Genomic DNA, 113,474 nt, shown 5'->3' on the forward strand with positions numbered 1-113,474 from the left:
GGGGAAACCCACTCAGCATAAGCTGGGTATCGCTGCGTGAATACATAGCGTAGCGAGGCGAACCGGGAGAACTGAAACATCTAAGTACCCCGAGGAAAAGAAATCAACCGAGATTCCCTCAGTAGCGGCGAGCGAACGGGGATTAGCCCTTAAGCATCTTGGAAGTTAGTGGAACGGTCCTGGAAAGGCCGGCGATACAGGGTGATAGCCCCGTACACGAAAACAACCTTGATGTGAAATCGAGTAGGGCGGGACACGTGACATCCTGTCTGAATATGGGGGGACCATCCTCCAAGGCTAAATACTCCTGACTGACCGATAGTGAACCAGTACCGTGAGGGAAAGGCGAAAAGAACCCCTGTGAGGGGAGTGAAATAGAACCTGAAACCGTGTACGTACAAGCAGTGGGAGCCCTTCGGGGTGACTGCGTACCTTTTGTATAATGGGTCAGCGACTTACATTTTGTAGCGAGGTTAACCGTATAGGGGAGCCGTAGGGAAACCGAGTCTTAACTGGGCGTCTAGTTGCAAGGTGTAGACCCGAAACCGGGTGATCTAGCCATGGGCAGGTTGAAGGTTGAGTAACATCAACTGGAGGACCGAACCCACTAACGTTGCAAAGTTAGGGGATGACCTGTGGCTGGGGGTGAAAGGCCAATCAAACTCGGAGATAGCTGGTTCTCCCCGAAAGCTATTTAGGTAGCGCCTCGGACGAATACTACTGGGGGTAGAGCACTGTTTGGGCTAGGGGGTCATCCCGACTTACCAACCCCATGCAAACTCCGAATACCAGTAAGTAATATCCGGGAGACACACGGCGGGTGCTAACGTCCGTCGTGAAGAGGGAAACAACCCAGACCGCCGGCTAAGGTCCCAAAGTTCTGGTTAAGTGGGAAACGATGTGGGAAGGCTCAGACAGCTAGGATGTTGGCTTAGAAGCAGCCATCATTTAAAGAAAGCGTAATAGCTCACTAGTCGAGTCGGCCTGCGCGGAAGATGTAACGGGGCTCAAACCAGGCACCGAAGCCGCGGATTCACGCTAAGCGTGAGTGGTAGGGGAGCGTTCTGTAAGTCTGCGAAGGTGTGTCGAGAGGCATGCTGGAGATATCAGAAGTGCGAATGCTGACGTAAGTAACGATAAAGGGGGTGAAAAGCCTCCTCGCCGGAAGACCAAGGGTTCCTGTCCAACGTTAATCGGGGCAGGGTGAGTCGACCCCTAAGGTGAGGCCGAAAGGCGTAATCGATGGGAAGCAGGTTAATATTCCTGCACGACTTGTAATTGCGATGGGGGGACGGAGAAGGCTAGGTGGGCCAGGCGACGGTTGTCCTGGTGAAAGTGCGTAGGTGGTGTTTCTAGGCAAATCCGGAGACACAACACTGAGACACGAGACGAACACACTACGGTGTGGAAGCCATTGATGCCCTGCTTCCAGGAAAAGCCTCTAAGCTTCAGATTACAAGTCATCGTACCCCAAACCGACACAGGTGGTCGGGTAGAGAATACCAAGGCGCTTGAGAGAACTCGGGTGAAGGAACTAGGCAAAATAGTACCGTAACTTCGGGAGAAGGTACGCTCTTGTTGGTGAAGTCCCTTGCGGATGGAGCTGACGGGAGTCGCAGTGACCAGATGGCTGGGACTGTTTATCAAAAACACAGCACTCTGCAAACACGAAAGTGGACGTATAGGGTGTGACACCTGCCCGGTGCCGGAAGGTTAATTGATGGGGTTAGCGCAAGCGAAGCTCTTGATCGAAGCCCCGGTAAACGGCGGCCGTAACTATAACGGTCCTAAGGTAGCGAAATTCCTTGTCGGGTAAGTTCCGACCTGCACGAATGGTGTAACCATGGCCATGCTGTCTCCACCCGAGACTCAGTGAAATCGAATTCGCCGTGAAGATGCGGTGTACCCGCGGCTAGACGGAAAGACCCCGTGAACCTTTACTACAGCTTGGCACTGAACATTGAACCTACATGTGTAGGATAGGTGGGAGGCTTTGAAGGCGTGACGCCAGTTGCGCTGGAGCCGTCCTTGAAATACCACCCTTGTATGTTTGATGTTCTAACGCAGGGCCCTGAATCGGGCTCGCGGACAGTGCCTGGTGGGTAGTTTGACTGGGGCGGTCTCCTCCCAAAGAGTAACGGAGGAGCACGAAGGTTGGCTAATCCTGGTCGGACATCAGGAGGTTAGTGCAATGGCATAAGCCAGCTTAACTGCGAGACGGACAGGTCGAGCAGGTACGAAAGTAGGTCATAGTGATCCGGTGGTTCTGAATGGAAGGGCCATCGCTCAACGGATAAAAGGTACTCCGGGGATAACAGGCTGATACCGCCCAAGAGTTCATATCGACGGCGGTGTTTGGCACCTCGATGTCGGCTCATCACATCCTGGGGCTGAAGTCGGTCCCAAGGGTATGGCTGTTCGCCATTTAAAGTGGTACGCGAGCTGGGTTCAGAACGTCGTGAGACAGTTCGGTCCCTATCTGCCGTGGGCGTTGGATGATTGAAGGGAGTTGCTCCTAGTACGAGAGGACCGGAGTGAACGAACCTCTGGTGTTCGGGTTGTCACGCCAGTGGCACTGCCCGGTAGCTAAGTTCGGAATCGATAACCGCTGAAAGCATCTAAGCGGGAAGCGAGCCCTGAGATGAGTCATCCCTGACCCCTTGAGGGTCCTAAAGGGCCGTTGGAGACCACAACGTTGATAGGTGGGGTGTGTAAGCGCGGCGACGTGTTGAGCTAACCCATACTAATTACCCGTGAGGCTTAACCATACAACACCCAAGAAGTGTTCGAAGACTTGTAGCAGATACCGAGAACGAAGAATTAAATCAGCTTTTTCAGATTGAAGAATTTGCCTGGCGGCAATAGCGCAGTGGAACCACCTGACCCCATGCCGAACTCAGAAGTGAAACGCTGTAGCGCCGATGGTAGTGTGGCATTCGCCATGCGAGAGTAGGACACTGCCAGGCACCCAATTTTAGATTACGCGGTGAGCGTGGTCTTTACCGGTTAGTGTGCTGATATGGCTCAGTCGGTAGAGCGCATCCTTGGTAAGGATGAGGTCCCCAGTTCGATTCTGGGTATCAGCACCATTTTCAAGTAGTACAGCTTTTGCCTGACGGCATTAGCGCCGTGGAACCACCTGATCCCATGCCGAACTCAGAAGTGAAACGCGGTAGCGTCGATGGTAGTGTGGCATTCGCCATGCGAGAGTAGAACACTGTCAGGCACCCATTTAGAAGAGGCCTCCCATTCGGGAGGCCTTTTTGCATTGGAAATTTGCCGTTATGATGGGTTTCTTTTAGTAAAAATGCTGGGATGTCAGCACGTTGCCCGTTAATCTTGGTCTGGTGTTGTCGCGCGTCATTGCCAGAGGAGTATGCATGGCCACGTTGAAGGAAATTGCACAGGAGGCGGGGGTATCCCAGGCTACCGTGTCGCGGGTGCTCAATGAAGATCCGACGCTGAGCGTCAAGGAAGAGACCAAGCAGAAGATCTTCGAGATCGCCGAGCGGCTGGAGTACAAGACCAGCGGTGCCCGCAAGGGGGTTCACAAGAGCAAGCTGCACTTCCTGGCGGTCTATGCCTACCCGCAGAGCACCGAGGTCAACGATCCCTACTATCTGGCCATCCGCTACGGCATCGAGACCCAGTGCGCCCGCCTCAACATCGAACTGACCCACTTCTACAACGGTGCCGAGGGGCGCGATCTCTCCGCCGTCGACGGTATCCTGGTCATCGGCCATCTGCCCGCAGAGCGTCTCGCCGCGCTTCACTCCCTCTCTGCCCAGCTGGTGTTCGTGGATTGCCGCTCTCAAGGTGACTTTGACTCGATTGACGTGGATTTGGCGCTGATCAGCCAGCAGGTCGTGGATTTTTTCATGGCCCAGGGACACCAGCGCATCGGCTATATCGGCGGTCAGGATGATGGCCCGGATCTGCGCGAACTGGCCTTCCTCGACTACGGTCAACGCCTTGGTGTGGTGCAGGAGAGCGACCTCTATCGTGGGGATTTCTCCAGCGCCTCCGGTTACAAGTTGGCCAAAGAGATGCTGGCCGGGGATTGGCCCAAGGCACTGTTTGTGGCCTCCGACTCCATCGCCATCGGCGTGCTGCGTGCCATCCACGAGAAGGGGCTGGCGATTCCGCAGCAGATCGAGCTTATCAGCGTCAACGATATCCCGACCGCCAAGTTCACTTTTCCGCCCCTCTCCACGGTGCGGATCCACTCCGAGTTGATGGGCTCCCAGGGGGTCAATCTGCTGGTTGAACGGCTGCGTGACGAGCGGGACATTCCGCTGCGGGTGCTGGTACCGAGCAAATTGACTCTGCGCGGTACTACACGATAGTTTTAGTAAAATATCTCTGTTTTTAGTCGCGCCACCTTGCGGTGGTGCGACATCTCTCCCAAGTAAACCGCTTTCCCATATCTTCTAATAAACTCATATCATATTGTTTTATAGTTAATTTAATTACATCATGGCCTGCTGTTATCAACATCCATGCCACTCATCTATACCTTGCCCTCCTTTGTCTCCCGCTTCTGATCTCGCTCACAAAACCATCCACTCACTGTGATCAGGTTAAAACTTTACCGATCTAAAACTGATATTTAGTAAATGTTTATCTATGGTTTACCCAGTTAACGTTGCCTTGTTCCGGGAGGACATGTGAATAACTGGGAAAACGTCCAATTCGTTGGTGAAAACAGGCTGGCCCCGCGCGCCTACTTCTTCTCTTATGCCGACCACGGGCTGGCGGCCACCATGCAGCGCGAGCTGAGCCGCCGTTTTCTGAGCCTGAGCGGCCAGTGGCCGTTTCACTACTTCGACCATCCCTTGCAGGTGCCGGAGGCCTTCTATCACAGCCCCATGAACGAGTGGGGCCAGATCACCGTGCCCAACATGTGGCAGATGGAAGGGCATGGTCAGCAGCAGTACACCGACGAGGGTTTTCCCTTCCCCATCGACGTGCCCTTCGTGCCGACCAACAACCCCACCGGCGCCTATCAGCGCAGCTTCACGCTGAGCCCGGCCTGGGACGGCGAGCAGGTGATCATCAAGTTTGACGGGGTGGAGACCTACTTCGAGGTCTATGTGAACGGCCACTACGTCGGCTGCAGCAAGGGGAGCCGCCTCGCCGCCGAGTTCGATATCAGTGCCTACGCCAAGGTTGGCGAAAACCTGCTGTCGGTGCGGGTGATGCAGTGGGCGGACTCCACCTATATCGAAGATCAGGACATGTGGTGGATGGCGGGGATCTTCCGCGACGTCTATCTGGTGGGCAAGCCGACCGCCCATGTACAGGACTTCTTCATCCGCACCGCGCTGGCTGATGACAATCAAAGCGCGACCCTGAGCTGCGACATCCAGCTGGAGAATCTGGGAGCGCTCGTCCGTGATCACCGTCTGGTCTGGTCACTGCTGGATCAGGGCAGCGAGATCGCCAGCGGCTCCCTCGACCATCTCGCCATCGACGGTAAGTGTGATTGCCGCTTCACGCTGGATCTGGCCAACCCCCATCTGTGGAGCGCCGAAGATCCCTACCTCTATCAGTTGATGCTCTCCTTCTACAACGCTCAGGGGGATCTGCTGGAGGTGATCCCGCAGCGGGTCGGGGTGCGTGAAATCAAGGTCAAGGATGGCCTCTTCCATGTCAACGGCCACTACCTCAAGCTGCATGGGGTGAACCGCCACGACAACGACCACCTCAAGAGCCGCGCGGTCGGCATGGATCGGGTGGAGCGCGATATCGTGTTGATGAAGCAGCACAACCTCAACTCGGTGCGTACCGCCCACTACCCGAACGACCCGCGCTTCTATGAGCTGTGCGACCAGTACGGTCTGTTCGTGATGGCGGAGACCGACGTGGAGACCCACGGCTTTGCCAACGTCGGCGATCTCAGCCGCATCACCGATGACCCCTTCTGGGAGCCGGTGTTCGTGGATCGCATCGAGCGCCACGTGCACGCCCAGAAGAACCACCCCTCCATCATCATCTGGTCGCTCGGCAACGAGTCCGGCTACGGCTGCAATATCAGAGCCATGTACCAGCGCTGCAAGGCGATCGACCCGACCCGGCTGGTGCACTACGAAGAGGATCGCGATGCCGAGGTGGTGGATGTGGTGAGCACCATGTACTCGCGAGTCTCCCAGATGAACTGCTTCGGCGAGTTCCCTATGACCAAGCCGCGCATCCTCTGTGAATACGCCCACGCCATGGGCAACGGCCCGGGTGGCCTCAGCGAATACCAGCAGGTGTTTGACCGCCATCCCCACATTCAGGGCCACTACATCTGGGAGTGGTGCGATCACGGCATTCTGGATCAGGACGAGCAGGGGCGCCCGGTCTACAAGTACGGCGGCGACTACGGCGACTACCCCAACAACTACAACTTCTGCATGGATGGCCTCATCTACCCGGATCAGACCCCGGGGCCGGGCCTGCGCGAATACAAGCAGGTGCTCTGCCCGGTCAAGGTGCGCGCGCTGGATCTGGCGAGCGGCAAGCTTGAGCTGGAAAACCGCTACTGGTTCTCCAATCTGGACGACATCCGCCTGCTGGTCGAGGTGAAGGCGGAAGGCGAACTGCTGGCGAGCCAGCAACTGCGGGTGGAAGGTATTGCCCCCGGCGCCACCACAGAGTTGCAACTCGAACTGCCCGCTCTCGATGGGCGGGAAACCTTCGTCCAGCTGCGGGTTATCAAGGCCACTGCCACTCGCTACAGTGCGGCAGAGCATGAGCTGGGCCAGTACCAGTTCCAGCTGAAAGAGTCGACTCGCCAGCTGCAACCCTTTGCCAATCCCAACGCCACCCCATTGCAGATCGCCGATGAACGCCTCGCGCTGACTTTGAGCGGTAGCGGCTTTGCCCTGCGCTTCTCGCGCCTCGACGGCAAGCTGGTGAGCTGGCAGCAGGATGGCATCGAGCTCATCGAGCGGGCGCCGCGCCTCACCTTCTTCAAGCCGATGATCGACAACCACAAGCAGGAGTACGAGAGCCTGTGGCACCCGAACCACCTGCAGATCATGCAGGAGCACTTCCGCACTCTGAGCTGGCGTCAGCTGGGCGAGGCGGTCGAGGTGACGGTCGAGAGTCTGATCGCACCGCCGGTATTCGACTTCGGCATGCGCTGCCGCTACGTCTACACCCTGAGCCCGAACGGCCAGCTGCACGTGGCGCTCTGTGGCCAACCCTATGGCGGTTATGACGACATCATCCCCAAGATCGGCTTCGAGCTGGGTATTCGTCAGGATCTCGACCGGGTGCACTACCTTGGCATGGGGCCGGGCGAGAACTATCAGGACAGCCGCCAGAGCAACTGGATCGACCGCTTCCAGAGCACAGTGGGCGAGATGTGGGAGCACTACCCCTTCCCGCAGGACAACGGCAACCGCCAGCAGGTGCGCTGGGCGACCCTGACCAACCGTCACGGCGCCGGTCTCTACGTGCGGCCCGATGCCCCCATCAACCTGAGCATCTGGCCCTACAGCTGGGAGCATATCCACGCGGCGCAGCACATCAACGAGCTGGAGCCCTGCGGTTATCTCACCCTCAATCTGGATCACAAGGTGCTGGGGCTCGGCTCCAACTCCTGGGGATCCGAGGTGCTGGACTCCTGGCGGGTGCGCTTCGAGCCGTTCAGCTTCGGCCTGACCCTGCTGCCTATCGCCCGTGGCAACCTCAATCCGGCTGCGCTGGCCGGGCTCGATCTCACCATCAACGGCGGGAGGAACCTCGCATGATCACCCTGGACAACCTGACCCTGTTCAAAAACATCTACCGGGAGGGCAAGAAGTGGGGCCGCTGCGTGGAGGCCATCAACAACCTGGCCAACCTCAAGCCCGGCATCTGCCACTCCATCGGTGACTCCCTCACCTACCGCTTGCAGGAGGGGGCCAGCCCGGCCACCTCGTTGTTCGAGGGGCAGCGCCGCTACTTCGACGTCCACTACTACCTGGAAGGGGCAGAGACGGTGGAGTGGGCCCCCAAGTCGGATCTGCGGGTCGAGCAGGCTTATGACGACACCACTGATCGCGAGTGGCTGGCCGGCGAGGTGCGTGAGCGCCAGCAGGTGGGCAACGGTCAGGTGGTGATCTTCGAGAACGACGAGGCTTACCGGTTTGTCGGTGATGCACTGGTGCGCAAGCTGATCATCAAGGTCACCGTCGAAGGCGGCTACTTCAAAAACAAATAACAAGCCGCTGGTTCTGCACTGACAAAGCCGAAAGGGCGGGGCTCACCCTACAAATCATGCCCCGCACTTTCGCTAGATAACTACAGGTCTGGAGATGCACCATGTCTGATTCCAAACGCAATACGATCGGCAAGTTTGGTCTGCTGTCGCTCACCTTCGCGGCGGTATTCAGCTTCAACAACGTCATCAACAACAACATCGAAATCGGTCTGGCCTCGGCCCCGATGTTCTTTCTGGCCACCATTTTTTACTTCATTCCGTTCTGCCTCATCATTGCGGAGTTCGTGTCACTGAACAAAAACTCCGAAGCGGGGGTGTATGCCTGGGTGAAGAGCTCCCTCGGCGGTCGTTGGGCCTTTATCTCCGCCTACACCTACTGGTTCGTGAACCTCTTCTTCTTCACCTCGTTGTTGCCGCGGGTCATCGCCTACGCCTCCTATGCCTTCCTCGGCTACGAATACATTCTCACCCCGGTGGCGACCACGGCATTGAGCATGGTGCTGTTTGCCTTTGCCACCTACGTCTCCACCAACGGCGCCAAGATGCTGGGCCCCATCACCTCGGTGACCTCGTCCCTGATGCTGCTGTTGACCCTCTCCTACATCCTGCTGGCAGGTGCGGCACTGGTGGGCGGCGTGCAGCCAGCCGACCCCATCACGGTCGAGGCCATGGTCCCCGATTTCAGCTGGACCTTCCTCGGCATCACCACCTGGATCTTTATGGCGGCCGGTGGCGCCGAGTCGGTGGCGGTCTACGTCAATGACGTGAAGGGCGGCTCCAAATCCTTCGTGAAAGTGATCATCGTCGCCGGAATCTTTATCGGCGTGCTCTACTCCATCGCATCGCTTTTGATCAACGTCTTCGTCCACAGCGACACCCTGAAATACACCGGCGGCTCGGTGCAGGTGTTTGAAGGGCTGGCGGCCCATTTCGGCCTGCCGGAGATCCTGATGAACCGCTTCGTAGGGCTGGTCTCCTTTACCGCCATGTTCGGTTCCCTGCTGATGTGGACGGCGACCCCGGTGAAAATCTTCTTCTCCGAGATCCCGGCCGGCATCTTTGGCAAGAAGACGGTCGAGCTGAACGAGAACGGCGTGCCCGCCCGGGCAGCCTGGATCCAGTACCTCATCGTGCTGCCGCTGATGGTGATCCCGACCCTGGGCTCCAACACAGCGCAGGATCTGATGAACACCGTCATCAACATGACCGCTGCCGCTTCCATGCTGCCGCCGCTGTTCATCATGCTGGCCTACCTCAATCTGCGCCTGAAGCTCGACCACCTGCCGCGGGAGTTCAGGATGGGTTCGCGCACCACCGGCATCGCCGTGGTGTCGGTGCTGATCGCCATCTTCTCGGTGGGCTTCCTCGCCTCCACCTTCCCGACCGGCGCCGACATCATGACCATCATCTTCTACAACGTCGGCGGGATCGTGATTTTCCTCGGCTTCGCCTGGTGGAAATACAACAGATACGAGGCCTCCCTCAGCGCCGAGGCGCGTGCCAAAGAGGCCCAGCCGACAGCGCAGGTTGCCATGCAGACGCCATAGGCACTGCAGTGAATCCGAATAAAACCGGGTGGCCGTTGGCCACCCGCAAACCGTTGAACCAGAAAAGGAAAAGAGCATGAGCGAGACGATCGAGTTTGCCGAATTCAAACGGGTCGAGATGAAGGTGGGCAAGGTGCTGGAGGTGGTGCGCCACCCCGGGGCCGACAAACTCTACATCGTCCAGATCGACGTGGGGGGCGAGCGGCTGCTGCAGACCGTCACCAGTCTGGTGCCCCACTACCGCGAAGAGGAGCTGATGGGCAGCGAAGTGGTGGTGTTGACCAACCTCAAGCCCACCAGGATGCGCGGCGAACGCTCCGAATGCATGTTGCTCTGCGCCGAGACCCCGGACGAGAGCCAGAGCGTGCTGTTGCAGCCGCGGGTGCCGATGGCGCCGGGCACCCCGATCGTCTGACTGGTATTGCGAGCCGGTGCGGGAGACTGCACCGGTTCACCAACGAGGCCGTCCAAGCGGCCCGATCATAACAAGAGAGTAAAGGGCGGGGCCGACAGACCCTTGCCAAACACATCACAGAGTCACAGCGTTACCCGCAGGGAGCGCGAGTCCACTGGAGGACACCATGTCTGAATCCGTACGCGGCACCATAGGCAAGTTTGCCCTGTTGTCGATGACCTTTGCCGCCGTGTTCAACGTGCGCAACATCGTCAACAACAACATAGAGCTGGGGCTCAGCTCCGCCCCCATCTTCCTGCTGGCGACCCTCGTCTACTTCATCCCGTTCGTCTTCATCATCGCCGAGTTCGTCTCGGCCAACAAAAACTCCGAGTCGGGGATGTACGACTGGCTGAAAAAGCCGCTCGGCACCCGGATGGCCTATCTGGGCTCGTTTCTCTACTGGTTTGTGAACCTGTTCTGGTTCGTCTCATTGCTGCCCAACGTCATCGCCTACGCCTCCTACGCCATGCTGGGCTATGAGTACAGCTTCTCGCCCATGGTCACCTCGATCATCTCCATCGTGCTGTTTGCGGCGGCGACCCACATCTCCACCAAGGGGGCGAGCTGGCTCGGCAAGATTGCCGAGATCGTGGCCTACGGGGTGTTTGCCCTGTTCGCCATCTATGTGCTGGGCGCCCTGATGGCCCTGAGTGGCGACCATGTGCCGGCCCAGCCCATCACCCTGGAGGCGATGATTCCCACCGTCAACTGGGCGACGCTGGGCATCATGTGCTGGATCTTCCAGGCGGCGGGCGGTGCCGAGACAGCGGCGGCCTACCTCAACGATGTGAAGGGTGGCCAGAAGTCCTTCATCAAGGTGATCATCAGTGCGGGTATCGTCATCGGTGCCATGTATGCGGTCGGTTCCCTGCTGGTGAACGTGTTCGTGCCGCGCGAGAGTCTCACCTATGCCGGCGGCATGGTGGAGATCTTCACCGGCATGGCCCAGTACTTCGGGCTCTCCGAGGCGCTGGTGGGCCGTTTCGTCGGCGTGGTGCTGTTCATCGCCATGTTCGGCTCCATGATGATGTGGACCTCGGCCCCAGTGAAGATCCACTTCTCCGAGATCCCGCAGGGGGTTTACGGCGAGAAGACCACCCAGCTCAACGAGCACGGCGTGCCGGTGCGCGCCGCCTGGTGGCAGTTTGCCTTCGTGTTCGTGATGCTGGTGGTCAACGGCTTCGGCTCGGAATCCGTGCAGCAGATGATGAACACCGCCATCAATCTCACTGCAGGGACTGCCATGCTGCCGCCGATCTTCATCATGGTGGCCTACTTCGTGTTCCGCTGGAAACATGACGACACCCCGCGCGAGTTCCGCATGGGGTCGCGCAAGTTCGGCATGGCGGTGGTGTCTGTGCTGATCGCTATCTTCGTGGTGAGCATGAGCGCCTCCGCCTTCCCGGCCGGGGTGGATCTGGTGCGCGCCTTCTTCATCAACGTCTTCATGACTGCTGTCTTCTCGGCGCTGGCCTACTGGTGGATCTCCCGCTTCGAGAAGCGGCAGGCCCACAAGCAGGCCACCGGCACAGCCGGCGGCAAGCTGGTCAAGCAGAGTTGAGGCACAAGGCTGGCCGGATCCGGTGGCCAGCCGGGTTTGCTTAATTTCCGGCAGATAAAGGGGGGGCGCTCAACTTTGCGCCTCCCGCTTATCGGGGTAAGCTGGGGATCCGTTTCAACAGGAGCTGTGCCACAGCTCCTGTTGTGTTTCCTGTCGTCCCCGATCACCGGCCCCGCGCGGGGACGGGATCTGCTTTCACCGGAGACTGCTCGTGCGTCTGGATCCCTTTACCTCTGTACTGATTGTGGTGGTCGCGCTGGCCTCCTTCTTCCCCTGCGAGGGGCAGGTAGCCGTCTGGTTCGGTCTGCTGACCAAGCTGGCGGTAGCGCTCTTGTTCTTCATGCATGGTGCCAAGCTGTCGCGCCAGAACCTGCTGGCGGGCCTCGGCCACTGGCGGCTGCACCTGGTGGTGATGGCCAGCACCTTCGTGCTGTTCCCGCTGTTGGGGCTGCTGCTCACGCCGCTGGTGCCCCACTGGCTGAGCCCGGCCATCTACCTCGGTTTCCTCTATCTCTGTGCCCTGCCCGCCACCGTGCAGTCGGCCATCGCCTTTACCTCCATGGCCGGCGGCAATGTGTCGGCGGCGGTGTGCAGCGCCTCGGCCTCCAGCATCCTCGGCATCTTCCTCTCGCCGGTGCTGGTGGGGCTGATGATCAATGTACAGGGGGAGGGGGTCGACACCTGGCACTCGATCCAGGCCATCATGGTGCAGCTGATGCTGCCGTTCGTGGTGGGCCACCTGTCACGCCCGCTCATCGGCCGCTGGGTCGACAGCCACCGGCCGCTCATCGGCAAGCTGGACCAGAGCTCCATTCTGCTGGTGGTCTATGTGGCCTTCAGCGAGGCGGTGGTGCAGGGGATCTGGCACCAGGTAGGCTGGTACGATCTGGCCAGTATCGTGCTGCTGAGCTGTGTGCTGCTGGCGCTGGTGCTGGGCTGGAACGTCTGGATCAGCCGCCGCCTCGGTTTTGGCAAGGCGGACGAGATCACCATCGTCTTCTGCGGCTCCAAGAAGAGCCTGGCCAACGGGGTGCCCATGGCCAACGTCATGTTCCCGGCCGCCAGCGTCGGGGTCATGGTGCTGCCGTTGATGATCTTCCACCAGATCCAGCTGATGGTGTGCGCCGTGCTGGCCCGTCGCTACCGCGAGCAGGAGGCGGTGCCTCAGGTGCAGCAGGGGTAAGCCATCGGGATAAAAAAGAGGGAGGCCAGTGGGCCTCCCTCTTTCGTTTGCCACCTCGTCAGCGTTTGCGCCAGACGGTGAGCTGGGCCACCGTGTGTTGATACTTGCGGGCGGTCTCGCGGATGACGAAGGGGACGTCCCTTGGGGGCATGTGCTCCTCGAACTCTTCCGCCAGCAGCCGCTGCAGCGCCTGATAGGTGCCGAGGGCCTCGCCGTTCTCTCGCACACCGCCGAGCCAGTTGGCTTTGGGGGTGTAGTCGGTCAGCCAGGTGTAGGGGCTGGTGAGCACCAGCAGGCCGCCGCTGCGAAGGCGCGGAGCAATGTCCCGCAGGAAGCGGGCGGGCTCCCGCAGCCGGTCAATGAGGTTGGAGGCGAGCACCAGATCGTAGTCGCCGTACTTGGGCTTGAGGTTGCAGGCATCCCCCTGGCTGAAGTGAACGCGATCGGCCTGCTGGCGGCCGAGTTCATGGCGGGAGAGGCGCGCCTCGCAATACTCCACCAGTTCCCCTTCCACCGGCACCGCGTAGCGGAAGCTGTCCTGGCTGGCGAGCGCCAGCGCCACGTCGATGAAGCGGGCCGAGTAGTCGACCCCGTCCACGTGGGCGAAGTGGCGGGCCAGTTCGAAGCTGGCGCGGCCGGTGGCGCAGCCGATGTCCAGTGCCCGCTCATGGCGGCTGCACAGCTCGCTGGCAAGACCGGCCAGAGCCTCGGCGTAGTTGGCGACCCCGAAGTGGCTCGGGCCGTACTGGAAGTCGAGATACTGAGCGACCAGCGTGTCGGTTTCATAAGGATTCACGATGACGGGCTCCTGATGGCGTGAGACCAGGTAGCGGAAGCCCGCGTGCTGGAAGAAGTGGCGACGGAAGGCGTAGCGGGAGGACTTGAGCGCCTCGTTGCCGGTACTGATCCAGCTCCCGCCCTTGATCAGGGTGTGCTTGCCGTCGAAGGTGGGGGTGGAGAAGTCGTCGTAGAGGGGATGCACCTTGAACCCCTCGAAGCCGTCGATGGCGGTGCTGGTCCACTGCCAGACGTTGCCCACCAGATCGAAGAAGCTGCCCTGCGGGCAGGCATCCACCGGACAAGACGACGCGAAGCGGGCCAGGTTGATGTTGCCGGGCGCCTCGATCCAGTCCGGCTGATCACCAGCCAGCTGTTCGCGCAGCAGCATCCACTCCGCCTCGCTCGGCAGCTGGATGGGCAGGCCGGTCTGGGCTGCCTGCCAGCGACAGAAGGCGGCGGCCTCCAGCTGGTTCACCTCCGCCGGCCAGTCCCAGGGCATAGGGACCTGCTCGGTCATCAGCCGCAGTTGCAGTTGCTCGGGTTCGTTGGGGTCGCCGACCCAGAAGGTGGGCATGCGGGCCTTGGCATACTGGCGCCAGCCCCAGCCCTCGTCGTCCCACCATGCCCGGGTCTCATAGCCCCCCGTCTGCACGAAGGCCAGGTACTCGGCATTGCTCACCAGCATGCGGCTGGCCTGGAAGGGGGCCAGTTCGATGTGGCGCTCGCCATATTCGTTGTCCCAGCCGTAGGTGGCATCCTGTTTGCCGAGCCGTACCCGGCCGCCGGCCACCGGCAGCAGGGTGTTGGCGGGCACCTCGTCACGGCGATGGCGCGCCTCGGGGCAGACCGGCCACTGGGGCTGGCTGCGTACCCAGGCGAGCGGCAGCTGGCGGATCAGCACGCTGGAGGTCTCGAGGTGGATGCGTTCGTGCTCTATCCCCATCAGGATGACCCAGGCCGGGCTCTGCCAATGGATAGGCAGTTCGATCGGCATCCGCTCGATGAAATCACACACCAGGGCGCGCACCCGGCCACGATAGTCGCGCAGCTCGCTGACGGAGGGCCAGTCGTAGTGGGTCTCGTCCAGATCGTCCCAGCTCATCTCATCCACCCCGATGGCGACCATGGCCTCAATGCGGGCGTCGAGTCGCCCCTCGATGAGGCGGGCCGCCAGCAGCTTGTTGATGAAGAAGGCGGCGGTGTGGCCGTAGTAGAAGATGAGCGGGTGGCGCAGGGGGATCGCCTTGTCAAACCAGGCGCGCTGGTCGGCCAGGCAGTCGAACAGCGAGTCGTAGAGATCGAAGGTCTGGCAGAAGTAGGCGAGCAGCTCGCGGCGTTTTTGTTCGGGATCGCTGCCAGTCAGCAGCGGGGTTCGGGTCGGTTCCGGCAGGCCGGTGGCGGTGGAATAGAGAAGAGTGGCTTGGGTCACGCTCTGACTCCTTGTTGGCAGTGAAGACTGACAAGACAGTGGTAATGGCATTACCGCATGGAGAGCTTTGTACGCACAAAGTATCACTATTGGCTCAACAGACCGGCAGGGCAACCAAAAACTTCCACGGCTTGTCAGCATAGCGACCCCGCGAACGGCTCACCAGCCAACCCTCCGCCTGCCCGTTCGGGGATGGTCAGATTCGCCAGTTTATGGTCTGAATGACTCTCTGTTTGCTGTGCTCATGTGGAGTGAAAATGGATATCTTCTTGTAAATCATGTGGTTGATTAACTGGCACAGGCTTTGCGATGGATGCTGACCAAGGGGCCGCGACGGCCCAATACACAATGAGGAGAGTGGCGATGAAATGGATGATGGGCGTGGTGCTGGCGGTCGGGCTCAGCGGGTGCAGCTGGCTGGATGATACCCGGGTGAGCGGGGCAGGGGCCGTGATCGAGCAGCAGCACGGGATGGGCCGGCAGGTGACCCGGGTGCTGGCCGGGGTGCCTGCCAGTGTCCATCTGGTGGCCGGCGAGCCACGCGGGGTACACATCCGTGGGCAGGAGAACCTGCTGCCTTACCTGGTGCTGAGCGAGCGGGGCGACAAGCTGGAGATCGAGGTGAAGGATGGCTACCGGCTCGACCCGACCGAACCGCTGGAGATCACCATCACCCTGCCCGCACTCCATGAGCTGGCGCTGGCAGGGGTTGCCAACGGCGAGCTGCGCGGCTTCAAGGGGGAGGCGCTGGTGTTGTCGGTGGCCGGGGTCGGCGACATCGTTGCCGACGGGCTCGAACTGGATCGGCTGGAAGGCAACATCGCGGGAGCGGGCAGTCTGGATCTGGGGAACAGCACGGCCAGGGCCGTCGAACTCAACATCGCCGGCTCGGGGGATGTGCTGGGGGCCGGGCTCAAGGGGCGCGAGGTGGAGGTCAATATCGCCGGCAGCGGCGACGTGGAGGTCCGGGCGCAGGATCGGCTCAAGGTGGGCATCGCCGGCTCGGGTTCGGTCAGCTACTGGGGCGATCCCGTGCTGCAGAGCGAGATTGCCGGCTCCGGCGAGGTGAGCCGGCAGGGCAGCTGAATGGTCTTGTCCACCGACAAGAAGAAAACAGGCCCGTGACGGGCCTGTTTTGATCAGAGGTGGCGGGCGTGAAAGCGCAGGTGCGCCTCGATAAAGCTCGCCACGAAGTAGTAGCTGTGATCGTAACCGGGGTGGCGGTTGAGCTCCAGCGGCCACTCCTTGCCGGCCGCCGCATCGGCCAAGGCGTCGATGTGCAACTGTTCGGCCAGGAAGGGATCGTCCAGCCCCACGTCTACCAGGGTCGGCAGTGGTTTGACCGACTCATTGCGCAGCAGCTGGCAGGCGTCCCACTCCTGCCACAGCAAGGGGTTGTTGCCGAGGTAGGCGCCGAGTGCTTTCTGGCCCCAGGGGCAGCGGCTCGGGTGGCTGATGGGGCTGAAGGCCGACACCGAGCGGTAGCGACCCGGCTCGCGCAGGGCGGCGATGAGCGCCCCGTGGCCACCCATGGAGTGGCCGCTGATGGCCCGTTTCGTCGAGACCGGGAAGTGGGTCTCGATGAGCTCGGGCAGCTCGCGGGTGACGTAGTCGTACATCTGGTAGTGATCGCGCCAGGGGTGCTGGGTGGCGTTGACGTAGAAGCCGGCGCCCATGCCGAGATCGTAACCGGGATCGTCCGCCACCTCTTCACCGCGCGGGCTGGTGTCCGGCGCCACCAGGGCGATGCCGAGCTCGGCGGCGATGCGCTGGGCGCCCGCCTTCTGCATGAAGTTTTCATCGGTGCAGGTGAGGCCGGAGAGCCAGTAGAGCACAGGTACCTTCTGGCCGGTGAGGGCCTGGGGCGGCAGATAGATGGCGAAGCGCATCTCGCAACCCAGCACCTCGGAGGCGTGGCTGTAGCGCTTGTGCCAGCCATCGAAGCTCTTGTTGCTGCTGATTATGTCCAGATTCATCGGGGGAACTCCTGCACCCCGCCCACGGTGGCGGGCGGGGTGATCATGCTCAGTAGTGGATGACGGTGCGGATGCTCTTGCCTTCGTGCATCAGATCGAACGCCTCGTTGATCTGCTCAAGCCCCATGGTGTGGGTGATGAAGTCATCCAGCTTGAACTCGCCCTGCATGTAGCGCTGCACGTAGCTCGGCAGTTCGCTGCGACCGCGCACGCCGCCGAAGGCGCTGCCGCGCCAGACCCGGCCGGTGACCAGCTGGAACGGGCGGGTGCTGATCTCCTGGCCGGCGCCGGCCACGCCGATAATGACCGACTCGCCCCAGCCCTTGTGGCAGCACTCGAGCGCCGCGCGCATCACCTTGACGTTGCCGATGCACTCGAACGAGAAGTCGACGCCGCCGTCGGTGAGCTCGACGATCACCTCCTGGATGGGCTTGTCATAGTCGTTCGGGTTGATGCAGTCGGTGGCGCCCAGCTTGCGGGCCAGCTCGAACTTGCTCTCGTTGATGTCGATGGCGATGATGCGGCCGGCCTTGGCCAGACGAGCGCCGATCACCGCGGAGAGGCCGATGCCGCCCAGCCCGAAGATGGCGACGCTCTCACCCTCTTTCACCTTGGCGGTGTTCATCACGGCGCCGATGCCGGTGGTGACGCCGCAGCCGAGCAGGCAGACCTCTTCCAGCGGGGCGGCCGGGTCCACCTTGGCGATGGAGATCTCGGGCAGTACCGTGTATTCGCTGAAGGTGGAGGTGCCCATGTAGTGATAGATGGGCTGGCCATCCTTTGAGAAGCGGGTAGTGCCGTCCGGCATCAGCCCCTTGCCCTGGGTGGCACGGATCTTCTGGCACAGGTTGGTCTTGCCGGATTTGCAGAATTTGCACTCGCCACACTCGGGGGTGTAGAGCGGGATCACGTGATCGCCCACCTTGACGCTGGTGACGCCCTCGCCGACGGATTCAACGATGCCGCCCCCCTCGTGGCCGAGGATGCAGGGGAAAACCCCTTCCGGATCTTCACCGGAGAGGGTGAAGGCATCGGTGTGGCAGACGCCGGTGGCGACGATGCGCACCCGCACTTCGCCCGCTTGGGGCGGCATGACCTCGACTTCTTCGATGGAGAGGGGCTGGCCCGGGCCCCAGGCGATGGCGGCCTTACACTTGATGCTTTGAACCTGTGCCATGACGGATGTCCTTATTGTTGAGCAGGGTGAGGAGAATGGGTTCGGACATCCAGTGTAGTTTCCCGCTTATTTGGTGATAATAAGGCGAAATCTGAAATCACTTTTACAGACAGGTAATAATGTTCGGCTGGGAAGGGATCTGTGAATTTGTCAGCGTGGCGGAGCAGGGGGGCTTTACCCCGGCGGCGCGCAAGCTGGGGGTGTCGGTGGCGCAAGTCAGCCGGCAGGTGGCACAGCTGGAGGATCGGCTACAGGCCAAGCTGCTGCTGCGCACCACCCGTCAGGTGCGACTCACCGAACTCGGGGAGATCTATTTTCGCCACTGCCGCCAGTTGCTGGACAACCTCTACGAGGCGGAGCTGGCGGTGGGACGCCATCAGGCGGTGCCCCAGGGCTCCTTGCGCATCACGGCCCCGGTCTCCTACGGCGAGAGCCGCATCGCCCCCCTGGTGAACGACTTCATGGTGCGCTTCCCCCAGCTGGAGGTGACCCTCAACCTCACCAACCAGTTGCTGGATCTGGTGCACGAGGGGTTCGATCTGGCGATCCGCCTCGGCCACCTCAAGGATTCGACCCTGGTGGCCCGCAAGCTGGCGCAGCGGGTACCCTATGTGTGTGCCTCCCCCGCCTACACCGCCCGCCACGGCATGCCCAACAGTCTCTCTGAGCTGGCCCGTCACACCTGCCTGGTGGGCAACGGGGACGAATGGCACTTCACCCTGAACGGTAAACCCCACAGCGTGCGGGTACGCGGTCTGCTTCAGTGCAACAGCGGCCACGCCCTGCTGGATGCGGCCATCAAGGGGATCGGCATCATCCAGTTGCCGGACTACTACGTGAGCGACCACCTCGCCCGGGGGGAGCTCATCGAGCTGCTGCCGGAGCTGCGGGCCCCCGAGGAGGGGATCTGGGCCCTCTATCCCCACAACCGTCACCTCTCCCCCAAGGTGCGGCTGCTGGTGGACTATCTGGCCGAGCGCCTCAGCGATCCCCACCAACCCGCCCTGGTACGGCCCATCGGCTGAGCCGTCGCCCGAAAAAGAAAAGGCCCGCATGTGCGGGCCTTTTGCATGGCATGAAGGGCGGGGCTATTCCCGCTCCTTGACGTAGGGGGTGCCGAGGGCCTTGGGGGCCACCGCCTTGCCGATGAAACCGGCCAGCAGGAAGACCGTCAGGATGTAGGGCAGCGCCTCGATGGCCTGCACCGGGATCGGGAAATCGCCGATGCTGACCCCTTGCAGCCGGATGGCGACCGCGTCGAGGAAGCCGAACAGCAGACAGGCCGCCATGGCGTTCCAGGGGCGCCACTTGCCGAACACCAGGGCCGCCAGCGCCATGAAGCCCTTGCCCGCGCTCATGTTGGGGATGAACTGGGCAGTCTGGGCCACCGCCAGATAGGTGCCCCCGATCCCCGCCAGCAGGCCGCCGATGATGAGGGCGGTGTAGCGCATCCGCACCACGGAGATGCCTGCGGTGTCGACCGCCGCCGGTGCCTCGCCCACCGCCCGCAGCCGCAGGCCGAAGCGGGTGCGGAACAGCACCCACCAGGCCAGGGGCACGGCGGCGAACGCCACGTACTCCAGCAGGGAGTGACCGCTCAAGAGCTCGCTGTAGAGCTGGCCGATGACGGGCACGTCATAGAGCTCCTTGGCATAGGGCAGGTCGATGGGGGCGAAGCGCGCCGCGCCGGAGAGCGCCGGGGTCTGGCCCCCCTGATCGAACCAGTAGCGCCCCAGGGTCACGGTGAGACCGGCCGCCAGGATGTTGATGGCCATGCCGCTCACCACCTGATCACCCCGGTGGGTGATGGTGGCGAAGCCGTGCAGCAGGGCGAACAGGATGGAGATCCCCACCCCGACCCCCAGCCCAATCCAGGCGGAACCGGTGACGGCCGCCGCCGCCGCACTGGCGAAGGCGGAGGCCAGCAGCTTGCCCTCCAGGGCGATGTTGACCACCCCGGAGCGCTCACAAAACATCCCGGCCATAGCGGCAAGAATGAGCGGCGGCGCGGTGCGGATGGTGGCATCCAGCATCAGGATCAGAATTTCAAACATGGTGACACCCCTTCACTGTCAGGCTCGGCGACATCAGGATCTTGATTTCACTCATGATCAGGCCCCCTTGGCTTGCGCGGCTGAACGGTTGGCAAACGCCAGATAGAGCTGCTCGATGCGCGGACGCATCATGTGCTCGAGGGCGCCACAGAACAGGATCACCAGACCCTGCAACACCACCACTATGTTGCGGTCCACCCCGAACTCGAAGCTGAGCTCGGCGCCGCCCTGGTAGAGGAAGCCGAACAGCAGGCTGGCGATGATGACGCCGACCGGGTGGTTGCGGCCCATCAGGGCCACCGCGATGCCGGTGAAGCCGAAGCCTTCCACGAAGTTGAGCTTGATCTGGTGCAGCTCACCCTGCAGCACGTTGAGGGCGAAGAAGCCCGCCAGCATGCCGGAGATCACCATGGCCAGGATCACCACCTTGGGGTAGGAGATGCCCGCATAGGCGGAGGCACTCTGGCTTGCGCCCACGGAGCGGATCTCGTAGCCCCAGCGGGTATGCCAGATGAAGACCCACACCAGGGCCGCACAGATCAGCGCCCAGAAGAAGCTGATATTGAGCGGGCTGTTCGGCACCGTCACGCCGACCGCCGCCAGCAGCTCGCTCATCTTCGGCAGCCAGCTCGCCACGGCGAACACCTTGCTCTCGGTGGCCATGGATCCTGGCGGCTTGAAGACGTCGACCAAGAGGTAGGCCATCAGGGAGGCGGCGATGAAGTTGAACATGATGGTGGTGATGACGATGTGGCTGCCCCGCTTGGCTTGCAGCCAGGCCGGGATGAAGGCCCAGGCCGCGCCGAACAGGCCGCCGGCGATGATGGCGAGCGGCAGCAGCAGGGCGAACGGCAGCACGTCCCCGAGCAGCAGACAGACCAGACCGACCCCGAGGCCGCCGATATAGGCCTGCCCCTCACCGCCGATGTTGAACAGGCCGGCGTGGAAGGCCACCGCCACCGCCAGACCGGTGAAGATGAAACCGGTGGCGTAATAGAGGGTGAAGCCTATCCCCTCGCCGGTACCGAAGGCGCCGTACCACATGATTTCGGCTGCCTCGATGGGGCTGATGTCGAGGTAATAGAACAGGATGGCCGACACCAGGAAGGCCAGCAGGATATTGACTGCGGGCAGCACGCCCACGGATATCCAGGCAGGAACACGTGCTTGGCTCATTGGCGAGCCTCCTTGGCAATCTCGTCGGGAACTGGTGTGTTGACCATCATCAGGCCGAATCCGTTACAAGTGGTTGTGACCTTCATGATGTGGCTCCTTGTGATTGGCTTGTCGCCACGTCGTCAGGAACTATGTTCGCCATCATCAGGCCGATGGTGCGTTCATCCGCCCTGGCGCCGTCCAGCTCGCCGACGATGCGGCCATCGGCGATGACCAGAATGCGGTCGGAGAGGCTCATGATCTCGTCCAGCTCCACCGACACCAGCAGCACCGCCTTGCCCTTGTCGCGCATGGCGATGATCTGCTGGTGGATGTACTCGATGGCGCCGATGTCGACGCCCCGGGTCGGCTGTCCGACCAGCAGCACATCCGGGTCCTGCTCCACTTCCCGGGCGATCACCAGCTTCTGCTGGTTGCCGCCGGAGAAGTTGGCGGTCTTGTGCTCCGGGCTCGGCGGGCGCACGTCCCACTTGTCCATCTTGGCCTGGCAATCCTGGCGGATCGCCTCCTTATCCTGCAGCCAGCCCTTGTTGTACTGGGCACGGCGGTGATAGCCGAGGATGAAGGCCTCTTTCGCCTCGAAGCGATTGATGAGCCCCATCTTGTGCCTGTCTTCCGGGATGTGGCCGAGACCGAAGTTGCGCACCTGCTCCGGGTCGGCCGGGTGGCTCTGGCTCACCTCGTGGCGCTGCGCCCCGGCGATGGTGAAGCCGCCCTTGCTGGGCTTGAGGATGCCGCCGAGCATGCTGAGCAGCTCGGACTGGCCGTTGCCGGAGACCCCGGCGATGCCGACCACTTCCCCCGCCCGCACTTCGAAGCTGACGGATTTGACCCGTTCCACCCCGGCATCATCGACGTAAGAGAGGCCCTCGACCCTGAGCTTGGCCTCGCCTGGCTGGGCGGTGCCCTTGTCGACCTTGAGGCGCACCTTGCGGCCCACCATCAGCTCGGCGAGCTGCTCCTTGTCGGTGTCTTTGGTGGCGACATGGGCCACCATCTCCCCCCGGCGCATGATGGAGACCTGATCCGTGATGGCCAGGATCTCCCGCAGCTTGTGGGTGATGAGGATGACGGTCGCCCCCTGATCCCGCAGCTTTTTCAGCACCTCGAACAGGTGATCCGCCTCTTGCGGGGTCAGCACCCCGGTGGGCTCGTCGAGGATCAGGATGCGGGCACCGCGATAGAGCGCCTTGAGGATCTCGACCCGCTGTTGCAGGCCCACTGGCAGATCCTCGACCTTCTCGTGCAGCGGCACCTCGAGACCATAGTCCCGTGCCAGCTCGCCCAGCAGCTTCTCGGCGGCCGCCAGGCTCTTGCCCAGGCGCCAGCCGTTCTCGGCCCCCAGGATGACGTTTTCCAATACGGTAAAGTTGTTCACCAGCATGAAGTGCTGGTGCACCATGCCCACCCCGGCGGCAATCGCATCTTGGGAGCCATGGGGTTTGAACGGATTCCCGTCGATCAGCATCTCGCCTCTGTCGGCGTGGTAGAAACCGTAAATGATGCTCATCAGGGTCGACTTGCCGGCGCCATTTTCGCCGACGATGCCGTGAATGCTGCCTTTACGAACCTGAAGGTCGATCTGCTTGTTGGCGTACACGTCGCCGAACCGCTTATCGATACCCCTTAATTCGATGGCATAGCGATCTGTCTGGTCCATGATGCAGTCCTTGCGGGTCATGAAAAGAGACTAAAAACCGGCCCGTGCGGGCCGGTCGTTGGGTTGAGAGTAGTAGCGGTTACTCAGTATTTGCAGGTGCTGTCGCTCATGTAGTCGTGCACCTTGACCTTGCCGGAGATGATTTCGGCCTTGATGGCGTCAACCTTGGCTTTCATCTCGGGGGTGATCAGCTTCTCGTTGTCTTTGTCGAGCGCCCAATCCACCCCGCCCTCGGCCAGGCCCAGGTTCTTGATACCCGGTTTCCAGGTGCCCTTGGCGGCGTCATCCCAGGTCTGGTAGGCGGCCAGGCCCACCGACTTGACCATGGAGGTCAGCATGGTGCCCGGTTGCAGGTGGTTCTGGTTGGAGTCCACGCCGATGGCCAGCTTGCCTTCGTCCTTGGCGGCCTGGTAGACACCGATGCCGGTACCGCCGGCGGCGGCATAGACTACGTCGGCGCCTTTGGCGAACTGGGACTTGGCCAGCTCGGCACCCTTGGCCGGGTCAGCAAACGCTGCCGGGGTGGAGCCGGTCATGTTCTGGAACACTTCGATCTTCGGATTGACGTACTTGGCGCCCTGCTCGTAGCCGCACTCGAACTTGCGGATCAGCGGGATGTCCATGCCGCCCACGAAGCCGACCTTGCCGCTCTTGGAGGCGATGGCAGCCAGCGCGCCCACCAGGAAGGAACCTTCATGCTCCTTGAAGATGACGGACTGGACGTTCGGCTTGTCGACCACCATGTCGATGATGGTGAACTGGGTTTTCGGGAACTCGGTCGCAACCTTCTCTACCGCGGAACCCATGTTGAAGCCGACGGCCACGATCGGGCCATTGCCACGGCTGGCCAGACGACGCAGACCCTGCTCGCGCTGGGCTTCGTTCTGGGGTTCGAACTCCTTGACCTTGACGCCTTTGTCCTTGTTGTAGACTTCGACGCCATTGCGGAACACGGCTTCGTTGAACGATTTGTCGAATTTGCCTGCGGTGTCGTAGATGACGGCGGGCTGGGAGGCTGCCTGGGCAGAAAGGGCAGCGAGAGTGAGGGCGGCAACGGTGGCCAGCTTGAGCACTTTAGTCACGATCGTATCCTTGATTGTTATGTGAGGGTCCACAACCTGCCGGGGCAGGCCATAAAGCACGCCGGCTAACTGTAAGTGAGCCGTGGTACGGGTCAAGGAGATCATAAAGGAAAAACGTTTGCGTTAACGGTTTGAAATATAAGCAAATGACTTTATAAGTTGTTGTTTTGATGCCTGTTTTTAGATTTAAATTCTGTGAATAATTGGCTCCAAATGACATTTCTGTTTGTATTCATGAGGTTATAAGCAAGCGTTTTCCTGAAATCGGCCAAAAAGTGGCTTCCAATGGTGCCAACTGATGGATTTTTCTCAGTTGGAACGCCTCGGGCGGGGTGACAAGAAACCGGGTCGTGGTGATCACCCCTACGCCGATTTGGTCTGTGGCGCCGCAGGCCGTATAATCGCCGCCTGTATAAATAAACAGGAGTGGTGATGGACGTTTCAACCCTGCTCGACGGGCTCAACGACAAGCAAAGAGACGCGGTAGCGGCCCCCCGCTGCAACCTGCTGGTGCTGGCCGGTGCCGGTTCGGGCAAGACCCGGGTGCTGGTGCACCGTATCGCCTGGCTGATGCAGGTGGAACGCTGTTCACCCTTCTCCATCATCGCGGTGACCTTTACCAACAAGGCGGCGGCCGAAATGCGTGGCCGGGTCGAGAAAGTGATTGGCGACAATGTGCGCGGCATGTGGATCGGCACCTTCCACGGCATCGCCCATCGCCTGCTGCGGGCCCACCATCTGGATGCCGGGCTGCCGCAGGATTTCCAGATCCTCGACTCCGACGACCAGTACCGCCTGATCCGCCGGGTGCTCAAGGCGCTCAACCTCGACGAGAAGCACTGGGCCCCGCGCGCCGTGATGGGCTACATCAACGGCAAGAAGGACGAGGGGCTGCGCCCCGGCGACATCGACCTCTACGGCGATCCCGTCACCCGCACCTATCAGCAGATCTACAAGACCTATCAGGAGACCTGCGATCGCTCCGGTCTGGTGGATTTTGCCGAGCTGCTGCTGCGCGCCCACGAGCTGTGGCTCAACAAGCCGCACATCCTCGAGCACTACCGCGACCGCTTCCAGAACATCCTGGTGGACGAGTTTCAGGATACCAACGGCATCCAGTACGCCTGGTTGCGGATGCTGGCGGGCAACAGCGGCAAGGTGATGATCGTCGGCGACGATGACCAGTCCATCTACGGCTGGCGCGGCGCCAAGATCGAGAACATCCAGCGCTTCCTGACCGACTATCAGGGGGCCGAGACCATCCGCCTCGAGCAGAACTACCGCTCCACCGCCAATATCCTGAAAGCCGCCAACAGCGTCATCGCCAACAACGCCGAGCGCCTTGGCAAGGAGTTGTGGACCGAAGGGGCCGAGGGCGAGCCGATTTCGCTGTATGCCGCCTTCAACGAGGTGGACGAAGCGCGCTTCGTGGTCGGCCGCCTCAAGGACTGGAAAGAGAAAGGTGGCTTGCTCGCCGACTGCGCCATCCTCTATCGCTCCAACGCCCAGTCACGGGTGCTGGAAGAGGCGCTGATGCAGGATGCCATGCCCTACCGCATCTACGGCGGCCTGCGCTTCTTCGAGCGCCAGGAGATCAAAGATGCCATGGCCTACCTGCGTCTTATCAACAACCGCGGCGATGACGCCAGCTTCGAGCGGGTAGTCAACACCCCAACCCGCGGCATCGGCGATCGCACCCTCGAGATCCTGCGCGGCAACGCCCGGGATCAGGGGCTCAACCTGTGGCAATCGGCCAAGGCCCTGCTCGCCGACAAAGTGCTGACCGGTCGCGCCGGCAACGCGGTGCGCGGCTTTGTCGATCTCATCGACGCGCTGGAGGAGCAGGTTTCCCTGCTGCCCCTGCACCAGCAGGCCGATATCGCCATCCAGCATTCCGGCCTCAAGGCCATGTATCTGGCGGAAAAAGGTGAGAAATCCCAGGCTCGGGTAGAAAACCTGGACGAACTGGTCACCGCCTGCCGCCAGTACCAGCGCCCGGACGAGCTGGAGGATATGAGTGATCTCTCCGCCTTCCTCGCCCACGCGGCGCTGGAATCCGGCGAGAATCAGGCGGACGAATATGCCGATGCGGTGCAGCTGATGACCCTGCACAGCGCCAAGGGGCTGGAGTTCCCGCTGGTACTGCTGGTCGGCGTCGAGGAAGGGATGTTCCCCAGCCAGCAATCGACCGAGGAGTCGGGCCGGCTGGAAGAGGAGCGGCGCCTCTGTTACGTCGGCATGACCCGCGCCATGGAGAAGCTCTACATCTGTTATGCCGAGAGCCGCCGCATCTACGGCCGCGAGATGTTCCACAAGCCGAGCCGCTTTATCCGCGAAATGCCCGCCGAGTGTCTGGAAGAGATCCGGCTGCGCACTCAGGTCAGCCGCCCCACCCAGTACGGCCGCTTTAGCCAGAACGAGGTGCAGCAGAGCTTTGACGCCAGCGGCATCAAGCTCGGCCAGCGGGTGCTCCATCCGAAATTCGGCGAAGGGGTAGTACTCAACTTCGAAGGGGTCGGCCAGCAGAGCCGGGTGCAGATCCAGTTCGACGACGTCGGCGCCAAGTGGCTGGTAACGGCCTACGCCAGATTGGAGGCGCTCTAATCCCCTCACCCTGACCCTCTCCCAACGGGAGAGGGGATCATCCCCGAGATAGTCTTTGCCTCCTTCTCCCTTCGCGGGAGAAGGCTTGGGGATGAGGGTAAAAACGCCCGTCGGACCAAGGTGAGAAAATTGATACAAAACTGGTCCTTGAAAAATGTTTTAAGTGACGTATTTTCTTAAGGTTATGTACATGGATCGAGTCTATGGCTCGGAGGTATGGTGGTTTTTGCGCTATTGTTTTTTTATGCTAAAAATGATAAAAGCACGATTTTGTTTTTCTTGCGTAGAATTTTGTATTTATGAAAGAAATATTGAAAGAAGCTGACTACAAAGTTGCTACGATAGAATGGATTATCAAGAAAGGTTTTCTTGATAATGATTCTGTGCTTATTAATGAACTCCCTGTAGATAATTTTTCTAGACGTGCCGATCTTGTCATTGCAAACGGTAAGTTACATGCCATAGAAATAAAAAGTGATGCAGATAGTTTATCAAGGCTAAGTGGGCAAATTGATACTTATATCTCTTTTTTTGATAAGGTCACTGTTGTTTGTTCCCAGAAATATACACAGCGGGCACTTAATATACTTCCAGAACGAGTTGAATTGATTGAGTTGAAAACGGATAGAAACAACAATATTGTTTTAAAGGTTAAGCGTAGAGGGAAGACCATATCTATTACAGATCCCACAAGATATCTCTCGTTTGTAGAGAAGAGGTTTCTGGTCTCGTCGATTAGACAGCTAGGACTAACCTGTAGTATAGGTGAGTCGAGAAGTAGTCTGTACAATAAACTAAATTGCTTTCCAAGAAGTACGTGGAGAGAAATATCTCTTAAGTATCTGAAAGACAAATATAGAGCTACAAGCGATTTATTTCTCTCCTCTGTAAGAGAGAGAGCAAGCTATAACAATCTACATTTATTAAGACCTCAACTCAATAATAAATGTTGTAGTTTGGATGATAGCTCGCTAGAGCTTCCAGATAATTATTGGGAAGTGAATGATTCGTGTGAAAAACGAGTTTCTGAATTAGGAATTGATATATCAGAATGCATGTACAAGTATGGTTTTGTCCCTACACATCCAGTTAAAGTTATTCCTAGAAAGATCAAGCAAACCATTTAATGGTCTGCTTGATCCAATGATTACTACCAATTATCCCCATCGTCCCATTCATCTTCCTGTAGGACCTCAGGAATTGTTATCCCATCCTCAAGAAACCTAATTACTCTTTCTATATGAAGATTCATTCTAACTGAAATCCATTTTCCGGGAGACCCAAATTTCATTAAATCATTCTTAGCTGCTTTTTTAATAATTCTGCTCCCCCATACATCCAAAGAGTCATCCCAACTTTCACTAGTAATAATAGCTTGAGCGGCAAGGCTATACAGATGCTCTCTTTCTTCTTCTTTTTGTGCTTGTTGTTTCCGTCTCTCGAAGATCCAAGTTCCAGGTGTAGGATAGTCTACTCTCGCTACAAATTTAGCGTAGCTACCCTGATAGAATTCACCATGAATACCTGCATAATCCCCATATATAGCTACTTCTTGGCCCCCTATTGCATGATAGTTTTCCCATTCCAACATAGGTATTTCACCATATGTCTCATCATGATTTTTTGTGTATGATTGAAACATTCGAGGAAAGCTTGTACTAGTGGTCACTATTTCAACTCTTCCGTCTATAGTTCGTAGCTCATTCAGGGCTTGGATCGTCGCATCCAGAGCAGCTTTTTGCTGTTCTATGTTTATTTGTCCCACATCAAGAATGAATATAATATTGTCTATTGAACTGGCAACGGATGCTGCAGTAACAGATGCAGCAATATCTCTTCTAGATAGCGGGTTTACTTTTAAAGCAATGGAACCATAATTTGATTCCAGCTTTTGAAGTTGTTTTACGAAGTCTCGCTTCCCTACATTACTATTTAATATAAGGGATGGGATTATATCCGCATTTTCTTGCTTTACCTTTCCAATGAAGTTGTCCCAATTAGAAAAATCATTATCTGGCAATATAAGGTCATTATATTCATCAACTATTAGGTGCTGACTTCCAGAAAGGCCAAGAATTGCAGGCGCACTGAATGCTGAATTCCATTTTTCAAAAGCCGCATATGCACTAGATACTCTATTTGCTTTAGATAAAGAAATAAAAGGGAGTATTTTACCCTTTGTTTCTTTAGATAGATTTTCAATTGCTAATAGCTCAGATGCGCGAGTGCGTACCATAGGCATATATAGATAAGAGCTAAAATTCATCATTTCCCTCATAATTTTTTTTCCTAGGAATCGGTCGACCTTTCCATTCTGTTCTTGATGTTAAGTGATCTAGAATGATATTTGTTTTAGATATCTCACCTTTAAAGAAATCTTTATCTGAGCTCCGCTCATCAAGTAATCTATGAGCGTACTCTTGTTTTGCTCTATACCTTTCTTCTTGATATATAAGAACAATGGCTAGAATTACACAGACTAACCACCCAGATATAAAAAGCCAGTTCTGAAGTAATTCAGAGTATGTTATCTCTGGTGGAACAAGAGTTTTTATGGCAGAGAGCGTACCTAAAACGGCAACTAAAGCTGCAATTATTTTTGATATTGTCTTCAAGCTATACAGCCTCCTTGTTAACAAAGTGAATATGCAATTTCATTAACTCTATTTTCGATGGGAAATCTGGGACACCCACTTTTCTGACAGCGGCGTAGCTGGTAACGCTACGCCCTGTTTGTTCGGCACAGGTATCAGATTACTTAACCAGCTTACTCTCCATCACCCCTTGCTTGCCCTCTTCCTCACTGACCTGACTCAGCTTGGAGCGAGCCATCAGCAGGCCCATCTTGACCTCCTGCCAGACGTAGTAGTTTTTGCCCGCCTCGGTGCTGAGGGTCAGGGTGGCATCGTTCTCCGACTTGGAGGTGATGGTGTGGCTGCCCGGTGTCACCTGCTTGAGGATATAGGTGTGGGCCACCGTATCGCCGACCGCCATGCCATCCACCAGCACCGGCATCTTGACGGCGGCACCGAAGGTTTCATTGCGATAGATATAGAGGTTGGCGGCATTGGCCGGGGCGACAAACTGCTTGGCCTGGGCATCCGCCGAGGTGTCGGCCATGGGAACGGAAGCACAACCGGAAAGCAGCGCCGCCGACAGCAGGGCAGCACTCATCATTATTTGCCTGAACATAGTGTTTGGTTTTAGTGGGTTAACGGGATTTAAAGGTTCGCATGAGGCTTTGTGGCCGGGCAACCACTCAAACCGCTGCCGGTGTGACGGGATTCAATATTCCGGCAATTTACCGGCATGGCGCGGCACTTGGACGGTGCAGCGAACCGCGGCATGCCGCTTGTCATTGATGCCTAAATGGATGCTGACGCTACGCAGGCCAGGGACTTAGGTTCGATTGCACCTCGCTGATCGAACCTGCACGGGCTGACAGGGGGTATGGCCACTCAGCGTCTGATATCAAACAGGGCCGTCAGTTATTCGAATGCGCTTTTACGTCAGGGTGTTGCATGCTTGCCAGCTCACTCTGGACAGTCTGGAACAAGCTGATCAGGCGCGCTCGATAGGTGTGGTGGGTCAGCACCGTCTGCTGCCCATGGGCGGCGATGGCGGCGCGCTCTTCCTCGTGGCTCAGGTAATAGCGACAGATCTCCAGCAGATCCTGCTTGTCGCGGAAGATCACCAGATCCTTGCCCGGGGTGAAGAGATGATGCAGATCTTCCTTGTCGTTTGTCACCATGAATCCACCGGCGCCAAGAATATCAAACACCCGCATGGGGAGCCCAGACTCGACGAAACTGCGCACCAGATTCAGGTTGATCCTGCTGCGTTGAAACAGGCGTGGCATCGCTTGGTAATGTTCTGCGTATCCGCAATAGCTCTGCGTGTGTGTTGTCCACTCCGGGTTTCCATACACGGCGACCCGCTCAAACCGGGCCGCCAGAGCCTGGATACAGGACACCCTTTCCCGATAGGAGTGTTCGCGCCCCAGCAGATACGCCAGTTTTTCATATTCGCTCAGGTAGGGTAGCCCGCTCAGCGGATACACCTCTTTCACAAGCCGTATATGAGATTCCGTGAGTTGTGCAGTCAGGGGCCGCCCCTCCAGGTGCGCATCGATGTGTCCAATCAACTCTTCCAGCGTTTGCAGCGGTCCCGGGGCCAGCCGTGGCTTGATGTGGGTCTGGTATTCCGGCGGGGTCAGGTTGGCGATGAAGGAGATATCGTGATCATAACCCGGCTCGGCTGGCAGTTGGCGCAGCTCGTTGACGGCGACCGGCAGGTAGTAGACGTTGCCATTGCTCCGCTCCTTGAGCCTGCTTGCTACGGCAAGGTCGTAGACAAACGTGAAGGAGAGGGGGTTGGAGATGGCGTCATGATGCATGCCATAGCAAGGTGTATCGACCACCCAGGCAATGTAGGGCTTGCGCAACGCTTCGGCCGCTTGAGAGAGGAGGGGGTTGAAGTTGATGCTGAAAAGGTAATCAAAATTGAGAAATGGCAGCCTGGTAAACACCTCGGCAGAATAGGCGATGCGAATCACGTTAAACCCCAGCGCCTGGAGCGTGTCCATGCAGTCTCTCGCTATGGTGACATGCTCAAAGCAGAGTACGGTTGCAGCCTGATCCTTCATGTTTGCTCCCCTGTGTCTGGTCATGGAGAGGGGGTGATCTTGCAGGCTCCTGCGTCATGTCATTGAGCCCTGTACCCTCGTCATGTCCTGATGACTGTTTTGCTGCCCCATCATGGGATGGGCCTGTTTTTGGCCCTGGCCTTCTGGCCTAACTGGACAGAGGGGTCGTCAAGGCGACGCTGTCCATGCTGGTCTCAATTGCCTCTGGATAACGCGATGGTGAGTCTCGCACGAGGCTGTCTAATCAACAATCACCCAGGCAGGGTGTCAACGAGTGACACATCTTCAGATGCGGGCACCCGTCTAGCTCCCCATATGCCCGATGACGCCTGGTCAATGGAACCAAGATGCCGGTCTTGGCGGTAACTCGGAGGCAGAAAAGCGTGTGGGTGTAGGCAAGAGAGTCTGCAGGGCGGCTTTGACCACGCCGCCAGCCAAGGCATACTGCCCCGTCACCAGATGGGAGTCATTGATGTCTACATGGATGCCGACACTGCGCCGGATGGGGCGCTGGTTTTTGCGAAAAACGGCGCTGGCGCTGCTGACCAGCCTGCTGTTTCTGATTTCGTTTACCCTGTTTCAATACGCATCCTGGTGGCCTGCACTGGCCGAGGGGACGCCTGTCCAATGGAGCGGTCTCTCCCCCAGTCATACCTTGGCTGAGCTGACCCCGGCCATGCTGGAGTTCAGTGTCGTACTCGCCTGTGTTTACTTGCCGCTGTTTTTGCTGACACCCCGCCCGCTGTTGTTGCCGCTCTTTGCCGGGCTCTGGTTGTGGGAGACCTATGACATCGCCTTTATGACGGCAACCGCGTCGACCTGGCTACCTCAAGAGATCATCTGGAGCTTTATCCTGCCCCACACCCACTGGCTGCTGCTCACCCTGTTGTCGCCGCTGCTGCTGATCCGCCAGCTTGGCAGGCGACTATTTGCGGATACATCGGCAACACAGGCAGGGGGCGTCATCCTGGACGGCGGGCGGTAGCCAGAGGGAGCGATCGATGACGCGATCGTCCGATTCCACGAACGTCCGATTACGCTTCGCTAATCGAACCTACATGCAGGCGGGTTCCAACAGGCATCCGCCTATCGGGATCACCTCAGCTGAAACGCCTTGACGATAAATTCGATAAAGAGCCGCACGTTGGGGGACTGCTCCTTGTGGAAGGGGTAGACGGCGAACAGGGCGTGGGGGTCGGGTTGCCAGTCGGGAAGCAGTTTGACCAGGGTGCCGTCCGCCAGCTCGCTTGCTACGAACTCATGCGGCACCAGGATCACCCCAAGCCCTTGCACCGCAGCCTGTTTGAGGGCGATGCCGTTGTTGGCGCAGAAGCTGGCAAGACGCATATCCACCGCCAGGCTCTCCTCTGCCCGGCTAAAGCACCACTTATCGGGGGAAGAGGAGAGGCTGTAGCGCAGGCAGTTGTGATCTTTGAGATCCTCCGGATGGGCGGGCTGACCCGCCTCCTTGAGATAGTCGGGGGCGGCGCACAGCACCCGCTGCACCTGGCACAGGGGTTTGGCACGCAGGGTGGAGTCATCCAGGGCGCCTGCCCCCCGGATCACCACGTCCAGCCCCTGATCCACCAGATCCATGTAGGCGTCGCTCAGGATCACCTCGATGCCGATTGCCGGATAGCGGCGCTGGAACTCGCAGACCAGGGGGTTGAGCCGGATCAGCCCGTAGGACATGGGCATGCCGATCCTCAGCCGGCCCCTTGGGGTGAAGGAGGTAGCCATGATGGACTGGTCGGCGGCGTCCAGGCCATCCAGCACGGCGCAAATCTGGCGGTAATAGGTCATGCCGGCTTCGGTGACGCTCAGCCGCCTGGTGGTGCGGTTGATGAGGGCGATGCCGAGAAAGGCTTCCAGCTCGTTGATGTTCTTGCTGACCGCCGCCTGTGAGAGATGCAGGTCATCTGCCGCCGCCCTGAAGGTGCCCATCTCCACCACCCGGCGAAAGACGTTCAGCGCCGTGATCTTGTTCATCCTGCCTCCGATAATTCACCACTGGTAAATGATGGTGCCATCATGGCGCGGTGAATTCACCCAATCCGGCTCGCCGGGCGCCAGGTAACAGAGAGGTGCAACCAGGGCGGCAGGGCCTTGACCCGACCGCCTGGTGCCGTGGTGGCTTATTGCACCTTGCCCGGTGCGGGAGGCAGGCTGATGCCGACATCGGCCCAGGGGTTGGTGCCGAGCAGTTGGGCGTGGGGCACGTCGGCCTGGTAGCGCATGGTGAATTCCTTTGGACCGTGGGCGAAGGCCACCAGCAGCCCCTGTTTGGCATCCATCAGCCCGGCGTGCATGCCCAGCCCGTGATAGCTGACTCGCACGGCCTTGTCCTGAAGGCCCACCTTGTCTATCTGGAAGCGGGCGATGCTGCCGTCTTGCAGGGTAAAGCCCCAGCGGAACGGCCCGCCGCTGACCACCGTCATCACCTCGTCGATATCGGTACCATCCTCTGCGGAGTTGACGTGCATGCGGCCATATTTGCCGAGCACGGCGCTGCGGGTGCGCTCGTCCAGCGCCATCAGGTCATAGACCTTGGGGTAGGGGCCGACGCCTGTCTCTTCGGTGGCGACGCCACCCCCTTGCACCGCTGGCTCGCGCCCTGCGAGCCTGGCCTGCTCCAAAAGCTCCCCCTGACTCAGGTTGAAGGCCGCAATCAGGGCACCGTGCTCTGCCCGGGTCAACGCGCGGCGGTGGGAGGCCTCCAGCAGCGGCCTGGCTGCGTCGGGGATGTCGACGGTGACCACGTTGACGCCGATGGGGTTGAGCGCTTTATTGACCGCCTCGACTCCGCTGACGGCGGGGCGACCATCGCTGAACTGCACCGAGACCAGGTCACCGGCGAAGGTGTTGAAAGAGAGGGCCGAAGTTATGGTGCCGGCCAGCAAAGTAATATGGGTGAGTTTCATACAAGACTCCTCGTTAAGGTTCGAGAAGCAGTCTAGGGCGGTGGAAAGTGCACTGAAATAGCATCAAATGAATATCAAAATTCACTGCTGGTAATCAATCGCATGGGTGGCCGCCATCATGCTGCCCGGAGCCGCAGGGGCCAAGGTTGATTGACGCATCCTTGCTCGAACCAGCGTAGACACGGGGAACCTAGGGAAGGGAGAGCAGAAACCCGGCCCCAACGGGGCGCGGCGGCCGGGTGAATTGTAAAGAGTAGGGTGACAGGTAACGCCGGGTATCAGCCTAGTCTAATCAACTCGATGGGGGCGTAGCGCTCCCGGGAGTTGGCCAGCAGCACGCACTTTTCATGCTCGGCCTGATAGGGGGTCAGGTTGTCGGTGTGGGCCTCTTTCAGTACGTCGACGGCGCCGGTGGCGGCGATCATCACCCGCTGACCCGGTGTGAGCGCATTGCGGTTTCGGTCATAGATTTTCATGGCACTCTCCTTTTGTGGTGCCCGGCGGCATGCCCGGCTGCGCGAATCAGCCTACGCCCCTGCCAAAGAGTGATGCATGTCACAGATCAAAAAAGAGCCAAAGAGGGCCTCGGCATATCGGCAGCCGCAGGGGCCGTCCAATCCTGTCGCTGGGCAGCTGGCCGGGCCGGCATTTTGCGGGGGCGGGCTCGAACAAACGGGGGGATACGCTATAGTGGATGCCGCTCGTGCAACCGCCTTCAACCAACCGAGAGCGCATTATGAATCGTGAGATCGCCGCCCAGTTTATCAAGATGCTGACCAACCTCGACCACTGTCTGGCCAAGGCCGAGGCCCACGCCACCGCCAAGAAGTTCAACGTGGAGAACTTCTTCAATGAGCGCCTCATCGTCGACATGCTGCCGCTGGCCAAGCAGGTGCTGATCTGCTGCGACAGCGCCCGTGCCGTGGTGGCCACCGCCAGCCTGAGCGAGCCGCCGGTGCTGGGGGATGACCCCAAGACCATGGCGGATCTGCGCGCCCATGTGGCCAAGACCCTCACCTATCTGCAGAGCAAGCTGGAGGCCGACTTCAGCCACTATGCGAACGGCCACTACACCCCCTACTGGGCCGGTGGCAAGGGGATGGACGGCCACACCTGCGTGCACGAGTACGGCATCCCCAACTTCTACTTCCACCTCACCATGACCTATGCCCTGCTGCGCCAGGCAGGGGTCGAGCTCGGCAAGGGGGATTACCTGGGCGCCATCAAGCTGCAATAAGCTGCACTCTGGTGCGAAAAAGCCTGCCCGCTGGCAGGCTTTTTTATCCGCGAACGGGGGCGAGCCAGATCTATCGGCATGGTCGCTGGCGACGGCTCTGGGCATAAAGGCGTGGTCTTCGGCCCTCGCGCGGTTACAATCCGGCGTCAAAGTAGAAAGGGTAAGAGAAACATGAAGATCCGAGTAATGATGCTGGCGGCCTTGCTGTGCCATGGCGCCGCGCAGGCGCAGGAAAGCGTCGCCGCAAGCTGGCCCGACACCCCGGTCACCCGTCTCAAGGCGCAGGTGCTGCTGCAGACCCTCAATGCCACCCTGCTCAGCAACCCGAGCGCCACCGTCACCCTGCAGAACTGGTGCGCCGACCACCGGATGGCCGGTGAGCCGCGCATCCGCGCCCTGCGTGATCTGGATACCCGCAAACCGGCCGACGCCGCCGTCCGCGAGCAGCTCAAGATCGCGGCCGACGAGCCCGTCGGCTATCGCCGGGTACAGCTCGCCTGCGGCGATCATGTCTTCTCCGAAGCGGACAACTGGTACGTGCAAAGCCGCCTCACTCCCGAGATGAACCGGCTCCTCGACACCAGCGATACCCCGTTTGGTCTGGCCGTCAAGGCGCTGAACTTCAGCCGCCGGACCCTCTCTTCCACCCTGCTGTGGGCACCCCTGCCGGCCGGTTGGGAGATGCAGATGCCCACCCTCACCAGCAGTGACCAGCCGCTGGCGATCCCCGAGCGGGTGCTGCAGCATAGGGCCATCCTCTCACGGGGGGATGGCGTGCCGTTCAGCCTGGTGGTCGAGACCTATCGCCGCGATCTCTTTGCCTTCCCGCTGGACAAGGCCACCGGCCGCTGAGCCTGGATGGTGGTTTGGCGCGCACAGGCTGCCAGCAATAAAAAAAGCCTGCCAGTTGGCAGGCTTTTTCGTGGGCGTCACTCAGCCCGGCGGGATCTCCGGCTCCACCAGGGCCGCCAGCTGGGCCAGGGACTCCTGCCAGCCGAGATAGCACATCTCCACCGGGATGGCCGCGGGGATCCCCTCCTGCACGATGACGAGTTCGGTGCCGCACACCACCCCGGTCAGGATCACGGTCACGTGCATCACCCCCGGCAGGTTGGGGTCGTCGAAGCTGTCGGTGTAGCGAATGCGCTTGCCCGGTTCGAGCTCCAGGTATTCGCCGCCAAAGGCGTGGCTGTGGCCGTTGCCGAACTGGGTGAACGCCATCCGGAAGTGGCCGCCGACCCTGGCCTCCAGCTGTTCCACCTGGCAGGTGAAGCCGTGGGGAGGCAGCCATTTGGCCAGCGCATCGGCCTCGATAAAGGCCCGGTAGATCCGCATCGGCGGTGCCTTGAGCACCCGATGCAGCCGCACTGTTCCTGTCTTCATCTCTCTTCCTCGTTGCCTTGGGTCCATCAAGGATAGTCGGTTGCGTCCGCTTGCCGACCAGAGGCCGGCCGCGGCGCCCTAGAAGGGGCCGTTGCGCTCGCGCAGCTGGTCGGGCAGGCCGTCGTGATCCCCCAGCTCGCGCTCGGGTACCGCATCCCAGTGCCGCTCACCGATGAAGCGGTTGCGCTCGGGGTGCAGGGCGTAGTGGATGTGGTTGTCCGCCCGATCGGTGTCGCCCACGCAGAGCAGCCGCACCGGCTGATTTGTGTTGTTGATGAAGGTGTGGGCCAACCCGTCGCCCGCCTTGAAGCCGACCGAGTCGCCGGGTTGCAGCCGATGGAGCACGCCGTCGAGCCAGACATCCGGAGTGCCTTCCAGCACGTGGACAAACTCATCCTCGGTCTCCTCGGCGTGGGGCCAGCTGGTGCGCCGGCCCGGCGGCAGCAGCTCGTGGTGAATGCCGAGACGGGCAAAGCCGTAGTGTCTGCCGAGGGCACTGCCCAGAGAGAGCGGCTCCTCGCTGCCGGAGTAGCGGCCGGGTTCGGGCTCCTGCAGCTCGCGCCAGTGCTTGATGCTGGGGTGACGGGTCATAGTGGTTCCTTTTCTATGGGGATGTGGTCACGGGAAGGGTCATCCTGACTGCCGGAGTGCGGGGAGAACAGCAGAGATTTGCTGGTCAGATGAGCCCCTCTGGCGAGGGGCCCGATGGTCGCGGCTATTTGGCCTTGACGCAAGGCATGGCGGGCAGTTCCCCCTGGGCGGCCGGCCGGGTCATCTGGTAGTGGCCGGCGAGATCCCGATAGACGCGGGTATTCCACACCTCGCCGTTGTCGAGCTGGAAGGCGATGTCGTAGTTGATCCCGGAGACCACCTGGCTGCGCACCTCGAGAATGCGCTCCAGCCTGGCGGAGGTGTTCATGCGCGCCAGCACGCTGGCCAGCGCCGCTTCGGCGCCGGCGTTCGGCAACGGCTGACTCTGCCATCCGCCGGCCATGGGGGCGCACTCCTGCTGTTGCGGAGCCATGCTGCAGGCGCTCAGCAGGCCAGCAACCAGAATGGGAAACAGCGCTTTTTTCATATCTTTTTCTCCAGCCAATAAAGTAATGACCTTATCAACATTCGGGCGATAACGCAGCTGTCATGGCTCCAAAAGCCCCCCTTTTGGGAGGCGGCCGGCCCGTTCAGCGACCCAGGTTGTCGGCCAGCTGCTTGGCGCGGCCGGCGGCCCACTGGTCGATCATCTTCGCCATCTCGCCGGCGGTGATGGGGCTCTCCTTGTGGGTGGTGTCCGGGCTCTCGCGTGCATCCATCACCCGCACCAGCAGCTTGCCGCTTTGGGAGTCGAGCAGCTGGGCCATGCTGCCCACCCTGAGCAGATAGGGCTCCTTGCCGATCACCTCACGGGTGACGTTGATGGCGATCTTGGCGGGCAGCAGATCCCGCAGCTTGGGGTCGGGCCGGGTCAGGTCGAAGTTGGTGATGGCGGCCTGTACCCGCAGCACGCCAGGGCCGGGGGCGGTGGCGATCTTGACGCCGTGGCTCATCAGCTCGCGCTGGAAGGTGGCGTGGTAGTAGCGGCCGATCTCGTTCTGCTCGTTGGCGGTCAGCAGATACCACTGGCCATTTTCCTGCCGGATAAACTGGAGCGGATCGAGCAGCACCTCATTGTATTGGCGCAGATCCACGCCGGGCTCCTTGTAGATGCGCTGGTTGGGGTTGCTTTCACTCTGCTGGAAGGCGGTCAGCGGGATCGCCTGCAGGCTGTGGGAGACCTGGTTCTTCACCGCGCAGCCACTCAGTAGAATGGCCACCATGCCCGCGATTACGGCTCTCTTCATCTCTTGCTCCTGATTGCGCTGCTTGTCCGACCCTGGCATCCGCTGCGCAGGGCATGGCAAGAGAGATAACCGATTCAAAGAGCGCCCACAAGGACAGAATGCGGGGTGTTCAGGCAGGGTCCAGCCTGGCGTCGATGGCTATCCGATTGCCGGGACATGACGCCAATACGATGATTTTGTTTCGGATCGGCAATCATTTGATCAAGGTTGCGGATATTGACGCCGTTCGCTCATATAATCGCCGCCATGACACTGATTCGGAAGGATTCGATGACCAGCCTGATGGCGGCCCTGTGGGGGCTGCTCTTCTCCTGCCTGGCCTGGGCGGCACCCGGCCCCTTCGTCACCACGCCCCCTGACAGCACCACCACGACGCAGCCTGCCAGCATGGAGCCGCTGCTCTCCTGGTTTACCGGCGAGTTCTCCAGCCGCGAGCAGGCCAGCTACGACAGCCGCTTTACCAGCGCCGAGCTGCGGCTGGTGGAGATCTGGCCCGGCTACAAGGGCTTTCGCTGGGTCTATGCCGAGCAGTTCCTGACCGAGCGGGCGGTGCGCCCGTTTCGCCAGCGCATCTATCGCTTCTCGCTGGTGCCCGATGGCCGCATCCTGATGGCCGAGCTGACCATGCCGCGAGCCATCGACTTCGCCGGTGCCTGGCGCCGGCCCGAGCTGCTAGACTCCCTCACCCCGCAACAGCTCTCCCTGCGCCAGGGTTGCGAGATCTGGCTGACTCGCCAGCCGTCGGGGGAGTATGCCGGCCACAGCAAGGTGGGCAGCTGCTCCACCAATTTCGGCGGTGCCAGCACCCTGGTGCAATACCTCTGGATTGGCCCCCACAGTGTGCGACTGCTGGATCGGGCCTATGACACCGATGCCCATCAGCGCTGGGGCAGCCCGGGGGAGGGCTATGTCTATCTGCGCCGGGTGAAGCAGCGCGGCGAATAGGCTTGCCCCCTACAGCTGGTGGCGCTGCTCGATCAGGTAGTCGATGAGCAACCGCAGGCGCAGCGGCAGCGGCTCCCTGGCCGGGTAGAGCAGGTTGACCGGGCGCGGGGCGGGCAGCGCCTCCGCCAGGATCTCCTGCAGGGTACCGCGCTCTAGCTCCTCGCTCAGCAGGGCGCGCGGTTGCAGCAGGATGCCGGCGTGGTTGAGGGCGGCCACCTTGAGGGCGCCGCCGTGGTTGCTGATGAAGGGGCTGTCCCACAGGTGCAGCTGTTCGAGGGGAAAGGCCTCGGCCAGGCGCGACTGACCGAGCCAGGGGCTGAATCCCAGGCAGTGGTGGCTGGCCAGATCCGCCAGCGTGAGGGGAGTGCCGTGGCGTTGCAGATAGTCTGGCGAGGCGCAGAACACCGAGCCCGTGCTGGTCAGTGGCCGGGCGATGTAGCCGGCATCCTTGGGCTGGCCGATCCGGAAGATGAGGTCGAAGCCGTCGCCGATGACGTCCACCAGCCGATCCGACAGATCCAGCTCGATGCGGATCTGCGGGTAGCGCTCCATGAAATGGCACAGCAGCGGCGTCAGCCGATAGCTGCCGAAGGTGACGGGGGCATTGATGCGGATCCTGCCCGCTGCCTGGCCGGTATTGGCCAGGGTGTTCTGCTCCAGCGCCCGGTAGTGTTGCAACAGGCTCTGGCAGCCGGCGAGGTACTCCTGGCCTGCCTCGGTCAGGCTCTGGCAACGGGTGTTGCGATTGAGCAGGCGGGAGCCGACCCTGGCCTCCAGCCACTTGATGTACTTGCCGATCATGGCCGGCGTCATCGCGAAGCGCTCCGCTACGGCGGCGAAACTGCCCGCCCGGGCAACCTCGACGAAGATCTCGATGGCGGTCAAGCGGTCCACTCTAAACTCCTGGTTTATAAAGCCCGGCGCCACTATGTCTGGCTGGCGTCGCGGCTGTCAATATACTGGGCGGCAGCCAATCCACGCTGGAATCTCTCTCGATGACGCTAGACTATTACGCCCTCTATCTGCTGCTCGCCATCGGCACAGTGCTGAGCCCGGGGCCCGCCGTGATCTACACCATAGGCAACACCCTGACCCGGGGCGCCCGCCATGCCATCGCCGGTTTTTGCGGGGTGGCGGTGGGCATCCTGCTGGTGGCGAGCCTGGCCTCGCTGGCGGTGCTCTGGTTCACCCGCTGGCTGGCCGCGGGCCAGCAGATCCTCACCCTGGGCGGCGCCCTATACCTGCTCTATCTGGGGCTCAACTCCTGGCGCCAGCGGGCGGTGAGCCCGGTGCCGGGGGCCGGGCCGGATCGGGATTGCCGCCGCAGCTTCATCAAGGGGGCGCTCATCAGCCTGCTCAACCCCAAGGCGATCATCTTCTTCACCAGCCTGTTTCCCCAGTTCATCGACTTTCAACACGGGGCGCTGGGTCAGTGCATGCTGCTGGCGGTCACCTTCAGCGCCGTGGTGCTGGTGGTACATGGCGGTTACTGCCTGGTGTTCCACTGGGTGGGGGCGCAAGGCTATGGCGAACGCTTCGCCAGGGGGATCAACCGGCTGTCGGCGGTGATGTTCACCGGTTTTGCCCTGTTGCTGTTGTTCAAGGGGTTGAGATAGGGGAATTACCCGGCAGCGAGCGTCCCGCATGGGGTGAGCAGAAGAAATAAGATTCCATCGGCGTTCTTTATGCCGCATGCTCCCCGGTTCAGGGAGTGGGGCAAGGATAATCAGGACCCCAACTGACATGGTCGAGGCGATGCCTATGGCATGGCCTTTCAACAAGGTTGGCAGCATGTCTTATTACGAACACGAAGTGGCCGGTCATCCCGACGTCGAACTGGGGTTGTGCGGCGAGCGTCAGGTGCGCTACCGGATCCATGGGGCCGAGCAGGCCAGCAGTGGTCTGGTGGTCTATATCCCGGGCTTTGGCGGTGATCTTGGGGCCTACAGCCAGGTCTTTTGCGAGAAGGTGGCCGCGCAGCACGGCATGGCGGCGCTTTGTGTCGACTATTTCTGCATGCGTTCGCGCCCGGCGGTGGGGGCGGTCATCTCCTTGCTGCCTGATGAGCGTGTGCGTGCACTCGCCCTGCTGGGGTTGCCCGCCACGACGTCCGATGCCGCACTGCTGCGTGCGCTGGACACCTTGCAACCGGCGGCGCCGCTGCGCTTTCACGGCTTGCTGATACCGCCTGATGGGGCCTACCAGAACTTCGGGGTGATGGCCGCCCTCGACATCCTCAATGCCATCGAAGATGCGATGCTCCGTTACGGCGGCAATCGCGACAACCTGATACTGGTCGGTTCCTCCTACGGCGGCTATCTGGCGCAGCTGGTCAACAAGTTTCGCCCCGGCTATGTCCGCGCCCTGTTTGACAACTCCTCCTGGGCCGAGCCCAACCTGGCCTATGTAGTGGGACGGGACATCGGTGCGGTGGAGTACCAGTGCAGCCTGCAAGGCGGGGTGGAGCTGGCGCTGTGCGTGGATTCCCCCTGGCGGATGGTGGCCGGGCACCCGCACGAGTTCGATGTGGATGCCTTCATCATCCGGGCATTCAGTGCCTCCCAGCTCGATCAGATGGCCGCACAGGGAGGCACGCAGACCTTCTGTCTGATGGTGCACGCCATTCATGACGCCATTGCCCCTGCCGATGCCAAGCTGGCGATGGCGCGCGCCATGCTGGCTCGGGGTTTCAATGCCGAGTTGATCCTGTTCGACGAGTCGAGTGTCGATGGTGAGTTCATCCGCAACATGGAGCACGGCATGGGTCTCTCCATGCTGCAGTTCTTCGAACAGGGGCTGGCACTGCTGGCCGAACGCTCCCCCTCCTTCGTGGCCACTCACGCCACCGAGGTGACCCTGCATGCCGGTCACTCGGTCTATCACCTGAACTTTGCACACCCGCAGGTGCGGCTGCAACGCCAGCGGATCGAGGGCATGGCACCCACCTGACATTGCTGCCGGGATGGGGTGTTTGCCGAAACAACAACGGGGGCCTGGCCCCCGTTGTTGTTATCGATGGTTCGCGACTCAGAGCCTGAACAGCGGGCGCAGGCGGATGCCGATCAGGCTGCCGGCGAGGGCCATCAACATCCAGACCCAGCCGTGCAGGCTGCCCGATGCCGTGCCGTCGAAGAAGCCGCCAAGGTTGCAGGCGCTGTACATGGCGCCCATTCCCATCAGCAGGCCGCCGAGGATGGAGGCCAGGCTGTTGCCAAGCCGCATCGGGGCGAATTGGCCGCCACCGCTGATGCAGCGCGCCAGCATGGCCCCCAGGATCCCCAACCAGAACATGCCGACCATGGGGTTGATGAGGAGCGGCTGGGCCAGCTTGGGGTGCCCCTCGAACAGACCGAACAGGGAGGCACCGCGCAGCGCCATGTCATAGACGGCGCCTGTGATGGTCCAGGCCGAGCCGTGCAGAGCGACCACGCTGGAGTTGAGCACGGCGATGATGATGCCGCCGGTCAGCACGGTGAAGCGGCCGTCGCGCCAGAACAGGTTGCCGCCGCTGAAGAGGGGCTTGAGTTCGCCGGTGCGCTTGAGTTCGCTCTTGCGAAACAGCAGGAACAGCGCGGCGACCAGCGCCAGGTTGAGCAGCATGCCGCTCCAGATATTGCCGGTCAGGTCTTTTGCCAGCACCACATGGCTGGAGAAGGTGGCCTCCAGTTCGGGGCGGAACTGGTTGCTGATCAGGGTGCCGATGCCGTAGCAGAGCAGCACCAGCCAGAAGCGGGGTTGCCCCTCGCCGCAGCAGTAGAGGGTGCCGGTGGCGCAGACGCCCGCCAGCTGCATGCCGATGCCGAACAGGAAGGCGCCGACGATGAAGGGAATGCCGATGGCCATCACGTTGCCCACCATGGCATCGCCAAACAGGGCGTGGCTAAAGGAGAGGAAGCAGGTGAACAGCAGAATTTCGATGGCGATGGTGAGCAGGTGAACCCGCACGTAGTAGCTGTTGCGCTTGGTCAGCATCTCGCGCCAACCGAACACGATGCCGAAGCGGCTGAAGGAGAGGGTGAAGCCGAAGCCGAATCCGATCAGGGCCATCAGAGCCCATTTCATACCAAAGGTGTTGCCGAGCCAGAGTAACGCTCCCCCCGCGATTGCCACGATGGGGAGCGACCATTTTCGATTCATGCCTGTTGTTTCCTGTGCGTCATGGATGGAAGCCGTGCATCCTATTCCCACATTGAGTCCGATTCCAGCCCGGATCCGGTGGATGGCCGGAATATTCGGGCAAAACCCCATCCAGATCAATTAACCCTGTGTTGCAGAGCGAAATGAGGATGAATCCGTTTTCGCGCAATAATTAATATCTCTGCCGTCTTGAATTGGAATTTGATGACGAAAGATGAATTTATATTTTGCGCCACCCAATATTTCTGGGTAGAATCTTGGCGTGTTATCAACAGGTGGAAGGATATTATGGACAGCGACAGTTGTAGCCGATTGCACAGCGCGATGTGGGCTAATCAGAACTGAGGTTGATATCCCTTCTTCTCCCTCACTCTGATCGCTCAGAGTGTGGCATCTAGCGAGTCATCCCGACTCTTGCAACCCAGTCCCGCCGGGACCTGCGTTGCTCACCGGATTGTTCCACTCCCTCTGCGAGCCATGCCGCCTCGCGCCCCAGCAATTGCATGCCTTGTCACGTGAGCCCTTGGTAATGGGCACGTGTCTGCCCGTCATGGCCGCTCGAAGGTTTCTTCGTGAGCATGGTCAGCCAGGCTGGCGTGAAATAACAGGATGAACCGTGTGTATTGAAAACAATGTTGTTTTCGATAGGACGGGTTGCGAATTTAAATAATGAAAGCCTCTGCCATATATATTTCAAAATATGCCTTGGTGATTTTGAAATATATTCATGGGGTGCGGTTGTTTCCCTGCTGAACCGGCCCATGAGCTGCAGCTCGTTATTGTTCGACCATCATGCCGTTATGGTCGCTTGCCGTTGTCCTGATCTTCTTTTGTGCAATGAGTCGCCGTCGTCGCGATTCATGCCCTGTCGATAATGCCGCCGCACGGATTTGTCCGCCGGCGATGACCAGCTGTGCCCTCGATATGTCGGGCCGGCTTGCTGCAGCCCAACTCGGAGGAACCGCCATGACCGAAGAGCCCAAACCTAGACCCTCGGGGTCCACGCCAGCCCACTCCTGATCCCTGCGGGACGGGATGCGGTGTCCTGACCCCCGATCCGACCTGACCATGCCGGTTGGCACGACGGCAGACATGTGTCTGACGGGCTGTCCCGCGCGCGGCGATTGACCGTGCCGGCATTGTGTTGGGTTCACAGCCTTCGATTTCAGTACTGACGCCAGGCCCGGCCCGCGACAGCGCCCGCTTGCGCGTAAAAATCAGGATAAAGAGTCATGAAGCAACAACATACCGCCAGCCGGCACAAGCAGAGAGGGTTCGTCGCCCCGGGCAGCCAGAAGGAGAAGCTCTCCTCCCGGGTGCTCGACGAGGCCGACAAGTCCCTCGAGTACACCCTCACCGCCGTGCGCGGCAACATCGATGGCCTCACCGCGACCGAGGCCGCCAACCGCCTGATCCAGTTCGGTCCCAACGAGGTGACCCACGACAAGCCACCTCATGCGCTGATCCAACTGCTGCAGGCGTTCAAGAACCCCTTCGTGATGGTGCTGATCGTGCTCGGGCTGGTCAGCTATGTGATGGACGTGCTGATGGCCGAGCCGGGCGACGAGGACTGGGTCAAGGTGATCATCCTCGGCGTCATGGTGGGCCTGAGCGGCCTGCTGCGCTTCTGGCAGGAGTACCGCTCCGCCAAGGCGGCCGAGGCGCTCAAGTCGCTGGTGCGCAATACCGCCACCGTGCAGCGTCGCCCCTCGCCCGGGGTTGCCCCCCAGCGTAAAGAAGTGGCGATGACCGAGCTGGTGGCCGGCGACATAGTGCACCTGCAGGCGGGGGACATGATCCCGGCCGACATCAAGCTGATCGAATCGCGCGATCTCTTCATCAGCCAGGCGGTGCTGACCGGCGAAGCGCTGCCGGTGGAGAAGTACGACACCCTGGGCGCCGTGGCCGGCAAGTCGGCGGAAGGGAGCGCTGCAGCAGAGGGGGGGATGCTCGATCTGCCCAATATCTGCTTCATGGGCACCAACGTGGTGAGCGGCACCGCCCGCGCCGTGGTGGTGGCCACCGGCAGCGACACCTATTTCGGCTCGCTGGCCCGCAACGTGGTGAGCCACAAGCGCATCGAGACCAGCTTCGATCGCGGCGTGAACAGCGTCACCAAGCTGCTGATCCGCTTCATGCTGGTGATGGTGCCCATCGTCTTCATGCTGAGCGGGGTCAGCAGCGGCGACTGGATGTCGGCGCTCACCTTCGCGCTGGCGGTGGCGGTGGGGCTCACCCCCGAGATGCTGCCGATGATCGTCTCCGCCAACCTGGCGCGCGGCGCGGTGGCCATGGCCAAGCGCAAGGTGGTGGTGAAGCGGCTCAACTCGGTGCAGAACTTCGGCGCCATGGACGTGCTCTGCACCGACAAGACCGGCACCCTGACCCAGGACAAGATCATCCTCGAGCACCACTACGATGTGCGTGGCAAGCGGGACGACCGGATCCTGCAGCTGGCCTGGCTCAACAGCTTTCACCAGAGCGGCATGAAGAACCTGATGGACATCGCGGTGGTCGAGCACGCCGATGCGCTGGGGGAGAGCTGCAAGCCGGCCAACTACCGCAAGGTGGACGAGCTGCCGTTCGATTTCGTGCGCCGGCGCCTGTCGGTGATTGTGCAGGACGATCTGGGTCAGCAGCTGATGGTCTCCAAGGGGGCGGTGGAAGAGATGCTGGCCGTCTCCAGCCAGATCGCCGATGGCCAGGAGGTTAGGGAGCTGACCGACGCCGATCGCCGCGCTCTGCTGCGGCAGAGCGAGGAGTTCAACGCCGAGGGCTATCGGGTGCTGATCGTGGCGACCCGCGAGATCCCGGCGGGTGAGTGCAAGCAGAGCTATCAGACCCGCGACGAGGCCAAGCTGGTGGTGCGCGGCTTCCTCACCTTCTTCGATCCGCCCAAGGATTCGGCCGCGCCGGCCATCCGCGCGCTGAACGACTATGGCGTGGCGGTCAAGGTGCTGACCGGCGACAACCCCATCATCACCAGCAAGGTGTGTCGTGATGTGGGGCTGGCGCCCGGCGTGCCGCTGCTCGGCAAGGATATTGAGGGGATGGACGACGTGGCGCTGTGCGAGGCGGTCAAGCAGACCACCATCTTCGCCAAACTCACCCCACTGCAGAAGTCGCGGGTGGTGAAGGCGCTGCAGGCCAACGGCAATACCGTCGGTTTCCTCGGTGACGGCATCAACGATGCGCCGGCGCTGCGGGATGCAGACGTGGGGATCTCGGTGGACAGCGGTGCCGACATCGCCAAGGAGACCGCCGACATCATCCTGCTGGAGAAGAGCCTGATGGTGTTGGAGGAGGGGGTGATCAAGGGACGGGAGACCTTTGGCAACATCCTGAAGTACCTCAACATGACCGCCAGCTCCAACTTCGGCAACGTCTTCTCGGTGCTGGTGGCCTCCGCCTGGCTGCCCTGGGCGCCCATGCTGGCGATGCAGATGCTGATCCAGAACCTGGTGTACGACGTCTCCCAGATGCTGCTGCCGTGGGACAAGATGGACCCCGAGTTCCTCAAGCGGCCGCGCAAGTGGGAGGCGAGCAACATCAAGCGTTTCATGCTGTGGCTCGGCCCGACCTCCTCGGTGTTCGACATCAGTACCTACTGCCTGATGTGGTTCGTGTTCGGCGCCGGCGCCCTCTATGCCACCGCCAACGGCAGCATGGATCCGCTGGTCAACGGTCAGGCCATCATGAACTCCGGCTGGTTCATTGAGGGGCTGGTGTCGCAGACCCTGGTGGTGCATATGCTGCGTACTCGCAAGATCCCCTTCCTGCAGAGTACCGCCACCCTGCCGGTGCTGCTCTCCACCTCGATCGCCATCGCCATCGGCTGCTACCTGCCGTTCTCGCCGCTGGCTGAGCACTTCGGCTTCATCACCTTGGATGCGCCCAAGTACTTCATGTGGCTGGTGATCACCATGCTGGCCTACATGGGGCTGACCCAGACCGTCAAGACCCTCTATATCAAGCGCCACGGTCAGTGGTTCTGATGAAGGGTGAGTGAGAGGGCCGGTTACCCGGCCAGGAGCCATGAACGCAAAGAGGGATGGCCCGGGCCATCCCTCTTTTTCATGTCTGCAAGACAGGGGTCAATGCAGGACCAGGGCAGAGGCCTCGCCGGCCATGCCGGTCAGGATGGAGAGGCTGACCGCGCCAAACAGCAGGCCGGTGACCAGATTGAGTGGACGCTGCACGCGGCCGAGCAGGCGCTGGGCCCGCACGGTGGAGAGACTCCAGGCCAGCCCCCCGAACCAGACCAGCGAGAGCAGGAACAGCTCCAGCACCAGCAGGCCGCGGGTCAGGCCGTCCACCTGGGGCGTCACCATGGCGGCCAGCAGCCCCATGAAGAACAGCAGCGCCTTGGGGTTGAGCAGGTTGGTGGCAATGCCGCGCTGCACCCCCTTGCGCCAGCCCTGTGCTTCGCCGCCGGCGTGCAGGGCGAGCTCGGCCGAGCTGTGCCAGGCCGCCTTCAGCGCCCCCCAGCCGAGCCATCCCAGATAGAGGGCGCCGACCACCTTCACCGTCATGAATAGCCAGGGGTGTTCGGCAATCAGCAGGCTGATGCCGGTGAGGCTGAGGGTGGCATGTACCACAATCGCCAGGGCGATGCCCAGCGCTGCGCCGAGGGCGGTGGGCCTGTGCAGGCTGGTGCGCAGGATCAGCGCGAAGTCGGGGCCCGGGCTCGCCAGGGCGATGAGGTGGATGAGACCTATGGTCAGAAACAGGCTGGTGAACATGGAAACCTCTGCGACAGTATCGAGTTCACAGCATGGCGGATTGTGGAGTCGCGGGATTGTAAAAGATTGCAGTGCGGAGTTAGTCGGTGCGCCCAATGGCGGCCTGCATCTGCTGGCGAAAATCGGCGGGGGTGAGGCCGAACGCTTGGCGAAAACCGTGATGGAAGTGGCTCTGATCGAAGAAACCGACCGCCAGAGCCACCTCGCTCACCGGCAGGCCGCTGCCGAGCAGGCGCTTGCTCTGCTCGAGCCGCAGCCGCTTGAGCCAGGCGTAGGGGGTCATGCCGGTCTTCTTCTTGAACTGGCGCAGAAAGGCGAAGCGATCCAGCCCGAACAGGGCGGCCAGATCCTCCAGACTGTGGCGCTCATCCAGCCGGGCCATCAGATAGTCGCGCAGGTACCTGAGCTGGGGGTCGGCCAGGGCGTGGCGCTCCGGTGCTATGTGCAGCAGCTCGCCGAGCAGAGCCAGCAGCTGGCTCTCCGCCAGCAGGCCGTCGGGGCTGGGGTTGTCCAGGTACATGTGCAGCCGGGCGAAGCCCTGATAGAGATCGGGGCGGCTCTGCAACCCCTTGTCGAAGAAGGGTTCCGGGCTGTCTGGCAGCCAGCGGGCCAGCTGCTCGGGGGCGATGGCGAACACCCGCACCTCGTACCCTTCCGGCCGCAGGCTGAGGCCGTCGTGCATCTCGTCCGGGTTGACGGTGGAGAGCTCGCCGCGCACCAGGTGGTGGCTGTTGCCCTTGTGGATGAATTTCTGGCCGCCCTGCTGCACCAGACCTATGTGGTAGTCCAGGTGAACATGGCGGCCATAGCTGAACTCCCTGTGGTGGGAGTGGGAGAGTTCAACTCCCGGCAGCAGCCGGGATTGCCAGTAGTGGATGCGGGATTGGGGTGCGCTCATCGGCTATTGATAACCTGAAACCCGGGCATGGGCTTGTAGATTATTGCAGCGCCGGGCGGAGTACCGTCAAGCCTGCTCCGCAGCCTGCCGGCGTTTGCCGCTGCGCAGCCCGTCCAGACTGAACAGCACCAGCGCGCTCCAGATGAAGGCGAAGGTGATCATCTTGTCCAGCGCCAGCGCCTCGCCATAGAGGGTGACCGCCAGGATGAACATCAGGCTGGGGCCTATGTACTGGAAGAAGCCCAGGGTGGAGAGCTTGAGCCGGGTGGCCGCGGCGGTGAAGCAGAGCAGCGGCGCCGTGGTGACGGCACCGGCGGCGATCAGCAACAGGTTGAGGTGCCAGTCATTCTGGGTGAGATGGCTGGTGGGGCTGTCGGCGATGCCCCACAGATAGATGGCGGCCGGCGGCAGCATGATCAGGGTCTCGATCAAGAGGCCGGTCAGCGCGTCGAGGGCCAGCTTCTTGCGAATGAGGCCATAGATGGCGAAGCTCGAGGCCAGCACCAGCGCGATCCACGGCAGGGAGCCGAAGGCGATGATCTGGATGGCGACACCGATCGCCGCCAGTCCCACCGCCCACCACTGCAGCCGGCGCAGCTTCTCGCTCAGGAACAACATGCCGAGCAGCACGTTGAACAGCGGGTTGATGTAGTAGCCGAGGCTGGCATCCAGCATGTGGCCGTTGTTGATGGCCCAGATGAACAGCAGCCAGTTGCCGCCGACCGTGATGGAGGTAAAGGCCAGGGTGAGCAGCACTTTCGGCTGGCGCAGTACCGCCTGCACCTTGTGCCACTGGCGGCCGAGCAGGGTCAGCACCAGCAGCAGGGCGCACGACCAGATCATGCGATGGGTCAGGATCTCGGCGGCCGGCACGGCGGCGATGGTCTTGAAGTAGATGGGCGCCAGGCCCCAAAGGGTATAGGCGCACAAGGCGTAGATGACGCCCTGGCGCTGAACGTGTTGCTGCATGCGGATAACCTTCACTGGAGAGGCGGATGCTGGAACGCATCGCAAAAAATCAGTGTAGCGATCCTTTTGCGGGGAAAGAAGCGAATAAATGGTGATCAGCGGATTTTAACGGCGTACTGCCCGGCTCAGCGGCCTCCGCCGCGGCGGATCTTGTCCACGTCCAGCAGCAGCCACAGCATGAGTGCGATGGCAGAGATCCACGGACCCCAGGTCACGTAGGCCTCACCGTGTCCCAGTATGTAGAACAGCAGCGGCAGTCCTATTACCAGAAACAGTACACTTCCCAGAAAAAATAACATTTTTATCTTTATATTTAAGGGCTTGTCTATTTGATGATTATATCGATTGAGGCCGGCGATGAAAGGGTAAAAATGAAAAAGGGGGATTTCTCCCCCTTTTCGATAAATGAGCGTTATTTCTGATGCTATTCGAGCTGGATCCAGGTGCTTTTCAGCTCGGTGTACTTCTCCAGCGCATGCAGCGACTTGTCACGACCGTTGCCGGACTGCTTGAAACCGCCGAACGGCATGGTCATGTCGCCGCCATCCCAGTTGTTGACGAACACGGTGCCGGCGCGCAGGGCGCGGGAGCCCTTCACCGCCTTGTTGAGATCCGCCGTCCAGATTGCGGCCGCCAGACCGTAGTCGGTGTCGTTGCCCAGCGCAATGGCCTCTTCCAGGGTGTCGAAGCCGGTCACCGCCAGCACGGGGCCGAAGATCTCCTCGCGGAAGATGCGCATCTCTGGGGTCACCTCATCGAAGATGGTGGGCTCGATATAGAAGCCGCCGCTCTCGGTATTGGTGCGTTTGCCCCCCAGCAGCAGCTTGGCGCCCTGCTGCTGGCCGATGGCGATGTAGTTGAGCACCTGCTCCATCTGGATGTGGTCCACCATGGCGCCGATGCGGGTGGTGGGGTCGAGCGGGTTGGCCGAGATCCACTCGCGGGCATGGGCCAGCAGCCGCTCCATGAACTGCGGCTTGATGCTGTTTTGCACCAGCAGGCGGGAGGCGGCGGTGCACACCTCGCCCTGGTTGTAGAAGATGGCGCCGGCCGCGCTGCGGGCGGCGGCGTCCAGATCCGGCGCATCCGCCAGTATGATGTTGGGGCTCTTGCCGCCGCACTCCATGAAGGCGCGCTTGAGGTTGGACTTGCCGGAGCACTGCACCAGATGCTTGCCGATCTTGGTGGAGCCGGTGAAGGTGATGCAGTCGACGTCCATGTGCATGGCCAGCGCTTCGCCGACCGTGTGGCCGAAGCCGGGCAGCACGTTGAACACGCCGTCGGGGATGCCGGCCTCTTTGGCCAGACCCGCGATGCGCAAGGCGGTGAGCGGGGATTTCTCGGAGGGTTTCAGGATCACCGAGTTGCCGGTGGCGAGCGCCGGCCCCAGCTTCCAGCAGGCCATCACCAGCGGGAAGTTCCAGGGGACGATGGCGGCCACGACGCCGAGCGGCTCGCGGGTCACCAGCGCCAGGGCGGACTCCTCGACCGGCGCGACCTGATCGTAGATCTTGTCGATGGCCTCGGCGTTCCAGGCGATGCAGTTGGCGGCGGCGGGGGCGTCATAGCCCATGGCGTCACCGATGGGCTTGCCCATGTCGAGCGATTCCAGCAGCGCCAGCTCCACCAGATTGAGCCGCATCAGTTCGGCGAAGCGCTGCAGGACCTGCTTGCGCTGCTTGGGCGACAGACCGCTCCAACGTTTGTCGTCAAAGGCGGCGCGGGCGGCCTGCACCGCCAGTTCGGCATCGGCGGCGTCGCAGGCGGCAACCTTGGTCAGCAGCTTGCCGTTGGCCGGGTTGATGCAGTCGAAGGTGGCGCCGTTGATGGCGTCCCGGTAGCTGCCGTCGATGAAGGCTTGCGAGGGCAGGGTCAGGTGGGAGGCCTTGTGTTGCCACTGGGCCAGGGTCAGGTCACTCATGTTCACTCCTTGAACCGGCAAAAAGTCAGTTTCCGCGTATCAATATGCTAAACATCCTGCCGCTTGTAAATCCATCTTGTAACAATTCGTTAAACACCTTGCCGGTTTGGCCTCATCCGGAATCCGTCCCGGCGAGGGTATCCGGCAGGGCAAACCGCACCGCAAGAGTGGCCATCGACGCCTGCCGAACCGCAGGCCGGTGCTAAGGGGCTGGTCGTGCTGCTGGGTCCGCCGAGGGGCGGGATCTCCCCTCTCATGGCTTAGAAGCTGGCGGGGGTGTTGGCCGAGATCAGCACGCATTCGTGCTCATCCACATTGCGAAAACGGTGCGGGGTGCGGCTGTCGAAGTAGTAGCCGTCTCCCGGCGCCAGCAGATAGACCTGCTCGCCGACGGTGACCTCCACCTGGCCCTGGATGACGATGCCGCACTCTTCGCCTTCGTGGCTCAGCATGTCGTCGCCGGTGTCGGCGCCCGGTGGCAGTATCTCCTGCATCATGCCGATGGCGCGGTTGGCGCGGCTGTGGCCCACCAGGCGGTAGCTGATGGGGTGGGTGCCGAGATCCGGCATGTCGGCGGCGCGGAAGATCACCTCGGAGTCCATCTCCGTCTCATCGGTGAAGAAGGTGGCCAGCGACATGGGGATCCCTTCCAGCACCTTGCGCAGGGAGGCGACCGAGGGGCTCACTTGATTTTTCTCGATCTGGGAGATAAAGCCGTTGGTCACACCGGAGCGTTTGGCCAGCTCGCGCTGGGAGAGGGCGGCTTTGGTGCGAACCGCCTTGAGGCGGTGACCGATATCCATCGATAGACACTCCTTGACTGTTTACTATTATTAAATTTGTGTTAAATATCTTATACCACCCCGCTCAGAGCAGCTAGCCGGGTGACACCATATGGGGCAAGTTTGAGCCCTTTTTTAAGATTTTAGGTGTTTAATTTAATAGGCATTGGCCGATAGTTACTAAACACCTTAAGGATGAGGTGACCATGAAACCGATCAGCGACATCAATACGCCCTCCGACATGTCCGCTTTCTGGATGCCGTTTACCGCCAACCAGCAGTTCAAGGCGGCGCCGCGCATCCTGAAGTCGGCCGAGGGAATGTATTATCACTCAGAGGATGGCCGCAAGATACTGGATGGCACCGCCGGGCTCTGGTGTTGCAACGCGGGTCATGGTCGGCGCGAGATTGCCGAGGCGGTTTCCCAGCAGATTTCCCACCTCGATTTTGCCCCCACGTTCCAGATGGGGCACCCCCTGCCATTCGAGCTGGCCAACCGGCTGGTGGAGATCGCCCCCAAGGGCTTCGGCCACGTCTTCTATACCAATTCAGGATCGGAATCGGTGGATACCGCGCTCAAGATCGCGCTGGCCTGGCAGCGGGCGCGCGGCCAGGGCACCCGTACCCGGCTCATCGGCCGTGAACGCGGCTACCACGGGGTCGGCTTCGGCGGCATCTCGGTGGGGGGCATTCCCGGCAACCGCAAGTGGTTCGGCTCCCTGCTGACCGGGGTGGATCACCTGCCCCACACCCTCAACATCGCCAAGAATGCCTTCACCAAGGGGCTGCCCGAGGAGGATGTGGCGCTGGCCGACGAGCTGGAGAAGATCGTCTTCCTGCACGACGCCAGCAACATAGCGGCGGTGATCGTCGAACCCATCGCCGGCAGTACCGGCGTGCTGATGCCGCCCAAGGGCTACCTCAAGCGGCTGCGGGAGATCTGCACCAAACACGGCATCCTGCTCATCTTCGACGAGGTGATCACCGGTTTCGGCCGCCTCGGCTCTCCTTTCGCCGCCCAGGAGTTCGACGTCATCCCCGACATGATCACCTGTGCCAAGGGGCTCACCAACGGGGCCATCCCCATGGGCGCCGTGCTGGTACAGAACCACATCTATGACGACATGATGGCGGCCGGCAAGGGGGCCATCGAGCTGTTCCACGGCTACACCTACTCCGGCCATCCGGTGGCCGCCGCCGCGGGCCTCGCGACCCTCGAGATCTACCGCAACGAAAACCTGCTGAGCCGCGCCGCCGATCTGGCGGGTTACTGGGAGGAGGCGGCCCATTCGCTGAAGGGCTGCAAGCACGTGAAGGATGTGCGCAACTACGGGCTGGTGGCGGGCATCGAGCTCGAGTCCATGCCGGATGCACCGGGCAAGCGCGCCTACGAGGTGTTCGTGCGCTGCTTCGAGAAGGGGGCGCTGATTCGGGTCACCGGCGACATCATCGCCCTGTCGCCGCCCCTCATCATAGAGCGCAGCCAGATCGACGATCTCTTCACCCTGCTGCAGGACGCCCTGCAGGCCCAGGACTGACTTTCAACCGGTTGATGGCGCCCGTCGCGGCGCCACTTGCCCGTGCCTGCTCCCCGGGACGGCGCGGGCAGGGACGAATAACCCATCACGGAGGATTTATGACATACAGGGTCAGCAACTTCATCGACGGCGAGACGACCGAGAGCCGCAGCGAGCGCTTCGGGGCCATCTTCAACCCGGCCACCGGCCAGCAGCAGGGCCAGGTGGTGCTCAGCACCGCCGCCGAGTGCCAGGATGCCATCGCCAGCGCTGAGCGCGCCCTGGCCGACTGGGCGCAGACCCCGCCCCTGGTGCGGGCCCGGGTACTGTTTCGCTTCAAGGAGCTGATGGAGCAGCACAGGGATGATCTGGCGCGGCTGATCAGTCGCGAGCACGGCAAGGTGTTTTCCGACGCCCAGGGCGAGCTGACCCGGGGTCTGGAGGTGGTGGAGTTTGCCTGCGGCATTCCCCATCTGCTCAAGGGGGAGCACTCCCTCAACGTGGGCCGCGGGGTCGACAGTCACTCCATGATGCAGCCGGTGGGGGTCTGCGCCGGCATCACTCCGTTCAACTTCCCGGCCATGGTGCCGCTCTGGATGTTTCCGGTGGCCATCGCCTGCGGCAACACCTTCATCCTCAAGCCCTCCGAGAAGGATCCCTCCCTCTCCCTGCGCATGGCCGAGCTGCTCAAGCAGGCGGGCCTGCCGGACGGGGTGCTCAACGTGGTCAACGGCGACAAGGAGGTGGTGGACGTGCTGCTGACCGACCCGCGGGTCGGTGCCGTGTCGTTCGTCGGCTCCACCCCCATTGCCCAGTACATCTATGCCACCGCCTCGGCCCACGGCAAGCGGGTACAGGCGTTGGGCGGCGCCAAGAACCACATGGTGGTGATGCCGGACGCGGATCTCGATCAGGCGGTCTCCGCCCTGATGGGGGCGGCCTACGGCGCCGCCGGCGAGCGCTGCATGGCCATTTCGGTGGCCGTGGTGGTGGGTGACGACACCGCCGATGCGCTGGTGGCCAGGCTGTCGCCGCTGGTGGCGGCGCTGCGGGTGGGCCCGGGGCTGGGCCAGAGCCCGGAGAACGAGATGGGGCCCCTCATCAGCCGCGAGCACCTGGCCAAGGTGCGTGGCTATGTGGATCAGGGGGTGGCTGAGGGGGCCAAGCTGGTAGTGGACGGCCGGGGCCTGAGCCAGGGCGAGGGTTACTTCATCGGCGGCAGCCTGTTCGACCGGGTGAGCCCGGAGATGCGCATCTACCGGGAGGAGATCTTCGGCCCTGTGCTGGCCATCGTGCGGGCGCCGGACTACGAGACGGCGCTCAAGCTCATCAATGAGCACGAGTACGGCAACGGCACCGCCATCTTCACCTGCGACGGCGACACCGCGCGGGACTTCACCGCTCGCGTGCAGGTCGGTATGGTAGGGGTGAACGTTCCCATCCCGGTGCCCATGGCGTTTCACAGCTTTGGCGGCTGGAAGCGGTCCATCTTCGGGCCGCTCAACATGCACGGGCCGGATGGGGTGCGCTTCTATACCCGGATGAAGACGGTGACTGCCCGCTGGCCCCAGAGCCTGCGGGCGGGCGCGGAGTTCTCCATGCCGACCATGAAGTAATCAACCATGCAGCAGCTAGCCCGGACATGGCCCGGTGGCAGGAATCCACCTTCGTTCGCCGCTATCACTGTGAAGGAGTAACAGATGCGACTGGGAATTCTCGATTGTGACCGGTTGGACCCCGATTTGGCGGGGGACTTCGGCCCCGTTTACTCCGAGATGTTTATCAAGGGCTTCCGGGCCCTGGCCCCCGGGCTGGAATTTCGGGTCTGGTCGGCGCTCGATGGCGAGCTGCCGGCCGATCTGCACGAGTGCGATGCCTGGCTCATCACCGGCTCGCGCCACGATGCCTACAGTGACATCCCCTGGATCCAGGCGCTGCGCGACTGGATCCGGCGCGCCCACGATGCCGACGTCAAGCTGGCGGGGGTCTGCTTCGGCCACCAGGTGATCGCCCAGGCGCTGGGGGGCGAGGTGGTGAAGTCCACCAAGGGTTGGGGGCTGGGGGTGTCGGTCCATCCCATGCTGGCCAGGCAACCCTGGATGGAACCCGGGCTCGAGACCATCCGGATCCTGGCCAGTCACCAGGATCAGGTGGAGCAGCTGCCACCGGGGGCCACCCGGCTGGCGGGCAATGATTTTTGTCCCAATTTCATGTTTTTGCAGGGTGACCACATAGTGGCCATCCAGGGACATCCGGAATTCTCGGTGGCGTACAACCGGGCGCTGATTGAGCGGCGGCGGGACTTCCTGTCCGATGACCGCTATCAGCGCAGCCTCTCCTCGCTGGAGGGAGAGGTGGATTCGGCCACCATGATGCAGTGGTTGTTGCAATTTTTGGGCATCCTGCCCGGCGCCGACACGGCCGCCGGCGGGATCACAGCAGGAGAGCGAGCATGATTATTGGCGTACCCAAGGAAATCAAAAACCATGAATACCGGGTCGGCATGACTCCCGCCGGAGTGCAGGAGCTGACGGCCCGGGGACACAAGGTGCTGGTGCAGCAGCAGGGAGGCGAGGCGATCGGGCTGTCCGACGCCGAGTACCAGGCAGCCGGTGCCGAACTGGTGGCCAGCGCGGCGGAGATCTTCGCCCGGGCCGAGATGATAGTGAAGGTGAAGGAGCCCCAGCCGGAGGAGTGCGAGCTGCTCAGACCGGGTCAGCTGCTGTTCACCTACCTGCACCTGGCGCCGGATCCGGTGCAGACCCAGCTGCTGGTGCACTCAGGGGCGGTGGCCATCGCCTACGAGACGGTAACAGACGATCGCGGCGGCCTGCCGCTGCTGGCGCCCATGTCCGAGGTGGCGGGACGGATGGCGATCCAGGCCGGCGCCCACAGCCTGGAGAAGGCGCAGGGGGGCAACGGCACCCTGCTGGGCGGGGTGCCTGCAGTGGCACCCGCCAAGGTGGTGGTGCTGGGTGGCGGGGTGGTCGGCGTCAACTCGGCGCGCATGGCGCTGGGACTGGGGGCCGACGTCACCATCCTGGATCGCTCCCTGCCGCGACTGCGGGAGCTGGACAGCCTGTACGGCCCGGCCCTCAAGACTCTCTACTCCACCCGCACCAACATAGAGGCGTGCATCGCCCAGGCCGACCTGGTGATCGGTGCCGTGCTGATCCCGGGGGCGGCGGCGCCCAAGCTGTTGACCCGGGACATGCTCAAGCTGATGCGCAAGGGCTCGGTGCTGGTGGACGTGGCCATCGATCAGGGCGGCTGTTTCGAGACCTCCCACCCGACCACCCACGAGGAGCCCACCTACGTGGTGGACGGCATCATCCACTACTGCGTGGCCAACATGCCGGGCGGGGTGGCGCGCACCTCCACCTTCGCGCTGACCAACGCCACCCTGCCGTTCGTGCTGGCGCTGGCGGACAAGGGCTATGCCCGGGCGTTGCAGGAGGATCGCCACCTGCGAGCCGGTCTGAACGTGTTCAAGGGCAAGATCACCCAGGCGGCGGTGGCGCAGGCGCTCGGCTACGAGTACGTCAGCGCCGAGGCGGTTCTGGACTGACGCAGCCGTCGCGGGCCCGCCCGGCAAACGTCGAGCGGGCTCACAAACCCCGCGATTTCAGGGAGGGCCGCTGCGGCCCTTTCTCATATACTGGGCTCCCCTGTCAGTGAGGTCTCTTCATGTCCCGCATTCTGCTGCTCGCCAATCTCAACTGTGATCACGTGCTCTCCCTCTCCGAACCCCTGGTGGCCGGTGCCCGCCTGCAGTACGTGGATCAGGGCCGCCGGCTCGGCGGTGGCGCCGCCAACACCGGCATCGGGCTGGTGTGGGCCGGCCACGAGGTGACCATAGCGTCGCGCATCGGGCTGGACGAAACCGGCGACTGGCTGCTGGAGCAGGCGGCGGGCTACGGCCTGGACTGCAGCCATGTGGAGCGCTTCGGCGGCGAGACCGGCGAGCTGCTGATCCTGGTGGACTCCACCGGCGAGCGCACCATCCTCAGGCGGCCACGGCGCCCGGATCTGCCGGGGGATCTGCCGAGCGAGGGGGTGGACTGCCTCTACGTGAACTATCCCGGCACCGCCATCATCGGCTACATGCGCCAGATGCTCGGTAAGAGCTTCGTGGTGGCCCAGTACCCCAAGGGCGGCCAGGCGCGTCGCCCCTGCCACGTGCTGGTGGCCTCCCGTTCCGATCTCGGCGAGGTGGACGACCTCTGGCAGCATGCCCGCCAGATCGCCGGCGAGCAGCTGGCCTGGCTGGTACTGACCGAAGGCAAGGCGGGGGCGGTGGCCATTCACGGCGAGGAGCAGATCCGGGTGGCGGCGCGGCCGGTATCGGTGGTGGACACCACGGGGGCGGGGGATGCCTTCGCCGGCGGTTTGATCCACGGGCTGGCGCGGGGCATGGCGATCCGGGAGGCGCTGCAGTGCGCGGTGGACTGGGGCGCTTTTGCGGTCGCCTCCGAGAGTTCCATCCCTTCCAGCGCCCTGAAGAACTGGCTCAAGCAGCCCCATTGAATCGGCAAAAACGGTTGCGAATGACACATGGTAGCATCGGCGGGGGCGAGGGAGGAAACCGGCGAATTTAACCGTCAAAACCCGCCAAAACCTTGGGCTAACCCTGCAAGTTTGCGATCAATCAAAGAAAGTGTCGATTTATGTGCATCTTCATCGACACCCGCCTGAGCTGCTCTTAACCTTGACCTCCACGACTCAGATTAAGAGGCGGACGCTGCGCGGGCGCAGGAGTTCCCCTACCTCTTAGCTTTAGGTCGTCGTCCTGATTTCTGGCTTGTAGTAAGAGGCAAGTGCGACCATGCAACTGACACGATTTACCGACTATGCCCTGCGTACCCTCACCTTTCTGGCCGTCCAGCCGGGAGATCGCCTGTCGACCATCACAGAGGTGGCCGATACCTTTGGCATCTCCCGCAACCACGTGGTCAAGATTGTCCACCAGCTCGGCATCAAGGGGTACATAGAGACGGTGCGTGGCAAGCATGGCGGCATCCGGCTCGGTCGCTCCGCCGTCTCCATCAACCTGCGCGACGTGGTGATGGATATGGAGCACGTGCTCTGCCCGGTGGACTGCAAGCGTGAAAACTGCCGCCTCTCCGGTGGCTGCCGCATCCAGGGCATTTTGCGCCGCGCCATGAACGCCTTCCTCGAGGTGCTGGGCGAATACACCCTGGCCGATGCGGTGCGCGACCCGACCCGGCTCTGCCACCTGCTCGGCATCGAACAGGATTCCATTCTGGCCATGGCATAAGCCAGGCAATCACGACAAAGGGGCCCGCGGGCCCCTTTGTCGTTTGCGCCGGACGCGGGATCAGGGCTGGGGGATCAGGGTGATGGCGCCGTGCAGGCAGGCGAGGCCGCAGGCGCCGCAACCGTCGCAGGCCGCCATGTTGATGCTGACGCCGTCGGCGCAGGCCTTGATCGCCTGCTGGGGGCAGGCATCTTCACAGAGCAGGCAGTAGAAGCCCTGGCGGGCCTGACAGCTTGCCTCGATCCGCACCCGGGTCTGCACCTGGCGGCCCAGCTGCAGGTCGAGGGCGCCGGTCGGACAGGCTCTGGCGCAGCTGCCGCAATAGCTGCACTGGCCGCAGGCGAGATCCAGCACGGGCGTGCCGGCTATGGGGCTGCCGTCGTATTCGGGCTGGGTGGCCGGCTTGAGCAGGCCGTTGGGACAGGCCTTGAAGCATTCGCCGCAGCGGGAGCAGAGGGAGAGGAACTGGGACTCTTCGATGGCCCAGGGGGGACGGGCTTCATGGCAAACCACCTCGGGTTTGCGGGAGCCTCCCAATGCCTGCGTCAGCCAGCGACAGAAAAAATGCGTCATGCCCACCCCTGATACCTATTAGGGGTTAATTTTATCCAAGTTTCCCTTTGCAAGCCAGAGAATAGCGCCGGCCAGGATCGCAAGCCGGGTTGCCCTTGTGTAAGCTAGGCGGGTCTTTTTGCAGGATTGAATGAACTCATGTGGTTATTTCTGTGGCGTGCTTCTCTGCTCTATATCTTCCCCTTGCTGATGTGGGGCTATTGCCGCATCAAGGGGATCGAATTCGTCGAGCTCGACACCGGGGTTAACAGCCACAAGTGGGTGGTGCTGGCCGCCTATCTGCTCTACGTGCTGTTCTGGCTGCTGCTCAACCGCTATCTCGAGCTGTTCCTGCGCCAACGGGGTCGCAAATGATCGAGCCCGGGCTCTGGGCCCTGCTGCTGCCGGGTGCGCTGCTGGCCATCGGCATTGGCTGGGGGATCGGGCGGCGCAGCGGCACGGCGCAAGCCCGGGAATTGCTGCTGAGCCAGGAGCGCCTGCAGATGCTGCAGGAGCGTTATGACGAGCTGCAGGATGAGCGGCTGCTGGGCCAGCAGAAGCTGGATCAGCAGCAGACCCTGCTCATCAAGCTCACCGCCCGTCTCAAGGATGCCGAGGCCACCCTGCGCAGCGAGCGGCTGGCCGCCGCCGAGAAGCTGCAACTGCAACAGGAGGCGGAGGCTCGCCTCAGCCAGCAGTTCGAGAACCTCGCCAACCGGATCTTCGAGCAAAACTCGGGCAACTTCCGCGAACTGAACCAGAACAGCCTGGATCTGCTGCTTACCCCGCTGAAAGAGCAGCTGGAGGGCTTTCGCCGTCAGGTGGGGGAGACCCACGCCCAGGAGACGGCCCAGCGCCACAGCCTCAAGTTCGAATTGGAGCGCCTCGCCGAGCTCAACGCCCGCATGACCGAGGAGGCGGCGGCGCTGACCCGCGCCCTCAAGGGCGACAGCAAGCAGCAGGGCAACTGGGGCGAGGTGGTGCTGGCGCGCATCCTCAGCGAATGCGGTCTGCGCGAGGGTCACGAGTACCACACCCAGGTCAACATCGAGGTGGACAAGGGCAAGCGCTATCAGCCCGACGTCATCGTCCACCTGCCGCAGGACAAGGACATCATCATCGATGCCAAGGTGTCGCTGACCGCTTATGAGCGCTGGTACAACGCCGCTGACGAGCTGGAGAAGGCGGTAGCGCTGAAAGAGCACGTCGCCTCGGTACGCAACCACATCCGCGAGCTGGGCCGCAAGGATTACCAGCAGCTGCCCGGGGTGCGCACCCTCGATTACGTGCTGATGTTCGTGGCGGTGGAGCCCGCCTTCCTCACCGCGGTGGAGGCCGACCCCTCGCTGGTGCGCTACGGTCTCGACAACAACATCCTGCTGGTGAGCCCCACCAACCTGATGGTGGCGCTGCGCACCATAGAGAATCTGTGGCGCTACGAACGGCAGAACCAGAATGCCCGCCAGATCGCCGAGCGGGCCGGCCGCCTCTACGAGAAGCTGCGGCTGTTCGTGGAGGAGATGCAGCAACTGGGGGGCAGCCTGCACAAGGCGCAGGAGAGCTACGACAAGGCGATGGGGCGGCTGGTGAACGGCCGCGGCAACCTGATCGCCCAGGTGGAGCGCTTTCGCGAGCTGGGGGTGGAGGTGACCAAGACCCTGCCGGAGCCGCTGGTCAACCGGGCGCTGGAGCGGGAAGACCCGGCCGAGTGAGGTGGGGCCTCATGCTTCATGCAACAAGAAGGGCAGCCAGTGGCTGCCCTTTTGTATTTCTGCGTCCGCACAGGCTTCGCTCTTCGAACGTGTGAACTCACCGGCATGCGGGTTGTCGCCCTGGTCGGTTATTGCCTCCAGAAGGAGGGGAAGAAGATCACCGCCACGGTCAGGATCTCGAGGCGTCCCAGCAGCATGCCGAACGACAGGATCCACTTGGCCGAGTCCGGCAGGGAGGCGAAGTTGGCGCTGGGGCCGATGACCGGGCCCATGCCCGGGCCCACGTTGGCCACGGCGGTGATGGAGCCAGAGATGGCGGTCAGGGGATCCAGCCCGATGGCGCCGAGCAGGGCGGCGATCAGCAAGATGATGGCGAAGTAGGCCAGCACGAACGAGATCATCGAGCGGATGATGGCGTCGTTGACCGGCCGGCCGTTGTACTTCTGCGGGAAGACCCCGGAGGGGTGCATCAGCTGGCGCATCTGCTTCTTGAACAGGGCGAAGGCCACCTGCACCCGGAAGATCTTGAGGCCGCCGGCGGTGGAGCCGGAGCAGGCGCCGAGCGCCAGCAGCACGATGAAGATGATGCTGGTGAGCGGGCCCCAGGTGCCGAAGTCACCGAGCCCGAAGCCGGTGGTGGTGAGCACGGAGACGATGTTGAAGCTGCTGATGCGCAGGGCATCCATGAAGCCGTAGATGTCCCTTAGCCACAGATAGAAGGTGACCACCAGGGTGACCCAGACCACCAGCCAGAAGAAGCCCCGCACCTGGGCATCCTTGAGCAGGCTGTGATCGCGCCGGCTCAGGCTCTGTACATAGAGCAGGAAGGGCAGGCCGCCGAGAAACATGAAGAGGGTGCCGATCCAGTGCGCCGAGTTGGAGAAGTGGGACATGGATTGATCGGAGGTGGAGTAGCCGCCGGTACTGAGGGTGGTCATGGCGTGATTGACCGCCTCGAACAGGGTCATGCCACTCACCCAGTAGGCCAGGAAGCAGAGCATGGAGAGCACCAGGTAGACCAGCACTATGTTGTTGGCCACCGTCTTGGCGCGCGGGGCACTTTTATCCGACCAGTCCGAGCTCTCGGTCTGGAACAGCTTCATGCCCCCCACGTTGAGGTAGGGCAGTACCGCTACCGCCATCACGATGAAACCCACCCCGCCCAGCCACTGCAGGATGGAACGCCACAACAGGATGCTGTGGGCCATGTTGTCGAGCCCGGACAGCACGGTGGAGCCTGTGGTGGTCACCCCCGACATGGTTTCGAAGTAGGCGTCGGTGAAGTTGATGTGGGTGATGAAGAAGAAGGGCAGGGCGCCAAAGATGCAGGCCACCACCCAGACCGAGGTGGTGAGCAGGAACATCTCCCGCACGCCGAGGTGAAACTCCGCCTTGCGGCCGTAATGAAGGCAGAGCAGGGCTGCGCCGTGGGTGATCAGCACCGACTTGAGAAACTCGACGAACCCCTCTGAGCCGGTCAGCAGGGCCAGCAGGGTGGGCAGCCACATGAACAGGGCCAGTTTGGAGAGCACCAGCCCGAGGGTGAAGATGATGGGACGCAGCTTGATCATGCAAGATAACCTGGTCGTTGATTGACAAAAGACCCGGACAACCCCCTGGAGAGGCGGTGCCGGGTCTGCTTTGCGCTGCCTGGGTACATGGGCAGGTTACAGGAAGAAGGGACTTGGCTGGAACAAGCGTTCCACTTCCGGAATGTACTTCTTGTCCACCAAGAACATCACCACGTGGTCGTCCTGCTGGATCTGGGTGCGATCATGGGCGATCAGTACTTCATCCCCCCGAACCACTGCGCCTATGGTGGTGCCGGGCGGCAGCTTGAGCTCGCCCACCGTCTTGCCGACCACCTTGGAGGTGTTCTCGTCACCGTGGGCTATGGCCTCGATGGCCTCGGCGGCACCGCGACGCAGGCTGTAGACGTTGGCGATGTCGGCCCGGCGCACATGGGTCAGCAGGGCCGAGATGGTGGCCTGCTGGGGCGAGATGGCGATGTCGATGGAGCCGCCCTGCACCAGATCCACGTAGGCGCTGCGCTGGATCAGCACCATGGTCTTCTTGGCGCCCATCTTTTTGGCGAGCAGGGCCGACATGATGTTGGCCTCGTCCTCGTTGGTCACCGCGATGAAGACGTCGATCTGGTCGATGTGCTCCTCCGCCAGCAACTCCTGATCCGCAGCATCCCCACAGAAGACGATGGTGTTCTCCAGCACCTCGGAGAGCTGCTCCGCCCGCTTCTGGCTGCGCTCGATCAGCTTCACGCTGTAGCGCTTCTCCAGCTGACGGGCGAGGCCGGCGCCTATGTTGCCGCCGCCGACGATCATGATGCGCCGGTAGGGGCTCTCGAGGCGCTGCAGCTCCGACATCACGGCGCGGATATGGCCCGCCGCCGCCACGAAGAACACCTCGTCATCCGCTTCTATGATGGTGGTCCCCTGCGGGCGGATGGAGCGGCCCTGACGGAAGATGGCTGCCACCCGGGTCTCGATGTTGGGCATGTGATCGCGCAGGGTGGAGAGGGCGTTGCCCACCAGCGGGCCGCCGTAATAGGCCTTGACCGCCACCAGCCCCACCTTGCCGCCGGCGAAGTCCACCACCTGCAAGGCGCCCGGGTATTCGATCAGGCGGCGCACGTAGTCGGTCACCAGCTGCTCGGGGGCGATCAGGTGATCCACCGGCACGGATTCGGGCAGGAACAGCCGATCCCGCTCCACCAGATAGGCCGGGGAGCGAATGCGCGCCACCTTGTTGGGGGTGTTGAACAGGGAGTAGGCCACCTGGCAGGCGATCATGTTGGTCTCGTCGCTGTTGGTGACCGCCACCAGCATGTCGGCATCCTGGGCGCCGGCTTCGCGCAGCACCTTGGGATGGGCGCCGTGGCCGTTCACCACCCGCAGGTCAAACTTGTCCTGCAGTTCGCGCAGCCGATCGCTGTCGGTATCGACTATGGTGATGTCGTTGTTCTCGCCGGCCAGGTTCTCGGCCAGGGTGCCGCCGACCTGACCGGCGCCCAGAATGATGATCTTCATAGAACCGCCTCATGGACGTCACCCTTGCCAGCTCTGCCTGTGTGCGCGGGGACAGTCATCAACATCATGAATCTCATAGGGAAAACGTGCTCGATATTGGGCAGTAACGGGTGCCGACCAGCGGCACCCCCGTACTTGCGGCCCTGCTTAGCGCTTGCTCAGCCTGGCGTAGTAGAAGCCGTCCATCTCGGCCTCGCCCGGCAGGAACTGGCGCCCCGGGCACTCCGGTGTGTCCTCTGCGTGCAGGGGCACCAGGGTGGCATCCGGCGTGGCCGCGAGGAAGGCGCGGATCTGATCGCGGTTCTCTTCCGGCAGCACGGAACAGGTGGCGTAGAGCAGAGTACCGCCGCTTTTCAGTTTCGACCAGAGGGCGCCGAGGATGCGGCGCTGCAGCTCGGCCAGCTCGCGAATGTCCTGATCCCGGCGCAGCCACTTGATGTCGGGGTGGCGGCGGATGACGCCGGTGGCGGAGCAGGGGGCATCCAGCAGGATGCGGTCGAACTGCCCCTCTGGCCACCACTGATCCGGGGTACTGGCATCGCCGTGGATCACTTTGGCGTTCAGGCCGATGCGATCCAGGTTCTCCTGTACCCGCTTGAGGCGGTTCTCGTCGGCATCGACGGCGACCACGCCGGCCAGCGCGGGTTGGCGCTCCAGCAGGTGAGCTGTCTTGCCGCCGGGGGCGGCGCAGGCATCCAGTACCCACTCGCCCGGCTGCGGGTCGAGCAGGGCGGCCGCCTGTTGTGCTGCGCCATCCTGTACCGAGCAGTCGCCGACCTCGAAGCCGGGCAGCTTGGTCACGTCGCAGGGACGTTCCAGCAGGATGCAATCCTCGCCCTCTTCACCGGCCACCGCATTGATGCCGGCGTCGGCCATGCGGGCCAGCATCTGCTCGCGGCTCTGGCGCTGGCTGTTGTTGCGGATCCACATGGGCGGGCGCTGGTTGTTGGCCTCCATGATGAACTCCCACTCCTCCGGATAGGCCTGACGCAGACGCTTGGTGAGCCACTCGGGGTGGCCGAGGCGCACGCTCGGCACGCGGTCGATGCGCAGCAGAATGACTTCGGCGCTGCGCTGGAAGTTGCGCAGCACGCCGTTGATGAGGCCGCGCAGAGAGGTACCCTTGAGCAGCTTGACGGCGTTGACGGTCTCGGCCACCGCGGCGTGAGCCGGAATGCGGGTGTAGATGAGCTGATAAAGGCCGACCAGGATGAGGTAGTGGAAGATGCGGCTCTTGTTCTTGAGCGGCTTGTCCATCATCTCGCCGACCGCCGCATCGAGGCGGGGCAGCCAGCGCAGGGTGCCGTAGCAGAGTTCTTGCAGGAGGGCGCGATCACGGGGCGCAACCTTCTCCTGGGCAGCAGGCAGAACGGCTGAGAGGGACTGGCCCTGATCCAGCACCTGTTGAATGACGAGAGCAGCCTGTGCGCGTGTTTTCATAGTGTTACCTTAGATGCGCAAGTCGGGGCCTGGGCCCCGCCTTGTGTCAATTCAGTTCAATTCAATTGCGTGCCGGGTTCAAACCAGTCGCGGCGAGAGTTGAGCAGATCCGTCACGGACATCGCCTTCTTGCCGGGCGGCTGCAGGGTCAGCAGGCGCAGTACCCCCTTGCCGGTGGCGACATCGATCCCCTGCTTGTCGGCCTTGAGCAGGGTGCCGGCGCGCTGGCCGTGATCCTGTGTGATGACCTCGGCCTGCCATACCTTGATGGTCTGGTCAGCCACCTCGAACCAGCTGATGGGCCAGGGGTTGAAGGCGCGGATGCAGCGCTCGATGGTGACGGCCTCCAGCGACCAGTCGATGCGGGCCTCTTCCTTGGAGAGCTTTTCGGCGTAGTTGGCCAGCGCATCGTCCTGCGCCTCGGCGGCGGTGTCGCCGGCGGCCATGGCATCGATGGTGTCGACCAGCGCCTGCGGGCCCAGCTCGGCCAGCTTGTCATAGAGGCTGGCGGAGGTCTCGTCGGCGGCGATGGGGCAGCTTATCTTGCGGATCATGGCGCCGGTATCCAGCCCCACATCCATCTGCATGATGGTGACGCCGGTTTCGGCATCGCCCGCCCAGATGGAACGCTGGATCGGGGCGGCGCCGCGCCAGCGCGGCAGCAGGGAGCCGTGCACGTTGATGCAGCCCAGACGCGGGGTATCGAGCACCACCTTGGGCAGGATCAGGCCGTAGGCCACCACCACCATCAGGTCGGCGCCAAGGGCTGCCAGTTCGGCCTGGGCCTCTTCCTTGCGCAGGGAAGCCGGTTGATAGACCGGCAGATCGTGGGCCAGCGCCAGCTCCTTGACCGGGCTTGCGGTGAGCTTCTGGCCGCGGCCGGCAGGCTTGTCCGGCTGGGTATAAACGGCGACGACCTCGTGGTCGGAAGACAACAACGCCGCCAGGTGACGGGCGGCGAAGTCGGGAGTACCGGCAAAAATCAGTTTCAACTTATTCAATGGGGCAGATCCTCAGAGGACTTTGCGATCTTCACGGGCCATCTTTTCCAGCTTCTGGCGAATGCGTTGGCGCTTGAGCGGGGAGAGGTAATCAACAAACAGCTTGCCGACCAGATGGTCCATCTCATGCTGGATGCAGATGGCGAGCAGATCGTCTGCTTCCAGCTCGAATGCCTTGCCGTGGCGATCCAGTGCGCGCACCTTGACCCACTCGGCGCGGGGCACCAGGGCACGGCTGCCGGGCACGGAGAGACATCCTTCCTCGATGCCGGTGCTGCCGGCCTGCTCGATGATCTCGGGGTTGATCAATACCAGAGGATCTTCACGGTTTTCAGAGACATCGATCACTATGATGCGCTGATGAATGTCGACCTGAGTGGCGGCGAGGCCGATGCCTTCCTCCGCGTACATGGTTTCGAACATATCATCTACAATGTGTTGTAACTCGGGTGTAAAGGTCTCGACAGGGGCTGCGATGGTACGCAGACGCTCATCGGGGAAACGCAATACATCTAGAATGGCCATAGTTTTTTCTTTAGTTTCGTATAAATGCAGTCAATATTGGCGTAATTCTAGTCATTTACGCCGACAAAAAACAGCAACACTTTGCGCGCAGAAGTAACAGGGAGTGTTATGTATCTGAAGCAAACCATCCTCGCCTGCCTGTTGGCCACGTTGAGCCAGGGAGCTCAGGCCGACCAGCTCAAACTGAAGGCAGGCTATCCCGAGACCTATGTGGTGCAAAAAGGCGACACCCTTTGGGATATTTCCGGCCAGTATCTGGCAGAGCCCTGGCTCTGGCCAAGGCTCTGGAACATCAACCCGCAGATCGCCAATCCCCACTGGATCTACCCGGGTGACGTGCTGCACCTGAGCTGGGTCAATGGCGAGCCGCGGCTCGGCAAGGCGACCCAGGGCGGCAAGCAGGTGATCCGCCTCTCTCCCAAGAGTCGCTACGAGAACAAGGCCAACCCCATTCCGACCCTGCCGCTCAGCGAGATCGGCCCCTTCCTGCAGACCGACCATATTCTGGCAAACAGCCAGCAGGCGAAGCAGTTGCCCTACGTGCTTGGCAATGATGAGGCCCATATCGGCATGCTGGAGGGCGATACCCTCTACGTGCAGGGTTCGCTGATCCCGGGCCAGGATTACGGCATCTACCACCCTGGCGCCATCTACAAAGATCGGAAAACCGGCGAGCAACTTGGGCAGGAGGCGGTCTTCGTCGGTACGGCCAGAGCGGAGGCCCTGCTGCCGGATGGCCGTACCCGGGTCACCCTCAGCCACAGCAAGCGGGAAGTGTATCAGGGAGACAAGCTGATGCCATTCCCGCCGCAGGAGAGCCTCTCCGCCGTGTTTACACCCAAGGCGGCCCCCGTCATCTCGCCCGGCTATATCGTCGATCTGCCGAGCAAGGCCCGGGGCGGCGGCAAGTTCGATGTCGTGCTCATCAACAAGGGTCTGCGGGATCAGGTGGCGCCCGGCGATGTATTGGAGATCCTGCGACCCGGGACCCGGCTGGTGAGCAAGAATGGCAAGGTCGCCTATCGGGAGTACTCTTCCGTCTATGACAAAGCCTTCTATTCTGCCGGCAAACCACCGCTCCCCTCGGAGGCGGTGGCGCGGGTCATGCTGTTCAAGGTGTATGACAAGTTGAGCTACGGGCTGATCCTGCAAAGCCAGAACATGGTCGGCACCGGCTATCAGGTCAGCAACTTCTGACGTGACGCTTCCATCCGGGCGACTCGCGCTGTGGCTGACGCTGGATGCCGTCACCGGTATCGGCCCGGTCACTGCCGCTCGTCTGCTCGCCCATTTCGGCGGCGACATCGCCGCCCTGTTCGACTCGGAAGATGGCACCTTGCGAGAACTGGGTCTGCAAAGTGCCCAGATCCGGCAGATGCGATGGCCTCTGCCGGTGGTCGAACAGGGGCTGAGCTGGGCAACTGAGCCCGGCAATCATCTTCTCTGCCCCGACGATCCCGCCTATCCACCTCTGCTCAAGGAGATCCCTGCCGCCCCTCTGTTGCTCTACTGCCGCGGCAATCTGGCTGCGCTGTCTGTTCCCCAGCTGGCGATGGTCGGCACGCGCCACCCGACCTATGCCGGCAAGGACAATGCGGCCCGCCTCTGCAGCGAGCTGGTCGCGTGCGGATTGGCCATTACCTCCGGTCTGGCGCTTGGCATCGACGGGATTTGTCATCAACAGGCGCTGACAAACGGGGGGATCACCCTGGCAGTGCTGGGTTCCGGGCTCGACAGCCTCTACCCAAAGCGTCATCAGGGGCTGGCAGAGCAGATCCTGGAGCAGGATGGTGTGCTCATCTCCGAGCTGGTGCCCGACAAGGGGCCGCTGGCGGAACACTTTCCACGGCGCAATCGCATCATCAGCGGCCTGTCGCTGGGAACCCTGGTGGTGGAGGCTGCCGAGCAGAGCGGTTCGCTCATCACGGCCCGTTACGCGCTAGAACAGGGACGGGATGTCTTCGCCGTGCCGGGGGCACCGCAGAACGGGCGGGCGCTGGGCTGCAACAAATTAATCCAGCAGGGGGCCAAACTTGTGTTGAGCGCGGCCGATATAGTGGAAGAGCTGCCGGGATTCTGTGCCCTGAGCCATCAAGGGACGGATATGTCTGAGCAGCAGCATAATAGCGAATTGCCTTATGCCGATTTGTTGGATAACGTAGATTACGAGACCACGAGCGTGGATACCGTTGCCGAGCGGACCCAGCTTCCTGTCGAAGTGGTATTGGGCAGGTTGGTTGAGCTGGAGCTGGCCGGAGCAGTGATGGCGGTAGCCGGTGGATACGTCAGAGCGAGGAGGGCGAATCATGTTTGATGTATTGATGTACCTTTTCGAGACCTACATCCACAGCGATGCAGATGTGACGGTCGAACAAAACGAACTCACCGATGAACTGAGCCGCGCCGGTTTCGACAAGGAGGAGATCGAGAAGGCACTCGACTGGCTGGAAAGATTGGCCAATCTGCACGACAGCGAGCGGGAGGTCTACGTGGCCGCCAGCACGCAAGGCTCGATGCGTATCTATGCCCCGCAAGAACTGGCCCGTCTCAGCACCGAGTGCCGCGGCTTCCTGCTGTTTCTGGAGCAGGCCCAGGTGCTCAACGCCGAAACCCGCGAAATCTGCATCGAGCGTTTGCTCGAGCTGGACAAGCCGGATATCGAGCTGGATGACCTGAAGTGGGTGGTCATGATGGTGCTCTTCAACGTTCCCGGCAGTGAAAACGCCTACCAGCAGATGGAAGAGCTGGTGTTTGACGAGTCAGATGGCGTCATCCACTGACAGCCCGCAGCCGCGCTGGTAGAATCCGGATCATCTGGATTTCAAGGCGCGGCCCATGTCAAAGATCGATCACCACCTCTTTTCTGCCCACGAGCATGCGCTTGAACGTGAGCCATGCCCGCAGTGTGGTGCCGAGCTGGTGATCCGCCAGGGCAAGCACGGCCCTTTTCTGGGCTGTTCCGCCTACCCTGACTGCGACTTCATTCGCTCCCTGACCCCCTCCGGCCGTGACATCGAGAAAGTGCTCGAGGGTTCTGCCTGTCCGGACTGTGGTCAACCGCTGGCGATCAAGAAGGGGCGCTATGGGTTGTTCGTGGGCTGTACCCAATATCCGGCCTGCCAGCACATCGAATCCCTGCAGGAGAGTGACGATACCCAGGTACTTTGTCCCGAGTGCGGCAAGGGTCATCTGATCAGCCGTACCTCGCGTTATGGCAAGCAGTTCTACTCCTGCGACGGCTATCCCCACTGCAAATACGTCGTCAATGACAAGCCGGTTGCCATGCCTTGCCCGCAGTGCGGCTGGGGCATCATGGTGGAGAAAAAGGTGCGGGGGAGCGTGCGCTGGATCTGTCCGCAAAAGAAATGCGGCCACCAGAGCGAGCGGGTATAATCGCGCCGCCTTGAGCGAATTGAAACGTTTTCGGCAACCTTCCACCCCCCACTTGGAGTAAGGAAATTCCCGCCATGACTAAACCTTTCGTTGCCGTATTGATGGGCTCTGATTCCGATTTTCCCGTGATGCAGACCACTCTTGAGGTTCTCAAGTCGTTCGACATCGCGGTGGAAGTGAAGGTGACCTCCGCACACCGTACCCCGGCGGCGACCCACCAGTACGTAACCGATGCCGAAGACCGTGGCTGCAAGGTCTTTATCTGCGCCGCCGGTCTGGCCGCGCACCTGGCAGGTGCCGTGGCTGGCATCACTACGCGTCCCGTGATCGGCGTGCCCATCGATGGTGGCCCGCTCAAGGGGCTGGATGCCCTGCTCTCCACCGTGCAGATGCCGGGTGGTGTGCCGGTGGCAACCGTGGCTATCGGTAAAGCCGGTGCCAAAAATGCCGGCTATCTGGCCGCCCAGATGCTGGCGGTGGCCGATGATGAACTGGCGGCCAAGGTTCGGGCCGAGCGCCAGAAGAATGCCGACGAGGTGCTGGCCAAGGATGCCGCCCTGCAGGCTCAACTCAAGTAAGCCCCGAGACGGCAACCACGGTCAGCCCCGCTCTCTGTTGTTGGCAGGGGGATGAAGGGGGCTGCGGTGGTTGCCACCCTGCGGGGTCAACCTTAATTGATGATGAGGCGACAGCCCGGCTGTCGCATTTTTTATGTCCAAAGAATTTGAACTTGCTGTTGCCGCACTCCAGCACGATGGGGTGATTGCCTACGCTACCGAAGCGGTTTTTGGCCTGGGATGTGACCCCGATTCCGAAGCGGCGGTACAACGCCTGCTGGCGATCAAGCAACGACCGGTAGAGAAAGGGTTGATCCTGATTGCCGCCGATCTGGCCCAGCTGCAGGATTACATCGATTTGGACCAGCTTACCAGCGAGCAGCTGGCCAGGGTGGAGGCGAGCTGGCCCGGCCCCTTTACCTGGATCATGCCGGCTCGTCGCGATACGCCGGCCTGGCTGACCGGACAATTTGACACCCTGGCCGTGCGCGTCACGGCCCATCCACAGGTACAGGCGCTGTGCCGCGCTTTCGGCAAGCCGCTGGTCTCCACCAGTGCCAACCTGACTGGTGAGGAGCCCGCCCGCCGGCTGGCCGACATCGGCGAATTGCTGGCCAGCCAGCTGGCCTATATCCTGCCAGGCGAAGTGGGGGGGCAGGCCAACCCATCCGAGATCAAGGATGCCAGAACCGGTGCCGTCATTCGCCCCTCCTGAGCGGCGTTGGTGACGAGGTCTGGTGGCTATGCGGACGGGCGGAGTGCCAGTTCGAGGACATCACAATAATAGGGTCAGGCGACGATCCTAGCTGACTGGAGACAAGATGAGCAAACCGGATGTAGCCCAGGTCAAGGCCTTCCTGCTGCAGTTGCAGGACGATATCTGCCGTGGACTGGAGCAGGCTGACGGTGCCGGGCACTTTGTGGAGGATGCCTGGCAGCGTGAGGGGGGCGGCGGTGGCCGTACCCGGGTGCTGCGCCATGGAGCGGTGATAGAACAGGGGGGGGTCAACTTCTCCCATGTTTATGGCGATGCCATGCCGGCTTCCGCCACGGCCCATCGCCCCGAGCTGGCCGGCCGCAGGTTCGAGGCCATGGGTGTGTCGCTGGTGATCCATCCGCACAACCCCTACGTGCCGACCAGCCATGCCAACGTACGCTTCTTCATCGCGGAAAAGGAAGGGGAGGCGCCCATCTGGTGGTTCGGGGGGGGCTTCGATCTGACCCCGTTCTATCCGTTCGAAGAGGACGTTCGGCACTGGCATCAGGTCTCCCACGACCTCTGCCAGCCGTTTGGCGACAACATCTATCCCGAGTTCAAGTCCTGGTGCGATCGCTACTTCTTCCTCAAGCATAGAGGCGAGACACGGGGTGTCGGCGGTCTCTTCTTCGACGATCTCAATCGCTGGCCGTTTGCCGACAGCTTTGCCTTCATGCGAGCGGTGGGTGAAGGCTACCTCGCCGCCTATCTGCCGATTGTCGAACGACGAAAAGGAGATGCCTATGGCGAGCGGGAGCGGGAGTTCCAGCTATATCGCCGCGGTCGCTACGTGGAGTTCAATCTGGTGTACGACCGCGGTACCCTGTTCGGTCTGCAGACGGGGGGGCGCACCGAGTCGATCCTGATGTCGATGCCGCCACTGGCCCGCTGGGAGTATGACTGGCAACCTGCGGCTGGCAGCCCGGAGGCGCAGCTTTACACCGACTACCTCAAGCCGCGTGAGTGGCTGTGAAGCAAGGGGCCATCGCGGCCCCTTCTTGTTGCCGATATTCGACTTGTTCCCGCGGGGGAAAACCCGTTAAATCGGGAGATTGCCCTCTAAAGGAACGCCTTGATGGATCGTTATCTGGTTTTTGGCCACCCGGTGCGCCACAGCAAATCCCCCTTCATTCATACCCTCTTTGCCCGGCAGACCCAGCAAGAGCTGGAATATGGTCTGGCCGAGCCGGCAGTCGAGGAGTTCGCCACCGCATTGCGTGCGTTCTTTGCCCAGGGCGGCAAAGGGTGCAACGTTACAGTCCCCTTCAAGGAGCAGGCATTTGCCCTGGTCGACCGGTTGAGCCCCAGGGCCAAACGGGCGGGGGCGGTCAATACCATCAAGTTGACCGATGACGGCGTATTGCTGGGGGACAATACAGATGGGGCCGGGCTGGTGGCTGACCTCAAGTCCCACGGGATGAATTTGGCCGGCAGCAGGATCCTGTTGCTGGGAGCGGGTGGTGCGGCGCGCGGTGCGCTGGCGCCCTTGCTGGCCGAACAGCCGGCCGAAGTGGTGATCGCCAACCGGACCCACGCCCGGGCCGAGCAGCTGGCCGCCGAGTTTGCTGATCTGGGATCCGTCAGTGCCCAGACTTACCCGCAGCTAGCCGGTCCTTTCGATCTGATCATCAACTCCACCTCTGCCAGTCTGCAGGGAGAGCTCCCGCCTCTGGATCCTGCCCTGATCCATGCCGACATCGCCATCTACGACATGATGTATGGTGCGACGGATACCCCCTTCATTGGTTGGGCCAGACAACATGGTGCCCGCCAGGCCATGGACGGGCTGGGTATGCTGGTGGAGCAGGCTGCCGAAGCGTTTACCGTGTGGCGCGGAATCCGGCCAGGGACTAAACAGGTATTGAGAGAACTGCAACGCAATCTGGGGACCCTATGAATCAAGGCATCCTGTTTCCCGAGCTGGCGGACTGGCAACCGCATGAACAGCGCATCCATTTTCCCGCCCAGCAGATGGGGGCGCTGGTCGATTGCTACATCAGCCGCCGGCGACTGGAAAAAATGACCGGTCTCTCCCTGGCCAGGGAGGAGGACATACTGCGGGCCTTCGAAAGCGTGCGTTTTGACATTGAAGAGATGGCTGAAAAACTCATTGAAGAACAAGAGTTTGCCGAGGATGGTGCAATCTATCTGTGATTTTTACGAGTTTTTTCTCAAAGCAGCGGAACTTGTACCAAGAGACGTGGACTAACTAGATAGTTGAGGAAGTGCTAGCTAGTCACCTTTATAACGCCCCGGTATTCGTACCGGGGATTTTTTTATCTGCATGAAAAGTAAGAAAAATTATGTAATTCATTTTTCGTGAAACTAAATTACATAAATTACTTTCACTTTCTGCTGCTTTGCTATACAGTTAGCAACGTAGGGTACAGAGGTAAGATGTTCTATCTTTCAGACCTTTTATTTCACGTAATTGAATGTGGCTGAATAGCAGCCCCGGTGAGTCATCATCGGGGCGTTTTTTTATGGGTTGCATTTAGAGTAAATGCTTTAATGTTGGTGAATATTTGTTAGAATGAAAGGGCTTCTTGAGGAAAAACCAGTCGTCTTTGTTCTCAAGATTTAGCTTCTTCCCAATTTTTGAACTGATTGTTTAAGGCCGGTACTGCATCTGCAGCATCGGCCTCATTTTTATCCCTCCGCCACAGAAAATGTAATTAAATTTCATTTTGGTACTTATTAAGCGATATCGCCGCTTTTTCTCTGCATGAATTTGAAAACGTTGCCAATGGGATGAAAAGTTAATTGTTATATAAAATTAACTGTTTATCCCATTGATCAATATGGTTATTCAGATTTTTGGAGGGAGGTAAGCCAAGCGTGGATGGAGGGCAGAGAAGGGTGCTCACAGGCTGAAAGCCTTTCAATCAGCGGAGGAGCCGCTCCGCCAATTGCATGGTTGCTTGCCGTGTCAACAAGAGGGGAGCTATTCCTCGATCGACTCTTGTTCGTCGTCAATCACCTCATCGGCGCCAGCCTGATACCAGCCGGTCAGCGTCTGGGCCAGCTTTTCCACCCCGATGTTGTTCAGCGAGGAGAAGGCTTCCACCTGGATATGCGGGCCCAATGCCGCCACGGCCTGGCGTACCTTGATGACCTGATTGTTGCGCGGGCCCGGGCTCAGCTTGTCGGCCTTGGTCAGCAGCAGCATGACAGGCAGTGCGCGGTGGGCGCTCCACTCCAGCATGTTCATGTCGGTATCTTTGAGCGGGTGACGGATGTCCATCAGGATCACCAGCCCTTTCAAGGACTCGCGACGCTGCAGATATTCAGCCAGGGACTTTTGCCACTTAAGCTTCATTTCCAGCGGAACTTGCGCATAACCGTAACCTGGCAGGTCGACCAGACGCTTGCCCGGCTCCAGCTCGAACAGGTTGATCAACTGGGTGCGACCCGGGGTCTTACTGGTACGTGCCAGGTTCTTGTGCTTGGTCAAGGTATTCAATGCAGATGACTTACCGGCGTTGGAACGGCCGGCAAACGCAATCTCGACACCCCCATCATTTGGCAGGTGACGGATGTCGGGTGCGCTGGTCACAAAATGCACCTTATTGAAATTCAGAGTTTGTGTATCCAACGTAAATTCCCCATAGAGATAGAGGGTTATAGAGTTACTTTTTTGTGAAATCGTGTAAAATGGCGTCGCTTAAACGCGTTTATTTTAACATGCCTTCAGCGGCATGGGATCTGGAAGCCTAATAACGAGAAGTTGGAACGCCATGAAGAACCTAGTCATTACTCTTGCTCTGATGGTTGGCGTAACGGGGATGGCACAAGCCAAGGGCGATGCCGCTGCGGGACAAACCAAGGCTGCCGTTTGCGCGGCCTGTCACGGACCGGACGGAAACAGCCTTGTCGACATGTATCCCAAGATTGCTGGTCAGCACGCATCATATATCAAAAAGCAGTTAGTTGAACTGAAGGCTGCAGCTTCCGGCCAAACTGGTCGGGTTGCTCCCATCATGGGGCCGATGGCGCTTCCCCTGTCCGAGCAGGACATGGAGGACCTGGCTGCCTACTTCTCCAGCCAGAAGGTGACGCCGATCGCCGTGCCCGATGATGCTGTGGCGGCAGGCAAGGCGCTCTACATGGGGGGCGACATGAGCCGCGGTCTGGCTGCTTGTACCGCCTGTCATGGTCCTCGTGGTTCCGGGGTCGAGCAGGCCAAGTATCCAAGCCTCTCCGGCCAGCACCCTGCCTACATCAAGGCCCAGCTCACCGCCTTCCGGGCTGCCGCTCGTGACAATGATCCTAACGGCATGATGCGGGACGTGGCCAAGAAGCTGACCGATCAGGATATCGAAGTGCTGTCCAAATATGTGGCGGGTCTGCACTGATTGCGGTCGTTTATCCAGCCCGTTGATATTGACGAGGAGCCAGCGGCTCCTCGTTTCTTTTTGGCCTTTAACACCATTTGGCCAATTTTTTCTCGCATTGTTGTAAGAGATCTCCCATTCATGAGCCTGGCCAGGGCTTAAAAAATTCGGGAATAATGCTTAGTAATTCATTAATTTCAATATGTTAAATGACAATAGATGGATTATTTCCGTTTGAAAACGTTCCTGGTTGATTGAGCCACTTTATTAAGTTGATACAGTGGATGCATGGAGTGGCCCGCAGGGCAGTTCACGACAGGGATGACGTGAAAGACAGGATGTCGAGGCGGCAGGACGCCACGGAGCCATGCAAGTGGCAGGCAAAGGATTGAAAAACCAGGATGGTGACCGTTCAGGAAGAGCGGGGCTGCGGGAAGCAACCACCCCAGAAGATGACCGGACGTCGTCGGCATGGGTCAGGCAAGCACACGCACATTCAGGATCGACCAATTAAGGTCAGGACGACCACACACAAAGATATGATGCGCAGACGTATCACCACGGACAGGGTGATTTGCAGCCAGGGATGGGACTCGCATAAACATATCAAGGCAGCTTCGGCTGCCTTTTTTCTTTTGGGTCATTAACCCGCCCGGTCATTCTGTGTCAAAATACCAGCAACATGCCCAGAGGATGCCGATCCTGCGGTATTTGGTGGTCATTCATGGCCGGATGGGTGCGGGATCCCACTTTTTGTTTCTCGTCCATCACTCCCGGTATCAGCATCCTCCCCGGCCTACATCAGGCCGGGAACGGGTTTCAATCCAGTTATTTGTCGGAGTCAGTCATTCATGTCGGCTAAACAACCCAATCGCAAGCCCGCCGGTAAGCGCAAAGAATCAGAGGCCAGTGCCCAGGAAGGCCGTGAGCGCAAGCGCGCCGCCAAGCGCAAGGGCTTGAAGGCCGGATCCCGCCAGCAAGTCGAGCAGAGCGGCAAGAAAGGCGGTACCAAGCAGGCCAAGGACCCGCGTATCGGTTCCCGCAAGCCCGTCGCGTTGATCGTGGAAGAGAAGGGTGGCAAGCCGGTGGCGCCCAAACCCGCCAAAGAGAAGAAGCTGGTGATGACCCCTGAGCAGGAGCTGGCCTCCATCGAGAATGATGATCGCCTCAATGACCTGCTGGATCGTCTGGATGCTGGTGAAACCCTGGAAGCGACCGAGCAGGCCTGGGTCGATCAGCGGGTCGATCGCTATCAGGAGCTGATGGACGAGCTTGGCATCATCGACAACGATGACGACGAAGACGACATGGACTTTGATGATGCCGACTTTGACGAGCCAAGCCAGCCAGCCTCCGAAGAGGAGCTGTGGGATCGTTTCACTCAGGTTGACTATCAGCCGGAGCCCAAGCCTGAGCCGAAGAAAAAGTGATGAGTGGATGGATGCTGGCCGCCCTGTTGGGCGGCCTGATTTTGTTGGGGCTGGCCTTCTATGCCGGTTCCCTGCTGGCCCGTCTCAAGCGCCAGCACGACAGCCAGCAGCAGGCCATCGCGGCTCGCAATGAGCGTATTCTCGAGAGCGTCAGGGTCATCGCCCACGCGGTACGAGATGGCCAGTGCGACTACTCCGAAGGTGCCATCCGGCTGACAAACCTGCTCGATGCACTGCAGATCAAGGGCGGTCGTGCCTTTGCCGGTGAATTTCCGGGTCTGTACGGTCTCTACGAGAAGGTGAAAGAGATGCCGACCCATGAGGCGAGGCGGGCCCTCAAGCGCAATGAAATCATGAAGATGGATCTCGAACGCAGTGGCTATGAGGCCGAGCTGGAGGCGCAGATCCTCAAGGATGTGGCCCGACTGAAGGATTTTCAGTTAAGCCGGTGAGCCAATAACAACAAGAGGAAGCAAGCGTGCAAGCAGAACAGATTGTGTGGGATCAGGCCCTGATCGAAAAATATAATTACAGCGGCCCGCGTTATACCTCCTATCCCACTGCGCTGGAGTTCAATGAGGGCTTCGGTTATCCGGACTTCGTCCAGGCCGCGAGCCAGTATCCGGCGCGCAACCTGTCGCTTTACGTGCACATCCCCTTCTGTCACAAGCTCTGCTACTACTGCGGTTGCAACAAGGTGATCACCCGTCACCGCCACAAGGCTGACCAGTACCTCGATTACCTCGAGCAAGAGATCAAGGCACAGGCCCCGCTGTTCAAGGAGCGGCTGGTGACCCAGCTGCACTGGGGCGGCGGCACGCCCACCTATCTGGATGAACCCCAGACCCGCCGACTGATGACCATGTTGCGGGAGCACTTCCATTTCGCCGAAGAGGGCGAAATCAGCATCGAGGTGGATCCCCGCGAGATCGAGCTTTCCATGCTGGATGTGCTGCGGGAAATCGGCTTCAACCGCATCAGCCTTGGCGTGCAGGATTTCAACAAGGAGGTCCAGGTCGCGGTCAACCGCGAGCAGGACAACGACTTCATCCGCGCCATGCTGGAGCGAGCCCGCGAACTGGGTTTTCGTTCCACCAACCTGGATCTCATCTACGGCCTGCCACATCAGAACCGGGAGAGCTTCCACCACACCCTGGAAGAGGTGCTCAAGACCGACCCGGCGCGCCTCTCCATCTTCAACTATGCCCACCTGCCGAGCCGTTTTGCCGCCCAGCACAAGCTGAAGGAGGCGGACATGCCGGCGCCGCAGGAGAAGCTGGCCATGCTGCAGGACACCATCGCCTTTCTGACCTGCCGAGGCTACCAGTTCATCGGCATGGATCACTTCGCCAAGCCAGACGACGAACTGGCGGTGGCCCAGCGTGAGGGTAAGCTGCATCGCAACTTCCAGGGTTATACCACCCAGGGGGATTGCGACCTGCTGGGGCTGGGGGTCTCCTCCATCAGCATGATCGGTGACGCCTATTCCCAGAACCAGAAAGAGCTCAAGGCCTACTACGCCCAGGTGGAAACGCTGGGGCACGCCCAGTGGAAGGGGTGCTCGCTCAACCGGGACGACCTGATCCGCCGCGAGGTGATCAAGCGCCTCATCTGCGATTTTCGCCTGAACTTTGCCGCCGTCGAGCAGGCCCATGGTCTGGTGTTCAAGGAGTACTTCGCCGAAGACCTCAAGCTGCTGCAGACCTTCATCGATGACGGTCTGGTGCGCATGACCGAAGAGGGAATGGAGGTGGTCTCCACCGGTCAGCTGCTGATCCGCAATATCTGCATGTGCTTCGATGTCTACCTGCGGAGCAAGGCACGCCAGCAGCAGTTCTCCCGGGTGATCTAAGCCGGTCGATGCTGTTGGAAAACAAAAAAACCGCCTCTCGGCGGTTTTTTTGTTGGGCCTGGCTGTACTCAGCGCTGGGCTGCGCGGGCACTCAGCTCGGCCTTCTCGGCCTCGCTCAGGAAGGCCAGGGTCAGGCCATTCTGCTGGGCGGTGCGGATCTCGCTCACCGTCATGCCGGCGGCCGGAGCGGCCACTTCATATTCGTGGGGCAGGTCGATCCCCTCTACCGCCGGGTCGTCGGTGTTGAGACAGGCCAGCACGCCGGCGGCCAGGAACTGGCGGATCGGGTGCTCGCTCAGGCTCGCTACCGTGGTGGTTTGAATGTTGGAGGTGAGGCAGGATTCGATGCCGATGCGGTGCTCGGCCAGATAGGCCATCAGGGCTGGATCCTGAATCGCCTTGACGCCGTGGCCGATACGCTCGGCCCCCAGCTCGCGAATGGCCTGCCACATGCTTTCGGGGCCAGCGGCTTCACCGGCGTGCACGGTGACGCGCATGCCCGCATCGCGCACCCGGCGGAAGTGCTCGGTGAACAGCTCGCCCGGGAAGCCCAGCTCGTCGCCGGCCAGATCGATGGCAACCAGCTTGTCGCGATGAGCCAGGCAGGCATCCAGCTCCTGCTTGCACTGCTCGGTGCCGAAGGTGCGGCTCATGATGCCGATCAGGTTGGTCTTGATGCCGAAGTCGCGGCTACCGGCCGCTACGCCGTCGATGATGGCTTCGACCACGCCCTGCGGGTGCAGCTTGTGGGCCATCGCCATGTAGGCCGGGCTGAAGCGCAGTTCGGCATAGTCGATGCCGGCGCGCAGCAAGTCTTCCACGTTCTCGTAGGCCACCCGGCGGCAGGCATCGTAGTCGGCCAGCACAGCTACGCCCCAGTCCAGTTTCTTCAGGAAGGCGACCAGGCTCGGCTCGTTCTCGACGATCTGCACGTGCGGGCGCAGCGCTTCGAGTTCGTCTGCCGGCAGCCGGATATTGTGCTGACGGCCCAGCTCGAGGATGGACTGCGGACGGATGTTGCCGTCCAGATGGCGGTGCAGGTCGGTCAGGGGAAGAGATCTGTCAATCATGATGGCGCCTTCTTCGAGTCGGGTTGGAAAGCCTGCCATTCTAGGCGGGGCTTCCAAAAAAGATACCCCGTTTGAAATCAAACGGGGTCTTATTGGTCGGCGATTTGCCAAGGCGTGATGGGAATCGTTTTTCCTCGGGACTCAGGAGAGGTCGAGTTCCTTCAGCTTGCGGGTGAGGGTATTGCGTCCCCAACCGAGCAGGCGCGCCGCCTCCTGTTTGTGGCCATGGGTATGGTCCAGCGCGGTTTCCAGCATGATCCGCTCGAACTGGGGCAGGGCATCGGCCAGGATGTCGGTCTCCCCCAGCGCCAGCTTGGCGGCGACCCAATCCTGCAACTGCTGTTGCCAGCCGCCGGACAGCGCCGGCTGGCCCGGCTCGGCGGTGCTGGTGATGGGGGTCAGCAGCTCGGTGGGCAGGTCGCTCACCAGCACCTCCTGCCCCGAGGCCATCACGGTGAGCCAGCGGCAGACGTTTTCCAGCTGGCGCACGTTGCCGGGCCAGGGCAGACGGCTGATATAGGCCTGGGTATCCGGATGCAGGCTCTTGGCCTCCACGTTCAGCTCCTTGGCTGCCCGCAGCAGAAAGTGACGGGCCAGTTGGGGAATGTCTTCGCGCCGCTCCTTGAGGGCGGGAATGTGGATGCGGATGACGTTGAGGCGGTGGAACAGATCTTCCCGAAACTCGCCGTCGGCCACCCGCTTCTCCAGGTTCTGGTGGGTGGCGGCGATGATCCGCACATCCACCTGTACCGGCTGATGGCCACCGACCCGGTAGAACTGGCCGTCGGCCAGCACCCGCAGCAGCCGGGTCTGCACATCCAGCGGCATGTCGCCGATCTCGTCGAGAAACAGGGTGCCGCCGTCGGCCTGCTCGAAGCGGCCGTGGCGGATGTTGTTGGCACCGGTGAAGGCCCCCTTCTCATGGCCGAACAGTTCCGATTCGATGAGATCTTTCGGGATGGCCGCCATGTTGAGGGCGATGAAGTTCTTGTGGGCGCGTGGGCTGTGCTTGTGCAGGGCGTGGGCGACCAGCTCCTTGCCGGTGCCGCTCTGGCCGTTGATCAGCACCGAGATGCTGGAGCGTGACAGCCGGCCGATGGCGCGGAACACCTCCTGCATGGCCGGCGCCTCGCCGATGATTTCCGGGCTGCTGGCCGGATCCTGCTGGCGTGCCTTGCGCTTGGTACGCTGCTCCTTGAGATGATTCTCGGCGCGGCGCACCAGGGTGACCGCTTCGTCGATATCGAACGGCTTGGGCAGGTATTCGAAGGCGCCGCGCTGGTAGGCGTTGACTGCGCTGTCGAGATCCGAGTGGGCGGTCATGATGATGATGGGCAGGTCGGCCTGGCGGCGATGGATCTGCTCAAGCAGGCTGAGGCCGTCGATGCCGGGCATGCGGATGTCGGAGAGGATCACGTCCGGCGAGCGCATTTCCAGCGAGCTCAGCAGCGCCTCGCCGTCGGCGAAGCTCTCGCACTCGAAGCCTTCACTGCCGAGGGTGCGCTCCAGCACCCAGCGGATAGAACTGTCGTCATCGACGATCCACACTTTTGCTGTCATGACGTTCCCTTATTTGCGAAGCGGTAGAAAAATGGTGAATTCGGTGTGGCCGGGCCAGCTGATGCAGTCGATCCGCCCCTTGTGCTGGTCGATCAGGTTCTGGGCAATGGAGAGGCCGAGCCCGGTGCCCCCCTCCTTGCCGGTGATCATCGGATAGAAGAGGGTGTCGCGGATGGCATCCGGGATGCCGGGGCCGTTGTCGATGATCTTGATCTCGGCCGCCAGCCGGTAGCGCTGGCCGTGGATGGTGATCTGGAACGCGGTGCGGGTCTTGATGCGGATGAGGCCGGTTTGCTCACCGATGGCCTCGGCGGCGTTGCGCACCATGTTGAGAAAGGCCTGCTGCAACTGGTCCGGCTCCATCTCGAACTCCGGGATGCTGGGATCGTAATCCCGCTCGATGCGCACCGTCGGCGGCAGCTCCAGTTCTACCAGCCGGCGCACCTGCTCCAGCACCGAGTGCACGTTGTGCATCTGGTGGCGACCGGGCCGCTGGGGGCCGAGCAGCCGGTCGACCAGTACCCGCAGCCGGTCGGCCTGCTCGATGATAATGCCGGTGTACTCGCGCAGGGCGGGGTCGGGCAGCTCCTTTTGCAGCAGCTGGGCCGCGCCGCGCAGACCGCCGAGGGGATTCTTGATCTCGTGGGCCAGGCCGCGTACCAGCTCCTTGGCCGCCTGCTGCTGGGCATGCTGCTGCAACTCCTGGCTGATCTTCTTCTGCTGGTCGATCTTGCGCAGCTCCACCACCATCAGCCGCTGTTCGTGGTCGGCCAGTGGACTGACGCTCATCTCCACCAGTCTGGGCTCCCCTTCCACCACCAGGGTGACTTCGCTGTCGGTGAAGCCCTGCCCCGAACTGAGGCACTGCTTGAGGCGCTGCAGATCGAGGGAGATATGTTCCAGCAGATGGGGCAGCTCGATGCCGATCAACCGGCGCTGACTGAGGGAGAGCAGCTGCTCGGCGGCGGGGTTGACGAACTGGATGCAGAGCCGTTCATCCATCAGGATGACGGCAGTCAGCAGGTTGTCGAGCAGTATCCTGGCTTGATCCGGGCGGGTTGGCACTGGTTTCTCCCTAAAACGGTGCTATACACCAGCTATGCACCAATGTGGTGCATTTAGTCTACCCGTATCGAGGCACAGGATCACCCCTTGTTGTTGAGCGGGGTCGCTTTGGGGGCTGAATTGATGCTGGCCCGGTGCAGGTAGAAGGTGACTGCCTTGGATTTAGCAAGGATCGTACCGTCTTTGGCGAGCAGCTCGAGCTGGGCCTCGTGGGCACCCCGATCCAGGTTTTCGACCCGGATGGCGAGGGCATTGTTGACGAGAGGGGCCGCCTTGCCGTCCAGGGTCAGGCGCACGTCATACTGGGTGGGGGGCAGGGGCCTGACCTGGCCCTGGAACACCACGTTGCCTGTGTTGTCGCGCAGTGTACTGCCCTGTTCCGGGGAGAGCAGTTCGATCACCAGCTTGGCCGCTTCCTTCTCTTTTTTGGCATCGACACCGGTCAGGCTGTTGAAATTGTCCACCTGGACCGAGCGGGGGGCAGTGCCGATGAAGGGGGCGACGCGCAGATCGACCTCCTTGGCCTTCTGTCCCGGGGGCGGTGCATCCGTGTAGTGGACGACCCCCTGGTTGTCGGTCCAGGAGTATACCTTGGCGGCCTGGGCGGCACTGGTGGCCAGCAGCAACAGGCTCAGCATCCATACTGGGTAGGCGGTTTTCATCCATCTCTCCTTGACGGGATTCTGCTTAATCCTATCAGAGAAAAAACCCGCCTGTCGGCGGGTTTGGTCAAGTTCTGAGCTGGGATCCGGATTAAACGGAGTAGTACAGTTCAAATTCCAGCGGGTGCGGGGTCATGCGCACACGGTCAACGTCCTGCTGCTTCAGCTCCAGGTAGGAGTTGATGAAGTCGTCGCTGAACACGCCACCGCGGGTCAGGAACTCGCGATCCGCATCCAGCGCGGCCAGGGCTTCGTCCAGAGAGCCGGCCACGGTCGGCACTTCGGCAGCCTCTTCCGGCGGCAGGTCGTACAGGTTCTTGTCCATGGCATCGCCCGGATGGATCTTGTTGATGATGCCGTCCAGACCGGCCATCAACTGGGCAGCGAAGGCCAGGTACGGGTTGGCAGCCGGATCCGGGAAGCGGACTTCAATGCGGCGCGCTTTCGGGCTCGGTACCACCGGGATACGGATGGAGGCAGAGCGGTTGCGGGCGGAGTAGGCCAGCATGACCGGTGCTTCATAACCCGGAACCAGACGCTTGTAGGAGTTGGTGGTCGGGTTGGCGAAGGCGTTGATGGCCTTGGCGTGCTTGATGATGCCGCCGATGTAGTGCAGCGCCATCTCGGACAGACCGCCGTACAGGTCGCCGGCGAACAGGTTGACGCCGTTCTTGGCCAGAGACTGGTGGCAGTGCATGCCGGAGCCGTTGTCACCGAACATGGGTTTCGGCATGAAGGTGACGGTCTTGTTGTAGGCGTGGGCCACGTTGTGGATCACGTACTTCAGTACCTGAACTTCGTCAGCCTTCAGGGTGAGGGTGTTGAAGCGGGTGGCGATCTCGTTCTGACCGGCAGTGGCCACTTCGTGGTGGTGAGCCTCAACGACCTGGCCCATCTCTTCCAGCACCAGACACATGGCGGCGCGGATATCCTGGGAGGAGTCGACCGGGGCAACCGGGAAGTAACCGCCCTTCACGAACGGACGGTGGCCTTTGTTGCCGTGCTCGTAGTTGGTACCGGAGTTCCAGGCGGCTTCTTCGGATTCGATCTTCACGAAGCTGTGACCCATGGTGTTCGAGAAGGTGATGTTGTCGAACATGAAGAATTCCGGCTCCGGCCCGAACAGCACGGTGTCGGCGATACCGCTGGCTTTCAGGAAGTCTTCGGCACGCTTGGCGATGGAGCGCGGATCGCGGTCGTAACCCTGCATGGTAGCGGGTTCCAGCACGTCACAGACGATGTTCAGGGTGGTCTCTTCGGTGAACGGGTCCAGCTTGGCGGAGGCGGGATCCGGCATCAGCACCATGTCGGATTCGTTGATGCCTTTCCAGCCGCCGATGGAGGAGCCGTCGAACATCTTGCCGTCTTCGAAGAAATCTTCGTCGACCTGGTGGGCAGGGATGGATACGTGCTGCTCTTTACCCTTGGTATCGGTAAAGCGCAGGTCGACAAACTTGACTTCGTGTTCCTGGATCAGGGCCAAAACGTTCTGGGCTGACATGCTAAGTAACCTCCGGTGTTAAAACTCTTAGGGTGAATGCGTCATCACATTCACATAAGCCAGTATCGTGCCAAGTTTGTGACAGCTTGATTTCAGGGCATTTGCGACTACGGGCCTGCCCCGAGACTCGCTATCTCAGCGCGTTACGCCTCAAAGTAGTGCAACCTTGGATCGTTTTGGTGCACTAAAATGGTGCGTGGTATACGGTCGGCCCCTATCTAAGCAGGCTTTGATGAGAAGGTCTATGATCCTGATCCCCTGTTATGCGCGAATGTACTGCAATTCTGCTAGGCAGATCACAAAGGCGAGAGTACAATTAGCGCCCAATTTTACCCGGTGATTTGAGGCGAGAATGTTAGAGAATTTACGCAATATTGCGATTATTGCGCACGTTGACCACGGCAAAACCACGCTGGTGGACAAGCTGCTGCAGCAATCCGGCACTCTGGATCGCACCAGCGAAGGTCAGGAACGGATCATGGACTCCAATGATCTGGAACGGGAACGTGGCATCACCATTCTCGCCAAGAACACTGCGATCCGCTGGAACGACTACCGCATCAACATCGTGGATACCCCGGGTCACGCCGACTTCGGTGGTGAAGTTGAGCGTGTGCTCTCCATGGTTGACTCCGTACTGCTGCTGGTTGACGCCGTTGACGGCCCGATGCCGCAGACCCGTTTCGTGACCCAGAAGGCGTTCGCCCAGGGTCTGAAGCCGATCGTGGTCATCAACAAGATCGACCGTCCGGGTGCTCGTCCTGACTGGGTAATGGATCAGGTCTTCGATCTGTTCGACAACCTGGGCGCCACCGATGAGCAACTGGACTTCAAGGTTGTTTACGCCTCTGCACTGAACGGTTGGGCCACCCTGGATCAAGACGTCGAGTCCGAGAACATGGAACCCCTGTTCCAGGCCATCGTCGACAACGTGGAAGCGCCTGCCGCGGACACCGATGGTGCCTTCCAGATGCAGATCTCCCAGCTGGACTACAACTCCTACGTGGGCGTTATCGGTATCGGCCGCATCACCCGTGGTCGCGTCAAGACCAACCAGCAGGTGACCGTGGTGGGTGCCGATGGCAAGACCCGTACCGGCAAAGTTGGCCAGGTACTGGGCTACCTGGGCCTGTCCCGTACCGAAGTGGCCGATGCGCAAGCTGGCGACATCATCGCCATCACCGGTCTGGGCGAGCTGAAGATCTCCGACACCATCTGCGACAACGGTGCCGTTGAAGCGCTGCCGCCGCTCTCCGTTGACGAGCCGACCGTGAACATGACCTTCCAGGTCAACACCTCTCCGTTCGCCGGTAAAGAGGGCAAGTTCGTGACCTCCCGCAACATCCTGGAGCGTCTGAACCAGGAGCTGGTCCACAACGTGGCCCTGCGTGTGGAAGAGACCGACGATCCGGACAAGTTCCGTGTCTCCGGCCGTGGTGAACTGCACCTCTCCATCCTGATCGAAAACATGCGTCGCGAAGGCTACGAGCTGGCGGTATCCCGTCCGGAAGTTATCCTGCGCACCGTAGACGGCGTTCTGCAAGAACCGTTCGAAACCGTAACCGTGGACGTGGAAGAAGCGCACCAGGGTTCTGTCATGGAGCAACTCGGCCTGCGTAAGGGCGAGATGACCAACATGACCCCGGATGGTAAAGGCCGTGTTCGTCTCGACTTCATGATCCCGAGCCGTGGCCTGATCGGCTTCCAGACCGAGTTCATGACCCTGACCTCAGGTACCGGTCTGCTGTACCACACCTTCGACCACTACGGTCCGCACAAGGGTGGCAGCATCGGTGAGCGTCAGAACGGCGTGCTGATCTCCAACGCTACCGGCAAGGCGCTGACCTATGCCCTGTTCGGTCTGCAAGACCGTGGTCGTCTGTTCATCGGTCACGCGACCGAAGTGTACGAAGGCCAGGTGATCGGTATTCACTCCCGTTCCAACGACCTGACCGTCAACTGCCTGAAGGGCAAACAGCTGACCAACATGCGTGCCTCCGGTACCGACGAAGCCCAGGTGCTGACTCCGCCGATCCGCATGTCGCTGGAACAGGCTCTGGAGTTCATCGACAACGACGAACTGGTTGAAGTCACTCCGAAGAGCATCCGTATCCGCAAGAAGCTGCTGACCGAGCTGGACCGCAAGCGCGCCGGTCGTGCTTGATCCGCTGCATCAGCGATGAAAAGAGGCCTGCGGGCCTCTTTTTTTATGGTCGTTTTCCGCAGAAGGAGCCACAGTCGCGCCCGGACGAGTCGCATCTGGCCGGCTCGCGGGTGGTCAAACGGTGACGGGATCTGACACAATGTCGGCATGATGAAGACATCGGGAAGCACAATGCAGCTGAAATCCGGTGGCCGTCTCGGTCACGCCCTCTCTTTCTTGCACCATGATGGGCGCCATTTCGCCCAGTTCGTCTGGGGCCGTTTCCAGCAGGACAGGCTGACGGTCACCGCCGGCTATCTGGCCTATGTCACCCTGCTCTCCCTGGTGCCCATGATCGCCGTGGTGTTCGGCATGATGTCGGCCTTTCCGGTGTTCCAGAGTCTGAAGCAGGCGATGGAGCAGTTCGTCTATCACAACTTCGTACCCACCGCCGGCGAGATGCTCAAGGAGTACATCGACGGCTTCGTGGCCAACGCCACCAACACCACGGCAGTCGGCATCGGTGCCCTGATCGTGGTGGCGCTGATGCTGATCTCGGCCATCGACAAGAACCTCAACTACATCTGGCGTTCGACCCGGAGCCGGCCGCTGGCCCAGGCATTCGCCATGTACTGGATGATCCTGACCCTGGGCCCCGTGCTTATCGGGGCCAGCATCGCCATCTCCTCCTATATTTTCTCGCTGCGGCTGTTCGGGGCCGAGAGCCTGTTCGGCATCGGCTACCTGCTGCTGCGCGGCCTGCCGTTCTTGTTCTCTGTGCTCACTTTCCTGCTGGTCTATACCGTGGTGCCCAACTGCAAGGTGCGGCTGATGCACGCCTTCATCGGCGCCCTGGTGGCGGCCACCCTGTTCGAGCTGGCCAAGCGCGGTTTTGCCATCTATATCACCAACTTCCCCTCCTATCAGGCCATCTATGGTGCCCTGGCGACCATCCCCATTCTGTTTGTTTGGGTCTACCTGAGCTGGCTGGTGGTCTTGCTTGGCGCGGAAACCACCGCCTGCCTTGGTGAATATGAGCGGCCTGCCTCAGAAGAGCTGGCTTGAACCTTGTTGTTGGCATTGGCGACCATGCTGTTTGTCTGGGCCTATGTGGACTGCCTGAGCTGGCTGGTGGTCTTGCTTGGCGCGGAAACCACCGCCTGCCTCGGCGAATATGAGCGACCGGGCGCCGATGAGTTGGCCTGATCCGGCCTCTTGCTGTTAGCATCGACGACCGCCCCCATCAGCAGATGGGGGCGGTCGTTCCGTTTTGAGAGGAGAGGGAAGTGATTGCACTGATTCAGCGGGTCAGCGAGGCCAGCGTAACGGTAGAGGGTGAGGTGACCGGGGCCATCGGTCAGGGTCTGCTGGTGCTGCTCGGAGTGGAGCAGGGGGATGACGAGGCCAAGGCCGACAAGCTGCTGCACAAGGTGAGCGGTTACCGCATCTTCTCCGATGAGAATGGCAAGATGAACCTCAACGTTAGCCAGGCCGGCGGCAGCCTGCTGGTGGTCTCCCAGTTCACCCTGGCGGCGGAGACCAACAAGGGGATGAGACCCAGCTTCTCCGGCGGCGCTCATCCGGTCGAGGCGGAGCGGCTGTACGACTACTTCGTGGCGCGGGCCGCCGCCAGCGGCATACCGACTGCCACCGGCCGCTTCGCCGCCGACATGAAGGTGGCGCTGGTCAACGACGGCCCGGTCACCTTCTGGCTACAGGTCTGACGCCAGCGGATCGCGTGGGCTGGTGTGCAGCAGTATGTTGCGCAGCCCTGGCACCGGGTAGGGGGTGGTGGGGCCGACCCACTGCTCCAGCAGCATCAGTACCCGGGTCAGCTCGAGGCGGGTGCGCGGCAGCAGGTTGATGATGAGCTCGCCGTTGAGGCGGGGGGCCAGCGCCTGATAGATGCGCTCCTGGAACAGCAGCGGCGGATTGCCGTCCTGGCTGAACAGATCGAGCAGGATGAGGTCGTACTGTGCCTCGCTCTGCTCCAGAAAGGCGAGGGCATCGGCCTGGTGCAGGGTCGGTGTACGCTGGCTGCCTTGTTCGGGCTGAAAGAACAGCTGATAGAGAGTGATCACCTCTTCATCGAGGTCGACGCACTCGTGGCGGGCATCGGGCCAGCGTCGACGCAGATGGCGAGTGAGATCGCCCCCTCCCAGCCCTAGTTCGAGGATGCTGGCGGCCTGTTCGGGCAGCAGACAGGCGATCACCTGCTGGTGCGGCAGGCAGAGGGTGGCGGGCTCGGCCAGGGACATGGCCGACTGCACCACGCCGTCGATCTCCAGCCAGCGGTGGTGGGCATTTTCCTGCACGGTGAGCCGGCGCTGGGGCTTGGCGCTGAGGTGCAATAAGTGGTCGGCTTGGTACGCTTGCAGATTGAAGTCCATGAATTTGCACGGCAAGATGGTTTTCGACCAGTGTAACTCAAGGATGGAACTATGTACCGGGTGGTCACCCCCCAGACGGCAGCCGAGCTGGATGCCCATTATCAATTGAGCTGGGAGGCATGGGGGCGCAAGCCCTTCACTCTGTCCGTCGGCGCCAACTCAAGGATCGCTTTATGTACCGGGTAGTCACCCCTCAAACCGAAGCCGAGCTGGATGCCCATTATCAAGTGAGCTGGGAGGCATGGGTGCGCAAGCCCTTCACTCTGTCCGTCGGCGTCAACTCAAGGATCGCTTTATGTACCGGGTAGTCACTCCTCAAACCGACGCCGAGCTGGATGCCTACTACCAGTTGCGCTGGGAACTACTGCGTAAACCCTTCAATCTGCCTCTCGGTTCCGAGCGGGACGAATACGACACCGTCGCCATTCACCGGCTGATGCTGGCCCCCGACGGCACGCCCATCGCGGTGGGGCGGCTGTTTGTCGGCGGTGACGAGGCGCAGATCCGTTTCATGGCGCTGCGCCCCGAATTTCGCGGCCAGGGGCTGGGTGCCCGCATGGTGCAGGATCTCGAACAGCTGGCCTGCAGCGAGAAGGTGAAGCGACTGGTGATGAATGCCCGCCAAGAGGCGGTGGAGTTCTACCGCAAGTGCGGCTTTCTCGAGGTGGGGGAAGGCCCCGTCTCCTTCGGCCGCATCCCGCACCGCCAGATGATCAAGTCTCTGAGCCCGCTGCAGACCATCCAGTACCGCCCCGAGTGGTGCCAGGATCTCACCACCCGCTGGTCGCAGGGCATTCCCATCAGCGAGAAGATGGGGGTGCACATCACCCACTACGACGGTCAGACCTTCCACCTCAAGGCCAATCTGGCGGCCAACCTCAACGTGCATGACACCATGTTCGCCGGCAGCATCTACAGCCAGTGCGTGCTGGCGGGCTGGGGCCTGATCTGGCTGCAGCTCAAGGAGGCGGGGCTGGTGGGGGATACGGTGCTGGCGGAGGGCAATATCAAGTACTACCGGCCGGTCAAGGAGGAGCCGGAGGCGCGGGTGGCCCGCGAAGGCATGCCTGCCGTACTCGAGCCGCTCAAGGCCGGTGAGTCCGCCAAGTTCAGCCTCAAGATCAAACTGTTCAGCGGCGACAAGCTGGCAGCCGAGTTCCTCGGTCACTACGTGGTGCAGCCGGTCAAGCGGCCGGGTCAGTAGCCCCGCGCGGGATCCCATCAAGCAACAAGGCCTCATTACGAGGCCTTGTTGCTTTCTATCGGCTAGCCGTTGGCCGCCTGCGCGGCCTGGGCCTTCGGCGCCGGTCGCCAGAGCGGGCTGCCGTTGCCCTGGGGCGGGTAGCGCACGCCGGTCTCCCAGCCACAGCCCTCCGGTTTTTGCTGGAAGCCCCAGCTGAGGGTCGGCTCGGCGAGCGGCCCGCGCCACTGACCGAGCAGCTCGGCGCAGTGCTGGCCGTTGAGAACGCCCAGATCCAGCTGCCACTGCTCATTGACCAGATCGACGCTGCCCTGCAGCCCCAGCAGGTGGGTGATGGTGGAAGCGCCGGCCTGCTCGATCTTCAGCTGGCCCTGGGCCACCTTGCCCTGCAGCTTGATGCGATAGAAGGGGGTGTCGCCCTCCTGCATCGCCTGCCAGAGCTCGGCCGGGGTGAGGGTCGGCGCCGCCGCCTGCTTGAACCACTGATCCAGCAGCGGATCTATCTTCACCTTGTCCCAGAAGGGTTCGGTGGCATCGAGGGCAAAATTCCCCTGCAGGGAGCTGCGCCAGGCGCCCGGGGTGCCGCCGTGCAGCGCCTGCAGATCGGCGCTCAGATCCAGCTTGCCGGCGAAGGAGACAGGGGAGTGGAGGATCTTGCTCCACTGCACCAGATCCAGCTTCTCGCCCTTGAGCTGCACCCGGCTGGTCTGGCCCGGCTCGCGTCCCCACTGGCCGCTCAGGCTGAGGCTGCCCTCATCCGGCAGCGAGCTGGTGAGCTTGTTGAGCTGCCAGGAACCGGCACTCAGCTCGCCATCCAGCTCGCCATTGCGGGCGCTGAGGCCGTCCCACACCAGTTCGAACCAGGCGCTCTCGAGGCGGGCCCGGCCCAGCAGGGGCCCCGGCTGGTTGTCGCGCAGGCTGAGATCGGTGAGATAGAGCTGCCAGCCGGTCAGGGAGAGGGGCAGGGTATCGTCGAAGGAGAGCACCTTGAGCTTGTCGAAGGCCAGCTTGCGGATGTCGATCTGCTGTGGGCGCCAGCTCTGCCAATCCTGCCACCACCCTTCCGGCAGGCTGATGTCCATGCCGCTCAGCGCCATGTCCTTCAGGGTCAGCTTCTGCTGCAGGGGATCGAAGGAGAGCTCCAGGTTGAACTCCCCTTCATAGGCCTTGCCCTGCAGCTCCGCATCCAGCTGCTGGGGCGAGAAGGCGACTTTGCCCTGAATGGCCTCCAGCTGGAACAGGCCATGGCCGAGATCGCCGAGGGTTCCCGAGAAGTAGCCGCTGGGCGTGCTGCCGGCCTGCCAGTTGAAGGCGGTCAGCTGGCCGCTGAGGTTGTTGAGGGCCAGCTCCTGCTCGATGTCGTTGAAGCTGAGATCCCGGATCTGGCCGAGATCCAGGCTGACCTGGCGCAGGGGGGATTCGGCTTTGGCGAGGGTACCCCACTCGATGCGCATGCCCTGGCTCTTGAGGTTGTTCAGCCGCAGGCTGCGGGCGGGCCAGTCCAGCACCATGCCGGTCTCGAGCAGACCGTCGAACAGGTTGGCGGTCAGCTTGTCGGTGCTCAGCACCTGCCCCTCCAGCCGACCGGCCAGGTTGAGGCGGGAGAGGGCCCAGGCCGGGGTCGCCAGCTCAGTGATGTTGAGGGTCAGGTTGGCCTGGGGCGGGCGCACCGGATTGAGCAGCTGCCAGTCGCTCAGGGTGGCGTTGAGGCCGCGCAGGGTCAGCCCGTCGCTCTCCAGGCTGAGCCGGTCTATGGTGCTGTCGGCGATGGTGAGGGAGTGTACCGGCAGGCTCGGCAGCTGGTTGGGCAGCGGCAGCTTGATGGCCGGGCGAATGAGGTCGAGATGGGCGATGCGCACGTCCCGGTTCAGCCAGTCGATGCTCTCTATCTCGAGATAGATCTTGTCGAGGGTCACGGCGTTGCCGTAACTCACCTGCTCTGCCAGCAGGGTGTAGGGGTGAAGCGGGTTGAACACCAGTCGGCCTATGGTGACGGGTACGCCGGTCTGCTGGCTGAGCCAGCCGGCGATGGGCCCCTTGGCCCGCTCGGCGTCGAACAGGCCGAGCCCGACCCAGACAAACAGCAACAGGAAGGCAAGGGTGTAGAGCAGGCCGCGCAGCCAGGAATTCATAAGCGCTTTCCTCCTGTATTGGTTGAGTGATCAGGCGTTGGCAGCGTGATCCCGCAGGTCAAGCATTGGAATAGTGATCCCGCAGGCCGAGCCAGCGTCGTATCAAGGGCTCGACATGGCCTGGGTGTCTATCCATCAGGCATGTGCCCATCTTCTGCCTCTGCCTTGGTCAGGCATTGGAGTAGTGATCCCGCAGGCCGAGCCAGCGTCGTATCAAGGGTTCGACATGATCTGGGTGGCGGTCCATCAAGAAGCGAGCCATCTTCTGCACCTGCGGGATGAGCGGTTGATCCCGCACCAGATCGGCGATCTTGAGATCGGCCAGGCCAGTCTGGCGGGTGCCGAGCAGCTCGCCCGGGCCGCGCAGCTCCAGATCGCGCTGGGCGATGAGGAAGCCGTCGTTGGTCTCCCGCAGCACCCCGAGCCGGCTCTGGGCCGTCTTGGACAAGGGGGCATGATAGAGCAGCACGCAGTGGGAGGCCACCGAGCCGCGCCCGACCCGGCCGCGCAGCTGGTGCAACTGCGCCAGCCCCAGTCGTTCCGGGTTTTCGATGATCATCAGGCTGGCGTTGGGCACGTCCACCCCCACCTCGATGACGGTGGTGGCGACCAGCAGTTGCAGTATGCCCGCCTTGAACTCCTCCATCACCCGCTGTTTCTCGACCGGTCGCATCCGGCCGTGCACCAGCCCGATGTGCAGGCCGGGCAGCAGGTTCTGCAGCTCGGCGGCGGTGTCCTCGGCGGCCTGGCACTCCAGTACCTCCGACTCCTCGATCAGAGTGCAGACCCAGTAGGCCTGCTTGCCCTCCTCGCAGGCCAGTCTGACCCGTTCGATCACGTCCTGGCGGCGGCTGTCCGGCAGCGCCACCGTGGTGATAGGGGTGCGGCCCGGTGGCAGCTCGTCGATGATGGAGGTATCGAGGTCGGCATAGGCGGTCATCGCCAGGGTGCGGGGGATAGGGGTAGCGGTCATGATGAGCTGATGGGGATGCACCCCTTCCCGCTCCCCTTTTTCCCGCAGGGCAAGCCGCTGATGCACGCCGAATCTGTGTTGTTCGTCGATGATGACCAGGGCGAGGCGTTGGAACACCACCTGCTCCTGGAAGATGGCGTGGGTGCCCACCACCATCTTGACGCTGCCATCGGCGATGGCGGCCAGCGCTTCTTCTCGTGCCTTGCCCTTCTGCTTGCCCGCCAGCCAGCCGACCCCGATGCCGAGCGGTTCCAGCCACTTGGCGAAGTTGATGGCGTGCTGCTCGGCCAAGAGCTCAGTCGGCGCCATCAGCCCCACCTGGCAGTCGTTGCCGATGGCCTGCAGGGCGGCCAGCGCCGCGACCAGCGTTTTACCTGAGCCCACGTCCCCCTGTACCAGCCGCATCATGGGGTGGCTCTGTTGCAGATCCCGGCCGATCTCCGCCACCACCCGGTTCTGGGCGCCGGTGGGGGTGAACGGCAGGGCGCCGAGCAGCTGTTCTACCAGTGCCGGGGCCGGCTTGAGGGCGCGGGCCAGCTGGGTTTGTGCCTGGGCCCGCACCTTCAAGACCGAGAGGTTGTGGGCCAGCAGCTCCTCCAGTACCAGCCGCTGCTGGGCCGGGTGCTGGCCGCTCTCGAGCAGGGCCAGCGCCACCGAGGGGGGCGGACGGTGCAGCAGCTTCAGGGCCGCGGCCAGATCGATCTGCTGGGGATAGAGGCCGGCGGGCAGCAGCTCCTCCACCCCGTAGAGGTCGAGCTGGGCCAGTGCCTGATCGGTGAGGCTGCGCAGGGTGAGCTGGCGCAGCCCCTCGGTGGTCGGGTAGACGGGGGTGAGCGCCTCTTCGGTCTGGCCGGCCTGCTCCTCGCCGAGCAGCTTGTACTCGGGGTGGGCCATCTCCAGCCCGTACTTGCCGGGGCGCACCTCGCCGAAGCAGCGCATCAGGCGGCCCGGGCTCAGGCTGTTCTTCTGGGCGGCGGTGAAGTTGAAGAAGCGCAGGGTGAGGGTGCCGGTGCCGTCGCTGATGCGGCAGACCAGCATGCGGCGACGCCCCATCACCAGCTGAGTGTCCTGGATCTCCCCCTCGACGGCGCCGTGCAGGCCGGGCGGCAGATCGCCGATGGGCCACACCTGGGTGCGGTCCTCGTAGCGCAGGGGGAGGTGGAACAGCAGATCCTGCACCGTGGCCAGCCCCAGCCGCTCGAGCTTTTCCTGCATCTTGCTGCCGACGCCCTTGAGGCTGTCGAGGGAGATTTTATCCAATTTCATCAATTAGATGCCCGAAAACACTGTAAATATGTCCAGATGATAGGGTTTATTGCCGTCCCGACGCAAGCCGCGTTGCGCGGTTGGTGGAGGTCAGCGGGGCTCGGGGGCAGGAATGAAAAAGGCCTGCCGAGATGTGGCAGGCCCTTGTGAGGATACCCGAGGTCGCGATGCGCGCCGGTCAGATGATGCGCTTGAGCAGGATATGGGCCTTGACCCTGTGGATCCGGGCCAGCAGCTTGCGCACCTGATCCGGGTAGTCCTGGATCTGCTCGATCTGATCGAAGTGGCTGATGCGCTTGGTGTTGGTCAGGATGTTCTCGCGCTCGGCGTTGAACTGGGGCCGCAGCAGGTGGCGGCGATCGTAGACCAGCAGGCCGTTCTCCAGATCCAGCGCCCAGGCGCGGGGATTGAGGTTGTTGCCGGTGAGCAGGGCCCACTCGTCATCCACGAAGATCCCCTTGAGGTGGTAGGAGTTGCGCTCGCAGCACCAGAGCATCAGGTTGAGACGGCCGGCATCGATGTGATGCTGGTTGCGCTCGGCGAACTTGCGCAGGTTGGTCTCGTACAGATAGGGTAGACCGCCGATGGTGGAGAATTTCTCCTCCGGCGGAATGAAGAAGTCGTTGGCGGTCTTGTCACCCACCACGATGGTCACCTTGCAGCCGCGCTTGAGCAGGGCCTCGATATCCTTGTTCAACTCCTTGGGCGGGTTGAAGTAGGGGGTGCAGATGAAGATCTCCCGCTCGGTGGCCCGCACCAGGGTACGGATCATCTTGTTGAGCTGGTTGCCGCGCTTGCCCAGGCCGCTCATCGGGGTGATGGCTACCTCCTGGCTGTTGACCGGCATGGTGTCAAAGCGGTACTGACCGAGGCGCAGGTTGTGCTTGAAGCGGCGGATCGGCCCCTTCAGCTGCTTGGCGCTGGGGATGTCGGTACGATCCAGTCGCTGCACCGCCTCGCTGCGCAGAAACAGGTCATCCACGTAGTTGACCATGCTGCGGGTCAGCTCCGGGCTGGTGATCTGGTGATAACGGTCGAAACGGTAGCGATCCTGCTGGTGCAGGTAGATGTCGTTGAGGCTGGCACCGGAGTAGAGCAGGGTGTCATCGAAGATGAACCCCTTGAGGTGCAGCACTCCGAGCAGTTCACGGCCTTTTACCGGCACGCCATAGATGGCGATCTGGTGCTCGTGGCGAGCGGCCATCTCCTGATACATCAGGTGGTTGCCACCCTGCTTGCCCTTGCCGATCAGGCCGCGCTGGGCACGGTGGAAGTCGACGAACACCTTGACGTCGAGGGCCGGGTTGCGCTGTTTGGCGGCATAGAGGGCGGAGAGGATCTCCCGTCCCGCCTCGTCATCCTGCAGATAGAGCGCCACCAGATAGATGCGGCGAGTCGCGCTGGCGATGAGCGAAAGGATCCGGCTCTTGAAGTCCTTGGCGCTGCTGAGCACTTCAAACTGGTCTGCGGCGACGGCGATCTGGGGCAGGCGCGCCAGCAGCTGTCGATAATGTGCCGATGAATGCATAGAGAAACCTGAAATCACTGCGTTAAGCGTTCCACTCGGAGCGATGGATAGGCGATTCTAGCAATCTCGCCCTGTTAGCCAAAGAAAGAATCGTCATAAAGATGAAAAAGGCCTCACATCGGAGGCCTTTTTCTGCATGGTCGCGATCAGAGGAAGCTGTAGATCAGCATGGCCATCACGCCGCCCGTGGTACCGATGATGGTTTCCATTACGGTCCAGGTTTGCAGGGTCTGCTTCTCGGTGAGACCGAGGTAGCGGTTGGCCAGCCAGAAGCCGGAGTCATTGACGTGAGAGAGAACTATGGCCCCGCCGCCGATGGCGATGGTGACCGCCGCCAGCTGGGCACCGCTGAGGCCGAGCGGCTCCAACATTGGCAGCACCAGGCCGCAGGCGGTCAGCATGGCGACGGTGGCGGAACCCTGAATGACCCGCACCGCAGCGGCCAGGATGAAAGCCAGCGCAACGATGGGCAGGCCGGAGTCCGCCAGCATGTTGCCGAGGGCGGCACCGACACCGGAATCCACCAGCACCTGCTTGAACACGCCACCGGCACCGGTCACCAGGATGATGACGCCGGCCGGCTGGATGGCGCTGTTGCAGACGCTCATCACCTCGTCACGGGACATGCCGCGGCGGATCCCCAGCAGGTAGAAGGCGGCCAGGCAGGCGACCATGATGGCGGTGAAGGGGTGGCCGATGAACTCCAGCCAGCCGTGCAGGGGCGTGCCGGCCTCGACGAAGCGCCCGACGATGGTCTTGAGACCGATCAGAAGCAGCGGCAGGCCGATGAGGCCCATGGCCAGCCCGAAGGAGGGCAGGTTCTGGCCGTCGTCGTGGGCACTGCTCTGGGCGTCGGCCGGCAGCGGCACGTCCACTACCTTGCTGATCAGCTCGCCAAACAGCGGGCCGGCCAGGATCAGGGCAGGAACGGCAGCGATCAGGCCGAACAGGATCATGTAGCCGAAGTCGGCCCCCAGCTGGGAGGCCACCAGGATGGGGCCCGGCGCCGGGATCAGGAAGGCCTGGCAGGTGGCGATACCCGCCAGCAGGGCGATACCGATCTTCACCACGCTGCCGCCACCGCGGCGGACGATGGCGAAGGCGACGCCGATCAGCAGCACCACGGCCACGTCGAAGAACAGCGGCAGTGCGCAGACGAAGCCGGTCAGCGCCATGGCCCAGTTGGCGCGCTTGACGCCGAACTTGCCGAGCAGGGTGTGGGCCACCCGGTCGAGGGCGCCGGTGACTTCCATCACCTTGCCGAACATGGCACCCAGTGCCACCACCACGGCGACGAAACCGAGGGTGCCGCCCATCCCTTTCTGGATGGTGGCGGCGATGTCGGCCGGGTTCATGCCGGCGGCGAGCCCCGCCACCATGGAGACCAGGATGAGGGAGACGACCGCGTGCAGGCGGGCCTTCATCACCAGAAAGAGCAGCAGCACGATGGAGCCGGCGGCCGTCATGATCAGGGAGAGGTCAGACATTGTTGTGCATTCCTTGTTCCAAGTTCAGTATCGACACCCTACCGATCCGTCGGCAGACCATATCTTTATGATTTATTTAGATTTATGGCCAGGGCTCAAACTCGCTTGCCCAGGTGACTATGAGTGCGCTCAGTCTGTGGCAGACTTCACAATTCTTGTTGTTACCGGTAACATGTTACCGGTAACGTGCTAAGTTAGAACCCATCGGCAGCACGTTTTTTGAAAAATGAGATAGAGGTCAAACAATGGCGGGTAAGAGCATTATCGTGATGGGTGTGTGTGGTAGCGGCAAGTCCAGCGTGGGCCTCAAGGTGGCCAGCGTGCTGGGCGCCAAGTTCATCGACGGTGATGATCTGCACCCCAGGGCCAACATCCAGAAGATGGCCGGTGGCAACCCGCTCAACGACGAGGATCGCGCCCCCTGGCTGGAGCGGATCCGCGACGCGGCCTACAGCCTGGAACAGAAGAACGAGGTGGGTGTCATCGTCTGCTCCGCCCTCAAGAAGCAGTACCGCGACCAGATCCGTGAGGGCAACGAGTCGGTCAGCTTCCTCTTCCTCGACGGCAGCCAGCCGCTGATCCTCGAGCGGATGCGGGCCCGCAAGGGCCACTTCATGCGCGAAAGCATGGTACAAAGTCAGTTCGATACCCTGGAGCGCCCGGATGGCGAAGCCGGTGTATTCCACATCGATATCGACGGCACCTTCGAACAGGTGGTTGATCGCGCCGTCACCGCATTGGAGCAAGCCCAATGATCCATCAGGTTATTTCCAGCGTCACCGCCCGCATTCGCGAGCGCAGTGCCGCCCGTCGCCAGGCCTTCCTGGCCCGCATCCAGCGCCAGGCCGATCAGGGCAAGACCCGCGCCGCGCTGGCCTGTGGCAACCTGGCCCACGCCGTGGCCGCCTCCAGCTGTGACGAGAAGGGTCGCATCCTCGACATGACTCGCGCCAACGTCGGCATCGTCACCGCCTACAACGACATGCTGAGCGCCCATCAGCCCTATCAAGGCTACCCGGACATCATCAAGGCTGCGCTGGCCGAGCTCGGCCACAGCGCTCAGGTGGCCGGCGGCGTGCCCGCCATGTGCGACGGCGTGACCCAGGGCCAGCCGGGGATGGACATGTCCCTGTTTTCGCGCGATCTCATCGCCCAGGCGACCGCGCTGTCGCTCTCCCACAACACCTTCGATGCCACCCTGCTGCTCGGCATCTGCGACAAGATAGCGCCGGGCCAGATCATGGGGGCACTCTCCCACGCTCACCTGCCCACCGCCTTCGTGCCGGCCGGCCCGATGGCGAGCGGCATCAGCAACGACGAGAAGGTGAAGGTGCGCCAGCAGTACGCCGCCGGCGAAGTGGGTCGCGATGCCCTGCTCAAGATGGAGTGCGGCGCCTACCACGCGGCGGGCACCTGCACCTTCTACGGCACCGCCAACACCAACCAGCTGGTGTTCGAGGCCATGGGCCTGATGCTGCCGGGCTCCGCCTTCGTGCATCCGCACAGCGAGCTGCGCCGCGCCCTCACCGAAGAGGCCGCCCGCCGCATCAGCGCCATGATCCCGGGTTCCCCGGCCTATCGCCCCCTGAGTGCGGTGATCGACGAGCGCTCGCTGGTCAACGGGCTGGTGGCCCTGCTCGCCTCAGGCGGCAGCACCAACCACAGCATCCATATGGTGGCGCTGGCCCGCGCCGCCGGTCTGGTGCTGACCTGGGACGACATCAGCGATCTCTCCGACGTGGTGCCGCTGTTGGTACGCATGTACCCGAACGGCCCGGCCGACGTCAACGCCTTCGAGCAGGCGGGTGGCGTGCCCGGCCTGATGCGCCGGCTGGCGCAAGAGGGGCTGATCCACCTGAATGCCACCCCGGTGTTTGGCGAGATGCAGGATTACCTCAGCCGCCCGGTACTGGCGGATGGCAAGCTGGTATGGCGACCGGTCGGCGAGAGCCGGGATCCGAGCGTGCTGTCCCCCTCGGGGGCCGTATTCCAGGCTACCGGCGGCACCAAGCTGCTCTCCGGCAATCTGGGGCGCGCCGTGGTCAAGGTCTCCGCCGTGGCCCCCGAATATCGGGTGATTGAAGCCCCGGCCCGGGTCTTCTCCTCCCAGCATGCGGTGGAAGCAGCCTACAAGGCGGGGGATCTCAATCGGGACGCCGTCATCGTGGTGCGTCACAATGGCCCGGCCGCCAACGGCATGCCGGAGCTGCACAAGCTGATGCCGGTGCTCGGCAACCTGCAAAAAGCCGGTTACAAGGTGGCGCTGGTCACCGACGGCCGTCTCTCCGGCGCCTCCGGCAAGATCCCGGCCGCCATCCACGTCACCCCGGAAGCGCTGCACGGCGGGGCCATCGGCCTGCTTGCCGATGGCGACCTGCTGCGGGTGGACGCGGTAACCGGCAGCCTCGACTGCCTGACCGATTTGAGCGGCCGTACCCAGGCCGAGATCGACCTCACCCTGGAACAAGAGGGGTGGGGCCGTGAACTGTTCAGCGTGATGCGTCGCGCGGTATCGAGCGCCGAGTGTGGCGCCACCATCTTTGACTAAGGAAGAGCTATGCAGAACTGGAAAGTGACCCCGGCCGAGGTGTTTGCCGCCTCCCCGCTGGTACCCGTGATGGTCATCAATGAGCTGGATCAGGCCCTGCCGATGGCCAAGGCGCTGCTGGCCGGCGGCATCTCGGTGTTCGAAATCACCCTGCGTACCCCGGTAGCGCTGGAGGCCATCGCCCTCATCGCCAAGGCGATGCCGGAGGCCATGGTCGGTGCCGGTACCGTGCTCAACTGCGCGCAGTTTGATGCCGCCGTGGCCGCCGGTGCCCGCTTCGTCATCTCCCCGGGGATGACCCCGGCCCTGCTGGCCCACGCGGCCAAGAGCACGGCGCCGCTGATCCCGGGCGTGGCCACCCCGTCCGAGGTGATGCAGGCGCTGGAAGCGGGCTACGACCACCTCAAATTCTTCCCGGCCGAGGCGAACGGCGGCACCAAGGCGCTGGCCGCCATCGCGGCGCCGCTGCCCCAGGTGAAGTTCTGTCCCACCGGCGGTATCGGCCCGAAGAACGTGGCCGATTACCTGGCGCTCAAATGCGTCGCCACCGTTGGCGGCTCCTGGATGCTGCCGGCCGAGGCTGTGAAGAACGGTAACTGGGAAGAGGTGACCCGCCTCTCCCGCGAAGCCGTCGCCCTGGTCGCATCCTGATTTGACGCCGGCGTGAGCCGGACCTTCCGTTTGCCAAGCAAGCAGGCCACCCTCGGGTGGCCTGCTCTGTTCTGGTTGAATGGCGGGGGTCTGGCCCTCAGCCCAGGCTGTCCCCTTCGTAGAGGGAGAAGCCCATGTCGAGCCGGGTGTCGACCAGTGGCTGGCCGTTGAGGCGGGCCAGCAGCATGGTGGCGGCCGCCCGGCCGATCTCCTTGCGCGGCGTGACGATACTGGCCAGCTTGGGGGTCATGGCGTGGCCGATGTCGAGGGCGTTGCTGCCGGCGATGGCGATCTGCTGGGGGACGGGTATCCACTTGGCCTGACACTGCAGCAGGGCGCCCACCGCCAGGTCATCGTTGGTGCAGAACAGGCCGTCCAGATCGGGATAGCGTACCAGCGCCTGCTCCAGCAGCTGGCCGCCGAGGGTGAAGCTGGAGGATTGCTCGGTCAGCAGGTGCTGGCCGCTCAGGCCGAAATCCTGCATCGCCTGGTAGTAGCCCTCCATCCGCAGCTGGGTGCGCACGTCGAGCCGGGCGCCCAGATAGACCAGCTTGCGTCGGCCCCGGCGCAGCATCTCTGTTACCATGGCCCGGGCGGCCGCCCGGTGATCCATGCCAACCACCATGTCGATGGGGCTCTGCGGCAGATCCATGGTCTCCACCACCGGGATACCGGCGGTGGCGATCATCTTGCGGGTGCGCTCGGTGTGCTGGCTGTCGGAGAGGATCAGCCCATCCACGTGATAGGAGAGCAGGGAGGCGACCTGCTCCTCTTCCCGCTCAGGGCTGTAGCCGTAGTGAGCCAGCAGGGTCTGGTAGCCGGCGGGCCGGGTCACCGACTCGATGCCGTGCACCACGGCGGAGAAGACCTGGTTGGAGAGGGAGGGGATCAGGATGCCGATCGCCTTGCTGGTGGCGTTGGAGAGAATGTCCGGCGCCCGGTTGGGGATGTAGCCGAGCTCTTCCACCGCGGCGGCGATCCGCTCGCGGGTGCCCTCGGCCACGGCTTGTGGGTCACGCAGGTAGCGGCTGACGGTCATCTTGGTGACCCCGGTCAGGTCGGCTATGTCCTGCAGGGTGGGGCGGCGTTTGCGGGTATCGTTCATCTCTGGATCCGGGACAAATGTTACTTGTAACATTACCGTTTTTTTGTAACAAAGTCAGCATATGACGCCGTCAACAAGGAGAATCTCAGGATGATCAAGGCCAAGTGCTTTGAGGGTGTGCGCTTCGAGCAGCAGGACCTGGCTGGGGAGCAGTTTCAGGGATGCCGTTTCATCGGCTGCAACTTCTCCAGGCTAGATCTCGGCGAGAGTCGTTTCGTTGACTGCAGCTTCTACGATCGGGAGAGCGAACAGAACTGTTTGCTGCAGGGCTGCAATCTGCGCGAGGCGAGTTTTCTGCGCTGCGATCTCACCATGGCCGACTTCAGTCACAGCCAGTGCCTCGGACTCGAGCTGCGCGACTGCCAGGCGATGGGGATCAACTTCTCCCGCGCCAGCTTTGCCAACCAGATCACCGTCAAGAGCTACTTCTGCGAAGCCCATCTCACCGGCAACAACTTCAGCTACGCCAACTTTGAGGGTTGTCTGCTGGAAAAATGCGAATTGAGCGGCAATCGCTGGCAGGGGGCCAACCTGTTCGGCGCCTCGCTGGCGGGCTCGGATCTCAGCGGCTCCGAGTTTGGCCAACTGGACTGGAGCCGCATCAACCTGCAGGGCTGCGATCTGCGTCAGTGCGATCTGCCCGGGCTGGATCTGCGGCGGGTCAATCTGCACGGGGTGCAGATCAACGAAGATCAGCAGCAGGCTTTGCTGGAGCAGATAGGGCTGGTCGTCTTCCCTTGAACAGCCTGAAAAAGAGGTAATTTTTCACCAAAGGTAGCGCGTCGCCGCGCGCTGCCAGAGGGACGATAGCCTGCGCAAGGCAGGCTGTCGGGGGAGGAGGCAAGTCGGCGTCAGCGCTTGGCCAGCCACTTGGTCGGGTTGATCGCCTCGCCCTGGTAGCGAATTTCGAAGTAGAGGCCGGGTCTGTCCTGGCCGCCACTGTCACCGACCAGCGCCACCGGTTCACCCTGTTCCACGTTCTGGCCCACCTGGCGCAGCAGCGACTGGTTGTGACCGTAGAGGCTCATGTAGCCGCGACCGTGATCGATCACCAGCAGCATGCCGAAGCCGTCCAGCCAGTCGGCATAGACTACCTGGCCCGGTGCCACCGCCTTGACCTGGGTCCCTTCGCTGGCGCCGATCAGGGTGCCCTTCCACTTCAGCTCGGCGGTGCGTGGCGAGCCGTAGGCGATGAGGATCGGCCCCTGTACCGGCCAGCGCAGGCTGCCATTGGTCTTGAGGCCGCTGTAGTAACCGGCGCTGCTGATGCCGGAGCCCCGCTCAGGCTTGCTGGTGGTGCTCTCCCGGCTGGCGGTCTGCTGCTGGGCCGCCTTGCTCTGCTGGGCGGCGAGCCGCTCCTGTTCGGCGCGGCGTTGTTCGGCCAGCTTGCGTTGCCGCTCCTGTTCCGCCTTCAGCTTGGCAAGGCGCTCCCGCTCGCGACGCTCCTGCTCTTCCCGCTGGCGGCGCAACTCTTCCAGCCGGGCCTTCAGCGCTTTCTCCGCCTTGACCAGCTTGGTCAGCTTCTGTTCGTCATCCTGTACCGACTGCTGCAGCTGGTTGCGCACCTTGGCACGGCTCTGCTGGCTGGCCAGCAGACTTTGATGGTGTTGCTGCTGTTCGGTGAGCAGGGATTGCAGCCGGCTTTCGGTCTCTTTGGTGGCCTGCTGGTTTTTGGCCAGCTTGGTGCGGGTGGCCCGCAGGGCTTCGATGGCCTCGATGCGTGCCTTGTTGAGGTAGTCGTAGTAGTCGAGGGAACGGCTCAGTTTGGCCGGATCCTGCTGATTGAGCAGCAGTTTGAGGTAATCGTGGTTGCCGGCGGTAAAGGCGCTCTCCGCCTGTTTGGCCAGCAACTGCTTCTGGCGGCTGGCCTGCTGTTCCAGGTCCAGCTTGTCCTGTTGCAGCCCCACCAGCTTCTGCTGGTTCTCTCTGAGCTGCTGTCTGGTCTGGTCGAGCTTGGCGGCGGCGGCCGAGATGGCCTGCTCATCGGCCTTGAGCTGGGTGTTGAGCTTGGCCAGCTCCTGTTTGCTGAGCTTGATGGTCTGCTGCTGTTCCTTGATCTGGGACTGCATGGCGCCCAGCTGCTGGTTGGCAGCCCAGGCCTTGCCCGGCCCGAACGACAGACAAAAAAACAGCGCGCCGGCCAACAGGCCGACGCGACTGGTTTTGGTTGAAATCACTTCGCATCCCCGCATGGGGAAGGATTATTTCAGAATCATCAGGGGCTTGCCAGTCATTTCCGGCGGCACCGGCAGACCCATCAGAGTCAGCATGGTGGGGGCCAGATCGGACAGTTTGCCGCCTTCCAGCACCTCGGCCTTGCGACCGAAGTAGATGAGCGGAACCGGCAGATTGGTGTGGGCGGTGTGGGCCTGACCAGTCTCTTCGTCCATCATCTTCTCGGCGTTGCCGTGGTCGGCGGTGATCAGGCACTCGCCACCCACTTCAGCCAGGGCCTCGGTGACGCGACCGATGCAGTGGTCAACGGCTTCACAGGCTTTGACGGCCGCATCGAACACGCCGGTGTGGCCGACCATGTCGCCGTTCGGGTAGTTGCAGATGATGACGTCGTATTTGCCGCTCTTGATGGCACCAACCAGCTTGTCGGTCAGCTCTTCGGAGCTCATTTCCGGCTGCAGATCATAGGTGGCCACTTTCGGGCTGGCAACGATCTCACGATCCTCGCCAGTGAAGCAGGCCTCTTCGCCGCCGTTGAAGAAGAAGGTGACGTGGGCGTACTTCTCGGTTTCGGAGATGCGCAGCTGGGTTTTGCCCTGCTTGGCCAGCCACTCACCCAGGGTGTTGACCAGGGCGGTCGGCGGGTAGGCACAGGCGGTTTTGATGTCGGCCGCGTACTCGGTCAGCATCACGAAGTTCAGCGCCGGGGTGGCGGTGCGGGCGAAGCCGGTGAAGTCGCTGTCGACGAAGGCGCGGGTGATCTCGCGGGCGCGGTCGGCACGGAAGTTCATGAAGATCAGCGCATCGCCATCCTGCATGGGGGCGGCTTCGCCGATGCGGGTGGCTTTGACGAACTCGTCGTTCTCGTCGCGAGCATAGGCGGCGGCCAGGGCTTCGCTGGCGCTGTCGGCGGTGAACTCGCCCTTGCCCTGGGTCATCAGGTCATAGGCTTGCTGTACGCGATCCCAGCGGTTGTCACGGTCCATGGCGTAGTAACGGCCGATCATGGAGGCGAAACGACCCTTGCCCAGACGGGCGAACAGGGCGTCGAACAGCTCGATGGAGGACTGGGCGGAGCGCGGCGGTACGTCGCGGCCATCCAGGAAGGCGTGGAAGTAGATCTGCTCGGCGCCACGCTTGGCGGCCATCTCGATCATGCCCATGATGTGCTCTTCGTGGCTGTGCACGCCACCCGGGGACATCAGGCCCATGATGTGCACGGCCTTGCCCTTGCTCACGGCAGTGTCAACAGCCTTGGCCAGCTCCACGTTCTCGAAGAAGGGGCCGTCCTGGATGTCTTTGGAGATGCGGGTCAGTTCCTGATAGACGATGCGACCGGCGCCAATGTTGACGTGGCCCACTTCGGAGTTCCCCATCTGACCGTCCGGCAGACCCACGTCCAGGCCGGAGCCGGAGATCAGGGTGCTGGTGTAGTCACGGGCGAGACGGTCGAGGTTGGGAGTCTTGGCGGCAGCGACGGCGTTGTGCTCTTGCTTGGTGCTGTAGCCCCAACCGTCCATGATGACCAGAACCAAAGGTTTCTTAGCTGTTGACATAAGGCTATGTCCTCTCGGATAGGAATGAATTGCGGGAAGTGAAACTAGCGTAATATTACTACATCTGCCGAAATAGTCACCTGATAGCCAAGCCCCGTCCGGTGGGGGCTGCACGCTGTTGCCGACCTGTTTCTCCTTTGTCGCCGGCTTGTCGCATTGCACGACGAATCCTCGGTCAGGCCTGCCAGATACCACTTTTTATATTGCTGTCGCATCCCGTATCCAGCCGATGGGAGCCGGCTCCCGCTTTGCCGCCAAGATGGCTGATCTTGGCTGGGTCCCCATGTATACTCGGGCACTTGTCTTGGTCCCTGGATAGTAGAAGATGCAAGAGTATTTGGATTTTGCGGCCCGCAACCCGCTGCTGACCGCAGCCTGGTTCGGCCTGGCGGGCACTCTGGTTTACACCACGGTGCGTGCCCGTTTTTCTCCGGTCAAGTCGGTGAACAACCACACCGCCACCCTGCTGATCAACCGTGAAAACGCCACCGTGGTGGACATTCGCAGTCAGGAAGAGTTTGCCAAGGGCCATCTGGCCGGTGCCCAGCACCTGCCGCTCAGCCAGATCCAGAGCAATAACCTGGGCCCGGTTGAAAAGCATAAAGATGCCCCCATCATAGTGGTGTGCGAGTCGGGGATGACCGCTGGTGGCGCGGGTCGCCAACTGAGCAAAGCCGGCTTCAAGCAGGTGTATGTGCTCAGCGGTGGCATGGCCCAGTGGCGTGCAGAAAATCTGCCGGTGACCAAAAAACGCTGATTTAAGGGCCTGCGCCCACCTATTTTCATAAAAAGGAATCAAACAAAATGGCTGAAGAGATCAACAACCAGGAAGTGCAACCGGAATTCCACATCCAGCGCGTCTACACCAAGGACGTCTCCTTCGAAGCGCCGAACACCCCGCACATCTTCCAGAAAGAGTGGCAGCCGGACGTCAAGCTGGACATGGACACCAAGACCAACATCCTGGCCGACAGCGTCTATGAAGTGGTACTGACCCTGACCGTCACCTGCAAGCTGGAAACCGAGACTGCCTTCCTGTGTGAAGTTCAGCAGGCCGGTATCTTCACCATCGGCAACCTGCCGGAGCCGCAACTGGCCCACTGCCTAGCTGCCTTCTGCCCGAACATCCTGTTCCCGTACGCCCGTGAAGCGGTGGCCAACCTGGTGAGCAAGGGTTCCTTCCCGCAGCTGAACCTGGCACCGGTCAACTTCGATGCCCTGTTTGCCCAGCACATGGCACAGGCTCAGGCCCAGCAGGCGACTGCGGAAGCCTGATAATGGCTGACCAGATCGCTATCTCGGTCTTGGGGGCGGGGTCTTACGGCTCCGCCCTTGCCATTTCTCTGGCGCGCAACGGTCATCCGACCCTGCTGTGGGGCCACGACCCTGCCCATGTCGCCGAGCTGGAACAGGACCGCTGCAACAAGGCATTCTTGCCGGATGTCCCCTTTCCCGCCGATCTGCAGCTGACCGCGGATCTGCAACAGGCGGTGCAAGCCGCCCCCGTACTGCTGCTGGTCGTGCCGAGCCATGTGTTCGGCCAGGTACTGGCCCGGGTCAAACCCTTCCTGCGCCCCGATACCCGTATCGCCTGGGCCACCAAGGGGCTGGAGCCGGACAGCGGCCGCCTGTTGCAGGACGTGGCCCGCGAAGTGCTGGGTGACGAGATGCCGCTGGCGGTCATCTCCGGCCCTACCTTCGCCAAGGAGCTGGCCGCCGGTTTGCCGACCGCCATCTCGGTGGCCTCGACCCACGACGATTTCGCCGACGATCTCTCCCTGCTGCTGCACTGTGGCCGCTCGTTCCGGGTCTATACCAATCCGGACTTCATCGGTCTGCAACTGGGCGGGGCGGTCAAGAACGTCATCGCCATCGGCGCCGGTCTCTCCGACGGGCTGGGCTTTGGTGCCAACGCCAGAACCGCGCTCATCACCCGCGGCCTGGTAGAGATGCAGCGTCTCGGCGCCGCGCTCGGGGCCGACGCCAAGACTTTCATGGGGATGGCGGGGCTCGGGGATCTGGTGCTGACCTGTACCGACAACCAGTCGCGCAACCGTCGCTTCGGGCTGGCCCTCGGGGCTGGCAAGGATGTCGACACCGCCATGACCGAGATCGGTCAGGTGGTGGAAGGCTATCGCAATACCAAGGAGGTGCATCTGCTGGCGGCCCGCTGTGGCGTCGAGATGCCCATTTGCGAGCAGATCTTCAAGGTGCTGTACGAAGGCAAGAATCCGAAAGAGGCGGCCATCGCCCTGCTGTCGCGAGACAAGAAGGACGAGTGAACCGCCCGCCGCAGAATGCAAAAGGCCCCGCCAGCTGGCGGGGCCTTTTCTTTGCAGCATGTCTTTACCACAAGAGCGGCAAATCAGTAGTAGGAGTGATCGCCGCGCTGGTGCTCGGTGGCATCCTTGACGCCGTTGAGCTCGCCCGGGAACTTCTCCAGCAGCTGCTTCTCGATCCCCTCTTTCAGGGTGTAATCGACCATGGAGCAACCGTTGCAACCACCGCCGAACTGCAGGATGGCCAGCTTGTCCTCGGTCAGTTCGACCAGGGTGACCTTGCCGCCGTGACCGGCCAGCATGGGGTTCACCTCGGACATCAACACGTACTCGATACGGTCGATCAGCGGGGCGTCGTCGGCCACTTTGCGCATCTTGGCGTTCGGGGCTTTCAGGGTGAGCTGGGAGCCCATCTGATCGGTGACGAAGTCGATGGTGGCATCCACCAGGAAGGGGGCGCTCAAGGGATCGACCATGCAGTCGAAGCCGCTGAAGGGCAGGTGTTGATCTTCCGGATCGACCGCGTCGGGTGGGCAATATGATACGCCGCACTCGGCATTCTGGGTTCCCGGATTGACCACAAACACCCGGATATTGGTGCCATCAGGCTGTTTTTCCAGCAATTTACGGAAATGGGCCTGGGCGGTGTCGGAAATGCTGATCATCACTATCCTCATAAACCTGAGTGTACGACTAGGGTATTCATGATAACTCTGTTGGCAAGGCTTGGGTAGCGTGCCGTTGGCTACTTGAGGTGCTTGAGGGTACGACAGATGGCCCACACTTCCACCTTTGTGACTCCGCTCTCATGCAGTAGGCGGGTGAGGTGGCCGGCGGTGGCGCCCGTGGTGACCACATCATCGAGCAGCGCCACGTGCTGATAATCATGGGGGCGGATCTGGAAGGCGCCGCGCAGATTGCGCCGCCGTTGGCCCGCACTCAACTTGGTCTGCTGCGGCGTTGCCCTGACCCGGCGCAGCAGCCGATTATCGCAGGGGATGCCGGTCAGCTCGCCGAGGGCGCGGGCTATCTCTTCCGCCTGGTTGAAGCCACGCCACCACTGGCGCCACCAGTGCAGGGGGACCGGAATGATGGCCTGTGGCGGCTCGTGGCAATCCAGATGATCCGCCAGCACCCTGGCGAGCAGAGGGGCCAGCAGGATCTGGCCGGAATACTTCAGCCGTGGGATCAGCATGGGGTAGGGTGGCCGGTAGTCACCGATGACCTGCAGTCGCTCCCAGGGCGGCGGCCTGCGCTGGCAGCGACCGCAGATCGGCTCGCGCGCGTCATCCAGTGCCGGCAGGGGGGCAGCACACAAGCGGCAGGTGTGGTCAGCCTGCTGCAGGGCCTGTCGGCACCAGCTGCACAGCAAGGGGTCAACATCGCAAGGTTGCTGGCAGAGCAGGCAGCTGCCCTGCCAGTCGGCATGACTGCCGAGGATCGGACTTGCTTTGGCGAGCAGCCGCTTTAACATGCTGACCCCAACAGAGTGAACAGGATCTTGAGTCTAGATGAGCGTATCGGTAGAGCGGTTTGGTCAGGGGCCCGATCTGGTGCTGTTGCACGGATGGGGGATGAATGGCGCGGTCTGGCACGGCATTGTGCCGGCCCTGGCGGCTCGCTATCGCGTCCATCTGGTGGACCTGCCCGGCTTTGGCAACAGCCCGCTGGCGGGTGAGGCCGAGTACAGTCTGCCCTGGCTGGCGGAACAAGTTGCTGCCATCCTGCCGGAGCAGTGCCATTTGTTGGGTTGGTCCCTCGGTGGTCTGGTGGCCAGCCAATTGGCCTTGAACCATTCCGAGCGACTGCACTCCTTGATCACGGTGGCCAGTTCCCCCTGTTTCATGGCCCAGGGCGAGTGGCCGGGGATCGCCCCCAAGGTGCTGACCGGGTTCAACCAGATGTTGGCGGGGGACTTCAAGCAGACCATTGAACGCTTCCTGGCGATCCAGGCCATGGGCAGCGAACACGCCAGAGACGACATCCGTCAGCTGCGCCACTGGCTGGCGGAGCGTCCTGCTCCTCAGCTGGCCGCGCTGGAGGCGGGGCTAGGTTTGCTGGCCGATGTCGATCTGCGCGATGAGCTGGTGCAGTTGAACCTGCCCTGGCTGCGGGTCTACGGTCGGCTGGATTCGCTGGTGCCCAAGGCATCCATCCCTCTGCTGGACGAGCGTTACCCAAGCAGCCGCAGTGTGGTGCTGGAAAAGGCCTCACACGCGCCCTTTATTTCCCATCCACAACAGTTCATTGAAATCATTGAACATTTTGTAGGTTGAAAAATAGCCAATTTGCTTCATTAATCCTCTGGCGTGGCGGATAATTAATCCAGTGTCAGAGGAGAGTTGTCATGCGTATAGATTCAGCATTGAACAGCGGTGTGCAAGGCTTTCAGCGTGCGGAGCAGATCGCCGACAAGGCATCCAATCAGATCGCCAGGCTCAACACCCCGAGCGGTGACAAGGTGCAGTTGCCCGAGGAACTGGTGAACCTCAAGAGTGCCGAGGTGCAGGCCGGTGCTTCTGCCAAGGTGATCCAGACCGCCAGCGACATGATGGGAACCCTGATCGACATCAGGGTGTGATATGAACATCAATGTCAGTCTGCCGACAATCATTCCCAACCAGCTGCAACCGCAGACGGAATCGGCACGCACTGACAATCGTCGCGCGGCACTCATCCCCCAGAGCCGCCAGAGCGAGGCTTTCAACGCCGAGTCCGAAGTCGGCTCCCAGAAAGAGAAGTCCAGAGCCAGCCAGGCCAATCCCAATCAGACTTCCCAGCAGGCACGAGACAGTACCCAGACCGGCAACCCGCAGGCGGCGATCGACAATCGCTTCGTCGAGGCCACCGGTGAAGACGGCCAACGCAACAAGCAGCAGGATCCCAAACAACAAGAACAGCAGCAGAAACAGGAGCTGCAGGTCAAGGAGCTGGCAGACAGGGATCAGGAGGTGCGAACCCACGAGCAGGCGCATCAGAGCACAGGCGGTCAGTATGCCGGCAGCCCGACCTACCAGTTTGCCATGGGGCCGGATGGCAAGCGTTATGCCACCGGTGGCGGAGTTTCCATCGACATCAGCGTCATTCCCGGCGACCCCAGGGCCACCATCGCCAAGATGCAGCAGGTACGTGCCGCCGCACTGGCGCCGGCACAACCCTCCTCCCAGGACCTGAGTGTGGCAAGGAGTGCCGCGGCCAAGGAGGCACAGGCCCGCAAGGCGCTGATCTCCTCCGATCCGGACTCCACCTTGAAGGCCGATGGCAGTGCCAAGACCGGGGTGTTGAATGGCTACATGGAGCAGCGCAACCAGGTCATTGCCCAGCGCTATCAGCAGGCGGTCAAGCCAGCGACTCCGCAGAGCTTCAACCTGAGCGTCTGAGCTTGGCAATTCCCCTGTTTTTCCCCCGCAAGCGGCCATTTGCAACTACTCTGAGGGGTAATCCCATCCACACTCACAGGAGTCGTCATGCACTTTGATGAAGTCAAACCGG

General features: G+C 61.7%; 103 protein-coding genes, 1 tRNA gene and 3 rRNA genes (2 of these 107 running past the window's edge). 59 read left to right on the forward strand and 48 right to left on the reverse strand.

Annotated elements, in window-relative coordinates; genetic code table 11:
* The 11 genes from I6L33_RS05070 to I6L33_RS05120 all read left to right on the forward strand — a co-directional run.
* Positions 1-2,768 (forward strand): 23S ribosomal RNA (locus tag I6L33_RS05070) (it extends 121 nt beyond the left edge of the window).
* Between the two features lie 83 nt (positions 2,769-2,851).
* A 5S ribosomal RNA gene (gene rrf, locus I6L33_RS05075) occupies positions 2,852-2,966 on the forward strand.
* A 47-nt stretch (positions 2,967-3,013) separates the two neighbouring features.
* Positions 3,014-3,089: transfer RNA gene (locus I6L33_RS05080), tRNA-Thr, on the forward strand.
* Between the two features lie 22 nt (positions 3,090-3,111).
* Positions 3,112-3,226, forward strand: a 5S ribosomal RNA gene (gene rrf / locus I6L33_RS05085).
* Positions 3,227-3,380: 154 nt separating this feature from the next.
* On the forward strand, positions 3,381-4,346 hold the full coding sequence (gene ebgR, locus I6L33_RS05090; protein ID WP_017783352.1) for a transcriptional regulator EbgR: 966 nt from the start codon (positions 3,381-3,383) through the stop codon (positions 4,344-4,346).
* A gap of 321 nt (positions 4,347-4,667) precedes the next feature.
* Entirely contained in the window at positions 4,668-7,742 is a 3,075-nt protein-coding gene (gene ebgA, locus I6L33_RS05095) for a beta-galactosidase subunit alpha (RefSeq protein ID WP_216973650.1), read from the forward strand.
* Positions 7,739-8,194, forward strand: a complete 456-nt coding sequence (locus tag I6L33_RS05100) for a beta-galactosidase subunit beta (protein ID WP_195879539.1) — start codon at positions 7,739-7,741, stop codon at positions 8,192-8,194. The genes ebgA and I6L33_RS05100 overlap by 4 nt, the downstream gene beginning before the upstream one ends.
* Positions 8,195-8,295: 101 nt before the next feature.
* Positions 8,296-9,741, forward strand: coding sequence for an amino acid permease (locus I6L33_RS05105; RefSeq protein ID WP_216973651.1), 1,446 nt, complete (start codon positions 8,296-8,298; stop codon positions 9,739-9,741).
* Positions 9,742-9,817: 76 nt separating this feature from the next.
* Positions 9,818-10,156: a tRNA-binding protein gene (locus I6L33_RS05110; protein WP_211049092.1), complete on the forward strand. Its 339-nt coding sequence runs from the start codon at positions 9,818-9,820 to the stop codon at positions 10,154-10,156.
* 166 nt (positions 10,157-10,322) lie between these two features.
* Positions 10,323-11,759 carry an amino acid permease gene (locus I6L33_RS05115; RefSeq protein WP_211049094.1) on the forward strand — a complete coding sequence of 479 codons (1,437 nt, stop codon included), beginning with the start codon at positions 10,323-10,325 and terminating at the stop codon, positions 11,757-11,759.
* A 211-nt stretch (positions 11,760-11,970) separates the two neighbouring features.
* Positions 11,971-12,942 (forward strand): bile acid:sodium symporter family protein, encoded by a 972-nt coding sequence (locus I6L33_RS05120; protein WP_005307625.1) that lies wholly within the window; start codon positions 11,971-11,973, stop codon positions 12,940-12,942.
* A gap of 58 nt (positions 12,943-13,000) precedes the next feature.
* Here I6L33_RS05120 and ovoA read toward each other — a convergent pair whose 3' ends face one another.
* Complete coding sequence (ovoA, locus tag I6L33_RS05125; RefSeq protein ID WP_216973652.1) at positions 13,001-15,151, reverse strand: 5-histidylcysteine sulfoxide synthase; 2,151 nt, start codon at positions 15,149-15,151, stop codon at positions 13,001-13,003.
* A gap of 363 nt (positions 15,152-15,514) precedes the next feature.
* Between ovoA and I6L33_RS05130 the strand changes: the two genes are divergently transcribed.
* Positions 15,515-16,237 (forward strand): head GIN domain-containing protein, encoded by a 723-nt coding sequence (locus I6L33_RS05130; protein WP_216973653.1) that lies wholly within the window; start codon positions 15,515-15,517, stop codon positions 16,235-16,237.
* Positions 16,238-16,290: 53 nt separating this feature from the next.
* Here I6L33_RS05130 and fghA read toward each other — a convergent pair whose 3' ends face one another.
* The gene (gene fghA, locus I6L33_RS05135; protein WP_216973654.1) at positions 16,291-17,127 is read right to left on the reverse strand and encodes an S-formylglutathione hydrolase; all 837 of its coding nucleotides are present in this window, start codon (positions 17,125-17,127) and stop codon (positions 16,291-16,293) included.
* 49 nt (positions 17,128-17,176) lie between these two features.
* Positions 17,177-18,304, reverse strand: a complete 1,128-nt coding sequence (locus I6L33_RS05140) for an S-(hydroxymethyl)glutathione dehydrogenase/class III alcohol dehydrogenase (RefSeq protein WP_010635490.1) — start codon at positions 18,302-18,304, stop codon at positions 17,177-17,179.
* A 119-nt stretch (positions 18,305-18,423) separates the two neighbouring features.
* Here I6L33_RS05140 and I6L33_RS05145 point away from each other — a divergent pair, with 119 nt between their 5' ends.
* Positions 18,424-19,329, forward strand: a complete 906-nt coding sequence (locus tag I6L33_RS05145; protein WP_216973655.1) for a LysR substrate-binding domain-containing protein — start codon at positions 18,424-18,426, stop codon at positions 19,327-19,329.
* 63 nt (positions 19,330-19,392) lie between these two features.
* On the opposite strand, the gene I6L33_RS05150 is transcribed toward I6L33_RS05145, so the two are convergent.
* The 4 genes from I6L33_RS05150 to I6L33_RS05165 all read right to left on the reverse strand — a co-directional run bounded on the left by I6L33_RS05150 (position 19,393) and on the right by I6L33_RS05165 (position 24,276).
* On the reverse strand, positions 19,393-20,358 hold the full coding sequence (locus I6L33_RS05150) for an ABC transporter permease (RefSeq protein WP_052815643.1): 966 nt from the start codon (positions 20,356-20,358) through the stop codon (positions 19,393-19,395).
* Positions 20,359-20,415: 57 nt separating this feature from the next.
* Positions 20,416-21,534, reverse strand: coding sequence for an ABC transporter permease (locus I6L33_RS05155; RefSeq protein WP_216973656.1), 1,119 nt, complete (start codon positions 21,532-21,534; stop codon positions 20,416-20,418).
* Positions 21,535-21,616: 82 nt separating this feature from the next.
* Positions 21,617-23,194: an ABC transporter ATP-binding protein gene (locus I6L33_RS05160; RefSeq protein WP_216973657.1), complete on the reverse strand. Its 1,578-nt coding sequence runs from the start codon at positions 23,192-23,194 to the stop codon at positions 21,617-21,619.
* Between the two features lie 83 nt (positions 23,195-23,277).
* Positions 23,278-24,276: a BMP family protein gene (locus I6L33_RS05165; RefSeq protein WP_042005774.1), complete on the reverse strand. Its 999-nt coding sequence runs from the start codon at positions 24,274-24,276 to the stop codon at positions 23,278-23,280.
* Between the two features lie 432 nt (positions 24,277-24,708).
* Between I6L33_RS05165 and uvrD the strand changes: the two genes are divergently transcribed.
* Together uvrD and I6L33_RS05175 are read left to right on the forward strand one after the other, a co-directional pair.
* Positions 24,709-26,880: a DNA helicase II gene (uvrD, locus tag I6L33_RS05170; protein ID WP_216973658.1), complete on the forward strand. Its 2,172-nt coding sequence runs from the start codon at positions 24,709-24,711 to the stop codon at positions 26,878-26,880.
* A 299-nt stretch (positions 26,881-27,179) separates the two neighbouring features.
* A complete protein-coding gene (locus tag I6L33_RS05175; protein WP_216973659.1) occupies positions 27,180-28,007 on the forward strand; it encodes a sce7726 family protein in 828 nt (275 codons plus the stop codon).
* Between the two features lie 23 nt (positions 28,008-28,030).
* Here the strand turns inward: I6L33_RS05175 and I6L33_RS05180 are convergent, their stop codons facing one another.
* From I6L33_RS05180 to I6L33_RS05195, 4 genes are all read right to left on the reverse strand, one after another.
* A complete protein-coding gene (locus I6L33_RS05180) occupies positions 28,031-29,146 on the reverse strand; it encodes a beta family protein (protein WP_216973660.1) in 1,116 nt (371 codons plus the stop codon).
* Positions 29,136-29,495, reverse strand: a complete 360-nt coding sequence (locus I6L33_RS05185; protein WP_216973661.1) for a hypothetical protein — start codon at positions 29,493-29,495, stop codon at positions 29,136-29,138. The genes I6L33_RS05180 and I6L33_RS05185 overlap by 11 nt, the downstream gene beginning before the upstream one ends.
* Before the next feature lie 139 nt (positions 29,496-29,634).
* Complete coding sequence (locus I6L33_RS05190) at positions 29,635-30,072, reverse strand: DUF2846 domain-containing protein (RefSeq protein ID WP_216973662.1); 438 nt, start codon at positions 30,070-30,072, stop codon at positions 29,635-29,637.
* Positions 30,073-30,364: 292 nt separating this feature from the next.
* The gene (locus tag I6L33_RS05195) at positions 30,365-31,525 is read right to left on the reverse strand and encodes a glycosyltransferase (RefSeq protein WP_216973663.1); all 1,161 of its coding nucleotides are present in this window, start codon (positions 31,523-31,525) and stop codon (positions 30,365-30,367) included.
* A gap of 502 nt (positions 31,526-32,027) precedes the next feature.
* Here I6L33_RS05195 and I6L33_RS05200 point away from each other — a divergent pair.
* On the forward strand, positions 32,028-32,510 hold the full coding sequence (locus tag I6L33_RS05200) for a hypothetical protein (protein ID WP_216974099.1): 483 nt from the start codon (positions 32,028-32,030) through the stop codon (positions 32,508-32,510).
* Positions 32,511-32,620: 110 nt separating this feature from the next.
* Here I6L33_RS05200 and I6L33_RS05205 read toward each other — a convergent pair whose 3' ends face one another.
* The 3 genes from I6L33_RS05205 to ydfZ form a co-directional block, all read right to left on the reverse strand.
* Positions 32,621-33,514 (reverse strand): LysR family transcriptional regulator, encoded by an 894-nt coding sequence (locus I6L33_RS05205; protein WP_216973664.1) that lies wholly within the window; start codon positions 33,512-33,514, stop codon positions 32,621-32,623.
* 146 nt (positions 33,515-33,660) lie between these two features.
* Complete coding sequence (locus I6L33_RS05210; RefSeq protein ID WP_216973665.1) at positions 33,661-34,446, reverse strand: hypothetical protein; 786 nt, start codon at positions 34,444-34,446, stop codon at positions 33,661-33,663.
* Between the two features lie 278 nt (positions 34,447-34,724).
* Positions 34,725-34,922: a putative selenium delivery protein YdfZ gene (ydfZ, locus tag I6L33_RS05215; RefSeq protein ID WP_216973666.1), complete on the reverse strand. Its 198-nt coding sequence runs from the start codon at positions 34,920-34,922 to the stop codon at positions 34,725-34,727.
* A 260-nt stretch (positions 34,923-35,182) separates the two neighbouring features.
* On the opposite strand from ydfZ, the gene I6L33_RS05220 reads away from it, so the two are divergent.
* Positions 35,183-35,683: a DUF1993 domain-containing protein gene (locus I6L33_RS05220; RefSeq protein ID WP_216973667.1), complete on the forward strand. Its 501-nt coding sequence runs from the start codon at positions 35,183-35,185 to the stop codon at positions 35,681-35,683.
* A gap of 186 nt (positions 35,684-35,869) precedes the next feature.
* Positions 35,870-36,535, forward strand: coding sequence for a hypothetical protein (locus tag I6L33_RS05225; RefSeq protein ID WP_216974100.1), 666 nt, complete (start codon positions 35,870-35,872; stop codon positions 36,533-36,535).
* An 81-nt stretch (positions 36,536-36,616) separates the two neighbouring features.
* Here the strand turns inward: I6L33_RS05225 and I6L33_RS05230 are convergent, their stop codons facing one another.
* The 4 genes from I6L33_RS05230 to I6L33_RS05245 all read right to left on the reverse strand — a co-directional run bounded on the left by I6L33_RS05230 (position 36,617) and on the right by I6L33_RS05245 (position 38,904).
* Entirely contained in the window at positions 36,617-37,066 is a 450-nt protein-coding gene (locus tag I6L33_RS05230; RefSeq protein ID WP_005307686.1) for an SRPBCC family protein, read from the reverse strand.
* A gap of 78 nt (positions 37,067-37,144) precedes the next feature.
* Positions 37,145-37,657 (reverse strand): cupin domain-containing protein, encoded by a 513-nt coding sequence (locus I6L33_RS05235; protein ID WP_017766206.1) that lies wholly within the window; start codon positions 37,655-37,657, stop codon positions 37,145-37,147.
* Between the two features lie 124 nt (positions 37,658-37,781).
* Complete coding sequence (locus I6L33_RS05240) at positions 37,782-38,144, reverse strand: cystatin domain-containing protein (protein WP_005307692.1); 363 nt, start codon at positions 38,142-38,144, stop codon at positions 37,782-37,784.
* A 103-nt stretch (positions 38,145-38,247) separates the two neighbouring features.
* Positions 38,248-38,904 carry a DUF3313 domain-containing protein gene (locus I6L33_RS05245; protein ID WP_017788679.1) on the reverse strand — a complete coding sequence of 219 codons (657 nt, stop codon included), beginning with the start codon at positions 38,902-38,904 and terminating at the stop codon, positions 38,248-38,250.
* Positions 38,905-39,174: 270 nt separating this feature from the next.
* Between I6L33_RS05245 and I6L33_RS05250 the strand changes: the two genes are divergently transcribed.
* Positions 39,175-39,849, forward strand: a complete 675-nt coding sequence (locus tag I6L33_RS05250) for a chromophore lyase CpcT/CpeT (protein WP_005307696.1) — start codon at positions 39,175-39,177, stop codon at positions 39,847-39,849.
* A gap of 9 nt (positions 39,850-39,858) precedes the next feature.
* On the opposite strand, the gene I6L33_RS05255 is transcribed toward I6L33_RS05250, so the two are convergent.
* A complete protein-coding gene (locus I6L33_RS05255) occupies positions 39,859-40,743 on the reverse strand; it encodes a LysR family transcriptional regulator (RefSeq protein WP_139431011.1) in 885 nt (294 codons plus the stop codon).
* Between the two features lie 101 nt (positions 40,744-40,844).
* Here I6L33_RS05255 and I6L33_RS05260 point away from each other — a divergent pair, with 101 nt between their 5' ends.
* Both I6L33_RS05260 and I6L33_RS05265 read left to right on the forward strand, forming a co-directional pair.
* Complete coding sequence (locus tag I6L33_RS05260; protein WP_005307702.1) at positions 40,845-41,465, forward strand: LysE family translocator; 621 nt, start codon at positions 40,845-40,847, stop codon at positions 41,463-41,465.
* Between the two features lie 127 nt (positions 41,466-41,592).
* On the forward strand, positions 41,593-42,798 hold the full coding sequence (locus I6L33_RS05265) for a DUF2920 family protein (protein ID WP_216973668.1): 1,206 nt from the start codon (positions 41,593-41,595) through the stop codon (positions 42,796-42,798).
* Positions 42,799-42,876: 78 nt separating this feature from the next.
* Here I6L33_RS05265 and I6L33_RS05270 read toward each other — a convergent pair whose 3' ends face one another.
* Positions 42,877-43,986 (reverse strand): YeeE/YedE thiosulfate transporter family protein, encoded by a 1,110-nt coding sequence (locus I6L33_RS05270; RefSeq protein ID WP_216973669.1) that lies wholly within the window; start codon positions 43,984-43,986, stop codon positions 42,877-42,879.
* A gap of 1,232 nt (positions 43,987-45,218) precedes the next feature.
* Here I6L33_RS05270 and mgtA point away from each other — a divergent pair.
* The gene (gene mgtA / locus I6L33_RS05275) at positions 45,219-47,981 is read left to right on the forward strand and encodes a magnesium-translocating P-type ATPase (protein ID WP_216973670.1); all 2,763 of its coding nucleotides are present in this window, start codon (positions 45,219-45,221) and stop codon (positions 47,979-47,981) included.
* Positions 47,982-48,080: 99 nt separating this feature from the next.
* On the opposite strand, the gene I6L33_RS05280 is transcribed toward mgtA, so the two are convergent.
* The 6 genes from I6L33_RS05280 to I6L33_RS05305 form a co-directional block, all read right to left on the reverse strand.
* Positions 48,081-48,728 (reverse strand): LysE family translocator, encoded by a 648-nt coding sequence (locus I6L33_RS05280; protein ID WP_216973671.1) that lies wholly within the window; start codon positions 48,726-48,728, stop codon positions 48,081-48,083.
* A gap of 79 nt (positions 48,729-48,807) precedes the next feature.
* Positions 48,808-49,626, reverse strand: a complete 819-nt coding sequence (locus I6L33_RS05285; RefSeq protein WP_042050269.1) for an AraC family transcriptional regulator — start codon at positions 49,624-49,626, stop codon at positions 48,808-48,810.
* 66 nt (positions 49,627-49,692) lie between these two features.
* A complete protein-coding gene (gene rarD / locus I6L33_RS05290) occupies positions 49,693-50,595 on the reverse strand; it encodes an EamA family transporter RarD (protein ID WP_017766217.1) in 903 nt (300 codons plus the stop codon).
* A 125-nt stretch (positions 50,596-50,720) separates the two neighbouring features.
* Positions 50,721-50,894 carry a hypothetical protein gene (locus I6L33_RS05295; protein WP_005307716.1) on the reverse strand — a complete coding sequence of 58 codons (174 nt, stop codon included), beginning with the start codon at positions 50,892-50,894 and terminating at the stop codon, positions 50,721-50,723.
* Between the two features lie 125 nt (positions 50,895-51,019).
* On the reverse strand, positions 51,020-52,516 hold the full coding sequence (locus I6L33_RS05300; protein ID WP_216973672.1) for an aldehyde dehydrogenase: 1,497 nt from the start codon (positions 52,514-52,516) through the stop codon (positions 51,020-51,022).
* 260 nt (positions 52,517-52,776) lie between these two features.
* A complete protein-coding gene (locus I6L33_RS05305) occupies positions 52,777-53,319 on the reverse strand; it encodes a cupin domain-containing protein (RefSeq protein WP_005307724.1) in 543 nt (180 codons plus the stop codon).
* 185 nt (positions 53,320-53,504) lie between these two features.
* Between I6L33_RS05305 and I6L33_RS05310 the strand changes: the two genes are divergently transcribed.
* The 6 genes from I6L33_RS05310 to I6L33_RS05335 all read left to right on the forward strand — a co-directional run bounded on the left by I6L33_RS05310 (position 53,505) and on the right by I6L33_RS05335 (position 60,093).
* Entirely contained in the window at positions 53,505-54,836 is a 1,332-nt protein-coding gene (locus I6L33_RS05310; protein WP_017778620.1) for an aspartate aminotransferase family protein, read from the forward strand.
* 98 nt (positions 54,837-54,934) lie between these two features.
* Positions 54,935-56,431 carry a CoA-acylating methylmalonate-semialdehyde dehydrogenase gene (locus I6L33_RS05315; RefSeq protein WP_216973673.1) on the forward strand — a complete coding sequence of 499 codons (1,497 nt, stop codon included), beginning with the start codon at positions 54,935-54,937 and terminating at the stop codon, positions 56,429-56,431.
* 84 nt (positions 56,432-56,515) lie between these two features.
* Entirely contained in the window at positions 56,516-57,271 is a 756-nt protein-coding gene (locus I6L33_RS05320) for a glutamine amidotransferase (protein ID WP_010635457.1), read from the forward strand.
* The gene (gene ald / locus I6L33_RS05325) at positions 57,268-58,383 is read left to right on the forward strand and encodes an alanine dehydrogenase (protein ID WP_010635456.1); all 1,116 of its coding nucleotides are present in this window, start codon (positions 57,268-57,270) and stop codon (positions 58,381-58,383) included. The genes I6L33_RS05320 and ald overlap by 4 nt, the downstream gene beginning before the upstream one ends.
* A gap of 119 nt (positions 58,384-58,502) precedes the next feature.
* Positions 58,503-59,342: a PfkB family carbohydrate kinase gene (locus I6L33_RS05330; protein ID WP_005307736.1), complete on the forward strand. Its 840-nt coding sequence runs from the start codon at positions 58,503-58,505 to the stop codon at positions 59,340-59,342.
* 298 nt (positions 59,343-59,640) lie between these two features.
* Positions 59,641-60,093 carry an Rrf2 family transcriptional regulator gene (locus tag I6L33_RS05335; protein WP_005307739.1) on the forward strand — a complete coding sequence of 151 codons (453 nt, stop codon included), beginning with the start codon at positions 59,641-59,643 and terminating at the stop codon, positions 60,091-60,093.
* A gap of 60 nt (positions 60,094-60,153) precedes the next feature.
* Here the strand turns inward: I6L33_RS05335 and I6L33_RS05340 are convergent, their stop codons facing one another.
* Positions 60,154-60,666, reverse strand: coding sequence for a ferredoxin-type protein NapF (locus tag I6L33_RS05340; RefSeq protein ID WP_216973674.1), 513 nt, complete (start codon positions 60,664-60,666; stop codon positions 60,154-60,156).
* A gap of 138 nt (positions 60,667-60,804) precedes the next feature.
* Between I6L33_RS05340 and I6L33_RS05345 the strand changes: the two genes are divergently transcribed.
* Both I6L33_RS05345 and rmuC read left to right on the forward strand, forming a co-directional pair.
* A complete protein-coding gene (locus I6L33_RS05345; protein ID WP_216973675.1) occupies positions 60,805-61,020 on the forward strand; it encodes a hypothetical protein in 216 nt (71 codons plus the stop codon).
* Positions 61,017-62,357, forward strand: coding sequence for a DNA recombination protein RmuC (gene rmuC / locus I6L33_RS05350; RefSeq protein WP_216973676.1), 1,341 nt, complete (start codon positions 61,017-61,019; stop codon positions 62,355-62,357). The genes I6L33_RS05345 and rmuC overlap by 4 nt, the downstream gene beginning before the upstream one ends.
* A 128-nt stretch (positions 62,358-62,485) precedes the next feature.
* Here rmuC and I6L33_RS05355 read toward each other — a convergent pair whose 3' ends face one another.
* The 5 genes from I6L33_RS05355 to def all read right to left on the reverse strand — a co-directional run bounded on the left by I6L33_RS05355 (position 62,486) and on the right by def (position 68,367).
* On the reverse strand, positions 62,486-63,928 hold the full coding sequence (locus I6L33_RS05355) for a TrkH family potassium uptake protein (RefSeq protein WP_216973677.1): 1,443 nt from the start codon (positions 63,926-63,928) through the stop codon (positions 62,486-62,488).
* A gap of 96 nt (positions 63,929-64,024) precedes the next feature.
* Complete coding sequence (gene trkA, locus I6L33_RS05360; protein ID WP_010635452.1) at positions 64,025-65,401, reverse strand: Trk system potassium transporter TrkA; 1,377 nt, start codon at positions 65,399-65,401, stop codon at positions 64,025-64,027.
* Positions 65,402-65,548: 147 nt separating this feature from the next.
* Complete coding sequence (gene rsmB / locus I6L33_RS05365; RefSeq protein ID WP_139398634.1) at positions 65,549-66,841, reverse strand: 16S rRNA (cytosine(967)-C(5))-methyltransferase RsmB; 1,293 nt, start codon at positions 66,839-66,841, stop codon at positions 65,549-65,551.
* 56 nt (positions 66,842-66,897) lie between these two features.
* The gene (gene fmt / locus I6L33_RS05370; RefSeq protein ID WP_216973678.1) at positions 66,898-67,842 is read right to left on the reverse strand and encodes a methionyl-tRNA formyltransferase; all 945 of its coding nucleotides are present in this window, start codon (positions 67,840-67,842) and stop codon (positions 66,898-66,900) included.
* Between the two features lie 12 nt (positions 67,843-67,854).
* Positions 67,855-68,367 carry a peptide deformylase gene (gene def, locus I6L33_RS05375; protein WP_005307765.1) on the reverse strand — a complete coding sequence of 171 codons (513 nt, stop codon included), beginning with the start codon at positions 68,365-68,367 and terminating at the stop codon, positions 67,855-67,857.
* Between the two features lie 108 nt (positions 68,368-68,475).
* On the opposite strand from def, the gene I6L33_RS05380 reads away from it, so the two are divergent.
* The 9 genes from I6L33_RS05380 to I6L33_RS05420 all read left to right on the forward strand — a co-directional run bounded on the left by I6L33_RS05380 (position 68,476) and on the right by I6L33_RS05420 (position 75,228).
* The gene (locus I6L33_RS05380) at positions 68,476-69,564 is read left to right on the forward strand and encodes a LysM peptidoglycan-binding domain-containing protein (RefSeq protein WP_017778614.1); all 1,089 of its coding nucleotides are present in this window, start codon (positions 68,476-68,478) and stop codon (positions 69,562-69,564) included.
* Position 69,565: 1 nt separating this feature from the next.
* The gene (gene dprA / locus I6L33_RS05385) at positions 69,566-70,681 is read left to right on the forward strand and encodes a DNA-processing protein DprA (RefSeq protein ID WP_216973679.1); all 1,116 of its coding nucleotides are present in this window, start codon (positions 69,566-69,568) and stop codon (positions 70,679-70,681) included.
* Positions 70,674-71,147, forward strand: coding sequence for a DUF494 family protein (locus I6L33_RS05390; protein ID WP_005307774.1), 474 nt, complete (start codon positions 70,674-70,676; stop codon positions 71,145-71,147). Before dprA ends, I6L33_RS05390 begins: the two co-directional genes overlap by 8 nt.
* Positions 71,148-71,202: 55 nt before the next feature.
* Complete coding sequence (locus tag I6L33_RS05395; protein ID WP_017766228.1) at positions 71,203-71,760, forward strand: type I DNA topoisomerase; 558 nt, start codon at positions 71,203-71,205, stop codon at positions 71,758-71,760.
* A gap of 74 nt (positions 71,761-71,834) precedes the next feature.
* Positions 71,835-72,338 (forward strand): 5-(carboxyamino)imidazole ribonucleotide mutase, encoded by a 504-nt coding sequence (gene purE, locus I6L33_RS05400; RefSeq protein ID WP_216973680.1) that lies wholly within the window; start codon positions 71,835-71,837, stop codon positions 72,336-72,338.
* 133 nt (positions 72,339-72,471) lie between these two features.
* Positions 72,472-73,032 carry a Sua5/YciO/YrdC/YwlC family protein gene (locus tag I6L33_RS05405; RefSeq protein ID WP_043170736.1) on the forward strand — a complete coding sequence of 187 codons (561 nt, stop codon included), beginning with the start codon at positions 72,472-72,474 and terminating at the stop codon, positions 73,030-73,032.
* A gap of 106 nt (positions 73,033-73,138) precedes the next feature.
* A complete protein-coding gene (hemF, locus tag I6L33_RS05410; RefSeq protein ID WP_043170737.1) occupies positions 73,139-74,047 on the forward strand; it encodes an oxygen-dependent coproporphyrinogen oxidase in 909 nt (302 codons plus the stop codon).
* Between the two features lie 102 nt (positions 74,048-74,149).
* The gene (gene aroE, locus I6L33_RS05415; protein WP_043170738.1) at positions 74,150-74,971 is read left to right on the forward strand and encodes a shikimate dehydrogenase; all 822 of its coding nucleotides are present in this window, start codon (positions 74,150-74,152) and stop codon (positions 74,969-74,971) included.
* On the forward strand, positions 74,968-75,228 hold the full coding sequence (locus tag I6L33_RS05420) for a DUF1488 domain-containing protein (RefSeq protein ID WP_005307791.1): 261 nt from the start codon (positions 74,968-74,970) through the stop codon (positions 75,226-75,228). The genes aroE and I6L33_RS05420 overlap by 4 nt, the downstream gene beginning before the upstream one ends.
* Before the next feature lie 790 nt (positions 75,229-76,018).
* Here I6L33_RS05420 and yihA read toward each other — a convergent pair.
* Positions 76,019-76,669: a ribosome biogenesis GTP-binding protein YihA/YsxC gene (gene yihA, locus I6L33_RS05425; protein ID WP_005307794.1), complete on the reverse strand. Its 651-nt coding sequence runs from the start codon at positions 76,667-76,669 to the stop codon at positions 76,019-76,021.
* Positions 76,670-76,811: 142 nt separating this feature from the next.
* On the opposite strand from yihA, the gene I6L33_RS05430 reads away from it, so the two are divergent.
* The 4 genes from I6L33_RS05430 to hemN all read left to right on the forward strand — a co-directional run bounded on the left by I6L33_RS05430 (position 76,812) and on the right by hemN (position 80,690).
* On the forward strand, positions 76,812-77,429 hold the full coding sequence (locus I6L33_RS05430) for a cytochrome c (RefSeq protein WP_005307797.1): 618 nt from the start codon (positions 76,812-76,814) through the stop codon (positions 77,427-77,429).
* Between the two features lie 830 nt (positions 77,430-78,259).
* A complete protein-coding gene (gene yihI / locus I6L33_RS05435; protein ID WP_026141129.1) occupies positions 78,260-78,838 on the forward strand; it encodes a Der GTPase-activating protein YihI in 579 nt (192 codons plus the stop codon).
* 11 nt (positions 78,839-78,849) lie between these two features.
* Complete coding sequence (locus I6L33_RS05440) at positions 78,850-79,290, forward strand: DUF2489 domain-containing protein (protein WP_005307801.1); 441 nt, start codon at positions 78,850-78,852, stop codon at positions 79,288-79,290.
* 26 nt (positions 79,291-79,316) lie between these two features.
* Complete coding sequence (gene hemN, locus I6L33_RS05445) at positions 79,317-80,690, forward strand: oxygen-independent coproporphyrinogen III oxidase (RefSeq protein ID WP_216973681.1); 1,374 nt, start codon at positions 79,317-79,319, stop codon at positions 80,688-80,690.
* A gap of 68 nt (positions 80,691-80,758) precedes the next feature.
* Here hemN and add read toward each other — a convergent pair whose 3' ends face one another.
* From add to glnA, 5 genes are all read right to left on the reverse strand, one after another.
* Positions 80,759-81,760, reverse strand: a complete 1,002-nt coding sequence (gene add / locus I6L33_RS05450) for an adenosine deaminase (RefSeq protein ID WP_216973682.1) — start codon at positions 81,758-81,760, stop codon at positions 80,759-80,761.
* A gap of 141 nt (positions 81,761-81,901) precedes the next feature.
* On the reverse strand, positions 81,902-83,320 hold the full coding sequence (glnG, locus tag I6L33_RS05455; protein ID WP_005307804.1) for a nitrogen regulation protein NR(I): 1,419 nt from the start codon (positions 83,318-83,320) through the stop codon (positions 81,902-81,904).
* A gap of 9 nt (positions 83,321-83,329) precedes the next feature.
* A complete protein-coding gene (gene glnL, locus I6L33_RS05460; RefSeq protein ID WP_005307805.1) occupies positions 83,330-84,385 on the reverse strand; it encodes a nitrogen regulation protein NR(II) in 1,056 nt (351 codons plus the stop codon).
* 80 nt (positions 84,386-84,465) lie between these two features.
* On the reverse strand, positions 84,466-85,047 hold the full coding sequence (locus tag I6L33_RS05465) for a DUF4124 domain-containing protein (RefSeq protein ID WP_216973683.1): 582 nt from the start codon (positions 85,045-85,047) through the stop codon (positions 84,466-84,468).
* A 91-nt stretch (positions 85,048-85,138) separates the two neighbouring features.
* On the reverse strand, positions 85,139-86,548 hold the full coding sequence (gene glnA, locus I6L33_RS05470; protein ID WP_005307807.1) for a glutamate--ammonia ligase: 1,410 nt from the start codon (positions 86,546-86,548) through the stop codon (positions 85,139-85,141).
* Between the two features lie 352 nt (positions 86,549-86,900).
* Between glnA and typA the strand changes: the two genes are divergently transcribed.
* From typA to dtd, 4 genes are all read left to right on the forward strand, one after another.
* Positions 86,901-88,712, forward strand: coding sequence for a translational GTPase TypA (gene typA / locus I6L33_RS05475; RefSeq protein WP_005307808.1), 1,812 nt, complete (start codon positions 86,901-86,903; stop codon positions 88,710-88,712).
* A gap of 171 nt (positions 88,713-88,883) precedes the next feature.
* Complete coding sequence (locus I6L33_RS05480) at positions 88,884-89,756, forward strand: virulence factor BrkB family protein (RefSeq protein WP_216973684.1); 873 nt, start codon at positions 88,884-88,886, stop codon at positions 89,754-89,756.
* A gap of 3 nt (positions 89,757-89,759) precedes the next feature.
* Positions 89,760-89,897 (forward strand): ribonuclease BN, encoded by a 138-nt coding sequence (locus I6L33_RS05485; RefSeq protein ID WP_227291490.1) that lies wholly within the window; start codon positions 89,760-89,762, stop codon positions 89,895-89,897.
* An 80-nt stretch (positions 89,898-89,977) separates the two neighbouring features.
* Entirely contained in the window at positions 89,978-90,415 is a 438-nt protein-coding gene (gene dtd / locus I6L33_RS05490; protein WP_126880932.1) for a D-aminoacyl-tRNA deacylase, read from the forward strand.
* Here the strand turns inward: dtd and I6L33_RS05495 are convergent.
* Complete coding sequence (locus I6L33_RS05495; protein WP_026141220.1) at positions 90,404-91,081, reverse strand: spermidine synthase; 678 nt, start codon at positions 91,079-91,081, stop codon at positions 90,404-90,406. The two genes, dtd and I6L33_RS05495, sit on opposite strands and share 12 nt — an antisense overlap.
* A gap of 295 nt (positions 91,082-91,376) precedes the next feature.
* Here I6L33_RS05495 and I6L33_RS05500 point away from each other — a divergent pair, with 295 nt between their 5' ends.
* Positions 91,377-92,285 (forward strand): bifunctional GNAT family N-acetyltransferase/hotdog fold thioesterase, encoded by a 909-nt coding sequence (locus I6L33_RS05500; RefSeq protein ID WP_005307835.1) that lies wholly within the window; start codon positions 91,377-91,379, stop codon positions 92,283-92,285.
* A 62-nt stretch (positions 92,286-92,347) separates the two neighbouring features.
* Here the strand turns inward: I6L33_RS05500 and I6L33_RS05505 are convergent, their stop codons facing one another.
* From I6L33_RS05505 to gntU, 4 genes are all read right to left on the reverse strand, one after another.
* The gene (locus I6L33_RS05505) at positions 92,348-94,414 is read right to left on the reverse strand and encodes an AsmA-like C-terminal region-containing protein (protein WP_216973685.1); all 2,067 of its coding nucleotides are present in this window, start codon (positions 94,412-94,414) and stop codon (positions 92,348-92,350) included.
* A 169-nt stretch (positions 94,415-94,583) separates the two neighbouring features.
* Positions 94,584-96,653, reverse strand: a complete 2,070-nt coding sequence (gene recG, locus I6L33_RS05510) for an ATP-dependent DNA helicase RecG (protein WP_216973686.1) — start codon at positions 96,651-96,653, stop codon at positions 94,584-94,586.
* 178 nt (positions 96,654-96,831) lie between these two features.
* Positions 96,832-98,181: a CDP-diacylglycerol--serine O-phosphatidyltransferase gene (pssA, locus tag I6L33_RS05515; protein WP_026139269.1), complete on the reverse strand. Its 1,350-nt coding sequence runs from the start codon at positions 98,179-98,181 to the stop codon at positions 96,832-96,834.
* Between the two features lie 146 nt (positions 98,182-98,327).
* A complete protein-coding gene (gene gntU, locus I6L33_RS05520) occupies positions 98,328-99,668 on the reverse strand; it encodes a gluconate transporter (RefSeq protein ID WP_019840070.1) in 1,341 nt (446 codons plus the stop codon).
* 245 nt (positions 99,669-99,913) lie between these two features.
* Between gntU and I6L33_RS05525 the strand changes: the two genes are divergently transcribed.
* From I6L33_RS05525 to I6L33_RS05535, 3 genes are read left to right on the forward strand one after another with little or no spacing between them, the layout of a single operon-like run.
* On the forward strand, positions 99,914-100,423 hold the full coding sequence (locus tag I6L33_RS05525; protein WP_005307862.1) for a gluconokinase: 510 nt from the start codon (positions 99,914-99,916) through the stop codon (positions 100,421-100,423).
* The gene (gene edd, locus I6L33_RS05530; RefSeq protein ID WP_216973687.1) at positions 100,420-102,216 is read left to right on the forward strand and encodes a phosphogluconate dehydratase; all 1,797 of its coding nucleotides are present in this window, start codon (positions 100,420-100,422) and stop codon (positions 102,214-102,216) included. Before I6L33_RS05525 ends, edd begins: the two co-directional genes overlap by 4 nt.
* 9 nt (positions 102,217-102,225) lie before the next feature.
* Complete coding sequence (locus tag I6L33_RS05535; protein ID WP_139430986.1) at positions 102,226-102,867, forward strand: bifunctional 4-hydroxy-2-oxoglutarate aldolase/2-dehydro-3-deoxy-phosphogluconate aldolase; 642 nt, start codon at positions 102,226-102,228, stop codon at positions 102,865-102,867.
* Positions 102,868-102,964: 97 nt separating this feature from the next.
* Here I6L33_RS05535 and I6L33_RS05540 read toward each other — a convergent pair whose 3' ends face one another.
* Entirely contained in the window at positions 102,965-103,972 is a 1,008-nt protein-coding gene (locus tag I6L33_RS05540) for a substrate-binding domain-containing protein (protein ID WP_043171998.1), read from the reverse strand.
* A gap of 90 nt (positions 103,973-104,062) precedes the next feature.
* On the opposite strand from I6L33_RS05540, the gene I6L33_RS05545 reads away from it, so the two are divergent.
* Positions 104,063-104,713 carry a Qnr family pentapeptide repeat protein gene (locus tag I6L33_RS05545; RefSeq protein ID WP_017778597.1) on the forward strand — a complete coding sequence of 217 codons (651 nt, stop codon included), beginning with the start codon at positions 104,063-104,065 and terminating at the stop codon, positions 104,711-104,713.
* A 110-nt stretch (positions 104,714-104,823) separates the two neighbouring features.
* Here the strand turns inward: I6L33_RS05545 and I6L33_RS05550 are convergent, their stop codons facing one another.
* Positions 104,824-106,164, reverse strand: a complete 1,341-nt coding sequence (locus tag I6L33_RS05550) for a peptidoglycan DD-metalloendopeptidase family protein (RefSeq protein WP_139430983.1) — start codon at positions 106,162-106,164, stop codon at positions 104,824-104,826.
* A gap of 9 nt (positions 106,165-106,173) precedes the next feature.
* Entirely contained in the window at positions 106,174-107,703 is a 1,530-nt protein-coding gene (gene gpmM, locus I6L33_RS05555) for a 2,3-bisphosphoglycerate-independent phosphoglycerate mutase (protein WP_025202381.1), read from the reverse strand.
* 325 nt (positions 107,704-108,028) lie between these two features.
* Between gpmM and I6L33_RS05560 the strand changes: the two genes are divergently transcribed.
* Genes I6L33_RS05560 through gpsA form a run of 3 tightly spaced genes read left to right on the forward strand, consistent with a single transcriptional unit; the run spans position 108,029 to position 109,985 of the window.
* Complete coding sequence (locus tag I6L33_RS05560; RefSeq protein WP_005307875.1) at positions 108,029-108,460, forward strand: rhodanese-like domain-containing protein; 432 nt, start codon at positions 108,029-108,031, stop codon at positions 108,458-108,460.
* Between the two features lie 47 nt (positions 108,461-108,507).
* On the forward strand, positions 108,508-108,978 hold the full coding sequence (gene secB, locus I6L33_RS05565; protein WP_005307878.1) for a protein-export chaperone SecB: 471 nt from the start codon (positions 108,508-108,510) through the stop codon (positions 108,976-108,978).
* A 2-nt stretch (positions 108,979-108,980) separates the two neighbouring features.
* Positions 108,981-109,985, forward strand: a complete 1,005-nt coding sequence (gpsA, locus tag I6L33_RS05570; protein ID WP_005307887.1) for an NAD(P)H-dependent glycerol-3-phosphate dehydrogenase — start codon at positions 108,981-108,983, stop codon at positions 109,983-109,985.
* An 83-nt stretch (positions 109,986-110,068) separates the two neighbouring features.
* Here the strand turns inward: gpsA and nfuA are convergent, their stop codons facing one another.
* Both nfuA and I6L33_RS05580 read right to left on the reverse strand, forming a co-directional pair.
* Positions 110,069-110,647 (reverse strand): Fe-S biogenesis protein NfuA, encoded by a 579-nt coding sequence (nfuA, locus tag I6L33_RS05575; protein WP_005307891.1) that lies wholly within the window; start codon positions 110,645-110,647, stop codon positions 110,069-110,071.
* Between the two features lie 80 nt (positions 110,648-110,727).
* A complete protein-coding gene (locus I6L33_RS05580) occupies positions 110,728-111,456 on the reverse strand; it encodes a ComF family protein (RefSeq protein WP_216973688.1) in 729 nt (242 codons plus the stop codon).
* Positions 111,457-111,493: 37 nt separating this feature from the next.
* On the opposite strand from I6L33_RS05580, the gene bioH reads away from it, so the two are divergent.
* From bioH to I6L33_RS05600, 4 genes are all read left to right on the forward strand, one after another.
* Entirely contained in the window at positions 111,494-112,258 is a 765-nt protein-coding gene (bioH, locus tag I6L33_RS05585; protein ID WP_216973689.1) for a pimeloyl-ACP methyl ester esterase BioH, read from the forward strand.
* Between the two features lie 71 nt (positions 112,259-112,329).
* The gene (locus tag I6L33_RS05590) at positions 112,330-112,563 is read left to right on the forward strand and encodes a flagellar basal body rod C-terminal domain-containing protein (RefSeq protein ID WP_005307918.1); all 234 of its coding nucleotides are present in this window, start codon (positions 112,330-112,332) and stop codon (positions 112,561-112,563) included.
* Position 112,564: 1 nt separating this feature from the next.
* Positions 112,565-113,362 (forward strand): putative metalloprotease CJM1_0395 family protein, encoded by a 798-nt coding sequence (locus tag I6L33_RS05595; protein ID WP_201971819.1) that lies wholly within the window; start codon positions 112,565-112,567, stop codon positions 113,360-113,362.
* Positions 113,363-113,449: 87 nt separating this feature from the next.
* A protein-coding gene (locus I6L33_RS05600; protein ID WP_005307922.1) for a hypothetical protein crosses the window boundary here: on the forward strand, positions 113,450-113,474 show its 5' portion. Its footprint extends 254 nt past the window's final position; only the first 25 of its 279 coding nucleotides appear in the window; the start codon lies at positions 113,450-113,452; its stop codon lies off the right edge, out of view.

Source organism: Aeromonas sp. FDAARGOS 1403 (assembly GCF_019047325.1).
GTDB lineage: Bacteria > Pseudomonadota > Gammaproteobacteria > Enterobacterales > Aeromonadaceae > Aeromonas > Aeromonas dhakensis.

What these genes read in the sequence shown, in the direction of transcription:
- ebgR (WP_017783352.1), top strand. Translation starts at nt 3,381, where the DNA reads ATGGCCACGTTGAAGGAAATTGCACAGGAGGCGGGGGTATCCCAGGCT.
- I6L33_RS05100 (WP_195879539.1), top strand. Translation starts at nt 7,739, where the DNA reads ATGATCACCCTGGACAACCTGACCCTGTTCAAAAACATCTACCGGGAG.
- I6L33_RS05105 (WP_216973651.1), top strand. Translation starts at nt 8,296, where the DNA reads ATGTCTGATTCCAAACGCAATACGATCGGCAAGTTTGGTCTGCTGTCG.
- I6L33_RS05110 (WP_211049092.1), top strand. Translation starts at nt 9,818, where the DNA reads ATGAGCGAGACGATCGAGTTTGCCGAATTCAAACGGGTCGAGATGAAG.
- I6L33_RS05115 (WP_211049094.1), top strand. Translation starts at nt 10,323, where the DNA reads ATGTCTGAATCCGTACGCGGCACCATAGGCAAGTTTGCCCTGTTGTCG.
- I6L33_RS05130 (WP_216973653.1), top strand. Translation starts at nt 15,515, where the DNA reads ATGAAATGGATGATGGGCGTGGTGCTGGCGGTCGGGCTCAGCGGGTGC.
- fghA (WP_216973654.1), bottom strand. Translation starts at nt 17,127, where the DNA reads ATGAATCTGGACATAATCAGCAGCAACAAGAGCTTCGATGGCTGGCAC.
- I6L33_RS05140 (WP_010635490.1), bottom strand. Translation starts at nt 18,304, where the DNA reads ATGGCACAGGTTCAAAGCATCAAGTGTAAGGCCGCCATCGCCTGGGGC.
- I6L33_RS05145 (WP_216973655.1), top strand. Translation starts at nt 18,424, where the DNA reads ATGTTCGGCTGGGAAGGGATCTGTGAATTTGTCAGCGTGGCGGAGCAG.
- I6L33_RS05150 (WP_052815643.1), bottom strand. Translation starts at nt 20,358, where the DNA reads ATGTTTGAAATTCTGATCCTGATGCTGGATGCCACCATCCGCACCGCG.
- I6L33_RS05155 (WP_216973656.1), bottom strand. Translation starts at nt 21,534, where the DNA reads ATGAGCCAAGCACGTGTTCCTGCCTGGATATCCGTGGGCGTGCTGCCC.
- I6L33_RS05160 (WP_216973657.1), bottom strand. Translation starts at nt 23,194, where the DNA reads ATGGACCAGACAGATCGCTATGCCATCGAATTAAGGGGTATCGATAAG.
- uvrD (WP_216973658.1), top strand. Translation starts at nt 24,709, where the DNA reads ATGGACGTTTCAACCCTGCTCGACGGGCTCAACGACAAGCAAAGAGAC.
- I6L33_RS05175 (WP_216973659.1), top strand. Translation starts at nt 27,180, where the DNA reads ATGAAAGAAATATTGAAAGAAGCTGACTACAAAGTTGCTACGATAGAA.
- I6L33_RS05180 (WP_216973660.1), bottom strand. Translation starts at nt 29,146, where the DNA reads ATGAATTTTAGCTCTTATCTATATATGCCTATGGTACGCACTCGCGCA.
- I6L33_RS05190 (WP_216973662.1), bottom strand. Translation starts at nt 30,072, where the DNA reads ATGTTCAGGCAAATAATGATGAGTGCTGCCCTGCTGTCGGCGGCGCTG.
- I6L33_RS05195 (WP_216973663.1), bottom strand. Translation starts at nt 31,525, where the DNA reads ATGAAGGATCAGGCTGCAACCGTACTCTGCTTTGAGCATGTCACCATA.
- I6L33_RS05200 (WP_216974099.1), top strand. Translation starts at nt 32,028, where the DNA reads ATGGGGCGCTGGTTTTTGCGAAAAACGGCGCTGGCGCTGCTGACCAGC.
- I6L33_RS05205 (WP_216973664.1), bottom strand. Translation starts at nt 33,514, where the DNA reads ATGAACAAGATCACGGCGCTGAACGTCTTTCGCCGGGTGGTGGAGATG.
- I6L33_RS05210 (WP_216973665.1), bottom strand. Translation starts at nt 34,446, where the DNA reads ATGAAACTCACCCATATTACTTTGCTGGCCGGCACCATAACTTCGGCC.
- ydfZ (WP_216973666.1), bottom strand. Translation starts at nt 34,922, where the DNA reads ATGAAAATCTATGACCGAAACCGCAATGCGCTCACACCGGGTCAGCGG.
- I6L33_RS05220 (WP_216973667.1), top strand. Translation starts at nt 35,183, where the DNA reads ATGAATCGTGAGATCGCCGCCCAGTTTATCAAGATGCTGACCAACCTC.
- I6L33_RS05225 (WP_216974100.1), top strand. Translation starts at nt 35,870, where the DNA reads ATGATGCTGGCGGCCTTGCTGTGCCATGGCGCCGCGCAGGCGCAGGAA.
- I6L33_RS05230 (WP_005307686.1), bottom strand. Translation starts at nt 37,066, where the DNA reads ATGAAGACAGGAACAGTGCGGCTGCATCGGGTGCTCAAGGCACCGCCG.
- I6L33_RS05235 (WP_017766206.1), bottom strand. Translation starts at nt 37,657, where the DNA reads ATGACCCGTCACCCCAGCATCAAGCACTGGCGCGAGCTGCAGGAGCCC.
- I6L33_RS05240 (WP_005307692.1), bottom strand. Translation starts at nt 38,144, where the DNA reads ATGAAAAAAGCGCTGTTTCCCATTCTGGTTGCTGGCCTGCTGAGCGCC.
- I6L33_RS05245 (WP_017788679.1), bottom strand. Translation starts at nt 38,904, where the DNA reads ATGAAGAGAGCCGTAATCGCGGGCATGGTGGCCATTCTACTGAGTGGC.
- I6L33_RS05250 (WP_005307696.1), top strand. Translation starts at nt 39,175, where the DNA reads ATGACCAGCCTGATGGCGGCCCTGTGGGGGCTGCTCTTCTCCTGCCTG.
- I6L33_RS05260 (WP_005307702.1), top strand. Translation starts at nt 40,845, where the DNA reads ATGACGCTAGACTATTACGCCCTCTATCTGCTGCTCGCCATCGGCACA.
- I6L33_RS05265 (WP_216973668.1), top strand. Translation starts at nt 41,593, where the DNA reads ATGGTCGAGGCGATGCCTATGGCATGGCCTTTCAACAAGGTTGGCAGC.
- I6L33_RS05270 (WP_216973669.1), bottom strand. Translation starts at nt 43,986, where the DNA reads ATGAATCGAAAATGGTCGCTCCCCATCGTGGCAATCGCGGGGGGAGCG.
- mgtA (WP_216973670.1), top strand. Translation starts at nt 45,219, where the DNA reads ATGAAGCAACAACATACCGCCAGCCGGCACAAGCAGAGAGGGTTCGTC.
- I6L33_RS05280 (WP_216973671.1), bottom strand. Translation starts at nt 48,728, where the DNA reads ATGTTCACCAGCCTGTTTCTGACCATAGGTCTCATCCACCTCATCGCC.
- I6L33_RS05285 (WP_042050269.1), bottom strand. Translation starts at nt 49,626, where the DNA reads ATGAGCGCACCCCAATCCCGCATCCACTACTGGCAATCCCGGCTGCTG.
- rarD (WP_017766217.1), bottom strand. Translation starts at nt 50,595, where the DNA reads ATGCAGCAACACGTTCAGCGCCAGGGCGTCATCTACGCCTTGTGCGCC.
- I6L33_RS05295 (WP_005307716.1), bottom strand. Translation starts at nt 50,894, where the DNA reads ATGTTATTTTTTCTGGGAAGTGTACTGTTTCTGGTAATAGGACTGCCG.
- I6L33_RS05300 (WP_216973672.1), bottom strand. Translation starts at nt 52,516, where the DNA reads ATGAGTGACCTGACCCTGGCCCAGTGGCAACACAAGGCCTCCCACCTG.
- I6L33_RS05305 (WP_005307724.1), bottom strand. Translation starts at nt 53,319, where the DNA reads ATGGATATCGGTCACCGCCTCAAGGCGGTTCGCACCAAAGCCGCCCTC.
- I6L33_RS05310 (WP_017778620.1), top strand. Translation starts at nt 53,505, where the DNA reads ATGAAACCGATCAGCGACATCAATACGCCCTCCGACATGTCCGCTTTC.
- I6L33_RS05315 (WP_216973673.1), top strand. Translation starts at nt 54,935, where the DNA reads ATGACATACAGGGTCAGCAACTTCATCGACGGCGAGACGACCGAGAGC.
- I6L33_RS05320 (WP_010635457.1), top strand. Translation starts at nt 56,516, where the DNA reads ATGCGACTGGGAATTCTCGATTGTGACCGGTTGGACCCCGATTTGGCG.
- ald (WP_010635456.1), top strand. Translation starts at nt 57,268, where the DNA reads ATGATTATTGGCGTACCCAAGGAAATCAAAAACCATGAATACCGGGTC.
- I6L33_RS05330 (WP_005307736.1), top strand. Translation starts at nt 58,503, where the DNA reads ATGTCCCGCATTCTGCTGCTCGCCAATCTCAACTGTGATCACGTGCTC.
- I6L33_RS05335 (WP_005307739.1), top strand. Translation starts at nt 59,641, where the DNA reads ATGCAACTGACACGATTTACCGACTATGCCCTGCGTACCCTCACCTTT.
- I6L33_RS05340 (WP_216973674.1), bottom strand. Translation starts at nt 60,666, where the DNA reads ATGACGCATTTTTTCTGTCGCTGGCTGACGCAGGCATTGGGAGGCTCC.
- I6L33_RS05345 (WP_216973675.1), top strand. Translation starts at nt 60,805, where the DNA reads ATGTGGTTATTTCTGTGGCGTGCTTCTCTGCTCTATATCTTCCCCTTG.
- rmuC (WP_216973676.1), top strand. Translation starts at nt 61,017, where the DNA reads ATGATCGAGCCCGGGCTCTGGGCCCTGCTGCTGCCGGGTGCGCTGCTG.
- I6L33_RS05355 (WP_216973677.1), bottom strand. Translation starts at nt 63,928, where the DNA reads ATGATCAAGCTGCGTCCCATCATCTTCACCCTCGGGCTGGTGCTCTCC.
- trkA (WP_010635452.1), bottom strand. Translation starts at nt 65,401, where the DNA reads ATGAAGATCATCATTCTGGGCGCCGGTCAGGTCGGCGGCACCCTGGCC.
- rsmB (WP_139398634.1), bottom strand. Translation starts at nt 66,841, where the DNA reads ATGAAAACACGCGCACAGGCTGCTCTCGTCATTCAACAGGTGCTGGAT.
- def (WP_005307765.1), bottom strand. Translation starts at nt 68,367, where the DNA reads ATGGCCATTCTAGATGTATTGCGTTTCCCCGATGAGCGTCTGCGTACC.
- I6L33_RS05380 (WP_017778614.1), top strand. Translation starts at nt 68,476, where the DNA reads ATGTATCTGAAGCAAACCATCCTCGCCTGCCTGTTGGCCACGTTGAGC.
- I6L33_RS05390 (WP_005307774.1), top strand. Translation starts at nt 70,674, where the DNA reads ATGTTTGATGTATTGATGTACCTTTTCGAGACCTACATCCACAGCGAT.
- I6L33_RS05395 (WP_017766228.1), top strand. Translation starts at nt 71,203, where the DNA reads ATGTCAAAGATCGATCACCACCTCTTTTCTGCCCACGAGCATGCGCTT.
- purE (WP_216973680.1), top strand. Translation starts at nt 71,835, where the DNA reads ATGACTAAACCTTTCGTTGCCGTATTGATGGGCTCTGATTCCGATTTT.
- I6L33_RS05405 (WP_043170736.1), top strand. Translation starts at nt 72,472, where the DNA reads ATGTCCAAAGAATTTGAACTTGCTGTTGCCGCACTCCAGCACGATGGG.
- hemF (WP_043170737.1), top strand. Translation starts at nt 73,139, where the DNA reads ATGAGCAAACCGGATGTAGCCCAGGTCAAGGCCTTCCTGCTGCAGTTG.
- aroE (WP_043170738.1), top strand. Translation starts at nt 74,150, where the DNA reads ATGGATCGTTATCTGGTTTTTGGCCACCCGGTGCGCCACAGCAAATCC.
- I6L33_RS05420 (WP_005307791.1), top strand. Translation starts at nt 74,968, where the DNA reads ATGAATCAAGGCATCCTGTTTCCCGAGCTGGCGGACTGGCAACCGCAT.
- I6L33_RS05430 (WP_005307797.1), top strand. Translation starts at nt 76,812, where the DNA reads ATGAAGAACCTAGTCATTACTCTTGCTCTGATGGTTGGCGTAACGGGG.
- yihI (WP_026141129.1), top strand. Translation starts at nt 78,260, where the DNA reads ATGTCGGCTAAACAACCCAATCGCAAGCCCGCCGGTAAGCGCAAAGAA.
- I6L33_RS05440 (WP_005307801.1), top strand. Translation starts at nt 78,850, where the DNA reads ATGCTGGCCGCCCTGTTGGGCGGCCTGATTTTGTTGGGGCTGGCCTTC.
- add (WP_216973682.1), bottom strand. Translation starts at nt 81,760, where the DNA reads ATGATTGACAGATCTCTTCCCCTGACCGACCTGCACCGCCATCTGGAC.
- glnG (WP_005307804.1), bottom strand. Translation starts at nt 83,320, where the DNA reads ATGACAGCAAAAGTGTGGATCGTCGATGACGACAGTTCTATCCGCTGG.
- I6L33_RS05465 (WP_216973683.1), bottom strand. Translation starts at nt 85,047, where the DNA reads ATGAAAACCGCCTACCCAGTATGGATGCTGAGCCTGTTGCTGCTGGCC.
- glnA (WP_005307807.1), bottom strand. Translation starts at nt 86,548, where the DNA reads ATGTCAGCCCAGAACGTTTTGGCCCTGATCCAGGAACACGAAGTCAAG.
- typA (WP_005307808.1), top strand. Translation starts at nt 86,901, where the DNA reads ATGTTAGAGAATTTACGCAATATTGCGATTATTGCGCACGTTGACCAC.
- I6L33_RS05480 (WP_216973684.1), top strand. Translation starts at nt 88,884, where the DNA reads ATGCAGCTGAAATCCGGTGGCCGTCTCGGTCACGCCCTCTCTTTCTTG.
- I6L33_RS05495 (WP_026141220.1), bottom strand. Translation starts at nt 91,081, where the DNA reads ATGGACTTCAATCTGCAAGCGTACCAAGCCGACCACTTATTGCACCTC.
- I6L33_RS05500 (WP_005307835.1), top strand. Translation starts at nt 91,377, where the DNA reads ATGTACCGGGTAGTCACTCCTCAAACCGACGCCGAGCTGGATGCCTAC.
- I6L33_RS05505 (WP_216973685.1), bottom strand. Translation starts at nt 94,414, where the DNA reads ATGAATTCCTGGCTGCGCGGCCTGCTCTACACCCTTGCCTTCCTGTTG.
- recG (WP_216973686.1), bottom strand. Translation starts at nt 96,653, where the DNA reads ATGAAATTGGATAAAATCTCCCTCGACAGCCTCAAGGGCGTCGGCAGC.
- pssA (WP_026139269.1), bottom strand. Translation starts at nt 98,181, where the DNA reads ATGCATTCATCGGCACATTATCGACAGCTGCTGGCGCGCCTGCCCCAG.
- gntU (WP_019840070.1), bottom strand. Translation starts at nt 99,668, where the DNA reads ATGTCTGACCTCTCCCTGATCATGACGGCCGCCGGCTCCATCGTGCTG.
- I6L33_RS05525 (WP_005307862.1), top strand. Translation starts at nt 99,914, where the DNA reads ATGGCGGGTAAGAGCATTATCGTGATGGGTGTGTGTGGTAGCGGCAAG.
- edd (WP_216973687.1), top strand. Translation starts at nt 100,420, where the DNA reads ATGATCCATCAGGTTATTTCCAGCGTCACCGCCCGCATTCGCGAGCGC.
- I6L33_RS05535 (WP_139430986.1), top strand. Translation starts at nt 102,226, where the DNA reads ATGCAGAACTGGAAAGTGACCCCGGCCGAGGTGTTTGCCGCCTCCCCG.
- I6L33_RS05540 (WP_043171998.1), bottom strand. Translation starts at nt 103,972, where the DNA reads ATGAACGATACCCGCAAACGCCGCCCCACCCTGCAGGACATAGCCGAC.
- I6L33_RS05545 (WP_017778597.1), top strand. Translation starts at nt 104,063, where the DNA reads ATGATCAAGGCCAAGTGCTTTGAGGGTGTGCGCTTCGAGCAGCAGGAC.
- I6L33_RS05550 (WP_139430983.1), bottom strand. Translation starts at nt 106,164, where the DNA reads ATGCGGGGATGCGAAGTGATTTCAACCAAAACCAGTCGCGTCGGCCTG.
- gpmM (WP_025202381.1), bottom strand. Translation starts at nt 107,703, where the DNA reads ATGTCAACAGCTAAGAAACCTTTGGTTCTGGTCATCATGGACGGTTGG.
- I6L33_RS05560 (WP_005307875.1), top strand. Translation starts at nt 108,029, where the DNA reads ATGCAAGAGTATTTGGATTTTGCGGCCCGCAACCCGCTGCTGACCGCA.
- secB (WP_005307878.1), top strand. Translation starts at nt 108,508, where the DNA reads ATGGCTGAAGAGATCAACAACCAGGAAGTGCAACCGGAATTCCACATC.
- gpsA (WP_005307887.1), top strand. Translation starts at nt 108,981, where the DNA reads ATGGCTGACCAGATCGCTATCTCGGTCTTGGGGGCGGGGTCTTACGGC.
- nfuA (WP_005307891.1), bottom strand. Translation starts at nt 110,647, where the DNA reads ATGATCAGCATTTCCGACACCGCCCAGGCCCATTTCCGTAAATTGCTG.
- I6L33_RS05580 (WP_216973688.1), bottom strand. Translation starts at nt 111,456, where the DNA reads ATGTTAAAGCGGCTGCTCGCCAAAGCAAGTCCGATCCTCGGCAGTCAT.
- bioH (WP_216973689.1), top strand. Translation starts at nt 111,494, where the DNA reads ATGAGCGTATCGGTAGAGCGGTTTGGTCAGGGGCCCGATCTGGTGCTG.
- I6L33_RS05590 (WP_005307918.1), top strand. Translation starts at nt 112,330, where the DNA reads ATGCGTATAGATTCAGCATTGAACAGCGGTGTGCAAGGCTTTCAGCGT.
- I6L33_RS05595 (WP_201971819.1), top strand. Translation starts at nt 112,565, where the DNA reads ATGAACATCAATGTCAGTCTGCCGACAATCATTCCCAACCAGCTGCAA.